The organism is Psychrobacter sp. ANT_H56B (assembly GCF_008369245.1).
Taxonomy (GTDB): Bacteria; Pseudomonadota; Gammaproteobacteria; order Pseudomonadales; family Moraxellaceae; genus Psychrobacter; species Psychrobacter cryohalolentis.
Genome location: NZ_VOBF01000002.1, coordinates 1 through 115,343, shown reverse-complemented (window position 1 = coordinate 115,343; position 115,343 = coordinate 1). Strand labels below are relative to the sequence as shown.

Below are 115,343 nucleotides of genomic sequence, written 5' to 3'. Positions count from 1 at the left end.
CCCCTGTCTCTATAGACTGTTTATTGTCTAACAGTAAGCCAGTCAAAGTTTCAGTATCGAAAGACGGTTCAGTGACAGGCGCAATCTCACCGCTGTCGTCATAGCGCAATACATCATTGGCGGCTGGTTTTTGGGTGAGGAAAGTATCGTTGACTGCTTCAGGCGCATCGATATATGCATTAAGTAGCTTGGCTGCCGTATCAATATAAGCATTTGCTTTTTCTAGTAGTGTTTGATCAACAAACTGTTGCGCAAGATAATCCAATAATAGCTCAATGGCACTCAAGCTCTCTGCCAACGCTTCAATAACGTCCCAGCTCAATATGGCAATATTATGAGTATGTATCTGTACAAATATATCGGCTATCTTGTCGACTACTTCACCAATCGCTGGCAGCTCCATACTATTAAAAGCATGGCTCATGCTCATAAAAATTGCCTGCTCTGGCAATAATTCTAACTGTTGGCGTTGTATATAGTTATGAAAATCTTGCTTAACTTCTTCAGCCGCAATACGTAACTCACGTAAATCCACATTAACAGAACCAACATCTAAACTGTTTGCTGGTTGCAAGTCATTATCAGTGCCAGTAGAAACAGATGTATCGCCAATCTTGATAGAAATCATTTGTTCTGTATTATAGACAGCGCTATACAACTCTTGTAGCTGACGTTCAATCTGCCATTGTTCTTGCGTAAAATCCTGCTCTGATAAGAGGCTACGCTCTACATTAGTCGCAATAGCATCGATTTGTGAGGCAAATAATGTCCAGCCACGACTTTTAAGCTGGTTATTTATTTTCGCTAAAGGTTTTAGCAAAGTATGAGGCTTATCAAGTGCAAAAATAATCGTCTCAATCTCACTCAATATACGAGGTAAGAGACGTACTTCAGCGTCTATCTGTACACCGCCATTCAATAAAGATTCAGCATTATCACTGTTATGAATAAGGCTACTTAATTCGCTATAAATATGACTAATGAGACTTTGAATCTCGCTTATAGATGGCTCAATCTGATCTTGATGACTGTCTATCAATTGATCCAGCTGACTTAATATTCCTGCATACTGCTTAGGTAGGGGTATTTCATTTTGCCCAAGATCCTGTAGCCACAGCTCAGCCAGATACCACAAGCGCTGCAAATCAGCTTCTTGTGCCGTTTGCCATAAATAGTGGCTGACCTTTTGTAGCACAGTCAGGATAGCAGGCTTATTCATATTGGCAGCGAGCAATTTTTGCGTCTGTTGGCGCCACACTAATAGCAATTGCCGATGCTGTTGACTATCTAAATCTGACACTGATCTACTCACAGGTAGGGTTATGTCAATATCATCATAATCCGATAAGCTAGCCAAATGACTGTCTGTCGTCAAGGATAAGGTATCTGCAAGCGGCTCTGTGACTATATCAAACTGCGATAAGACTTGCGCTAGATCAGTCAGCGTTTTATTCATTAAAACACTATGATATCTACCTGTGCGCACATAATGTTCCAGCTCACGCTGTAACACTTTATGAGCAATCTGCCCTATTCTGAGTTTCTCAGCAGCCAAATTTATATCTAAGCTGCCATTATCCAAACCATCAAAAACAGTGGCTTCTGCTAATAAGCTAAGCTTATTCGCTAAATTTGCTAAAGCAGGCAAATTAATCATGATCAGGGCACCAGCAATTTCATGATAGTACTGTGCCATTTGCTCGTCATTAGTACGTGCTGTCTCTAATTGCCAGCCATCAGCTACCTGTGTTAATTGCTGATTAAACAGTGGCAATAACCACTCAAGCGTTACCATGTCATTGGGCTGGTTTTTCATAGATTCATCCTGACTCTTTTAGGCGCTAATTTAGGTACTGATTTTTTGCCACGCATTGAGATGTGGGTGCGCAATACGGCGCATATTTGAAGGACGCCAAAATAGCGCCTCACCTGGAGCCAATATAATATAACCACCTAAGGCGCATTGTTTTGATAATCGAGCTAAAATATCACGCTGATCAAACTTGCGAAAATATAGCAGCATATTTTGACAAACAATCACCTGTTGTAGATGTGCGGTAGGCGGTTTTTCATCCATAATATTGTGTAAAGCAAAACGGACCTGCGATTTTAACGTTGCTGTGACCTGCCAGTAGCCATAGCTACTACTTGCCGTGGTTCTATTTAGATAAGTGTTACCAATACTCGCTTCGTCAGCCATGATTGCTGGTGATAATGGTTGCACAAACTGCTGACAATATGGCGGGATTAATGATTGCTGTTTAGCGTCATATTGACCCAATCGCGCCTTTGCTAGTACTTGTTGACTGACATCTGTACCCAAGATCGTGTAATTGCTCAATTGCTTTGCAGCCAAACTCATTGCCAGAGACCACGTCTCTTGTCCGCTCGCGCAGCCCACACTCCATATGTGAAACATCTCACTAGTATCAGCATCTATCCGCTTGCGGCGCTGATGCTGCTCTGCACATTCTGTGACAAAATTGATAGAAGGCAGATGACGGAAAAATCGGCTTTCATGTATCAATACTTTATCAAGCAAATGCTGGCGTAGCTCATTGTTAAACGGCAACTGCTGCCACAACTGGATGGTAGTCAATCCATAAAACAATGCCGTGTGAATCACCGCATTTTCCAACCAATTACATTGAATATTAGGTAAAATAAAACCAATCTCACACTCTATATAGCGTTGCCACTGTCTAGTATCAAAATAATCGTCATGCCGTATCATTTTCACATTATCTTGCATGAGGCTGTCTACGGATATAGCTTCAATTATATGAATGCTATTACTGCCTTTTTTAATATGATGATTCATGTGACCTGCTATTAATGTTGCTGCTCCAAATTTTATAATGTCTGTTTAGAGCAGCAATTTGGTTCACATTTCCATAGGAAAAATCATAGCTATTATCGACAGTTATCACATACTGGCTGAGACTCTCTCATCCATATCGAGATATTCATGATCCATGCTTTCATGATTCAACTGCTCATCATCATTTGATATTTTAAAGCCGGTGACTGATTCTTGTAGTGCTGCAGCCATTTCGCTTAGCTCACCAATAGAACGTGCGGTCGCCATCGTACCAGAAGACGTTTGAGAGGTAATATTTTGAATAATGTTCATAGTATGAGAAATATGACCTGCCGACTCTGCCTGTTGCAGAGCAGCATTTGAAATATTCTGAATGAGATCCGCCAAAGTATTAGAAACAGTTTGCACCTCTTCTAGTGCTTCACCCGCATCTTTTGCTAAACGTGCACCACGTACAACCTCAGAAGTGGTTGATTCCATCGACATAACCGCTTCACTGGTGTCTGCCTGAATGGTTTTTACCAACGTTTCAATCTGTTTGGTTGCATTTGCCGAACGCTCAGCAAGACGCTGAACCTCATCAGCAACAACCGCAAAGCCTCGTCCTGCTTCACCTGCCATCGATGCCTGAATCGCTGCATTTAATGCCAAAACGTTAGTTTGGTCTGCAATATCATTAATCAAACCAACGATATCACCAATTTCCTGCGAAGACTCACCAAGACGTTTAATACGTTTTGAGGTTTCTTGAATCTGATCACGGATAACGTTCATACCTTCAATAGAGCGCTGTACTACTTCTGCTCCATTGTAAGAGATGGCAACCGAACGCTGAGCAACCGTTGCAGATTCTGCAGCGTTATTCGAAACTTGGTCAATAGATACCGTCATCTCATTAATAGCCGCAGATACACCAGCGATTTCTTGTGCTTGATGCTCAGAGGCTGCCGCAAGCTCGACTGCATTCATCTGTGTTTGCTCTGATGACTGCGAAACGCGATCTGCGGTACTGTTAATAACCAGTACCAATTGGCGTAATTGGTCAATAGCAAAGTTAACAGAATCGGCAATTGCACCCGTGAAGTCTTCTGATACTGTTGCATTAACCGTCAAATCACCGTCTGCCAAATCACCCAACTCATCAAGTAGGCGCAAAATAGCAATCTGGTTACGCTCGTTTTCTTCTTGGATTTGGCGCGCACGTTCAGACTCAGCTTCCGCTTCTTGACGACGACGTAAGGTCTCTTTTTCGATAAGGAGACGTTCTGAGCCACCGCGCTGCTGTAGCAACTTATAAAAAGCGAAAAAGATACCCAGTACACTGAGCACAAAGACAACTACCGGTATTATGACAGCCTGATTAAAATCGGTTAAATACTCACTGACCGAGGATATGGCATTGATCAGCGCCAATAGAGCACCCATAGCCACTAGAGCACAACCGCCTAGTAGTAGTTTCCATTGACTGTTTGCATTTGTCGCGGCTTTATTTACACCGCTTACAGGGTTATTTATAGCATCACTCATCGCACTTATTCCTTTCAAACAATCATCAAAGTCTTATTGTGACTGACTCTGAAATCATAGTGTTATCAAAACAACCGTGATGAACAAAGCCTGTATGAATGCTGACACACTACCGGATCATGTCAGCTATGATTCTTCTGCCATCGTTTTAATGAACACCTCATGATCAAACATGACGGGTCATTAAAGACAGTTATATTGCAGCATCGGTATACTGTAGATCCTGTGTCAGTAAGCTTGGCATAAACACATACCAATCTTGTTCATCTTTGAAAAATTTGCCATGGTTATAAGGTGCAAATGGCGAATTCGGTTCAATGGCTTCTGGACGATATTGGTCTTGAGTAAACTGCTCGATACCAATCACTTGGTCAACAAGCAACCCTGAAAACACATTATCATGGTCGATGACCATGACTTTACGCTGACTCATTTGCGCTAACCGACTGGGCACTTGTAAAAATCGAGACAAATCGGTCAACGGCAGTAAACGCCCACGAATATTAGCAATACCAAGCATCCAAGGCTTTACTAAGGGCACGCTGGTATATTCTGGCATGGATAATACTTCTGCTACTTGACCCATTGGCGCAACCAAACGTTGACCGCCAATCTCAAATACTATCCCTTGCCAGTCAAATTCTTGTCCGCCGCGGCGTCCGCTTTTGCGCGAACGTGCCATATCTGCTATACGCAGAAGCTCAATAAATCCTCTCGATGCCACAAGCTACTCCATTACTTTACGAATGATCTGAACCAGACCGCTTTCATCAATAGGCTTGGTAAGATACTCTTTTGCGCCTTGACGCTTGCCCCATACACGATCGGTTTCTTGATTTTTGGTACTGATCATAATGATAGGAATATGTGCTGTTGCCTTGTCACGAGTGATTTTACGAGTTGCTTGAAAACCATTCATTTCAGGCATGACCACATCCATCAAAATGACGTCTGGTAGATGAGCAATGGCCATCTGGCAGCCTTGTTCACCATTGGTCGCTTCCAATACTTGATAGTTATTTTTAGAAAGCATGTCGCGAAATTTCGCCATCTCAGATGGTGAATCGTCAATGACTAATACAGTAGTCATAGTTATTTCCTTTATTTTCGATGATATCTGTTAGATATATAGTGTTAAAACAAACCGATTGAAGTAATATTTAATGCTGAACTGAATGCACATTACTGATTATGACAACAATATTTTATCGTTATATGAAAAAGTCTTGACCACTTTTTATAATCATATTACAGATTAACGATACTGATTAATTGCCTCAAAAAGCTCATCCTTACTAAACGGTTTGGTCAGATATTCATCAGAACCTACAATACGTCCACGGGCTTTATCAAATAAACCATCTTTAGATGACAACATAATCACAGGTTTACTGGCATAGTCAGGGTTATTTTTAATCAAGGCACAAGTTTGATAACCGTCCAAACGTGGCATCATGATATCCACAAAAATAATATCTGGATTGTGGTCGACAATCTTAGCCAAGGCATCAAATCCATCAATGGCAGTGACAACTTCACAGCCCGCTTTTTGCAGCAAGGTTTCTGCGGTACGGCGAATGGTTTTTGAGTCATCAATAACCATTACTTTTAAACCATCAAAATTATTTTCCATTCTTATTGTCCTATTAACGACTGTTTATTCATTACGCGATATGTTCACAGTACTACTCACGCGTAGTACTGTTTACTCACAATGAATTATCTTAGTATGTTGGGCGTTATGCTAAATTTATTACAGCGTTATTATAGCCATAAATTCAATGATTACTCATACTCTGCAACCATTAATTATCGCAGGCAAATTTAATGAATAATGTAATCGAATCCTCTGTCAATAAACGAGTATCTCTTATTCAATATTGCTTGCTATAAAAACAGCTGAATATCTAGTCTCATCAAAAATCTACTATATTGAAAACCGAAACAATCAACCAAGTCGCAAGTGAATAGCCTCGTTGTTAAATGTCGTCTTTCCAATCGTAGCCATTATATAGAACCAGCACTCATCTTACTGAATAATTTACCTTTGTGATAAAAATGTATCAATATATTTTGATATGTTCGTTTTAGCACAGTTACCAGCCATTATCCAGTAATTAGTGAAATTATGTTCTAAATTTAGCCACTTAACGACTATTCTCTATATAAAAACGGCATTTTACAGCGTCTCATCTAGCGCTTAAAAAAACCAGTTAAACACAATCTGATAGAACCATTTCCCATACTTGTAATTCCCTATATAATAAAAAGTCGTTTATGATGGTGATTGGTATGACATTTTTTATGCGCTCGCTGCATTACATGCGTTTTATATGCTTACAGACTGCGCCGTTAAAAAAGAGCGTCTATATACTGAGCGCCCTATTTCTTATCGCCTGCCAGCCAACATCTCCTACCGAAGTATTGAGTAGCGACAATAATGAGCCAGTTGATATACCACTCATTAGTACCGATAGTGTCACCATCACACCTGATCATATTTTAAGCATCAAACCTACCCGTTATCAGCCCAGCCTTGGCTTACAAGGTCGTATCGAACCTATCAAGCAAATCAACCTTATGGCAGCGCAGCCGCTGACGGTAGAGCAAGTATTAGTCAGTGACAACCAATGGGTGAAAAAAGGTACGCCACTACTCACGGTTCAACGTCAGGAAATTTTAAACAAAGCGATAGGCTCGGATGATACTGAAACCAATATAGAAGCAGAATTAAATACAACTGCTAGTAAGGCTGATGGATCTAGCACTTCTGACAATACTAGCCAGACCTCTGTCTTAAATAAAAAACCTAATGCTAGTATTGATAATAAGACAATGCCAACGCAACCTGTTATTGATGATAATAGAGCCGAGCTTGCTAGTAATAGCAAAGACAGAACAACGGCAAAGCAGTCCTCTGATTTAATCACATTGCGTGCCCGCTTTTCAGGACGCGTAGAGAATCTGTCGGTGCAAGCTGGACAAAAGATAGAAGATCAAACAGTGTTATTGAAGCTCAGTGACGAAACGGAATTGCATTTTATCTCAACGTTGCCGATTGAAGCTGAATCGCAAATTTCTGTCGGTCAAACTGTCAACTTTACTGCCGAAGATAGAGTGGATAAATTTACCGGTCAGGTCAGTAAAGTGCAGGCGGTAAAACAACCGATGCAGCTTTTGGTCTATGTGAATGTGATCAACAATGAAGTCAGTCGCAATCAGCTAGCGCCTGATATGCAAGTCACTGGCAGAGTTGACTACGGGCAGATAGAAGTGGGTACTATTGTGCCTAAAATTGCCTTACATAATGTTGACTTGACACAAATACAGGTGCCGCCTTACAAACCGCTGCGTTCTTTGACTGCCAATATCTGGATTATAGGACAAGACCAACGCTTAACCCGCCAGCCTATTGAAGTGATTGAGTACGATCCACTGACCAAACAATATTTAATCGCAGGTATCAGTAGTGACAGTTTGATTTGTTTGGCGAACTTACCCATTGAATCTAAAGGCAAAAAAGTAGTGGTGTCATAAGTACAGAGACATGCAGTTACATTGTGTAGAAACATTAACAAAGCACGCCTTGTTTAATAACATCCTGTTTAGGCAATATAGCGTATTATGGATAGTACGAATTGCATACTTTTATTGCATACTTTTATTGCATAGCATTAAAGCATGGCTTGTATCTATAGATGCTTATACTTTACAGGTTTGTAATATGAGCATTTGGGATAATTGAAAACTAAGGGCAGACGCCACTTTTATAAATTGTAAAAGTGCATTAAGACAAATTATAACAACAACTAGAGGAAACATTATGAGTAAGCAGATTTTGTTAATTGAAGATGATCCAGATTTAGCAGAATTAATCAGTGATTATCTGACCATGAATTATTATGATGTGCATCATGCAGGTCTTGGTCAAGAAGGTCTGGATTTATTAGATACTAAAGAGCGTGATATTGACTTGGTAGTACTTGACCTCATGCTACCCGACATGGATGGTATGCAAGTTTGCCAAAAAATCCGTGGCAATAAAAACAATATGACCAATAAAGTGCCGATCATTATGTTGACGGCAAAAGGCGATACCACAGACCGCGTATTGGGTCTTGAGATGGGCGCTGATGACTATATTGCCAAACCGTTTGAGCCGCGTGAACTGCTAGCCCGTATTCGTGCGGTTATTCGCCGCCATGAGCAGCCAAATCAAGCGGACAGTCAGTCAGACAGCTTAACTTTTGGTCGTTTGAGCGTGTTCCCTGACAGTCATGAAGTGACTATCGATGATTTACCTGTACGTTTGACAACGCATCAGTTTCAATTGCTGCATTATTTTGCCACTCATTCAGGCAAAGTATTAAACCGCGAGCAATTGTGGCAAGCTATGCCAAATGATGACAGCTCAGACAATATTGATCGCGCCATTGATGTACATATCTCGCGTCTTCGTGCATTGATTGAAGACAATCCCCGTCAACCAAAGCGTATTATTACAGTGCGCGGCGTCGGTTATCAGTTTGCCACTGACCAAGTGTAGTCAGTAGTAAACTGTTGGTAAATAAACAGTCAAACAGCTTTAAAATAGTTCATTAAAAGGGGTATCATATGTATGATAACCCCTTTTATGTTTGACCATATAAAGTGGCATAAGTTTTTGATAATAGAGATTATTTAATGCAGCAATTGGGTTTTCGTTCCGTATTTGCCAAGCTATTTGCCAGTGTCATGCTGGCGCTTATCTTGTTTGCTGTTGCGATGGTATTATTGACACAGCTGGTACATGATAAAGATGCGGGCATTCGCTCAGAGGTATTGGCAACGCAAATTTTAGGACAGATCGATCCTTTTTTGCATGAGCTAAATATCGCAGTTAGTAAGGAAAATCGCCTACAATCGCGTTTTATGCTAGCCGTAGTCAAAAAAAGCTTCGATATCTTTGATGAGTCATTGCAGGCAAAAATGGGCTTATATGACAGCGAAGGTCATCTGCTGATGCAAACAGATAATAGCGATTTGCCGCTAGAGCTTCCTGCTACGCCTTCTTTGTTCTCACGTGTTTTCCCCTCTTTTGCAGAAACGTCACCAACCAAGCAAGCACAGGTTTATAGCAGTACTGGCTATACGCTATTATATGAGTCACGCTTGCCACCCAAAAAGCCGGTTCTCTCTGCGGCGCTTAACTTATTTACTGGCACGCTCTTATTGCTACTTATTATGGCAGGCGTCCTTTGGTGGATTGCCCGGACCATTACTTGGCGTATTAATCAGATGAGTCTACAGATGGCTCAGCTTGGCGATGGCGACTTTACCGTACGGGTAAATGCACGCGGCAATGATGAAATCGCCTCACTGGCACGTGGATTTAATCAAGCAGCACAAAAGATTGAACACCTTATTGATGCCAATAATTTATTACTTGCACATGCCTCTCATGAGCTGCGTACGCCCATAACACGTATTCGCCTACAGATTGAGATGATGGACATGCTGACAGGTCCATTGCCAAGTGACAACAAAGCCAAGTTTGATAAGCGCGCTCAAGCCATTAATCGCGACCTCTCAGGTCTCAATGATTTGGTTGAAAGCATTCTATTAGTGAGCCGTTTGGATGCTGGTCACGCCTTACAGCAAGTTGAAAATTTAGATTTATATGATTTGGTGAATCAAGAACGTCAACACTATCCTGAAGCAACGTTAATTGGTGAACACATCGTAATTGACGGTCAATCATCAATGCTCACCCATTTAATTCGCAATCTATTAACCAATGCCATGCTGCATGGAAAACCCCCAGTCACTGTGTTGCTGTATGGCGTGCAGACCCTTGAAGAAGCTGAAGACATCCCTGATTTTTTATTGCAGACAGTCCTATGCAGTAGCTTTATAGACTATAACAGCTCAGACTTTTATTCTGATGAGTCATCTTATAGTACAAATCCGCTTGCTCATCAGCAAGATACCGTATCAGAGCCGAATAATTCTATTAGCGCAGCGCTTCCAAAGCCGAAAGCAGCAAATAGTGAGTCTGTAGTTATATTACCAGCACCAGCTATTTATCAAAATGGTGAAAATTTGGTGAATGATGCTCATACTAGTACTGACAATGAATCTGATAATACTGTGAATCAAGATAGCGATAGTACTATTTTAGAGCAAGTAGAGCCTATTAATACGAGCGAGACACTTGAAAAGGTTGGTAATTCTTCATTGTTTGATAATTATCATAGTTTTACATCAGATTTGACCGATAAGCTAAAGAAAGTGATGTGGCGTGCTGTGCCTGAGAAGCAACGGTCTTCTGAAGATCATGACCATGCTATTGATGACATCTCTGGTAAAAATGCTATCAATAGCAATAAAGAAGATGCCAATAAAGTGAATAAAAATAGTGATGTGGCGATAAAAGAAAGTGATAAAGCAATTGATAAAGAAAGTCCTGAAACGTCAAATACCACCCGTAAAGAAAGCCTATTTAGCAAACATCTCAAAAAATCTAAACCGGAGCCAACACGTCCGCTTCCGAAGTATGTGGTATTGGCAGTGATTGATGAGGGTGATGGCATCCCTGAAAATAAACGTGAAGAAGTTTTTAGTCCCTTTGTACGTTTGCAGCAAAAAAATAAAGGCTCAGGTCTTGGCTTGTCCTTAGTATCACAAATTGTCACCGCCCATCAAGGAAGAATCACTACTGACACTATCAATGGTCACACGCGATTTTTGGTGGTATTGCCTGTTAAACTCGATCCGCATTACCATCATCATGACAATCGTGACTGATTTTATTCATTCATATCATAAACAAACTTTCAGAAGTGCTATAGGATAAGAACTACAAGCCTTTAGCATGCATAGCGATCAATAAGTCAGAGAAATATACCATAATGACAGCCTACCTATTTCATTCTATATATCTTGATATTGACTAAGCTAAGTTCAAAGTCAATCATCGATGCCTGTATCAAAAACCTTGCATAATATGCTATATTAGCGCCCCTTATTATGGGGTTATCGAATGTGGTTTTAACTCAACTGCTCAGCAGTCAGAGAGACGACGACCACTTTATAACCACTAAAACATTTATTGAATTTTGAGCCTTCCATGAGTGACATGATTGTCTTAAACGATGTGACCAAGAGTTTTTTGAGTGACCGGTCTATAAAAGATAAAAACGGCAAGCCGCATTGGTTTACTGCTGTCGAGCCGACGTCACTAACCGTCCAGCAAGGTGAGATTTTTGGCTTGATGGGCTATTCAGGTGCGGGTAAATCAACGCTTTTACGCCTGATTAATTTGCTTGAACGTCCTGATTCAGGTCAAGTAATTATCGATGGTACAGACCTGACTTCTTTGTCTGCCAGTGACTTGCGTATCGCCCGTCACAATATCGGTATGATTTTTCAGCAATTTAATCTGATGTCTAATCGCACCGTCTTTGACAATGTGGCTTTTAACTTAACGGTTGCAGGCTACCCTCGCGCTGATATTCATAAGCGTGTCATGGATTGTTTAGACATCGTTGATTTAACCGACCGCGCTAGCCACTATCCTGCGCAGTTGTCAGGCGGACAAAAACAGCGTGTTGGTATCGCCCGTGCGATTGCGCCAAGCCCAAAAGTACTCCTTGCTGATGAGCCAACCAGTGCGCTCGACCCTGCCACTACGCGCAGTTTGTTGACTTGCTTACGTGATATCAATGAGCAGCTTGGCGTCACTATCGTCATTGTAACTCATGAGATGAGCGTCATTCGCAGACTATGTGACCGTGCAGCCTTGTTACATCAAGGACAATTGCTCGAAGTAGCAGACATCCGCGATGGTCTCATTCAGGCCACCACCCCAATTGGCAAAGGCTTAGTCCACGAAGACTAATGAGGCAGGAGAAATAAACATGATAACCGGTGCAGAATTATCCGCCTCGATAGACAAGCTACTCGCGCTGCGTAAAGAGATTTGGCAGGCATTTTTAGATACTTTTATTATGCTTGGTATCTCAACGACAGTTGCCATTCTTATCGGTGGTCTGTTTGGCGTCTTCTTGTTTTTATCCAGTGATCGGCAGTTTTTACAAAATAAAACGCTCTATGCTGTACTTGGTGGCATCACAAACTTTATGCGTGCCTTTCCATTCGTCATTTTGATGATTGCCATGAGTCCCTTTACCAAAGCTATCGTCGGCACTGGTATTGGTCCTATCGCCGCATCATTGGTGCTTGCGATTGCTGGCTCATTTTACTTTGCGCGCTTGGTTGAGCAAAACTTACGTGAAGTGCCGCGCGGTATTATTGAAGCAACTGAATCGATGGGCGCCCGTCCCTTTACCATCATCAAAGTACTGCTTAATGAAGCACGCTCTGGCTTGGTCTTGTCCGTGACCATCCTTTGTATCAGCTTGCTCTCTTTTTCAGCAGCGGCTGGTATGATTGGCGGCGGCGGTTTAGGTGATTTGGCAATTCGATATGGTTACTATCGTTATCAGACTGAGGTGATGGTATTCATTGTCATTATGCTGTCAATCATGGTCATCGGTATTCAAGCCTTAGGAAATTGGGTCGCGACTCGATTAGATAAACGTTAAAAACCTGTGATCACTTGGCTCATTGAAGTTAGATATTGATGATTGAGTGATGCTTGATATGAATAGTTTACAGGGTCTAATGCTGATTCATCCTAAGCAAATGCTTGACTTTGTAACTGATTCCCTTTAATTTTGATACTATCTTAACACTCGTTAACTTAGCAGCATTACTATTCATAATGTTGCTTTTTTAATGCGGTTTTTTTAATTCTATTTTTAATCTCAGTATTTTATCCTTTGACTCCTACCCTTATTAAGGAAGTTCCATGAAATTAACAGATATCAGCCGTCAAGTAGCGACTGCATTTGCTGCTGTTGGCGTATCAGGCCTAGTGTTGGTCGGTTGCAATAATTCATCAGCACCAGAAGCCACCAAAGAGCCAGTTACTGAAGGCGCAACCAAAACTACCAATACAGAAACCACTGCTACCAGTGATATTGATCCTGAACACAGCAAAATCGTCATCGGTACGACCGAAGGTGACTTTGCAGATATGGTTCGTAACCAAGTAAAAGGTTCATTAGAAGCACAAGGCTATGAAGTTGAACTGGTAACCTTTACTGATTATGTCCGTCCAAACGTTGCGTTAGCAGATGGCGATTTAGACATCAACATCTTCCAACATAAGCCTTATTTAGATACCTTCAAAAAAGAAAACAATCTTGATTTGGTAGAAGTTTTCCAAGTTCCTACTGCCCCATTAGGTATTTACGCTGGTAAAAAAACCAAAATCGAAGACGTTTATAAAGGTATGAGCGTTTCTGCGCCTAATGACCCAAGTAACTTTGCTCGCGCATTAGTCATGATGAATGAGCTTGGCTGGATTACGCTAAAAGACAATATCGATCCATTGACTGCCTCAAAAACTGATATCGCTGATAATAGCAAATACGACATAAAAATCGTTGAGCTAGAAGCGGCGCAGTTGCCTCGTGCGCGTGACGAAGTAGACTTTGCCATTATTAACGGTAACTACGCGACTGATTCAGGTATCAAGCTGACTGAGGCGCTATTCCAAGAGCCAAGCTTTGCTTATGTAAACTGGTCTGCTATCAAAACTGCGGATAAAGATAAGAAATGGGTAAAAGACGTTACTAACGCTTATAACTCAGATGCCTTTAAAAAATATGCTCACGATAGCTTCCCTGGCTATAAATATCCAAAGATTTGGGGTGCTGACACTACAAGTAGCGCACCTGTAGAAGCTGCTAAATAGTGAAAACAGTCATGAATAGTTAATAGATTTAATACGACTCATCTATTCAAATGATTCCGTTTTAAGTAATAACAAAAAGCCCATTATTGATAAATAATGGGCTTTTTTTGATCTGTATTTTAGTAATGATAAACAAAAAATAATTTAAATGACGTTACAGCCTGTTTGTCGTTTGTAGGAAAGCGTCACCTGCCCTTTCACTTACCGCAATTTCTTTCTATAGTGGTTAAGCTTATTAGAGATAGAGAACATTATATTTCTGATCAAATACTTTATTAATAACTATAAAAGCTATTAGTAGATCACAAAAAAGACAAGGATAATAATATGCGTGCTAAAACTTATAATATTCGCACCGCTGGACAAGCAAACATTCCGGTACTAGGACTGGGTACTTGGCAATCAACCGGTCAAGACTGTATCGATGTCGTCAGCCAAGGTCTAAAAATGGGCTATGAACACATTGATACGGCTGAAGCATATGGCAATGAAGTCGAGGTTGGTAAAGGTATTAAGCAATCAGGTGTCGCTCGCGATAAATTCTTTTTAACGACCAAGATATTCCCTGATGACATGAAGTTTGAGCCAGAAAAACTCGTTGCCGCTGCTAAGCGCTCATTGGAAAATCTAGATACCGATTACGTTGATTTACTGCTGCTACATTGGCCTGATGATCGCGTGCCCTTATCTGAAACCATCCCTGCGCTTTGTGAGCTACAAAAACAAGGGCTGACTCGCAATATCGGTGTATCTAACTTTAATATTGCTACCATCATTGAAGCCAAGAAATATGCTGACGTGCCGATTGCGGTCAATCAGGTTGAGTTTCACCCCTTTATTAAGCAAAAAACGTTGCAGACCTTTTTAAACAATCACCATATTTTATTGGAAGCGTATTCGCCGCTTGCCCGCGGAGATGTTTTTGATAATAAAATCATTAAAGACATCGCTGATAAACACGGTATCACCGCCGCACAAGTGTCGCTGGCATGGATTTTATCCGATAAGCACCGTATTGCGATTCCAAAAACGTCTAATCCTAAGCACTTACAAGGCAACTTAGATGCCATCAAAGTAGAGTTGAGTGCGGATGAACTTGAGAAAATCGGCAGCTTAGCGCGTAGTGACGGGCGTAAAATTAAGCATCCAGATTATTCGCCAGAATGGGATGATTAATAAATAACTCATACTTATTTAAGTATTAGGTTCGCCAAAAAAAAGCCAGTGATAAGATATCGCTGGCTTTTTTTATGTTTAACGCTTTCTATAATGACCAGTATTTTCAGCGCCATTACTGCTGTAAAGTCTTGGTCTCATGAATTTTTTCAGCAGGATTGTATTGCTCAGAAGAAGGAACTGCACCAATGCGATTATTTTCTTTCATCGATTTAGCAACTTCTGGCGGCATATAGTTCTCATCATGTTTTGCCAGCACTTCACCTGCGACAAAGGTATCGCCTTGCATTTTACCCGTCGCGACAACACCTGAGTTCTCAGCGAACAAATCTGGCAAAATACCTTGATAAGTCACGGGGACGGTCGATTGAAAATCCGTGATGGCAAATTCAACGCTCAATGGGTCGTTTGGCGCACGCTGTACACTACCAGCAACCACCATACCACCAGCACGAATACGTTTGTCTTGTGGCGCTTCACCTTGCGCAATGGCGGTCGCGTCAAAGTAGTAGTCGGTCTGTTGCCCTATAGCATAAATCACCAACACTACGGCTATGGCTGCCCCTGCAAGCGTAAACATAACCCACATCAGTTTTTTACGACGAACTGCGTTCATACTACTACCTCATTGATGAGTCGCTGTTTTAGACATTATCCATCTATAAAACAGAAAATATTAAAGAAACTACCATTAGAAAAACGTCCTAAAAATGTCTTTCTAATCGTACTCTTCTAATAACTATATGGTAGCATTTTATGAATAACTCAATAAGGTTACCTACCTTGATAGAAATCCTTTATCTGCTCATTTATGTATCAGCGCAATGTATCAAATCCAGATATTAAGGGTATGAGATAAAATGATTTCTAGTGAGTATTTTTAGTCACCGGTGTTGGCGTTTTGGTCGTGCGCTGTGCCTGACGGGCTTGTTGAATCGCCAGCTGCTTAATAAGAGCATGTCTTTGACGACGGCTATAAAATACAAAAGCCAGCATCATGCCAACGGTAATCGCCCAGCATGACCAGACAAAAACGCCATGCTTACCCATTGCAATAAACTCAGAAAAACTATAAAAGTAAGGCTGCATCATATTTCCCTAGCCGTTATTTAGTTGGTCGACAGTCATTACAGTCATTTGGCTTGTCCACGGATGTATTCTTTCACCCACGCTTTACCTTGATCACGATGCAAGATTAAAGTGTTGGTACGGTAAATCGCTAAAGTTGCGACCAACAGGTAACTACCAATAATCATCAATAATAATGGCAGCCACATATCTGCTGACATCTTAGGTGCCGCAGTCAAGGTAAAGGTCGAGCCTTGGTGTAAAGTGTTCCACCACTCTACTGAATACTTGATAATCGGCAGATTCACTGCGCCAACGATAGACAAAATAGCGGCAGCTTTACCGCGATTCGCCGTATGTTCAAAGGCGGCAAACAATGCCATCACACCGGCATATAAAAATGCCAAGATCAGCATCGATGTCAGCCGCGCATCCCAAACCCAGTAGGTTCCCCACGTAGGTTTTGCCCAAATAGAACCCGTCAGCAAACTAATCACACACAATAAAAACCCCAGAGGAGCAAGTGCCTGCGCCACAAGGCTGGCGGTCTTGATTTTCCAGACTAAGTAAATCACCCCAAGTACCGCTAAGGAAAAATAAATTGAAATAGCAAGGCTTGCTGCCGGTACGTGGATAAAGATAATACGATAGCTATTGCCTTGTAAGTAATCAGGCGGCGCAAAAGCCAGCCCCCAGATACTGCCAATGAGCAAGCAAAGACTTGCTAGTATCGCCAGCCACTTGACCCAAGGCGAAAAGATGCGAAAGAATTCCTTGGTACCCACCGTGGTCAGGAAAACTTGCCAAATGCGTTGCCACAGGCTAGGAGATGAGACATTATTTAGGTTGGGCATGGAAATAAACCTATTACGCAGCTAGTGATTATCAAGTTAAACGCATGATTCATACAATTATCCGCTAACCTGCTGGCGTTAAACGCTGGATAGAATCTACACGTGAGTGTGTTTAATAGACTATTATAGCAAAGTTGCCAGTTTTCATCATGTTGTTAATATAAAAGGCTTTAATAAGAGAATGAACACCATGCCAGTATAAACTTTAATTCAACCACGACATTTTTAACGTCATAGCAATCACCCATGGCATCACTAGCACCGAGATAATACTACCTGCCAGCAACAACGCCAAAATAGGCAGACCGTTAAGACCCGTAGCAAATAAATCAACCGCACCGGTGGCAAAAATCAATACCGGCAACTGCATCGGCAAAGCGATTAAAGGCACTAGCACAGCGCCATTCTTCAATGATAACGTCAAACTACTAGCAACCGCTGACAGCATTAACAGCATCGGACTACCCGTAACAATTGATGCCATCAATATCCATGCCTCAAACCAACTCAGCTGAAATAAAGGCACAGCAAGCAAACTTAATGCGGCCACAATACCACTGCTAAAAATCCAGTGAATCACCAAACGGATAAGCACCCATAACGGCAGCGAGGCTTTGGCGACAACCAATTGCGCCAATGTGCCATTATCAAGCGCGGGCTTAAACAAACCATCAACGCCCATCACCAATGACAATAAAGCGGCAATCCACACCGCCGACACCCCAAGGCGTTGTAATAGTGCAGGCTCGCTTCCAACCGCTAGCGGAAACAAGGTAATAATCACCAAAAACAGCACTAACGGATATAACCACTGTACCGCTCCCTGCTGCTTTACTTGCCACTCACGGCGCCACAGCTGCATAAAACTGATACTGCGCACATCAGCTGTATGAGCATTTATGATTGATAATGAACTGTCTGTTTCTATCATTTATACGCTCTTCCACTGATGCTTATCGCACTGATATTGATAGTATTCATACCATGTAATCGGACAAATCGAGCACTTGATTGGCAACGCCGACTACTTGGTGACTGGTCATTAATATCGACCCGCCTTTATGAGCAAAATCGCGCAATCGATCTTCCATGCGGGCTACCATATCAACATCGAGTGCGGTGAATGGCTCATCAAGTAACCATAATGGCGTCACTTCAGGCGTCAGTAAATATAACCGCGCAAGGGTAATTCTTCGAGTTTGACCCGCGGATAAATGACTTGAGCTTATGGTTTCAAATCCTTGTAATCCTACCCAAGTAAGGGCATCATCAATATCAGCAGCGCTTGGTGTGATACCATATAAATTGAGCAAAAAGGTCAGGTTTTGGGCAACAGTGAGATTGGGATGAATACCCAATTGGTGCGATACATACAAAGGCTGAATCGGTAAACTGACCGCTCCTTGATAATAAGTCTCTCCTGTTAGCACCGGTAATAATCCAGCCAGCTGCATAAGTAATGTCGTCTTACCAGTACCATTAGCACCAATTAGATGGCAAATGCTGCCTGCAGACAACTTGAGTGACACCCCTTCACATAGAGGGATTTCACCACGCTGAACGGTCAGCTCATCAAGTGCAAGTAAGGCGGTATTCAGAGCCGTCATTACAACCTCTCATTATTTATTGACCCGCAGTCAATATTCATCACAAACCAAGACGATGTTCGTGGCATAATACTTTATGCCCCATAACCATACAGTATAACAAATTGTCGATTACTATGACCTCAAAACCTATGCAGACTTCAAAAGATATTCAAACCCCAGCTCAAAAATCAGACATGCCTATGCTAACGATAAACAGCTTAATTGATGCACAAGTTACGTTTATGCAGCAATGGTTACGTAAGCAAGCTGAACCGCTGAGCATGGAAGCTTGGCAGTGGCTTGGTGCGCAGCCATTGGACAAATATATCAGTAGCGATGATTTACAGCGCCTACTTAATGATTGGCTACTAGACCATCCTTTAAGCGAGATGATGCGTGCCGATATCCGTGATATCTTGCATAGCATTATTTATCATCCAGCCAATGACAATGTGCCGTTATCAGAGCTTATCGATGATACACAAGTTGAAACGCTAGCGAACTATGTCGGCAGCCATGAGCAGCAGCGTAATATCTTGATTCATACCTTGGTTGGCAACGATACATTTGCAGATTTGTTGACCCAAACGCTATACCACGCCATCAACGACTTTATGGAAAATACGCTAGAAAAAGCGGGCGGTGTTGGCAAACTGATGAAGCTTGGGCGTAGCTCATTTGAAAAGGCAACCAACAGAAATCTTGATGAAAAATTGCAGACGTACCTGCATCGTAATATTAAAGATTTGGCGCATCGCGCAGAAGCCAATGCTCAAGAACATTTATCCAATGAAGAGGTGGCTCGATTATTGGTCACTGGTTGGGCGCGCATTAAAGCGCAGCCGATTAGCCATCTCCAAACCTATTTACGTGATGAGCCTAATGATAGCAGTATCGATCATATTGAAGCCAGTATTCAGCAGAGTTATAACCGCTTACGCATCTCCCCTTATTTACATAGCCTTGTAGCAGCGAGCGTTGATACTTGGTATCGCAACCATCAGTCCGATACCATAGCACAGGTGGCAGAAAGCTTACATATTAATGAGGCAGCAATGATGCAGCTGTCCACTACCCTAATGCCTATCATCAATGATGCGTTTGAGAGCGAATGGTTGACCGCGCATCTGCGTGAAATGCTACAAGCGTTTTATAGCCAGCCCAATATCAAAGACAGTTTGAGTTTCAGCAACCAGTAATTTATTTTTGCCTGCTTTTTTATGTGTATTTTTTCTTAATCTTTATATTTCATTTGTTGGTTAGCACACTATTTATGAGTCAACGTAATAAACTCAGCTTATGGCAAAAAATGAAGCAGCTGCTAACCACATCCACTGTGCGCTCTGTTATTGAGAAGATCAAATCGTCGAAGGATTTGACAAGCGCTGACTTTGATGATGAGATTGATAGTCAGGTGAGTGCTTCACAATTAGCAACTGACAATATTAGTACGGGTAATGTTAGTACAGATAATATTAATACTAATCATAAAGAAACTGACCCTAACAATGTTGACAACACTGTCAGCGATAAAAATGCACCTAGCACAGACGCAAATGTCACCGATAACATCGATACTACGAATAAACCTATCGAAGTTGAAACCGATATTGATACAGCTATTGGCAAAGATTTCGAAAATAGTGCAGAGCAAAAAAGTGAGAGCAATTTATCCATTGTCGATTATCTAAAGCAATACTTCGACGATAAAGGGTGGCATTATAATCATTATCAGCCCAAAGCAAGAGACAGCCAAAAATCCCATTATTTGTCTTTAAGAATGCGCAATAAGCAGCTTGATTGTGGTTATCTATTTCGAGTACAAGAAAAAAATAAGCTGCTGGCAGTCTATGGTATTTTGCCATTTTTGATACCAGAGAGTCATCAAAGTGCCGCTATGCTACTCATTACTCAAATCAACTATGACATGATGGTTGGCAATTTAGAGATGGATATCAATGATGGTGAGATACGCTATAAAAACGCCATTGATGTCGAAGCAGTCGGACTTGACGACGATATTCTTGAGCATTTATTACAAAGTATCATTGCCATGACGACGGTTGCGCATGAGATATTTAGTGATTTGGTCAATAACCAATACCCTGCTGAAGAATTATCCGATCTACTTTTGCAGCTACGTCAACAATCCGATTCAAGAACCTTCTTTTTGCCCACTCAATTTGTACAGTGAGACTGGATTTTTCCCAGTGAAACCATCAGCTCAAACTTATTATGTTAGACAACACTCTACTCAAAAAGCCTTCAATACGATATTAAAAATACTATGTTAAAAATTGCCTACTCTGATATTTTTCGTTATTCAGTACCCGAAAAACATCGCTTTCCGATGCAAAAATACACCATGATTCCTGAGCGCTTATTAGCGGAAAAGACTATTAGTGCGAATAACTTTTTTGCGCCCACACGCTTAAGCGAAGATGAAATTTTAACGACGCATACTGCTGACTATTGGTATCAACTTAAGACCCAAACATTACCAAGAAAAGAAGCGCGAGCGATCGGCTTTGAGATGACGCCTGAGTTAGTAGAGCGTGGGCGCTATATTGCTCACGCGACTTATGAATGCGCACTTTTTGCACAGCAATACGGCGTCGCGATGAATATCGCGGGCGGTACCCATCATGCCTTTGCCGATCATGGTGAGGGATTTTGCGTCTTTAATGATGTCTGTGTCGCGAGCAATTTACTATTAAATCGCGGACAAGCACAAAGGATATTGGTCGTTGATTTAGACGTCCATCAAGGCAATGGCAATGCCAGTATCATGGCAGATGAGCCACGCGTTTTTATCTTTAGTATGCATGGCGCAAAGAACTATCCGTTTCGTAAACAAGTATCAGACTTAGATATTGAGCTAGATAACGATACTGGTGATGAGCAATATTTACAGATTTTAGCGCAGACCTTGCCAAGACTGATAACGGATTTTGCACCTGATATGATTTTTTATCAGTCGGCGGTTGATGTACTAGCGACGGATAAATTAGGCAAGCTAAGTTTAACCATAGAAGGCTGCAAGGCGCGTGATGAATATGTCCTACGCCAAGCCAAAACTGCCAATATTCCAATCGCTATCGTCATGGGCGGCGGTTATTCAGAAGATATTAATGATGTGGTTGAAGCGCATTGTAATACCTTTCGACTGGCGCAGCAGATGTTCTTTGATGAGGCGACTGACTAAAATTTAGCATCAATTCTATTCTCGCTTCTACTAAGCCATAAACGACATGATTCCCTGCCAGCCGATACGTATACCAAGTACTGTGAGGATCACTAAGATAAGCTGACGAAAGCGTGCTTGTGGTAGATAACGTCGCAAGCGGATGCCGACTAAGAGCGCGGTGATTGACATGACACTAAGTAAAGCAATCAGCTGCCATTCACCACTGCTTAATGCCATGATAGGCTCACGCAATACAATGATTTGGGCAATTTTACCCAAGAAATAGCACATATTGCCGACTTTAGCGATAGTATGCTTATCGTTGCTTGCAGACAATAAATACATCATCAATATGGTCGACATAGCATTGGTCGCGCCGCCAATCACGCCTGCACTAAAGCCAACGATGATTAACACAGGCTTGGTAGCAGGTAGACGAAGTTGCTTACCAAGCAAGCTGCTTATGACGTAAAAACCAATAACGGCTGCCAATAACAATAAAATATATGCGCTATCGACCCATAGTAAGAGCTTCGCGCCTAAAATACTACCGAGTAAGCTGGTCAATGCCAGTAACCAATAGTGCCTGCCATAATAGATGAAATTTTGCCAAATCGTGCGACCACCACCTGCCAGCCAAGTCATCGCATTGAGCAATAATGAGGGGAAAATGACTAATACAATAGCATGTGGTAAAGGATACATACTGGCAAGCGCGGTAGTAGTCACCAAGGTGATACCTAGGCCACTAATACCGTGTAGTAAGGATGCCAGAGCAAAAATCGCAATGAGCAATAACGTTTGAGTACTATCGCCATCTATCATGTTAGCCCTACTAGTCAAAACTTCATATCTTCTTCGATATGTATTATGCTTATGCAACACGTAATCATACGAATCGTCACTACAATGCGTACTGTAATGAGCAGCATTGAGTACCACTAAACATTATTAAATACTGTGACGTTGCCAAATCGCCTCACCAATAATCGTCGTTAGCTGCTCAGCAATTTTATCCTTACTCGCTTTATCAAGTATGATGCTATCATGCTCATAATGTGTTGAGAAAAAAACCTCCATCGCATTGTCATCACTGGCAAAGCCAATATCAGCACGTGAGACGTCATTGCAAGCAATCAAATCTAAATCTTTAGAAAGCAGCTTACCACGAGCATAACGTTCAACATCTTGAGTTTCTGCTGCAAAGCCAACGACAAATAACTCAGGATGAGCAAGCGAAATCGTCGCTAAGATATCAGGGTTTTTGACCAAGCTCAGCGTCATCGAATCTTGGGTTTTTTTAATTTTTTGTGGTGCCGCCTCTTCCGTTCGATAGTCAGCCACCGCAGCGGTGGCGATAAAGATATCAGCCATTTTCATGCTACCGTCATCGATAGCATCAGTATGCTCATCATCGCAATCACAATCGCCATGGTCATGGCTGTGCTCGTGCATATGATCGTGAGAATGATCATGTTCATCTTCAACCATATACTGTAGTGCACTATGCGTGCCTGTCACACACTGCTGCGCGACCGTCAACATCTCTTTAGCTGACAATACATCAATGCGCGTGACATTGAGCGGTGTTGGCAAAGCAACTTTGCCACCAGCAATCAAGATAACGTCTGCACCAGCAGCAACACAGGCACGCGCCAAAGCAAAACCCATTTTCCCCGTAGAATGATTAGACAAATAACGCACCGGATCAATGGCTTCAACGGTCGGTCCTGCGGTAATCACGACTCTTTTACCTGCCAATAACTGAGGCGTCGTCTGCATTGCTTGAAACAGTAAAATTTCTTCTAATAACTGTTCAGGCTCAGGTAAGCGTCCTGCACCCACATCGCCACAAGCTTGCTCACCACTAGCAGGCGCAATGATTTGGTAATTCATATCACGCAAGGTTTGCACGTTTAAGTTAACGGCCGGATGCGCCCACATCTGTTGATTCATTGCAGGCGCGATAATGACTGGCGCTGTCGTTGCAAGACAGACCGTGGTCAGTAAATCATCTGCCATACCCATTGCCAGCCGCGCTAACGTATTGGCAGATGCCGGCGCGATGACCATAAGGTCTGCCCATTTTGCAAGCTCGATATGACCCATGCCCGCTTCCGCTTTTTCATCGAGTAACGAGATATGCACCTCATTACCCGTCAAAGCTTGTAGGGTTAGTGGAGTGATAAAAGCCTGTGCACCTGACGTCATAACGACGCGCACATCAAAGCCTGCCTTGATTAATAGACGGGCAAATACAGCAGATTTATAAGCGGCAATACCGCCAGTGATAGCAAGCAGGATATTTGACATAAGCGTGGCATCAGCAAAAAATTGAAAGATAAAATTGCGCTTATAGTAGCAATTATGCGATAAGTTAGGGAAAGTTTTCTAAATTTATCTCATCGCAAGTGCATCTTAAGGAATAAGCATGGCAATCAAAGACTGGCATGAGGATGATAGACCGCGTGAGAAGCTATTAAAATTTGGCGCCGCGCACTTATCCGACGCTGAGATATTGGCGATATTTCTGCGCACGGGCACACAGTCGCAGTCAGCCATTGAGCTGGCTCGCCATCTGATCGAGCAATTTGGTAGCCTTGCAGAGCTGTTAGCAGCGCCGCAAGAAACTGTCCTTGCTTGTCACGGCATCGGTCCTGCCAAATACGCGCAGATACTCGCCTCACTTGAAATGGGCAGACGCTATTTGGACAGTCAGCTTAAAACGGGTCAAGGACTTGGACGCTCGCAAATGGTCAAAGACTATATCAGCACTCAGTTGCGCGGTGAGCCGCGAGAAGTGTTCGCTGTGCTATGTTTGGACAATGCCTTGAATCTAATCAATTTTGAGATATTGTTTACAGGCGGCATCTCTTCTTGCTCCGTCTGTATCAAGCATGTGCTACGTCATGCGTTAAGCCATGCAGCAAGCCAGCTCATTATTGCTCACAACCATCCGCATACCGATGCTAAGCCATCAACGGCGGATAACTTGTTAACCTATGAGCTCAAAAAAGCTTGTGACCTTATAGATTTGCCTTTGATTGACCATGTCATCGTTGGGCGCAATGAGACTTTATCTTATGCTGAAAACGGTTTAGCGCCTTTTAACTAACGTTTAATGACTCGCATTTGGTTATATACACAAATCTTGATACATATTATCGACACAGCGTAGCGTTTTCGCTCTTGATAGTTATAAACAACTGTTTCATATTGGTAGTTAACTTCATTTTTGGGAGAGCCTTTATTCCCGATGCGAAGTTTTTATTTTATATCAGCTCTATTTGAAATCACTAATGTCAAAAAACTAAAACTATTTTTCACTATAAAAAAGGAAGCTTGGAATATAAAACAACAATCATAGTTATTTCAAACTTTCTTATTCACTTATATTTTGACGCTTTTTTATTAAGCGTTGCAAAGGAGGCAGTTATGGCCATTGGCTTATTTATTTTGGCAGTCATCATTCAATTAGCCATGGTCTTGGCCATCTTTTTGTTGTCATTATCGCGTGTCACAGGCAGCATCATTGCCTTAATTACTGTCCTCGTTACTGCTTTCATCAGTCCATGGTCGCTTATCTTAGGTCTACCCATTGCGCTACTTTGCCTGATGTTGCTGATCACCCCTATTCGTCAAAGCATGATCACCAAGCCTGTTTATAAAGCCTTGGGCGGCGCCATGCCAAGCATGAGTGACACCGAGCGTGAAGCACTTGATGCTGGTACTAGCTGGTGGGAAAAAGAGCTGTTTATGGGCGCGCCTGATTGGGATACGTTTGCAAAATACCCCTATCCAGAATTGTCAGAAGAAGAGCAAAGCTTTATAGATAATGAAGTAGAAGTGCTCTGTGCAATGCTTGATGAGTGGCAAATTCATCATGAAGATAAAGAGCTGTCACCAGAGGCGTGGCGATTTATCAAAGCCAATGGCTTTTTGGGTTTAATTATTCCCAAAGAATATGGTGGATTAGAATTTAGCTCATATGCCCAAAGTCGCGTGATGAGTAAGATTGCCTCACGCTCGCCGACTGCTGCAGTGACCTGTATGGTACCAAACTCACTCGGTCCTGGTGAGCTATTGATGCATTACGGTACCGATGAGCAAAAGCAGCGCTGGCTACCGGGTCTAGCGAAAGGTGAAGAGGTTCCGTGCTTTGGCTTAACAGGCCCAGAAGCGGGCTCTGATGCCGGTGCGATTCCGGATACTGGTGTGGTTTGTTATGGCATGCATGAAGGTGAGCAAGTGCTGGGCCTGCGCATGAATTTCTCTAAGCGCTGGATTACTTTAGCCCCTATAGCCACAGTAGTAGGTTTGGCATTTAAAATGCATGACCCCGAAGGTTTACTTGGTGATCTTGAAAAAACCGATTACGGTATTACTTGTGCGCTGGTGCCTGCCAGCCACCAAGGGGTCATTATCGGTCCACGCCACAATCCAATCGGTTCGCCATTTATGAATGGGACAGTCGATGGTCAAGATGTCTTTATACCGCTAGATTATATTATTGGTGGAGTGGAAAATGCAGGTCGCGGTTGGCGCATGCTGATGGAATGCTTGGGTGTCGGTCGCGGAATCTCATTGCCTGCCCTATCGACTTCTGCCAGTGAAATGAGCTATTTGTCGGTTGGTGCCTTTGCAAAGGTTCGTGAGCAGTTTAAAATCTCCGTCGGCAAATTTGAAGGCGTGCAAGATGCGACCAGCCGCATTGCCAGTAATACTTATATGTTAGAAGCTTTTAGGCATCTGGTGACTTGTGGTCTAAACCAAGGCGGTACGCCATCAGTGATGACAGCAATGGCAAAATACTATGCCACTGAGACCATGCGTTCAGTGATTAATGATGGTATGGATGTCGTTGGTGGTCGCGCAGTACAAATGGGACCGCGCAACTTTTTAGCAATTCCTTATCAAGCGATCCCAGTATCAATTACTGTTGAGGGCGCCAATATATTGACGCGCTCATTGATGATTTTTGGTCAAGGGGCGATGCGCTGTCACCCTTATCTATTCGATGAGCTGCAACTACTACAAAGCGAAGATAAAGAAGGCGCGCTCAAGCAGTTCGACAATTTATTCTTTAAGCATTTGGGCTATACCTTTAATCGCGGTGCGAAGGCGTTCGTCGCAGGCTATGTTGGTGGCAGCAATAATGCGCCAAATTTTGCGGATAATTTTACCCGTCCCTATTACAAAGACATTAACCGCTTAAGCGCAGGCTTTGCTTTAACTGCTGACATGTCTTTAGGGTTATTGGCTGGTGATTTAAAACGCAAAGAGATGCTATCTGGGCGCTTAGCAGACATTCACTCTCATCTATTTATCTGTACAGCTATTTTGCAGTTTTATGAATATGGCAGCAAATCAGTCGCTGAGCGCTTGCATGCTGAAGTGGCGCTAAAAAATAGCCTTTATACTATCCAAGAAGCATTCCTATCTTTATTTGCCAATTTTCCAAATCAGTTTGCAGCCAAATTAGTGAGCTTTGTGACTTTTCCCAGTGGTCGTATCTTTGCCCCAGTGAGTGATGAATTAAAATGCCAACTGGGTGATACGTTTATGGATGACTTTGAAGCAAATCCCTTCCGCGACTATCTTAAAACCATGGTTTATTATAATACTGAGCCGGATGATGTCACGGGTCGTATGGAGCATGCTTATCAAATACTGCTCGAAGTCGAACCCTTATGGCAGAAATTTAAAAAAGCAGAGCATAAAGACAGTTTTGAAGGTTTAACTTTTGAAGATCATGTGGTCTATGCCAGTCAAAATGGCGACATTACTGAAGAAGAAGCTGAACAGCTAATAACCTATAATTCGATACGCTATGATTCCTTATTGACCGACACATTTGATAAGCATTTATCAAATGTGCAAGAACGTGCTAACCCACACAGTTTAGAGAACGCTGTACATAGACTAACTGACTATGCTGAACTAAAAAGCGATGCTCAGTTAAAAAACAATGCTCAGTTAAATCAGGCATTAAACCCTGATAATCTGCAGCAGACCTCTGAGAATATCGCATCAGTTGATTCAATGCCAGACAATAACCAACCAACAGGAGATACTAACCCTGATCATGGTTACGAAAGTGATGGCGATGTAAAAATGGTCAATGAACAAGATACCGCCAAGGAAATTAATGCACAGACTGATTTTCAGGATTCACATCCTGAAATAGAAGCCCTTGGCTCGCGTCACCGTGATGCAGCATCGCATCTAAATGAACGTATGAGTTATAACCATAGATTAAACAAAGATAAATTTGCTAGCACAAGTAGCGAGCAAGACAATCACGAGCAGCAAACAGAAACCAGTGACCCTACATGGAAAGATGGTTTGCGCCGTGACGAAAACGACAATGTCTAACTAGGATTGATCTACCTATCGCCATTTATCTATATTGATTGAAGCAAGTGAGATGGTCTCATCAGAGTCATCTCGCTTTTTTATTTTACCGCTCATATTATTTTTTTATGCTCCTTCAACAACGCTTCATTCAGTCAAATTCATATGAATTCTTGGCAGATGAAAAATCCGAACATACTAATATTGTAATGTCACGTTATTTAAGTCATAAAAAAATCTTGCAGTCTCCCTAACTATTCTTTTATATTGTCCCCCAAAATCTGACTTAAAGGTCAGTTCATATATTTATAGACGTCACAGTAACAGTCATGACAGCAATCTTGCACTCATATTGAGCGCGCTATTGTGTCTATTGCTGTGCGTAACGGACACCAAGGATAGCGTTTATGTGGAAAAATATGGGTTTGACCGGCAAAATTATTGTTGCCATGGTGCTCGGTATTATACTGGGTCTATTTATAAACTACTCTGGCTTGAACACGGAAGGCAGCTTTGTTAATAATTATGTCACCAACGGTTTTCTTGCCATTGTCGGTAAGCTGTTTGTTAACTCGCTAAAAATGCTCGTCGTGCCACTGGTCTTGATTTCACTGATCTGCGGCGTATGCGGTATCGGTGATATTCGTCTATTAGGGCGTATTGGTACTAAAACCTTTTTCATCTATATGGTGACGACCGCACTGGCGATTGCAACTGCTATTGGGCTTGGTGTGCTGTTTGGTATCGGAAAAGGCATGAATATAGCAACAGAGGCGGCGTTTGAAGCTGAGAAAGCGCCACCACTACTCGATGTATTTTCCAATATTATTCCCTCTAACCCCATCAGTGCGATGGCAAACGGCGATATGCTATCGATTATCTTCTTTGCCGTTTTGATTGGTATTAGTATTTTGATGGTAGGAAAACCCGCTAAAGGCTTGGTTCAAAGTTTAGAGCTCATCAATGAAGTCATCTTAAAAATGGTGACTATCATTATGAATCTTGCACCATATGGTGTCTTTGCGCTATTGACCAAAGCAATGGCAGAGCTTGGCTTAGACCTGATTTGGTCATTGCTTGGTTATGTTGCGGTACTGGTTGGTTCACTGGCATTCCATTTCTTTGTGACCATGATGATTGTCCTTAAGCTGTCTTCAGGCTTGTCAGTCAGAACGTTTTTGGCAAAAATGCGCGAAGTACAGATTTTTGCTTTTAGTACTTCAAGCTCGAATGCAACGATTCCAATTACCTTGCGTACGGTCACCAAGCGCATGGGTGTTAATAACTCAGTTGCTTCATTCACCATCCCTTTTGGCGCGACGATCAACATGGATGGTACAGCCATCATGCAAGGCACAGCGACCATTTTTATTGCCAATATTTATGGTATTGACTTGGGTATAACTGAGTATTTGACCGTTATTTTGATGTCAGTGCTCGCCTCTGTCGGTACGGCAGGTGTTCCGGGTGTTGGTCTAATCATGCTGTCAATGGTATTTGCCCAAGTCGGTCTACCGATTGAAGGTATTGGTCTTATTTTAGGGGTCGACCGTATCCTTGATATGTTACGTACAGCAGTCAATGTCGGCGGTGATGCTGCGGTGACCGCTATCGTCGCAAAATCAGAAGGTAAAATGGATTTAGCGATTTATAACGATCCTGATGCTGGCTCAAAAGATGTCTTTGACGGTCATATCGATGAGAACAGCGAACGCGAATTCTCTGAAGTCTTTAGCGATGGCATTATGGGCAGCGAGTATGATGATGTTAAGCGCGGCTAATCGTGATCAGTGATTGCCTATAAATAAGTCATAAAAAAACCTCAGCCGATTGGTCTGAGGTTTTTTTATGCAGCAAGTACGTTTTTAGACCAAGAGTTGCATTCTTCTTGATCAATCTACCCTCCACTAACCGAGTACATATTTAGTCACCATCACAAGACAAACCAATACAATCATGGGACGAATGAGTCTACTGCCGCCTTTTACTACCATATGCGAGCCAAAATACGCCCCTATAGTTTGCCCTACCATCATCGCCAGCCCTACTGTCCACAATACATTACCGCCCAATATAAAGAAGATTAATGAGCCAATATTGGTCGATAAATTCAGTACCTTTGCCGCACCAGTTGCTTCGATAATTTTTCGACCACGTAATGCCACATTGCCAAGCGCAAAAAACATACCTGTCCCAGGTCCCATATAGCCGTCATAAAAACCAATTAAAGGGGCGGCAATTTTTTGCCAAGCACCTTCTGAGATACGAGGGGCAGCTTCCACTTCACCAAGTTTGGGGGCAAACAAAGTATAGATACCAATGGCTGCAATCAAAAATGGAATCAGCTTTTCTAACAAGTCAGGTGGCGATAACTGCACCGCGATTGAGCCAAAGATAGAGCCAATAAAAGCCGCAATAATCGCTGTTTTAATATTCTTGGGTTTAACCACACCCTTTCTAATCATGGTAATAGACGCTGCTAGTGCCCCTGATGCTGCTTGTAGCTTATTGGTACCCAGTGTCAATACAGGCGGAATATTGGCAAGTAGCATGGCAGGAATAGTCAACAAACCACCGCCACCAGCAATAGCATCGATAAAACCTGCCAACGCGGCTACAGCGGTCAACATTAAAATAACTTCAATAGAAAGGGATACGTCCATGACACTGACCTGCAAAATTTATGATATAAGAGACACAAGCCTTAGAACATTCAACCAATTCTACTTTTTAGCAGCATTTTTTTAGCAAAACTTTTTGATAGTATGTTTTTAAAAACGCTCATTTAAAAATAGTTGAATGAATATCAGGCAAAAAATATGGATAGATAATGTGTATATTATTTTGATAACGGCTAATGCTATAAGAGTCAAATCCGATGCTAACCGTTACGTAAAGCGGCTTATTATAAAGATAAAACTGCGAAAAAAGCCATAACCCTAGCAAAGTCTGCTAGATTTATCGCACAAGGTACTTTAAAAACAGCTTTTTTCGTCATGCAGCTTTCAAGTTAAAAGGTAAAACCGGTAACCTATTTCATTTGTTTATATGAATAAGAATATGAGAAACTAGGGATATACGTCTATTACACTGGTATTATAAACATCAGTGCTAACAAAGACTCGTCCCCATATGTGGTCGCGTACTTAAGGCGGAGCCATTACAGACATACAAAAATACTTGAGCTTTTGAATACTTTCGCACGTTTTATTTGGTTAATGAGGACAATATGGCAATACATAAAATCAGAGCGTTTTTTAATCTCGAGGCTTCGGGCGGTATCGTCCTAGCGCTGGCAGCTATCGCAGCAATGATTATTGCTAATACTTCTCTAAATACGTGGTACGAATCCTTTATTCATGCACCTGTCGCTATTCAAATTGGCAGCTTCTCAATCGCTAAAGATGCGCATCATTGGATTAATGATGGCTTGATGGCAGTGTTCTTCTTTTTAGTGGGACTTGAGCTTAAGCGTGAAGTGTTAATCGGCGAGCTGTCCAATGTAAAGCAAATTATCTTGCCAGCAGGGGCGGCTCTTGGCGGCATGATCATGCCAGCCATCGTCTATCTGTTTTTTAACTATAATGAACCTGAGTTTTGGCGAGGTTGGGCGATTCCTGCCGCAACCGATATCGCCTTTGCTCTTGGTATTTTGAGTTTACTTGGTAATCGCGTACCCAATTCATTAAAAGTATTCTTAGTCTCCATTGCTATCTTTGATGATATCGGCGCGATTATTATCATTGCTTTATTTTATACCAATGATTTATCGCTTGGTTCACTGGCTATCGCGGGCTTATGTCTGCCGTTTTTATATCTGCTTAATCGCCGTAACGTTACTAGCATAACTCCTTATTTGCTAATTGGCGTTATCATGTGGGTTGCCGTACTCAAATCCGGTATCCATGCAACGTTAGCTGGGGTTGTATTGGCGCTATTTATTCCTTTATTTGATCGCACTGACCCTGAGCATTCCCCGCTTGAAGAGCTTGAGCACGACTTACAAAACACCGTTTCTTACGGTATCCTGCCATTATTTGCTTTTGCCAATGCGGGCATTTCGCTTAAGGGCGCAGGGTTTGGTGAGCTGTTTCATTCTGTGCCGCTTGGTATTGCCGCCGGACTGTTCATCGGTAAACAAGTAGGCGTCATGCTGATGTGCTGGTTAATTTTTAAATTGGGCATTTCTACTATGCCAAAAGGCATGAACTTTAAGCAAATCTACGGCGCAGCATTGTTATGTGGTGTGGGCTTTACCATGAGTTTGTTTATCGGTGGGCTTGCATTTGCCGGTGAGACGCCATTATTTGATGAGCGTTTGGGTATCATTATGGGTTCAATCGTCTCTGGTATCGCAGGTTATATGATGCTCAAAGCCACTTTAAAAGATGAGGTTAATGTAACCTCTGTAGACTTAACGCGTCATTCTTAATGTACGATTGAGCTACTTTATCCCAAAGTAGCTCAATCAACTTAATAAAAAGCAGTTGCTACAGAGTTGCTCATAAATATGGATTCCATCGACATCTCTAAAAAAATCGCTAAAACAAGTGCCGCCAGTGCTCGGCAAGGTGCAGGCTGTCATCAAGCGCCTGTTTCTTATCAGCGTCATGGACGCACCACTGCCATTGATGATCATAGTGATCTGCAAGTATTAAAACGCATTAAGCGCTATCTACTGCCAAAAGACTTTGTCATCTCGCAAGATTTGTTAGAGGAAATAGTTGCAGGCTACGATATTGGCGATCCAATAGCAGATGATCTAGCCTCTGATGGCATTCGTTTTGCCAAGCCATTACAGCAGTTTATTATTGATAAGAAAGCGGACTCTAACCTCAAGAATAATTCCTCATTCAACGCATTAACTGAACAATTTAGTCGCCATCCCGATTGGTTTGATCCTAAGCTTGCCCAAATCGGCGCGGTTGCCTATCGCCGTTATCCACTGATGCTGATTTGGTTGTTGCGTAATGTGGCTCTCATGGCAGGCTATAGTATCCCTGCCTTATCGCTACCGCTGATTCAGACTGGCGCACTGATGCATGACGCTTTACCAAGATTGATGCGTACCTACGCCTATATCTTGGCGGTCTCTGAGCACCCTCAATTGCATTTAGATTCAGAACCTAGCAAACCTAATATTGAACGAGTATTGGCTATCGGCTCTGAAGGTTGGCAGCAATCCATTAAAGTACGTCAAATACATACTTCAGTACGACAGAACTTGCTTAAGGGTAAAGGCAATGCTGCTAAAGGCGTCATACCAGATGCCAACCAACATCACAACCCAGATGGCAGTTGGAATACTGCATATTGGGGTATTCCTATCAATCAAACCGATATGATTGCTACTCATTTGCAGTTTTCACTGTTGATTATGCGCGGATTAAGATTGCTTGGCGCCCGTATTAGCACTGAGGAAGCAGAAGGCATTTTGCATTTATGGAATCTTGCCAGTTATTGGATGGGGGTTGATTTGCAGCGACTGCCAAAAGATGAAGCCGCCTGTTGGGAATGGCTCTATACCTATTTGTCGATTCAGCAGCTTGATTTTAAAATGGGACGACCACTGGCAAAAGCCCTGCACGATTTGCCACGTCAGCTGATGGGTGAGGACAATCGCCGTGGGCGTTTTGTTGAGATGGTCAATGCCAGCGTGACCCGTACCTTGGTTGGTGATGATATTGGCGATGGGCTAAACCTGCCAAAATCAAAAATACGCTTTGGCGTATTGTCTTCCGTGCCGATTCTATTTGCCCTCGATACTGCCCGTCAACACAATAGTAGAGTTGCCAACAAGCTAGAAGCATTTCGTGCTAAACGCCAAGACAATATGAACTGGTGGTTAAAGAAGAATGATGATGATTATAAATAGAATGCATTCATTCATTATCACTAACGTTTATAATAACGATCCTCCTTCGCCAAAAACATGATTGTTAGCGAATATCTAACACTTCTATGATCGAGTATCTTGTATGCGGTAATACCACTCTAGCTGCCGATCAAAGCCTGTTTCTAATAAACTGGCAATGACTCGTCCCGTCAGACCCCACACTGTTTCGCCATCTACTTGCCAGCTCGGTGTCAGAAGCGTTGCTGCCTGATCTTGCAATGTATATTCTATAGAATATTCGACTGTCGGCTGAGTTAATAAAGTCTCAAAATCTGCCCAAAAAATGCGTGATATCTCTCCAAGCTCTGGCACCAAAAGCAGATCTGGCGCAATCAGCGCCACAATAGGACGTACACTCATACCACTTTTAGAGGTTTGGATAGGCAGTTGACCAAGCAGCTGAACTTTATTAGGCGGTAGCGCGGTTTCCTCGCAAGCCTCACGTAGGGCGGTAACGACATTGTTACCATCGCCTACTTCATGTTTGCCACCAGCACAGGATACCTCGCCAGCATGACTGTTCATATGAGCAGCGCGGCGAGTCAGCAGCAGCTTAGGATGGCGCTCATGAGTGATAGCGACCAAGATAGAGGCATCGGCGATTGGGGTTTGATAAAGACTATTTAAAATACGGGCACTGCGCGAATGGTCGTGAGAGTCATAAAGCGCGGGACTAGCAATAGCCTTTAATGTCTCGTGCTGCACCCGTTCAGCCAACTTTCTGATCGTGGGATAACGTATAAAATCTGGTACAGCGACTGTCATTTCATCAAAACGTACGGACTGTGAGGGATTTAGCATTATAATTGCCCTGTTTTTTTATCAGTATTAGCCATCAAAACGTTGAATGGTTGCAGCAAGCAGATTGCGACAACCGTCAGACAGACATGGTCTTTTATCATTGTACGACTGCAATTGGTCCTCATGGATCAAGGGTGTCATTCATATATTATTTAGGAAATGCTCGTGGATAAGATTTTTTCATTACATAAAATGCAGGGCAAAACTGATGATTGCCCGCAAAGACTGCCATTAGTCATCATTGCCATTGCTTGGGCTGGCGGAACAGTTGCCACTGCTGTATTGGCATTACTGGGAAATTGGCAAAATATCGCGATGATTTTGGGCTCATTTGGCGCCAGCTGCCTGCTTATTTTTGCTTATCCAGAAAGCCCTTTTGCTCAACCAAGAAACATTGTCGGTGGTCATCTTATTACTACCTTTACTGGCTTAGCTTTTATGTCTTTATTTGGGGTTGAGTGGTGGAGCTTGTCCCTTGCCGTTGGTACGGCAATTGCTCTAATGTTACTGCTGCGCGTACCGCATCCACCTGCAGGATCCAATCCATTGATTGTGATGCTCGGCGGCGTAAAGTGGCATTTTTTGCTCACTCCGACGCTAGTAGGTGCCCTTGCTTTAGTAGTGGTAGCGCTGATTTACAACAACATTGGTCGTGGCAGACACTACCCGCGCTATTGGTAACATAGTCAATTTAAAATAAAGTAGAGTCACTTATAGCCTAGCGCAATCTGATAATAACTGCATACCTTTTGTGTGACTGATAGGCTTGGTCTATTCTGTTAGCACACAAGGAATTCCAACGGTGATTCAACTCACAAAATACGCTGTTATTATCATTGCCAGTATGAGGAAGATTTGTGTTATCTTAATATAAAGGGCGATTGTCAGATAATCATCTGATATTCGATAGCCCTAGTATCTGATACAACAACAATTATAAATCTTAAAATTATACGTCTTAAAGTAACCTTATCTCTCTCATTTCATTATATAAGGCAGTCGATATGCGCTATTGTCTACAATGCGGTTGTGAAGCAGAACGCAAAATACCAGCTACGGATAATATACCGCGTTTGGTATGCCCAAACTGTCATTATATTCATTATGAAAACCCAAAGATAATTTGTGGTTCACTGGTCGTCCATAAACATCGGGTGCTGCTCTGTCGACGCGCAATCGAGCCGCAGTATGGCTTATGGACGTTGCCTGCAGGCTTTATGGAAAACGGCGAAACCATGGCCGAAGGTGCCGCGCGTGAGAGCTTTGAAGAGGCTGACGCGGTCGTGATCAATCCACATTTATATTGCTTATATGACATTCCAGATATTGGTCAAATCTATAGCATCTATATCACCGAACTAAAAGACGGTGCTTATGGTATCGGCTCTGAAAGTCTTGATTGTGCGTTATTCACAGAAGAAGACATTCCTTGGGATAAGCTTGCGTTTGAAGCGGTACGCCGTACCCTAAAAAGCTATTTTGCAGACCGTCAACATTACGACAGTTATGATCAATTCCCAATTCATCAAGAGATCATTGGCAAAGACCAAGCCATTAAGCGCTATTAATAACGAAGCTCGCTAAAAAGCTGACTTACAAAAGCAAGTAGTAAAGACCGTTGATAAGAATTAAGCTCAAATCTTATCAACGGTTTTTTATTGCCTAATGTTAACCGCTTAAGCTAAGTCGCGAGGATACCATGCTGACACTACAACACTCTTTTGCCCTATTACCGCTAACTTTAGCCCTAGGGCTGACGAGTGTAAGCGGTCATGCTGAAAGCACTTCTTTAACCGCTAAGGAATCAGACCCGCAAACGCTCGGCTGGATGCAAGGTTTCCCGCCTCCAAAAGACAAGCTAATCACTCAACCACAGTCTGACTTTTTTAGCTTTCCCAAACTGCGTTGGACAGTCTGTCATATTCGAGAGCTAATGCCCACTACCGAAGTCAGTCGCGGTATCGGTGCACCATCCAAACTTGACTATGCACTCGATAAAAATATTGATGCCATTACCTTTACCCCAACCAATAGCAAACGTCCTATGACATGGCGGCAGTCACTTGATGCCAACTATACAGACGGCATTATGATCATGCATCATGGCAAGGTCGTCTATGAGCGTCAAAATGGTTGCCTCAATGAGCTGGGTAATCACGCCGCAATGTCTATGACCAAGTCAATGACAGGACTACTAGCAGAAATCCTCGTCACCGAAGGTAAGCTTGATGATAAGGCATTGGTTGCCTCTATTATTCCTGAGCTGGCAAAAAGTGGCTTTGGCGATGCCACCGTACGTCAAGTGATGGATATGACCACGGCACTCGATTATAGTGAAGACTATGCCGATCCTGACGCAGACATCTGGAAGTATTCAGAATCGGCAAGCCCGTTACCAAAACCCAAAGGCTATAGCGGACCCAATGGCTATTTCGAATATTTGCAAACGGTACCTAAAAAGGGCGAGCACGGTGTAGAGTTTAACTATCGAACCATCAATAGTGATGCACTCGGCTGGATTATTTCACGCACCACTGGCAAGGCAATCGATGACCTGCTCTCTGAACGTATCTGGCAAAAAATCGGTGCCGAACAAAGCGCGTATATGACGGTCGATGCTAAGGGTACGCCGTTTGCTGGCGGCGGCATCAGTGCAGGTTTGCATGATATGGCACGTATTGGCAGCTTGATGCTCAATAAAGGCGAGATGAATGGTGAGCGCTTATTCCCAACAGCGGTAGTCGATAATATCGAAGCTGGCGGTGATAAAGGCGCATTTGCAAAAGCGGGCTATAAACAGCTCAATAATGGCAGCTATAAAAGTATGTGGTGGCTGTTTAATAATCCCACGCCTATTTATGCAGCACGTGGCGTCCACGGTCAAACGGTCTATGTTGATCCAGCAGCCGATATGGTCATCGTTCGCTTTTCCTCATACCCTGAAGCCAGTAATGGTAAAATCGACCCAACTTCGCTACCTGCCTATAAAGCAGTCGCTAATTACTTAATTAAAAAGTAAGCCTTTAAGAAATAGCGCTTTAAAATACTCAACCAAAACAAAACCGCCGCTTTCAATATAAATACTGGAAGCGGCGGTTTTTTATATAGATACTGATTTTTTACAAGTTAAAAGCTAGCTTTTAATTTTACAGACTTTAAAGCCAAGCTCTTGTACTGCTGCTTCTTTATCATAAGGCGCTAATACCGCGCGGACATGCTTTTGCCCTTGTAGGTATTGCTTAGCAACGCGCTGCAAGTCAGCCACGGTCACAGCCAATATTGACGCGCGCATTTTACGCTGCCAGTCGACGCCGCGATGATGCAAATCTGCAAAGCAGGCTTTAACCGCCTCCCCTGCTGGAGAGCCTGGCTTATCCATTCCTGAGATAATACCTAAGATGGCTTCTTCTAACTGCTCATCGGTTTGCGGCTCATTCAATAGCCACTCGATACTGGCATCAAAATGGGCAAAAGTTTCAGCACACTGCGGGTCACGGTAGCTAAAGAACTTAAAGGCACAGGCATTGGCATCGTAGCCCGCACCGCCGCCATAAGCACCGCCGCGCTCACGAATAGCGCTATGCAGATAACCATTGCGTAGATAAGGCGCGAGTACCATTAGAGCTGCTGTATCAGGATGATCAGCCGCTGGCACGGTATAAGCACTGGCATTATGATAGACATTGGTTGGAACCAGCCATGCCAAGTCTTCAACATCGAGCGCCACATCACTTTCTAGCGCTTTGACCGCATCTGTTTCGCCATTTAATGCCGCATCTAGTTGCAATTCGGCAAACTCACTTGGGATATTGTCTTCAATACTCGCATCAGAATTTTTTAACTGAGCTGCAATCTTTGGCGCTTGACTGTCTTTCCAGCTATCAACGATTAAATTGCTTAAGCGTTCAGTTTGCTCCGCTTCACAGATGATAACCGCGTGCTTAGGCAAACTAATTAAACGCTGATGTAAGTCCATCAAACTGGTTGCTAATTTATCCCACTGTGCGTCATCGCTACTGGCATGGGTTAAGAAGTCTTTTAATGCATTCAATGCTGGTAGACCGCTGCGCACATATTCTAGCTGTGCTTGACGACTCATACCACGACTGGCAGTTTGCATCGCATAAGAATGACCTGAACCAGCAAGGTTTGATTGCCAGCCTGCTTGACGCTGCTGCAAGATTTCTTTGATACGATCATGCTCACTAAAAATACTGTGTTCCATGACTTCTTTGAGCAAATCAATCGCTTCAGGCTTACGATTCAGTGCGCGCGTTGCCACGACAAAGTAGCTACTGATCGACTGGCTATCATCGATGTTGGTACGTTGGCTGATACGGGCAGTCACCCCTGATGAATGCGCCGCTTGCTTAGCTTGCATCTCATGAGCGCTGAGCGAATCTGTACCTAGCTCTGATAATAGGCTCAAATAAATTGGCAATAACGGATGATTAATCACCTCATTGACTGGCAGCTCTTCATTGCCATTATTAACGAGATTCTGACCAATATCATCGGTCAACGGTACGATGACTTGATAATAATACAAGCCATTGGTGCCCGCTTCATATTCAAACAACGTGCTTTCTTTACCGCTTAGATTAATCTGCTTTTGCGTGCCTTGCTTAAAGCTGATATCAGTCGGTACGTCTTCTAGACCAACTTTGGGTAATAAACTTAAATCATCAGGCGCTGCTTGGCGCGATGCCAAATCCAATGCTTGCTGCTTGAGGATATCTTTATCATCAGCAGTCAAATCCATCTCGATAGTATCAAGGCGCGTCTGCTCAGCTGCCGCAAGGCGGGCGGTTTTTTCGCTATCTGGCGTCATTGTGATGCGCACACGATGCTGATTGTCTAGCAAATGCTGCTTGATTAAATTTGGTAGCCACTGCGCGTCGACGACTTGCTCACGTAACCATTGTAGATGCTCATCAACTTCCCAGACATCGATAGGATTGCCATCATGAATCGCCGTACTAAAGCCCTCTAGCATTAAGTTCAGACCGTAAGGCATGCTATCGCCACCGATATGACGCTGATCAATCTCGATTTGATGCAGGATAGTTTCAATGGTTTCATCATCGACTGGCGAGCTGGCAACTTCGCTTAGCAAATCAATAATACCTTGCTCTACCGCTTCGGCATGTTCAGGGTTAGAGCCGCGCAGACCGGTATAAAAGACCATTTCATAATGGCTGTCATCAAGCCCTAATAATGGACTTGGTGCTTTGCCTAGTGGATGGCTATCCAGATACGCACGTAACGGCGAGCCAGCATGTTCAATCAATACACCTTCTAAAAGACGTAGTGCCAAACGCTGCTTTGGATCAGTAATCGATGGTAATAACCACGCCACCACATGATGGGTTTGATCAGGACCCGCTTCGTCAGCGGTATAGGTATCGACCGCGCTAATCGGCGCAGACAAACGCTGCTCTGGACGCGAAACATGTTTTTTACCTGCTTCAAACTGAATCAAGGCATCGTCATGGATTTTTGCTTGGGTCTCAGCGACAGGAATATTACCAAAGCTCATAATCACGCTGTTTGATGGATGGTAATGGCTCTGATGAAATTCAACCAGCTCATTATGAGTCAGGTCTGGGATATCAGCAGGATCACCTCCTGAATTATAGTGATAAGTCGTCGTTGGGAATAAATGATGGGCAACCGTATGATATAGCTGGTCAATCTCACCACTCATTGCGCCTTTCATCTCATTAAAGACGATACCTTTAAACTGCGGCTTATCATTTTCATCTAACTCTACGCGAATGCCTTCTTGGGCAAAATCGAGCGGATGAATATTTGGGAAAAACGACGCATCAAGATAGACCGCAAGCAAGTTAAAGTAATCGTTTTTATTTTGCGTGGCATACGGATACGCCGTCCAATCCGCTGCCGTCATCGCATTCATAAAAGTATTTAACGAACGCTTAATCATTGAAAAGAACGGATCACGGACAGGAAACTTCTTTGAGCCACATAAAGCGACGTGCTCTAAAATATGTGCCTCACCTTTTGAGTCCATCGGCTGGGTACGAAAGCCGACCAAAAAGGCATTTTCATCACTCGGATGCGCCAAATGGTAGTGCATCGCTCCAGTTTTGATGTGCTGACTTATCAAAACATCCATCGATAATGCATCGATATGGCGGTGCTCAAGCAGCTCAAAGGCAGGATGCAGGGTTAAATCAGCAGTAAATGGTGTGTCAGTCATGGTTGTCCTTATGCATTAATTACTTCAGTATCATCTTAGCCAATCACCAAGGTGTGAAATAGATATTAGTAAGTAAAATAGTAAAATTTATATTTATAAAAAGATCGCTTTGAATAAACAATTAAAGTTATCAAAGCCTCATAGGTCATCTTCGAATTGAATGGCATTTATCAGCTAAAAAGAATTTGCCTAACGACAGTAGATGGGGCTAATACGCTAGTAAGTCAAGACAGTGGGTGGAGAAAAACACTAAGTCATCAAGAATAACGGATAAAGATAGCGCCCGATTTAACAAAGCCTACTTAACAGCAGTCATTAGTAGTGCTATAGTTAAAATCATCTGCCACAAGGAAGGAGCCGCTCATGAGTTACCAACATATTTTATTGGTCACCGATTTACTATCCGATGCTGACTTGGTTGCTCAAAAAGCCAAGCGTATCGTTGATAATCGTCCTGACTCCAAATTATCGGTATTGCATATCGTAAAAGATACCATGGTTGGCTTTGGCTACGAGCTGGTGCCTGCCTCAAGCTTATATGATGAGATTGATGATGAGCGTTGCCAAGAAGCGCGTGCAAAACTGGCGCAGTTTTTGGATCGTAACGACTTGCATGTGGTCAATTCTGAAGTGACGACTGCCATCTCAAATAGTGAAGGTATTGTCAACTATTGCCATAAGCATGACGTTGATTTATTGGTTATTGGTCGTCATGAACGTCATGGGATAGCAGCTTGGCTTAGTGGCGCAACGGCAGATAATATCTTGCCAAATGTACCTTGTGACAGCTTAGTTGTGAGACTTGATAAGCCCGTTAATAAATAAGTGTAGGCATAGAATTAATACAGTCGATACTAAATAAGGTGAATGCACTTTATTATAGGGCGAAACTGGTACAAATTTTTCTTGCTTGCTGTGGCTGCGCCGACAGAGGCTACAAAAATTTTATCCCAGTTTCGCCCTATTTTTTAATACGGAATTGACTATAGCTACCTTTAAACACGATCCTCTTGAATAATATCAATAAAGCTTTGCCAAATCGGGCTTTGATGGCGCGCTTTATGCCATACCAGCCACCATGTACGTGACAAATCAATTCCTGCAACCTGCACTTGTACCAGCTTCCCTGTTGCAAGCTCTGCTTCAATGACGTGCTGTGACAGGCACCCAAGTCCAATATCAGCGCTGACCATATGCTTAATCGCCTCCGACTGCTGTATTGCCATAATCACCTCAGCATTGGGCAAATGCTGCAATAATTGCTCATCGATGATCTGCCGCGTACCTGAACCCGCTTCTCGTACCAATAGTGGTAGCGTTGATAGTTGCTCAATACTCAGCTCATAGCAATTATTTGCATCGTTGTAATAACCTACATCGGTCAACCATTTGCTGTCGTGCTTAGCAAAAATCATCAATGTATCAGTGCGCCACTCGCGCTGCTCGATGACTTTCATATCCACTGGGCGCGGCATACCTTCGACCAAAGCAATATCAATATTCAATTGTTCAACCTCTGCTACTACCTCTTGAGTATTGGCAATATACATATCAACATCTGCATCTGGCAGCGCCTCATAGAGCTTGGCAAGCAGCGGCGGCAGTACGTAATTGCCAATAGTCGTACTAGCACCAATGTGGATCTGCCCTGCTTGGTGCTTATGATAATGTTCTAGTGTCAACGACTGCCCTAGGATAGCTTGAGCTTGTATATAAATAGGATGGGCATTGGGGTGCTGATTGAGCCTACGCCCGACCCGCTCAAACAACGGCATTTGCAACCTTGCTTCTAATTCTGTCAACGCACTACTGACCGCCGACTGCGATAAATGCAGCACTTCACTGGCACGGCTGGTACTACCTGTTTGATAAATACTGACAAACACTGATAACTGTTTGAGAGTAATCTTTGGTAATCCCTGCATGGCTTTTTTCATAATTTCTCTGATACCCTATCTTATTGATATAACCTAAAAACCCTCTATTATCTAAAAAACTATCTTTTTAACCCTAAGACTTTTTATTAACCTATAAAATCGATAATTTGTATCTAATTAATCTGTTTTTATTATAGATTGGTCTATCTTATAATGTCTATTCATAAGCTTATGCTTATTTCGATTATAGATAATAGGACAGTCAGTCATGTACGCCTTGACCCAATCAGTGAACAACTATTTTCCACGCAGCCGCCATCTAGCAGGGCTCATCGTCGTGCTGATTGGCAGTCTATTTTGTTTATGGCTCAATACTAGTGTAAACACATGGACAAATGGGCGCATCGTAGGACTGTCATCACTGACGCTAGCGATTTTGATCGGGATGATACTTGGCAATACGGTCTATACCAATTTTGCTGAGCGTTTAAATGAAGGAGTTTGTTTTGCTAAAGGGCAGATTTTAAGACTCGCCATCATGTTTTATGGGTTTAAGCTAACCATGACCCAAGTTGCTAGCGTGGGTATGCCAGCGATTATGACGGATGCACTGGTACTGACATCTACTTTTTTATTGACCTATTGGATAGGTACCAAATTATTAAAAGTCGATAAACAAACCGTGCTATTGATAGGCTCAGGTGCGAGTATCTGTGGTGCAGCCGCCGTCATCGCCGCCGACCCAATCGTTAAAGCAGAAGCGCATAAAGTCACTATCGCCGTGGCGACAGTGGTGGTCTTTGGTACGGTTGCGATGCTACTCTATCCGTTTTTATACCATCTTGGTTGGTTGCAACCTTGGTTAAGTGCTCAGCAGTACGGAGTTTATACGGGTTCAACCATTCATGAAGTGGCTCAAGTCGTCGTCGCTGGTAACGCAGTCAGTCCTGAAGTGGGTGACACAGCTGTTGTCACCAAGATGATTCGGGTCATGATGCTCGCCCCTTTCTTACTGGTATTGTCTTTTGCTCTGACCAAAGGCTGTAGCGAAAATGGTGAAAATGCTTCATTTATGAGCCGTATTAAAGAAGTCAAAGTCCCTTGGTTTGCCTTTATATTTATTACCATCGTCTTACTGCACACTTGGGTGCCGATGACCGCAAGCTTTGAGCGTAGTATGGTCATGCTAGACGATGTACTGCTGACCATGGCAATGTTTGCACTGGGCTTAACTACGCATCTGAGCGCTATTAAACAAGCTGGCGTCAAACCTCTTATCTTAGGGGCAATTATGTTTGCTTGGCTGATCGTTGGAGGTGGATTTATTAATATTGGTATTAGCTTGATTGGCTAAAGTGAACTATCAAACATCCTTGCCGCTCGTCATCATCCTTGTTGTGAGTTATATAGATCAAAAATGCCGATGACCAGCGTAGTCATCGGCATTTTTGGTTCATTGTCTGATTTAAAAGCCGATCAACATAAAGCGCACGCTATAAATATTAAGCTTTTAATTGCAAATAGCTTATACTAAAGTGTAGACGAAAAAAAACGAACCCGAAGGTTCGCTTTTTTTTCATCTTGCTCTAAGCGTCTATAAAGACAGATTAGATAGCAACGATGTTATGGGCTTGTGGGCCTTTTTGACCTTGAGTTACAGTGAACTCAACTTCTTGGCCTTCAGCTAAAGTTTTGAAACCTGAACCAGTGATTTCGCTGTAATGAGCAAAAACGTCTGCGCCAGTTTCTGGAGCGATAAAACCAAAGCCTTTAGCTTCGTTGAACCACTTAACTGTACCTTTTTGAGTATCTGACATATTGATAATCCTACTTTTAAATTTATTAATGGTCTAGTGACCGGTAACGCTTGCAAATAGCTACTGAACGATAAATATTAAAACGAAGGATTATAACTAATACTACGAGGTAATGATTTGGTGCAGAACTGCTCTTAAGCTTGGAAGTATTATAAGGGCAAGATCCCATTTTCGCAAGTATTATCTTAGGTTTCATGTAACCAAAGCCACTTTTTGACTGTTTTTCGCCCTAAAATCAACGTATTTTAGGCATTTGGCAAACGGAACAAATAGACCGCTACCCCAGTACAGACCGTGGCTACCAGCCAAGCTACCCACATCATATCAGCAGGAATGTTAAAAAATAACATTGTTGTTGAAATTGCCATCATTATCGTCGCTAGCCACTTGCCATATAAAGGTACAGCATGGCGATCTTCCCAATCTCGGACGAATTTACCAAAATATTTATGATTAATCAGCCAAAAATGAAAGCGTCGTGAGCTACGCGCCCAGCACCCTGCTGCCAGTAGTATAAAAGGCGCAGTTGGCATCACGGGTAACAGCACTCCTATAATACCCAATATAAAAAACAACCAGCCAAATATCAAAAACATCCAACGCACCGTTGGATTGTTATGTTGATTGGTCTTGGGTCGATAATAAAAAGATTTTTTTAATTGAGTCATGATAGTTTTATCAGTCAGTGTGAGACATTAGGTCATCAGGTATGGACTACCTATATAAGGTATCAAAGATAAAGAAATTGAAACCTAGGTTCAAGACTGATTTTGCACGGTTTTGCTACCGATACGTAGCTTGTTTAGCAGTTAGGTAAATATCGGTCACTATTCACTATGGTTTGGCAGGATAGCTTTCCCAGTAATCAGCGATTGCTTTTGGAAAACAGTATTCTTTTGGCATCACAGTAATGGCGATGGGTACTAATATGGATTTGGTCACACCGCCGATACTGTCACAAGTGGCATCGGTAGGTACTTCATAATAAATCACGCGCAAGGTATTTTGCGGACAGAGGTCTGAGCACTGAAAGGATTTGACCACTTCGATACCATTATGCACGCCAATGACCTTCTGCTGCGCGCCTTCGGTTGGTGCTGATTCTTTTTGCTGGGCAGCTCGAATAAGATCAGCATCTGTTAAGGTGTTTTCATTGGTAGGTAAAGAGACACAAGCGCTTAGAATTAAAAACAAGGCGCTTAAAGTGAGGGCTTTTGTAGTTGATGTTGTTTTCATGCTGAACATGGCGGTTACTCCCCATTTATGATGTTATCAATCCAATCTTACGGGCTTCATTCAGCCAGCTTGGGAACTCTTCTAGCATGTTTTCATACAAGGCTTCTTCGCTAATGTCATCCAAGTCATCTAATTCAAAAAAGTCGCAATTATCAATCACGCGCCCTGCCATATCGTCTAGTTTTTTTAGGATGCCATAACCACGACCACCCAAGCCCACAAACTGCCAAAATATCGGTAGTTTCGCGGCTTCCGTCATGACTCTAGTGATACCGCGTGTATAGTCAATTGAAAATAAAACTGTTATATAAATTTAAAAGTGCTACTAGTATAATTTTTACTTGCGTGCTGCGTTCCCAGGGGCTGTGCAACCTACATTTAAATACAGCATCCCAGTGGCGCTATGTTCTTTTTATAGTACATTGACTACATCGCGTACGCCGCCATCACTGATGAATAAGGTGTAAAGCGGAATTTGAAAGCTACTGTCTTAGTAGAACTAAATGGCTATGAATACAACAATTATAAGGAAATTATTGATATTTGTTTACTAAGCCTTTAGAATACTGAAAATTTATAAATACCTAGTTACGTATTAGAAACTTTTTTAAATATACTCGAGAATTAGCTTGAACAAATATAAAGCGTTTAGTTTTTTCGAAAGAATCTTCCAAAATTCTTGGCTAAACTCTTCATTAGCTATTTTTTTGGGACTTTATTATGGAACTCTTGATATTTGGGGAGAGAAATGGCAATGGATAGTAGAATATGAATATTTTCATTCCATAGCTTATAGTGTTTTAGTGATTATGACTATAGTTAGCGTAATCATCAAAGCATACCTTGACCATCTAGCTAGCAAATATAAGTATGAAGAAAGACTCGTCTTAAATAAGTTCATATTAGTTATAAGGAATATCGTTTACACTAAAAGAACTCGATTTTATGACAAAGCTAGCAATCTAGACAAAAATAAAAAAAGCATTAGGTTTTTCGACGAAATCACACATCCTGATGAACAGATTAAGTATATAATGTCTCAATCTCGCGAGTTCTTTGAATTTTATGGGGTTAAAAGAAACCAAATAGAAATGACTGTGTTAGGAAGCATAAAAAAGAAAGACGATGATAGTCAAAATTGGAAATATATAATACAGTCCGATAGACAAAGGGAACATTCTGATGCTAATCTAATAATGAATAGTGATTCCTTAGCAAAAAAAGCTATTGAAAGTGGGGATTCTATGTTTTTAGCTGAATTAGAAGAAGGTATTAGCCAACAGAAATTTTTTGAATCTAACCGTTCAAAAGAAGCGAAAAACGTAGGTTCAATTTACTGTAAGCCCGTTACAATAAAGATTCAAGAAGTTACTTACAAGTATGTTTTCTCTATAGTATCATATGGTACTTACCTTTGTTCACCTACAAACACTGTCGAAGCCAAGCATATTGCAATGATTCTAAATGAGTTTGGTGATCGAGTTGAACTTGAATTGTATCTTTTCGCTATGAAAAGACATAAGAAGGGTTAGTAGAACTTTATATAAAGGAGTCTTTCTATGACAAATAATACCAAAGAAAGAAAAGTAGTAGTGATAGTTTCTTCTAATGATAATAGAATAGATAATGATAGAATTGCTAAAAGGCATAAATCAATTAGTTTTCTATCTAACATTCTATTAAATTCTAATACTAAAGATAATAACTCTATCAAAAAAAATTATGCCTAAATTTTTAAAGTTTAATATAGAATATATTTCTATGATGTAGAGTTTATTAAATAAAAGGCCACCTGTTCAATAGATAGGTGGCCTTTTATTTAATAATATTTTATAGTTTAATCCTACTTAGAATAAGGTAAAAATCTAAGGGTTACTTTACTTTCGAGAACTATAAGCACAAACGGTCTGGCATGTTGTACATTGTCCTTTTCAAAATAGAAATCACGCTATATTTTTTATAATATTCTTATAAATTCTAAATATTCTTCGTACTCTAGGCTAGGTTTGAGATAGCGATGTTTAGAATGATCGACTTTTTATCAAAAGCACCATTTTTAATTGGTTCAATAATTTCATCGGCTTTCCTAATGTTCAATACTAAGACATATATTTCACGAAGCTGCTTACCCCTAACCCAACAACTCATTACTCTCTATCTCTCTTCTCAAACCGTCAATCACCACATTTATCTTATCGGATAACTCGATTTCTTATTTACTATAGTCATTCTTCTTAAACAACGCCTTCTACTTCCTCGCTGCTTTGATATACGCACTATCTTAATAGAACACTCCAGTGACCTCTTTATAGCTAGGGATAGCCAGTAGTAGAACGATAACAATAAGCTTGAAATAGATACTATCCATGAATACATTCCAGTTTTTGATTGGGTTATCATCAATAGTGCTTATAGGTTACGAAAAAAATGGCTTATGATAAATCTTATCATAAGCCATGCTGTTGCAAATAGTTAGTCATGCTTGCAGATTATAATTTACAACGCTTTTAACTGCTCCATCTGTGCCGTCATCGCCGTCAACTGCCCTTCTAGCTCAGCCAGTTTCGCCTTCTCAGCATCGACCACTTCCACAGGTGCTTTACTCACAAAGCCTTCATTACCTAGCTTACGTGCGATACCGTCGGCTTGACCTTTCAGCTTGTCATATGACTTACCTAAACGCGCCAGCTCAGCCGTTGGATCGATTAGTCCTTTCATCGGTACGAGTACACGTAGCTGACCGACCATACTTGATGACGATAGCGGTACTTCATCGCCTTCTTTCACTATCTCTAAGCTCTCGACTTTGGCAAGCGCTTTGAACTGGTTTTTGATACGTGACAGACGCGCATCTTCATCAGCAGAGATATTTTGTAGTAGCACTGGCAGACGTACCGCATTGCCCAATTTCATCTCACCACGGATGTTACGGACGCTAGCGATTAGCTCCTGTAGCCACGCCATATCCGCCTCTACCTGCTCACTGATTTGTGCCTCATCTGTTTTTGGATAGTCAGCGACCACGATGCTGTCCGTGTTTTTACGACCCAGTAGCGGTGCGACCGTCTGCCAGATTTGCTCGGTCAGATACGGCATGATTGGATGGCTAAAGCGTAGCGCCGTCTCTAGCACGTGCAGCAGCACATAGCGGATTTGTGCTTTACGCTCGTCAGATACCGAGTCATCATTCAGACTGGCTTTGGCAAGCTCAACGTACCAATCACAGTACTCGTTCCAGATGAACTCATAGATATCTTGGCTGACCATATCGAGACGATACTGAGCGAAATGCTGATGGATATCGGCAACGGTAGAGTTCAGACGACTCATGATCCACTTCTCTGGTAATTCCCACACGTCAGGGTTCGCCACTTGGTCGATAGGCTTGGCGTTGCTGTCACCATCGACACAGTTCATAAGTACAAAACGGCTGGCGTTCCAGATTTTATTACAGAAGTTACGATAGCCCTCGACACGCTTTAGATCAAAGTTGATATCGCGACCGGTACTGGCAAGGGATGTAAAGGTAAAGCGCAATGCATCCGTACCAAAGGCTGGGATGCCTTCAGGAAACTCTTTACGCGTTTGCTTTTCGATTTTGGCCGCATCTTTCGGATTCATCATATTGCTGGTTCGTTTTTCGACCAGCGCTTCTAGATCAATACCGTCGATTAGGTCAATCGGATCTAAGACATTGCCTTTTGATTTTGACATTTTTTGACCATTGCCATCACGTACCAGACCATGCACATAAACGGTCTTAAACGGTACTTGCGGCGTGCCATCTTCGTTTTTCACGAAGTGCATGGTCATCATGATCATGCGGGCCACCCAAAAGAAGATGATATCAAAGCCTGTCACCAACACGCTGGTTGGGTGGAAGGTGTCCATCACACGTGGATCAGCGTTGACGTCTGCCCAGTCAAGCGTACTGAACGTCCATAGACCAGAACTGAACCACGTATCGAGCACGTCATTATCTTGGCGTAATACGATATCATCGCTGAGAATGTATTTACTACGTACTTCGGCTTCGTCACGGGCGACATAGATTTCACCCGTCGCATCGTCATACCATGCAGGGATACGATGACCCCACCATAACTGACGGCTGATGCACCAGTCTTGCAGATCGGTCATCCACGACATATACATGTTTTTGTACTGCGCAGGGACGAACTCGATGCTGCCGTCTTCTACCGCGTCAATCGCAGGCTTGGCAAGCTCTTTTACCGCGACATACCACTGATCGGTCAACCACGGCTCAACGATCGTACCGCCACGCTCAGCACGTGGGGCTTTGAGTGCGTAGTCTTCGATATCTTCTAGCCAGCCCTGCTCGCCTGCTCGCTCGACAAGGAACTTACGCGCAGCAAAACGCTCAAGTCCTGCGTACTCGCTTGGCGTGGTCTCTAATTCTGGCTCACGTGTCTGCAAGTCAGGATAGACTTCCATCGCTGGCAAAATATTGGCGCGCTCATCAAGAATATTAATTAATGGCAAGCTATGACGACGACCCAATTCATAATCGTTGAAATCATGCGCTGGAGTTATTTTCACACAGCCAGTACCGAAGTCTTTTTCGACATAATCATCAGCGACGATAGGCACGACGCGACCCGTGATTGGTAAAGTAATAGTTTTGCCGACTAAATGTGCATAACGCTCATCGCTAGGATTGACCGCAACAGCAGTATCACCAAGGAGCGTTTCAGGACGCGTGGTCGCTACGACGAGGTAGTTTTTACCATCTTGAGTGGTTAGCTCTGCATCCGTGAAATGATAACGGAAATGCCATAAGCTGCCTTTTTCATCAACGTTTTCAACTTCTAAATCAGATAGCGCGGTTTGAAACTTTGGATCCCAGTTGACCAAACGCTTACCACGATAGATAAGGCCGTCGTCAAACAGACGAACGAACACTTCTTTTACCGCGTTAGACAGACCGTCATCCATGGTAAAGCGCTCACGTGACCAATCAACCGAGCTGCCCAAACGGCGAATTTGGCTGGTGATATTGCCGCCCGACTCTTCTTTCCATTCCCACACTTTATCGATGAAGTCTTCACGCGTCATATCACGGCGCTTGATACCTTGAGCCTCCAGACGACGCTCAACGACCATTTGAGTGGCGATACCCGCATGATCCGTACCCGGTTGCCACAGCGTATTGTCACCATCCATGCGGTGATAACGCGTGAGCGCATCCATGATTGCATTGTTAAAACCATGACCCATATGTAGCGAGCCAGTGACGTTCGGTGGTGGCAAGGCAATAGAAAACGACTCATCTTTGTCAAAAGTCGGCTGAAAATAGCCGCTTTCTTCCCAGCCTTGATACATGCCTGCTTCGACTTCCGCAGGATTATAGGCGTTTTCAAGTTGGCTAAGCGCTGCTTGGATAGATTGGGTCAGGTTAGTTTTGCTGCTTTGAATATCAGAAGTGCTCATAATAAAAAGGTCTTTTGTGAATAATGAATGTGGTCAAATAAATACGTTAAAAATTAGGAAAATAATGAATAGAGTGATTTTAACGCAGATAGGCAGATTTTGTTAGATGCTAAGGCAATTTATCAGCCTTACAGCGCGTCATTACGCCCCTAACACCAGCAAATAGCAGAAAATACCAATAAACAACTGCAATCGGCTGAACTTCCCACAAAATAAATCCTAGTCGTGTTATAAAATACAGGTGATGCGAGAACTTATATAGTTATCGTATAGCATAATAAATGGCGTTTTTATCCTAAAATGATAGCCCGATAAATAGCGAGCCAACTGTGTCCCAAGATACTGAGCACACTTATAACAATAGCAGCCACTCTAAAGCTGACAAGATAGATGATAAGCGCTTGATTGATGAGAGCGCTTATCATCCATCTAGTAATAATAATAAAGATATTAGCGATGCGGATACGCCAGACGACACTAATGCAAAAGAAAAATTGGAATACGAAGACTTCTCTGAGGATATTAGCAAAGAAGACCAAGACACCATCAAAAAAGTCGCTAATGATGACAATTTAAGTCAAGCAAAAAGCTATGCCAGTATCTTAGTTGAGCAAGTGATGGATGCCAGAGAAACTTTTGAGCGCTCACTTGGCTCACTATTTACCAGTGCTTTTACCGCTGGCCTTGAGATTGGCATCAGCTTTTTTATGATTTTAGCGGCTTTTGCGCTTTTGAGTGGCGTGCTACCGAGCCATTATGCTGTTGTACTCGCCTCCCTACTTTACCCGATTGGTTTTATCATCGTCGTCATCGGTCAGTCGCTATTATTTACCGAACAAACCTCACTCTTAAGCCTACCTGTGCTCAATAAAATCGAACCGCTCAATAAGCTGCTACGCCTGTGGGCCATTGTCATCGCTGGCAACGTCGTTGGCGGCTGTTTATTTGCTGCATTAATGATAGGTTTAGGTTTAAATATGCAGCTATTTAGCGTCAGCGATATTGATATTTACGCCGAGCATATCTTAGGGTTTAGATGGTGGGTAATATTTGGCAGTGCTATTTTGGCAGGCTGGATGATGGGCGTCACCGCGTGGCTTGTGACCTCAGCGCGCGATACCCTTAGCCGCATCGTCTTGGTGACGCTTATTACTGGCAGTATCGGCTTTTTGGGTTTGCATCATAGTATCGTGGGTAATATCGAAGTATTCTCAGCCTTGCTTTATGGCAATACCGTCAGCTTAGGGCGTTATTTGATGTTTTTAGCCGTGGTGTTGGTCGGCAATACCGTCGGCGGCGTGGTGTTTGTCGCGATACTTAAAAACCGTACCTTCCTATTCGAATTAGCCAAAGTAAAGGAAGAAACAGCTAAGGATAAGTTAGAAGCACAAAACAATATCCGTGGACCTTACTAGAGATAATTAGTACGGTATTTTTAAATCGGGCGCGTAAATTCCATAACCGACGTTAACTATAATCAATTCCATTTAAGAATAGTATAGGGCTGCTGGGATAAGTTTTACGCAGCCTCGAGAGTGCAAAGCACACAGCAAGCAAGCAAAATTTACCACAGTAGCCCGTTATAACATTTGTACTTATTTTATTTAGCACTGACTATATCTAAAGCGGTTATGCAGCTTTATAACTAAAAAATGATAATCGAGCAATTGTGAGTGCTTAATTATGATAAACCACACATTTCCACTTACAGCATACGCGCTGCCAACACACTAATTTCTATCTCAGACTTTCTCAGCTTATTGTGCCGAGCGCTAAATATACGCACCGAAATGCCTGCCGTTAGGAACATTACCAAGGTATAAATAGCTGGCATCATCGACATATCGTAGTTAGATAATAGCGTTAATGCCATAAATATCGACAAGGTACTGTTTTGTAGACCGACTTCTAGTGTCACCGAAGTCCTTTGCGCTAAGTTAAGACCGAACCATTTGCTACTATAATAACCGAGCGCCATGGTCGAGAGGTTTAATAATAGCGATACAGGGCCGGTAGCGATAAAGGCATCGACAATGATATCGCGTTGTACATAACACAAAAACAGCACTAAAAACGTTAAAAATATCACCCCAAATCGAGACACATAGACTTGTGAGCGATCGGCGACTTTTGGTGCGTAGCGTTTAATCAGCATCCCAATGCTAATAGGTACAATCGTCAGTACCACTAAGGTAAGCACGGTTTTTACTACCGGCAATTCAAACTCACTACCGCTGCCCATAAAATAAATCAATGAAAAACTCAGTACAATGGGAATGGTAAATACCGTAATAACGCTGGCAATCGCTGTCATCGTCACCGACAGCGCCACATCGCCTTTAGCCAAATAGGTAAATAAGTTTGAGGTAGTGCCGCCCGGACACAGAACGAGGAGCATAACTCCGACGGCGTATTCTGGGCGTAATGGCATGATATTAGCTAGGGCAAAGCCAATAATTGGCAACAGTATCAGCTGATTGGTCAAGCCAATACCAACGGCTTTTGGGTATTTTAATACCCGTTTAAAATCATTGGTAATAAGGGTCAAACCCATACCCATCATGATTAAAAACAAGCAAATAGGAATAACAACGCTATTTACTAAGGTGACTAGAGCCAGACTTTCCATAACTACATCCCTGTAGATAAGACCTATTGCTAGGTCAATTTATAATGATTCAATGATGCCTGATTAGCAATCCTTGCTAATACGCTTGTCACTACCTGCTAATGCTTATAGATAACGGACATCACCCGTTTTAAACCATTCTTTTATAGCATATCTCATAGCATGCTATTGCTAACTATCAACAATTAAGAATTTATAAGGGGAGTATATAGGTCAAAAGTTAGGTTTAGCTGTTTTATTCAACAACTCGCCAGTCAAATGCAGAATACAGAGATTGAGTAGGAGTAAAAGGGATTGTAACGAGATTAAATGAGAGTGTTTAATGTGAGCTTTTGGATAATTTGGATTTTGATAATTGGCGTTAAATACTTTTAGTTAAATAGCTATGTAGAATTTCCAGTACTAAGCACTGCCGTACCGTAAGCGATCGCTTCGACCATACTACCCAATTGATTTATATTACTGACTTCAAGACGCAAACCATAAATATGATTATAGCCTTTTGCCTGTGCTTGGGTGCGCATACGTACTAGAGCTTCACGGCGGGCACGATCAAGCAAGGTCTCATAGGTGGTGAGATTTTTACCAAAGAAACTCAGCACTTTGGCAATGACCATTTTAAAATAATCTTGCGCAATAACGACGCTACCAAGCACCAACTCACTCTCAGACTGCGAGACCAGTTTTGGTACATAAAAACGCTCACTTGAGACAATAATATGGCTCAATTCAGCTTCGGCAATCGTCAATCTTGCCAAATGCTGACGCTCATGACGCGCACCAAAAAACCAGCCAACTATAAATAAGACCAGCAGCGGCGCATAGTTCATCAACATTTGGCTGAACGATTGATTCATGGAACGTCTCTTATCATCAAAAAGGCTACCTGTCAGTACTTGAACGTAGTCTTATTCACCAAAAGGATTAAAGCGTGGTAAATCATCAGGTGACTTTACTGTTGAAGGCTGAGCAACTGACGCCACAGGTTCTTCATATTGAGAATGATGATTTGATGACTGATTCGGCGGTTGATTCGTTGATTGATAGACAGGCTGTTGTGGCATCCGTATGGCTTTGACCGCTGTACCGTAAACAAATAGCTCAGAGGCACCTTGCGCAATACTAGAGGTCGAAAAACGCAGTCCAACCACTGCATCAGCGCCCAACGCCTCAGCTTTGACAATCATACGATCAATCGCCTCTTGACGCGATTCTTCTAACAGCTCCGTATAGGCAGTGAGCTCACCGCCTACGATGTTTTTTAGACCCGCAAATAAATCTTTACCAACATGCTTTGAGCGCACGGTACTGCCGTATACCACATCCAAGCGCTCAGTAATCTGATAGTTGGGCAAGTGCTCAAGATTGGAGAGTTGGACAGTCATAGTACAGCCTTATTGGTAACCTACAGAATTAGTGACTTACAGAATGATAAAAACGTATCGCCCGTTCAAGATAAAAGCGCGATACTTTAAAACGCATTAAAAAGCACATTGCTCAAATAATTTATATTGAGCAAACTCTTTAGTCGTTAGTATGGAACAACAAAAACAGCTCAGTTAAGTTGCCTTCAATGCTGTTTACCATTTGTACCATTTTATCTTGGTCTTTACGCATCTCAGCAAGCTCAGGGTCTTCATCATCGATACCACTCAGTACAATCATCGGCAAGGTCAAAACAGCCACATCTTCTGCGGTCTCTTCGTTTTCCATCCAATCACTGGCTTCATCACCATACATTGCATCCACAAAGCCAATCGACCAAGCAACGATATCTGAATCATCAGAAAAATCGACCGCCACTTCTTCATTGCCCGCATCTTCACCAAACGGTAGCTCAATAGGCGTCTCGTTTTTTAGCTCAGCGATGATCGACTCGCGCCAGCGCTGAATACCATCAATCACGTTTGCTGGAATCTCGCTCACATTATCTTCAAACAGTGCTTCTAACCAATTAGGCAGTGGACGCCCAATAACGGTCGCAGTCAAAAAACCATGAGTCGCAACACTATCAAGTACAAATGCGCTTTCTTCGTTGTCTAAATAATCGAGTAGTTCATCGAAACTAAGTTGGTTGGTCATGGTGTCGTTGTCCTTAAAAGATGGATTGCGTCATGCGCAATAAATAAGGGTTATATAAAATAACGAGAGGTATAAAGATGACGATTATCTTGAATAAGTCAATCTACCCAAAGATTTTTTAAATCAATCATTGCTAAAGTACAGCTGTGAGAAATAGCTGGTTAAATAGGTGCTGTTCACTATTGATACTATCAAAATCAGAACCCAACCAGCTTAGCACAGCACACTTAGGATAATTAGTTAACGATGGTTAGCTAATAGCCATAAGAGTGCAAATCAACACTTAAAAATTATTCGCAAAATATTTGCGTGATAACCTTATTATAGCGATGACGAATTAAAGTTCGTCATCATCCCAATCATCGCCATCTTCATCAAAATTATCGATATCGTCTAGATCATCTTTTAGCTCTTTAGCCAAACGTTTTTCTTCTAGCAGATTATCAATTAAACGACGCTTCTCAAGGCTACTTAAGCGTGTACGTACACTCGTCTCTGCTTCTTCAACCATCTTTGCATCATCATCATCAACGAAATCATCATCAAAATCGTCATCAATATCAGCATCACTCATGACCAACTCCTATCTTTTTTGGCAAAATTACTGAAAAGTTATCAATATATATATGCCTTATAAAGTCTCTATTAAGCCTTGTCAATGCTTTTTATTACTATGACGCATTTACAAGTCAACAACAAGACACTATTGGTCATTATCGCGCAGGCAATTGTAGACAATTTCTGCAAGTTAAATATAGTATCTAATCCTACTCTTCTGAGTCATCGATCATCAATACCGCATTACGTACATCGGCTAAACGCTGAATCATCGCATCATTGCCACCATCGAATATTGCACACTCACGCTCATAAACCGTCGTTGGACGCATGACGCTTTGTACTTGTACATGATGACTGATTTGTTTAAGACCACCATTCGGCAATAAAATCAGCATCTGCTCTTTTTTGCCGACGCTATCTAGCAGATGCGTCATGGCATCGACTTGGGCATTGTCACTCACACCAGCTTTGGCTGGCAGCGCAAATCGTGACAGCTCAATATGCTTATCATGAATAATTTTATTCAGCATCAAATATAGCTTGGCTAGCATCACGCCTGCCAATGCAACTTTTGCATGGCTATTCTCTGCTTTAAGCATCACATAAGCACCACTTTCATCAAATTGTGGTTCATTGAGTGCGCTCACGCCCAGCAACAATGGCTGTTTCAGTAACTCAGTCACCGCTTGGTTTAGTAGCTGCGTACAGAGTGCCAAATACGGCAGACGTTGAGACGGTGCCAAGCGCTCAAGCATATTAAACTCATCATGAAAGACAATCTGGACGCTGACACTATCAAATGCTCTGGTGGCAGACAATCGAGAGACATGATTGTTAGCATTCTGGCTACTGTCTTCTGCTTTATGAGCAGTAGGATCATTGACATCACTGTCTGTCATATTACTGGCAGCATCCGCAGTTGTACCGTTAGTATTATCATCGAGCGTCGAATCTTGATTCTGCTGGGTTCTGACATACTGATTGACAGCACTATGAATATCTAATTTACGCGTATTAGGTTGCTGGCTATACGCTGTACTGGCAGCTGCTTGACCATTAGATTGACCATCATGGACCAAACGATCACTTTGGCTAGTACCTGTCTCACCACTATCACCATCAGCAGCAGACATTGATTGACGACGTTCTCGCTCACGAGCATAACCACGCTGGTCGAGCTGCGTATATTGCTCGCGATGCAAGTCTTGAACATCGCGGCTGATGGCATTGATTTGCTCTCTGGTTGGACGAGCGATATAGCTGTAAATCAGCCACAGCAATAAATGCAGCACCATTGAACCAATCACAAATGGCCATTGCATGGCGATAATTTCACCCTTGCTAATATCCTTTAGAGTCAATGCCACACTACCGATGACTGCATCGCCTTTGGTTGCAATTTGGCTAATGGTATCACCCTGCTGCATCGGCGCATTGCCGACAGGCACCAAGATATCGCCATTATTGTCTTTAATCAGGATACGGGTTACGTCTTGTTCGCTGGTATAGCGGTTGGCAATGACACTTAAGCTGACGCGGTCTTTATTTTCTAAAGACAGGCGCGCTTCGTCAATGAGCTGAGCGACCATTTGCTCGCCTTTTTGCGCACGACTGTTGCTCAGCTGTTGATCGGTACTGATGACCAATAATAGGGTTTGCAAACAAAAACTAACCAGAAGAATGATGGCAAACAACCCTTGCCGCGGCGCTAAATAGGTCATGATATGGGAAACTTTTTTGGATAAATGGAGTTAAAAAACGAGGCTATTGCTCATTCGCTCATTTTTGCAAGAGTATGCAGCTATATTTGTTCAATTCAATACCGCATTGTCTAAATAATCTTTTTTTATAAGACTGATTATTTAACGCTGCCAGCATACAGTAGTTATGTTGTGCAATTATGTGTGGCGCAAGCATTTAAGCAGTATTTACGACTCGCTTACCCACTCATTGACATCTACTATATCACCATAGTAAGGGTTATGGCGTTAGCGAGTATCATAATTTTTTTGTAATGAGTCATTTCAATTTTACTGAGATTTTTTTGCAACAGTCGCCGTTTTATTTGCTGTTTTATTTGCTACTGATACTTTGCGTCTCATCTATAGTCGCTGCTTACTAAAGCTGTTATTATTCCTAATCTTATATCAGCATACAAGGGACAATTGAGCGATGCCAAACAATACCTCTTACTCGTTACCAAAAGACAGCAAAGCATGGCAACAGGCGGTTGATTCCGTGGCCTCGTTATTACCAGAGGGTACCAATTTACAGGATTTTGATGCACTACAATCCTTGCCTATTTTTGCTTTGATTGTGGTATTGCCGACGCATGTATCTTCACTTGATATCCACCAGTATGTGCAATCATGGGTTGATGAGCAGCCAAATTGGCATCTGGTCACGGTTGCAGAAGATGCGGATGCCAATTTTGTAGATGTTGAAATTGCTGATGTAGACACGGCGCAACCTTTTGCCAAACGTTCATTTATCGATGTGCAAGTATTCCGTTATTTATTGGTGCCAGTGACTGATACCCTGATGCATCCTGCCAAAAAAACTGCCGCCGCACATATCATTGATGACCAATTGACCACGCGTTTGCGTCGCGACTTGACTGAAGCTTATAACAACGCTCAAAACGCCGTCGTAAGCGATCATTTGGATGTTGTAGATTGTCATATCTTATCGGTCGGTCATATGCTGCGCACTCATAAGCTTGCCTGCTTTGATATGGACTCTACGTTGATTGAACAAGAAGTCATCGTTGAGCTGGCAAAAACGGCAGGTATTGGCGAGCAAGTAGAAGCCATTACTGAAGCCGCCATGCGGGGCGAGATGGATTTTGATGAATCTTTTGCGCAGCGCGTGGCGTTATTGCAAGGTATTCCAACCAGCGTGCTTGATGAAATTTGCAGTCGCTTAACCTTATCAACAGGTGCCTTGGCTACCATTAGCGCTCTAAAAGCTTTGGGCTATCATACGGTACTTGTATCCGGTGGCTTTACGTACTTCGCTCGCTATATCGCCGAGCAATTGGGTATTGATGAAGTGCACGCCAACCCATTGGATATCGAAGAAGGTGAAGTCACCGGTCATATACAGTTGCCTATCGTTAATGGGGCTAAAAAAGCGGCTATCGTCGCCCATACGGCTGAACGCCTAGGTATTACGATGTCTCAAGTGGTTTGTATCGGTGACGGTGCCAATGACTTACCGATGATAGCACTGGCTGATTTGGGCGTGGCTTTTAATGCCAAACCTATCGTACAAGCGCGCGCCGATGCCGCTGTGAATGTCACAGGGCTTGAAGGGGTGCTATATGCGCTAGGCTATCCTGCATTTGTACGCAGCAGTGAACGCAGCAAAGTTTAGCTAATTATAAAATATATCGAACCAAAAGCTGGGCTGATACATTTTAATTGGTCCAGCTTTTATGGTTTATTTTCTGCTTTACAGTGTTTTTTGGCGCTACTATACTGCCATTCACGATTGTCATTTCATATTGCCATGTTTATCTTTTTCAATAACTTTTATCTTATCCAGTAACTTTATCTTGTCCAATAAAAAGGATTGTCCATGACGGCATCACAATCACCACGGCCAGATGCCCAGTCATCTTCCACCCAGTTAGATAACCAACCTGCGGCTGACGAAAGTAGCCCGATTTATAAAAATAGCCCCAAGGAATTACTGGGTGTCTATGTGCGAGGGTTGGCAATGGGCGCGGCTGACATTGTACCGGGCGTCTCTGGTGGTACGATTGCGCTAATTGCAGGCATTTACGAGCGCTTAATTAACGCTTTGAGCAGTGTGGGTCCCAATCTTTGGCAGGTCTTTCGCCAAGAGGGTGGTATGAAAGGTTTAATCGCAGTATGGCGACAAGTCGATGCCACTTTTTTATTGTTCCTGTTGATGGGTATTGCCACCAGCCTTGCAACGCTTGCCGGTGTTATTAAGCATTTATTAGACAATCAGCCTTTAATGATTTGGTCATTCTTTTTTGGTTTGGTCATTGCAACTGTTTTTCTGTTATTAAGTGAGATTAAGCGCTGGAATATCGGACGGGCGCTCTTGTTCCTGCTTGGAGTAGCCAGCGCCGTTATCATTAGCAGCTTGCCTCTGATGAATACGACGCCAAGTTTGCCGTATTTGTTTGTTGCCGGTGCGATCGCTATTTGCGCGATGATATTACCAGGCATCTCAGGATCTTTTATTTTATTGTTGATGGGTGCTTATGACACGGTGCTCGAAGCGGTTCATACTTTAAACTTTGCTATTATCTTTACATTGGTGGCTGGTATGGCAACGGGATTATTGCTCTTTACCCGTATGCTCAAATGGTTATTGTCCCGTTATTATCAAACAACTTTAGCGCTACTTATCGGCTTTATCGCAGGATCGTTGGTCAAAGTCTGGCCTTGGAAAACAGATGCCCTAGGGACATTAAATAGTGAAGCAATTTATAACGTCATGCCATGGCATTACCCTACCGGCGCAGAGTGGTTAACGACCTTGAGCTTGATGCTGTTAGGTGCCATTCTAGTGACTGCCTTATCGCTTTGGGGTCGCCGTAGCCCTCGTCCTTAGTATCTGTCTACTCTTGCTATAGTCGATTCAATTTAAAAAGAATACAGTACTGCTGGGATAAATTTTGCGAAGCCTCTGGAGTGCAAAGCGCACAGCAAGCGAGAGAAATTTATACCAGCATAATGCTATTCTGAACATAACTCTTCTATATTGAACTCACTATATTAAATCTTACCATCAAAAAAAGCGCCCATATTAAGGCGTTTTTTTATTGTCTAAAACTGTGAGATTTACCATTTATTTTGCTAAATACTTTTAAAAAATCAAACGTCAGCTGTTGTCGCAAAGTCGCCTTCAGAGGCTTTAGCTTTCTGCTACAAACTTCCATAATAGCCTTGTTGGAATTCACCTTATGAAGAGCGAGATGAACAATGTTATTAACAATATTTTCTACATTTGGTAGCGAGGCGTTGAGTACAAGTGCCATATTGGGCTATGGTTTATTTTTAATCGCAGTTGTTGCTATTGCTGTGTCATCACAGCGCTGGTTGCTTTGGTATTTGTTTGGCGGCATGGGATACTGGTTAGCCGTAGAAATTATTCATAGTTTAGTGACACATTGGTTCTTATGGTCAGAATGGCACAATTATGTAATTGCTATGGGTATCAGTTGGCTGCCTTTGGGCGCATGGGTCTTGTATCGAGCGTTACGTTATGAGGATGTCAGTCGCAGCATGATACAAGAGCGTGAGCTACAAGCAGCGCGCTATATAGAGCATACACCCGTCTATGACGACGACTATCAGCCACGCTTTCATTAAACCCTGCGTTATCATATTGCTGTCATCGAATGTTACAAGATACTTAAGGCTCTCTACGTAACTCCTAAAGAATTGACACCTAGCAATCGTTTATAATCTACTTATATATTTGTCACAAAAATTGTTATAAAGTACGCATTATTTGCGTCTCATTTTTTAGGAGTTTGTCTATGTTTACTGTACCGGTTTTGGATATTAAGTCTGATCCATTAGATGTTTTATTAGCCGTGATTGGTTATCGTTTGTCTATGCTAGCTGATAGCGATAATGAAGATGTTAAAAAAATACTTGCAGATCGCAAGGTTATTATTGAGCTTGCTAGCACTGAAGCCGATGTGGCACGTTATTATAGCTTTGATAATGGTGAATTTAGCCAACATAGTGGTCATGCTAAAGAAGCTGACCTGACTATCAATTTTAAAGACTCTATGACAGGCGTTAAGCTTTTAACTAAAGGCAGCCTTCCTGCCTTTATGACTGCCGTACAAGAAGGCAACTTAAGCATCGAAGGCGATTACAGCCTAATGATGTGGTTCAATAAACTTGCTAAGCATATCGTGCCAGCCATTCCAGAAGAATGTAAACCTTATATCCAAAAAGCCAAGCCATATGCTTATAAAGCACAAAAACTTGCCAACCATTGGGTCGGCGTTGCTAAGCACAAGTTGGGTAAATAATCGAATAATCAGAAGCGATAGATAGATAGCTGTTACTGATAGCTGAATGACTGCTTCGCTAGTTTCTGATTTTCTAAAAAGGTTGCGCTATACTATAGCGCAACCTTTTTTATTGTAGATAGTACTACTAAAAAATTAAATCAGATGAGCGACATCCGATGTTTATCTTCTATGACCATGCTTAATATCTTTATAAAAGGATTTATATTATGTCAGCACTGCTTAATATCACAGAGCCAAATGACAACACTGATAGCAATGACAACGATTTTTTAGCATCACTACCGACCGATGCCACACAAGCCACTGCCGGCAAATACAGTCGCGAGCAAATTGCCCAATTGTTCGATTTACCATTGATGGATTTATTATTACAAGCGCAAACCATACATCGTCAGAACTTTAATGCCAATGAAGTACAAATCAGCACCTTGTTGTCTATCAAGACTGGCAACTGCCCTGAAGATTGTGGCTACTGCTCACAATCCGGTCATCACCGCGATAAAACCAAGCTGGTCGCTGAGAAGCGCATAGAGGTGGACAAGGTGATTGCCGCTGCCAAACGCGCAAAAGCCACTGGTTCATCACGATTTTGTATGGGCGCAGCATGGAAGCACCCTAGTGCCAAAGACATGCCTTATGTGGTCGAGCTGGTCAAAGAAGTCAAAGCCTTAGGGCTTGAGACCTGTATGACTCTAGGTATGCTAGATACTGATCAGGCCGCACAACTGGCAGACGCAGGACTGGATTACTACAATCATAATTTGGATACGTCTAGAAGCTACTATGAGCAAGTAGTCAGTACGCGCAGCTACGATGAGCGTCTAGATACCATCACCAACGTACGCAACTCAGGTATCAACGTCTGTAGTGGCAATATCGTCGGTATGGGTGAGAGCCGTGACGACCGCATTGACTGGGTGCACGAGCTACTAAAAATGCCTAAAGCACCAGAGTCTATTCCAGTCAACTTATTGGTGCCGATTCAGGGCACGCCAATCGGTGATAAGGTCTTGGCAGAAGGTCAATTGTCAGTGCTTGAGTGGATTCGTACCATTGCTGTGACACGTATTTGCTGTCCAAGTAGCTATGTACGTTTATCTGCTGGTCGCGAAAGCTTATCTGACGCTGAGCAAGCATTAGCATTTATGGCAGGTGCCAACTCATTCTTTTATGGTGACAAACTGCTGACCACGGGTAACGCCAGTCAATCAGGCGATGATAGACTCATGCGCGAGCTTGGCTTAACCAAGCAGTTTGCCGCTCCTCGCGCACCAAAGCAAGTGCCTGTCATGGACGCCATGAGCGGTCATCAATCACAAGTTGTTTTGGCTAGCTGAGGCTGAGTAGTTTTGGCTTAACGCTACCATTATCAGATAATCTGCGCTAAGCTTGCCCGCGTTTATCATTGCTTAAAATAACCAAAGAGACTTCAGCATGGCAGATTATTTTAATTGGATTAAAGCGGCACACATTATATCCGTGGTGTGCTGGTTTGCAGCGATTTTCTACTTGCCGCGCCTATTTGTCTATCATGCAATGAGCGATGATAAGATCAGTCAAGAGCGCTTTACTATCATGGAGCGCAAGCTCTATCGCGGCATCATGACGCCAGCTATGATAGCGACGTGGGCTTTTGGGTTATGGATGGTGTTTTTGGGTTGGGACGTCTATAAAACCCAAGGCTGGCTACACGTAAAGATCTTTCTAGTTATTCTATTATCTGCTTATCATGGCGCTTGTGGTTTTTATCGTAAAAAGCTGGTCGATAACCCGCAATATAAGTCGCATATATTTTGGCGCTGGTTTAATGAAGTACCCGTCTTTGCTTTAGTCATTATTGTGATTCTAGTGGTGGTTAAACCGTTCTAAAATTTGCTCTAGTATAGGCAATGCTTAATAAAAAAGCGTCCCTCACTTGATGAAGTGAGGGACGCTTTTTTATGTTTGAATAAACTAGATTAAGAAGGTCTATATTACACGTTCGGGCGCATAATTTGATAGACATTGCTCAAATCATAAACACGATAGCGCGCAGGCTCGCGGCGGCTTTCACCAGCATAGCTTAATATCAGCGCTTGCTTTGCTTGCTCATCAACCCAGCCGACAAACAATCCGCTGTGCTCGACACCGTTATAACCATGATTGATATAGTAGAGCCAGTCACCAACTTCGATTTCACCACTATTGGCATAAGGACCTTGACCATAGGTACCTTTATGGATAGTATCGCGCGTCACCCCTGCTCGTTTAAATACTGCATTCAGATAATCCCAGCAGCCGCCTTGAATAATCGTACGCTCGTTCAGCGCCATTTTACGGGCAGTGCTAATTACTTCACGAGCAGCCAGACTACTTTGCGTTTCGGCATTACTGAGTAACGGTAGATACTCGCTATCGACATTATCATAGTTGCCTGATAAAAATGCCGGCAAAACTGATGATACTTGGCGTTGTACTTCAGGATAACGATAATTAGGTTGGTTGTTGCTAACATAAGCATTTTGGTTAGAGTAGGTTTTATTAGCATAGCTACTATTAGAATAACTTGGTTGTGTATTGTCTGTATTCGAACGATAACTATTAGAAGTACCAGCACGTTGGATAGTGGATCGCGTACTGATTTTAGCAGCAGGGACAGCGGGGTACGATGGTGTATAGCGGGCGCTATAATCAGTTAGAGAAGATTTTTGAGCAATTAAGCTGCTCATACTATCGGCGTGAACTTGACCGACTGCACCCAGAGTAAGTAATAATGCACTGCACGACGTTGTGATTGACCAAATGGGCAAACGCGACATGACTAGCTCCTTGTCAATATAGTATCAATAACCATAGTAGCGATAACCGTATTCATTATAAGTATGATGAGATTTTTCAATCTTACTTATAAACCATTTGGACAGGATTCTGCAAGCCTTATCACGCTTAAATAAACGATAAAAGGTATAAATATCAGGATAAGCGGTACACAAACGAGGCAAGATGAGCGGGTTAAAAAACTTTAACATTAAAAAAACCTTTAATAATAAAGGTCTTAATCGCTGCTCATTTTGATATTAACATGACGTTTGGTCAGTGTTTGACCTTGCAAGATCGCTTTGGTAGCAGTGGCTTCTTGGATATTATCAAAACCACTAATACGATATTTGCGCCTAGTATCCTCATCAACGATTTCTAATTGCTCGCCTACTAGACTTATCGTATCGCTGTCAGTTAGCTGAATAGGCATACGCTTGCCTTGGTTGTCATGTACCAGCTCACCAGCACGCACCCATAAGATGCCGCTACTAATATTACCTGCTGTCGCTTTTTTATGCTGTTGACGCTGCCGATTAAAAAAGAAGCTACCGATAATCAGCAGTGCAAGCGCACCAATTGACCATCGTACCGGCAACAAACTCATCGCCAGCGCGACGCATACTGCACCTACCAATAACGCCGCACCAAACCAAAACAACCCATTGTCTAATGCTTGGGGCTGTCCTTGTAAGGTAATTTTGGCGCCGTCATCAGTCAGCTTAAGCATGCACGTTTACCTATAAAAAAGCAGTGAAAGTATTATAAAAATATGAATAGTAAGCCGTATTGCGGTCTTATATGACTACCAACCTAAGGCAGTTTTTTGCATAGCAATCAGCTCAGCGATGCCTTTTTCGGCTAGAATAAGCATGTCATCAGCTTGAGCACGAGTAAATGGCTTTTCTTCCGCCGTCCCTTGTAGCTCAATAAATTCGCCTTTTTGGGTCATCACCACGTTCAAATCCGTATCACAGCTGGCATCTTCTTCGTAGTTTAAATCCAAGTACGCTTTACCATCTTTCATACCAACAGAAACGGCAGCAACCAAACCAATCAATGGATCCGCTTTTAGTTTCTTAGTTTTTTGGATGCTCTCTAAGGCATCGATAAGGGCAATCGCGGCACCGGTCACACTAGCAGTACGAGTACCACCATCCGCTTGTAAGACATCACAATCTAGGTAAATGGTATTTTCACCAAGCTTACTCAAATCGATCATGGCACGTAAACTACGACCGATTAAACGCTGGATTTCTTGGGTACGACCTGATTGCTTACCGCGAGCCGCTTCACGTTGATTACGAGTATTGGTCGCGCGTGGCAACATGCCATACTCAGCCGTGATCCAGCCTTTGCCTTTACCCTTGAGCCAGCGTGGTACGCCAGACTCTACACTTGCGGTGCACAGTACTTTGGTGTCGCCAAAACTGACCAATACTGACCCTTCAGCATGCTTAGTATAATGGCGCTCAAAGCTGATTGAGCGAAGTTGATTAAGCTCACGGTTGTCAATACGCATAAAATTCCCTAGTACGAAGTTGTAAAAGCAGTGTTATAAAATAAGAGGTTTAGATTTAAATTTATGGTTATGTGGTTAGCCAATCAGTATTTCCAGCAAATTTATTTATTAAAATAAATGACAGCTGAATGCTCTAGCAGGGCTAAATGTTAGGTTATCCTAACGTGACAACGGTGCAATAGCAAGATTCACACAAGCTATCACACCGCTGTCTTGATTAAAAATAGCTGTAAAAGTTATTCTAAACCTTCCATCTTACGCAATTCTTTACGCAGGATTTTGCCCACGTTTGATTTTGGTAATTCGTCAACGAATTGAATATGACGTGGACGCTTATAGCCGGTCAGTTGTTTTTTGCCAAAATCAAGCAGCTCTTGCTCGGTCACATTACCTTTTTTGACCACATATAGCTTTGGATCTTCGCCACGATCATCATTTGGAATCCCGATCGCGCCGCACTCTACTATCCCTGGATGCTCGCTCATGGCTTCTTCGATTTCATTTGGATAGACATTAAAACCAGAAACCAAAATCATGTCTTTTTTGCGGTCAACAATTTTGATAAAGCCTTTTTCGTCCATAATGCCGATATCGCCTGTTTTAAGATGACCACTGGCAGTAAAGCTTTCAGCCGTTTCTTCGGGGCGGTTTTGATAGCCAATCATGACTTGTGGACCTTTGACACAGATTTCACCACGCTCACCGATAGCCACCATGTTTTCATCATCGTCAATCAAAATGACATCGGTACTAGGGGCAGGAATACCAATCTTCCCGGTAAATTCAGCAATGGTCATTGGGTTAAAGGCAACCACTGGTGAGGTTTCAGACAAGCCATAGCCTTCAACGATAGGCAGACCAGTGATCTTATGCCACTCTTTTGCCACACTTGGGAGTACCGACATACCGCCACCGATAGAGGCTTTTAAACTAGAGAAATCCAGATCTGCAAAACTTTCTTTATGTACCAAGCCATTAAACAAAGTATTTACTGCAGGGATAAAGGCCGGTTTGTATTTGCCCATCTCTTTAATCAAACCATCAAGATCACGCGGGTTTGGAATCAGCAAACCAGCACAACCTTGGTACATGCTATACATCCCGCAAACCATAAACGAGAACACATGGTATAGCGGTAGTGCGGTCAAAAGCACATCAGTAGCGTCTATATCCTCTTCAAAAGCGCTGTCCATGAGCGCGCTAATCTGTAGCATATTGGCGATTAAGTTGCCATGAGACAGCATCGCACCCTTAGCTACCCCAGTTGTACCACCGGTATATTGCAATAATGCCACATCGCTTAAGTTCAAATCAGGACGCTGATATTTGCTAGCTGATACGGCACTTAATGCCTGCTTAAAGCTCGTGCTCTCTGGCAAACGATACGCGGGAATCATTTTTTTGACATGGCGGGCGACCAGATTGACCACGGGTCCTTTGATCGTGCCTAACATATCGCCAATTTTACAGACGATCACATGCTTCACTTGACCCTTATCTTGCGCATCTTGATAAGTTTTTGCAAAGTTTTCGACGATGAACAATGCTTTGGTGCCACTGTCATGCAGCTGATGCGATAACTCGCGGCTGGTATACAAAGGATTGACATTGACCAGCACCATACCTGCGCGAATGATACCCAAAGCCACCACAGGATACTGCAAGATATTGGGCATCATGACACCGACTTTATCACCCTTTACGAGCCCTAATGACTGTAAATAACTGGCAATTTGACGACTGTATAAATCCAATTGCTTAAAGGTAATAGAAGCACCCATGCAGATATAGGCAGTTTTCTGTCCATAACGGCTGAAATTACGCTCGAACACATCAAGTAAAGAGGTACTGTCATCTGGCATCTCAATGGTAGCATTAATGCCATAGCGCTCATAAGCACTTAACCATGGACTGTCACTCGCTATCGTCGGCATAGTAGGAAACGCGTTCGTTCCAGCCTTTGATTGAGTATTGTTCGCAGCTTTATGGTCTGTCATCTCTTTATTGATATTATCAGTCATAATTTTCCTTAAATGTGGCCGTTAAAATATAGAATATGTCTAATTAAATCACCGTGGTCGTTAGTCACTCATTTGCAAAATCAAAAACTTGTGAATAAGAAGTCTTTTCGCTCATAAGCAAACAGATCTTATCATTCACAAATCTTTTAAATCAAAATTATCACCTTCACACTCCACTCTATTATTTACTATAAAACCGTTAAAGCTAACACAGCTACAGTGCTTTATAGTGATCATGCTGTGAAAGCTCTGGGCTAAAAAATCCACACTTTTATCGTTAAGTGCAAAAAATATCGATACGGACTATATCAGCTTTATGGAGAATTCTCTATGAATACCACCAAATCATAATAGGAAAACAAAAAAATGATAAGGCCCTATATAAGCGACCTTATCATCATTGATAACCATCTTTTACAACAATATATCATAGCTATTTTTACTGGCTGTTTCTACTAACTGCCACATCAACTATTAAGCGGTTTTCATCCCTGCTTCTTACTAACAGATAAAGATGAAAGCAGATAAAAAGCGCTTTGAACTTGATGGTAAATATTCTAACCGTGGTTCTTTTCTTCAAGTACGCGTAGATCTTTATGTAAAATCTTACCGACGTTCGATTTTGGCAACTCATCGATGAACTCAACGTAACGCGGACGCTTATAACCGGTTAGGTTTTCTTTGCTATAGGCAAGCACTTCTTCTTTCGTCAAGCTGTCATCACTACGCACCACATAAATCTTCGGTACTTCGCCACTCTTTTCGTCTTCGACACCGATGACACCACATTCCAAAATCTTTGGATGGGCGGACATCACATCTTCTACTTCGTTTGGATACACGTTAAAGCCTGATACCAAAATCATGTTTTTCTTACGATCAACAATTTTAAAATAGCCTTCTTCATCCATCACACCGATATCACCGGTACGGAAATAACCGTCAGACGTCATGACTTCAGCCGTAGCATCATCACGTTTCCAGTAGCCTTTCATCACTTGCGGACCACGAACACAAATCTCACCGCGCTCACCAAGGGCTACTTCATTGCCTTCTTCATCCAAGATAGCCATGTCAGTCGCTGGCATCGGCAGACCGATATTGCCTGAGAATTCACCATTACCCTGTGGGTTTGCAGACGCAACCGGAGAAGTCTCTGACAGACCATAACCTTGTACAATCACGTTACCAGTAATTTTTTGCCATTTCTCAGCAGTATCTTTTAGAACCGCCATGCCACCGCCCATAGACATCTCAAGCTTGCTATGATCTAAGGCTTTAAATACCTCACTGTTCGCCAATGCATTAAACAGGGTATTAACTGCTGGGAAAAACGCAGGTGGGTAATCTTTATAAGCCTTGATCAAGCTTGCACCATCACGTGGATTCGGCACCAGTAGACCGATACAGCCGCGATATAAGCCGAACATGCCACAAACGGTAAATGAGAAGATATGATACAGCGGCAATGCCGTCATGATAACGGGTTGCTCAGCCATACCGTCAAATTTATCGAAAGCATCACCAAGATAGGTATCACACTGAATCAGATTGGCAACTAAGTTGCCATGGGTAAGCATCGCGCCTTTGGCAACACCCGTGGTACCACCGGTATATTGCAGAACAGCAATATCATCAAGGCAGATATTATCTGGACGTTTATAATTTTTCGCCGGAAAACGATTCAGTGCCGTTTTAAAGTTGGTGCTGCTTTTAAGGTTATAATCAGGTACCAGTTTTTTCACATGGCGCACGACCATATTGACAATAAAGCCTTTCAACGGGCTCATCAAGTCGCCCATCGAGGTTACGACGACATGGTCAACCAAGTCTTTACCAATCTCTTCATAGGTTTTGGCAAAGTTCTCTAAAATAAATAAGGCTTTGGTATCAGAGTCTGTTAGCTGATGCTCAAGCTCTTTTGAGGTATAAAGCGGATTGACGTTGACCAAGGTCATACCCGCACGCAGCACACCCAATACTGCAACCGGTAGCTGCAAAATATTTGGCATCATAACGCCGACTTTATCGCCTTTTTTCAGCCCAAGTGACTGCAAGTAGGCAGCAATTTGTTTACTATAGCGATCTAAATCTTCGTAGGAAAGCTTGACGTCCATACACACAAACGCTGTTTTACCAGCATGTTTAACAAAATTTCGTTCAAATATATCGATTAAAGAAGTATTGGCGGCTGGCATATCAATATCATATTGAATACCAAGCTTTTCGTAAGTTTTTACCCATACTTTATCGTTACGACGGATCTGGTTACCTTGATTTTCCATAATCTTACTTCTCCTAATAAATAATGCGCTGCTGTAAACCCATAATTATCACAATGTGATAAACGTACAAAGACTCGGTGTGCAAGCTCACCATAGTGATGGCAAGCAAGGCTGGCGGTGCAAAGATATTGTGATGAGTCAACAATTTAGCGGTAAATAGCCCTTTATTGTTTAACATACACACTTTATACAAACTACTCAATACAAAAAAATGCTACTTGAGTTCGTAAAGTGACTTGACGGTCAATATTTACATTTATATCAGTGAGTTAATTAGGATTCCGAGCAAATAACCCACTTTTTGTTGATAAGTATTTATCGTCTATTCGTAGATAGAATCCATTAAAATGTGGAAGTGACATTGAGCAAAACGATAAGCGCTTAGCCTGTACACTGCTTGCCTGTATCGATTTTATGATTATGAGCATTATTAAGGCTATATGGATGAAAATGTAAATGTGATAAGTAAGAGAATAAAAAACAGTAACATGAACGACACTCATCTTAGTTTCTAAAAACTATCGACCAAAACATTACAGGATCATCATGCTTCATAAGACCATTAGCTTAAGCACGTCATGCACTGTCGTTTATACTGAGTAGTGGCTTTTTAATTGCACCAATATCCTTTAGGATAGCACTATCCTATTTGCACGATTGCACCGATTTTTTATACCTATTAAAACTGATAAGTGAACCCTATTTTATGTCCGATGTTATCGATCACACGCTTGACTCAATCCTTGCAAATGAACCAATGGATACGCGCTCAGTGGCAGAGTTCGCTGAGCAAGCCTATCTTAATTATGCCATGTACGTCATCATGGATCGGGCGCTGCCAAATATTGCTGATGGTCTAAAGCCTGTCCAGCGCCGTATTGTTTATGCCATGAGCGAGCTTGGGCTAAAATCGACAGCGAAGGCGAAAAAGTCTGCGCGTACCGTTGGTGACGTGTTGGGTAAATATCATCCGCATGGCGACAGCGCTTGTTATGAAGCGATGGTACTGATGGCACAGCCTTTCAGCTATCGCTATCCGCTGATCACTGGTCAAGGTAACTGGGGTAGCCCAGATGATCCGAAATCATTTGCCGCCATGCGTTATACCGAAGCTAAAATGTCTGCTTATGCCAATACCTTGCTCGCGGAACTTGGTCAAGGTACGGTTGATTGGCAAGATAACTTCGATGGTACGATGTTGGAGCCAACCACCCTGCCTGCCCGCCTGCCCAATATTTTATTGAATGGAACAACTGGTATCGCCGTCGGTATGGCAACGGATATTCCGCCGCATAACCTGAATGAGGTGGTACGCGCGGCGATTCGTCTGCTCAAAAACCCTGAGCTGTCGGTTAAGCAATTAACTCAATCGATACCAGCGCCTGATTTGCCAACCCCAGCTGAGATCATCACCAGCAAAAAAGACTTGCAAGCGATGTATGAGACTGGACGTGGCAGCTATAAAATGCGGGCAACCTTCCATATTGATCCGAAAGAGAAAAATCTTGTTATCATCGATGCGCTTCCTTACCAAGTCTCAGGCAATAAAATTCAAGAGCAAATCGCCAAGCTGATGACCGATAAGAAGCTGCCGTGGATTACTGATATTCATGATGAATCAGATCACGAAAACGCTTGCCGTATCGTGCTTGAGCTAAAATCAACACGGGTCGATGTCGCTCGCGTCATGAGCCATTTATTTGCCAGTACCGACCTAGAAAGCAATTACCGCGTCAATATGAATATGATTGGCCTAAATGGTAAGCCGCAGGTTAAAAACCTTAAAGAAATCCTTGAAGAATGGCTCATCTGTCGCCGCTCAGTGGTCACGCGCCGCTTGCAATATCGCCTCGATAAAATTGATAAGCGCTTACATATCCTCGCAGGTTTGCTGATTGCGTATCTGAATATCGATGAAGTTATTCGCATCATTCGTGAAGAAGACGACCCAAAATTATCATTAATGCAAGATTATGACCTGACTGAAATACAAGCCAATGCTATCTTGGATATTCGTCTGCGTCAGTTAGCAAAGTTAGAGGAGATTGAGCTGCGCCGCGAGCAAGATGATTTAGCTGCTGAACGCGCCATCATTCAAGAATACTTGGACAATCCAGATAGCCTGACCAATCTAATGATTGATGAGCTCACCGCCGACATGAAAGAACACGGTAACGAGCGCGTATCGCAATTGGCAGAACGCGAAGAAGCGCAAGCGCTCAAAGAATCTGACCTCGTACCAAGCGAACCTGTCACCGCTATCCTATCGAAAGCCGGCTGGATTCGTGCGGCTAAAGGTCATGACGTTGATGCTGCTGGCATGGCTTATCGCTCAGGTGACAGCTACCAAGCCCACGTTCGCGCTAAATCTAATGAGAAGATCTACGTGCTCGATAGTACCGGACGCAGCTATAGTATCGATGCGCATAGCCTCGCTTCTGCTCGTGGTCAAGGTGATCCGCTGACCAGCGTCTTAAAACCGCCAGCAGGGGCAACTTTTGAGCAATTGCTTACTGGCGACAATGACCAGCGTATTATTTTAGCCAGCTCGCAAGGCTATGGTTTTATTAACACCATTGGTAATCTAGATAGCAATCAAAAAGCCGGTAAAAATATCATTAACCTAGCTGCTGATAGTCGTTTATTACCTATCGCCCGTATTGATGCTCAAACTGAGGTGATTGTAAGCTCTGAGAATAATGGCATCCCTGCTAGCGAAAATAGCTCTACTCTCGATCATATCGCTGTGGTCACCAATGCTGGCTATTTATTGATATTTGCGCTTGATGATTTGCCTGAACAGGCTCGCGGCAAGGGTAATAAGATGATCAACCTAAAAGGTGATGAGGAAGTGCTTACCATCACGCCACTCAGTAAACAGGGCAGCTTAGTCATTACTGCTGGCAAGCGTCATGTGACCTTAAAGCCAATGGACTTAGCAAACTATACTGCTAAACGTGGCAGTCGTGGTGGTCAGTTGCCACGAGGCTTTCAAAATGTGACGAGTGTTGAGGTAGCAGAATAAGATGTATCGTTTCGATATTTAAGATCTATTAATGAGCCTAAAGCCGCCTATACGCCCTGTATAGACGGCTTTAGGCTATCTAAAGCGCATTGTCTTGATAGTAAACGCATAATAGTCATTAAAATTTGCTGGATTCGCTATCCTCAAAGATAGCTTTTAGAAAGCTTGTAATCTGAGCACTGCTCATAAGATACGGATTATAATCAAGACCTGCTGAGAAGCTTTTTAATGCGTATTCTTCATTTTCAGCGCTTGATGTTAGATGTTTGATTAAAAACCCATCCCATTGACGCGATTCTATTTCTTCTATATTAGCAATATTAGGAAAAATGGTTGAATGCTTGTCAAGTATCTTTTCTAAAGCGATGCTGATAGCAGGCCTTGTTCCTTGAAAGCTTTGAACGAAATAACCTTCGCTAATAACTAAAGCTGAAACTATATCGTTTTCTTCAAAGTATCTTCGCCAATACTCAAGAGCACGAGTCAGCTCTATTCCCGAATCTAGATCGACATTCTTGGCGATGTATGTCATGTTGATAAGAATATGCTCGCCATGCGTTTTTCTGTTTTCTGAAGGTTGGCTTGTTGTTATATGCATGAAAAACCTTATTTATAAAAACCCAATCTAATTTAAGATACACTTCAAAATAAAGTATGATTAATAATATTTTTTCGTTTCTTAATATTTTTTTGTCATCTAGCATTATTGCTTTCTAGAAACACGCATTGAAATTTTAATGAGATAAAATACTGATACTTCTCAGAGTACAATTGTACTATAAAACTTAGCGCCATTACTCCGATATCATTATTCTAATAGTCCACAAGTCTACTCTTTATTTTCCTATAGCATTGTTTTATGTCTAACATACGCATAACCCACGCTTATTTATATAGTCTAATCTAAATAAAACCGATACAATCCTATTAACAATTGCATTTAATGAAATAAACGATGACTTATTCAATAGACTATCGCAAGCAGGTACTTTCTAGCATCGCTAATGGTATGACCATACGTGAAGCTTCCCTGTTTTATGGACTTAGCACCAGCACCATTCACAGCTGGCAGCAGAATTTAGCCCCTAAAACAACCAGAAATAAAGCACCGACTAAAATACCTGATGACGCATTGATTGAAGACGTAAGAATATTCCCTGATGATTATAACTACGAAAGAGCTCGTCGATTAAATTGTAGTAAAACGGGCATCTTCAATGCTCTAAAGCGTCTTGGCATCAGTCAAAAAAAAGACACTGGAGCATCCAAAAGCATGTCTGATAAAGAGAGCTCAGTATCAGAGTAAGCTTAGTAGCTTTATGCAGCAAGGTTATCCCATAGTATATATGGATGAAAGTGGCTTTGAGGCTGAAACTATCAGACCTTATGGCTATGCACCGATAGGTAAACCCTGTATCGATAGCTACAACTGGCAAGCAAAAAAACGTACCAACGTCATCGGTGCTCTCTATGAGAAAGTACTGTTTGCGCTTGATTACTTTGAACAGAATGTCAACAGCCATATATTTTATGACTGGTGCAAGTTCACGCTTATTCCAAGTCTCAAGACTAAATGCGTGATTGTCATGGATAATGCTCGGTTTCATAAAAATAAGCGTATTCAGAGATTACTGAACAGGCATGGCCATCGCATTCTATGCCTGCCACCCTACAGTCCTGATCTCAACCCCATTGAAAAGAAGTGGGCACAAGCAAAGTTTTTACGCCAAGGTTGGATGGAGAATAATCTGCCTAAACTATTTCATGATATAGGCTGTATCGATTTTATAACGACTTAACTATAGTTCAGATATTGAAAATGAAACTATACTGTCTTTTTTTATTTAGAAACTTAGACCATTAAACATAACCTTATAATAAATTGATACTGTTAATTTAGTCACATCGTTTAGGGTTTTTGTTAACTTTTAAAATATGCATTAATCTACGGTATCACTAGCAAAGCAAACACCCGATCAGTAGTCAAATTTACAACATTATAGGTTAATCTATAGATGGTTATATCTTTAGACGTATTGTAGTAGTATCTGAATTATTAGTATTAAAACAACTAAAACATAATAGGATAATCATGTTTATCGAAGACAAAATCGCCACAGATATTACGGCTACTCAAACTCTTACCCCAAAAATCATATTTTTTGATATCGATGATACCTTAAGTCGAAACGGTGAAATTGCGCCACAGAATAAAGCCACCCTTGAAGCGCTCGCTCAGACTGATATTAAACTGGTGATTTCGACCGGGCGTTCCAAAGCCATATTGCCTGCTGATATATTAGCCTTGCTTGAAGCTGATGTATTGGATGCCATTATCTGTATGAATGGACAATACAGCTTTAATAAAGAGGGCATGATTAGCCATTATCCATTAACCGATACGCAGACCAACAAGATTGTAATGCTGTGCCAAAAAAGTGAACTCATTCACAAATTTGATTCGGCAACGCATATTGCATGGTCACATGAAAACGCGCGCCTGCGTGAATACAATGCGATAACATCTAATTCTATCCTTGACCCAGATTATCATAAGGCAAATACGGTTTATCAATGCTCTGTGTTTTTTAACAATCAAGAAGAGAAAATGCAGGAAGTTGACTTTGCCCAAGATGATTTGAAACTGGTGCATTGGCATCATATTGGCGCAGATATATTACCAATCGAGGCATCTAAAGCACGCGGTATCATCGATTTGTGCCTGCATTACGATATTGATGCAAAGGATTGTATGGCATTTGGTGATGGGCTCAATGATTTAGAGATGTTTGATTTGGTCGGCTATGCGGTGGCAATGGGCGATGCAAAACCTGAACTGATCGCACGTGCGGATTTTGTCACTGGGACGATTGAGGAGCATGGAATACAAGCGGTACTCGATCATTTGCATATAGCATCTTAGATGTTTTTGTAGGCTAGGCTTTTAGCCTAGCACCAAATTCTAATAACTCTAGAAAGCTGGATTAAAAACCTAGCTTGCACCGCTCAATAAAATCTATCACGATTGGTGTATACCCCTTTAATAAAATCGAACTCACGCCAAAAATCATGCATAAAGACATTAGCGCCACCAAACACGACTTTTACTCCATTTTCAACCTCCCAACCCCAGCTATACATAAGATTTATCTTTTGATAGTTTATTACTTCTTCAGGAAATGGAATCGTCAATAAGTACTTACCTTTTTTATCATATAACTTTGCTAGAAATTTAGCATTTTCAGAGCGTCTTTCTTTATTAAATATTATAAAATAGTTGCAATTTTCGTGATATATAACATCACCATACTCAAAGTCAATGTCGAATTTGCTTATTAGTTCTAACTTTTGAGAAGTGTTGAGTTCCATTTTTATCCTCTGCTATTAGCTCATTACAAACCCCAAGAATACGATCAGCCATGCTATTTAGATTTTGTAGGATATTCTCCGTCTACAAAATCTAAATTAAAATTAACCCCTTCTCATAACCAATCCATAGACCCAACTGCCTAGCTTATAAAATCCAACAGCAACTAAAATAAAGAGTAATGCAGCAATTAAATAAGCCAAAAAAGTGGGTAAATTGGTCAACCAGCCAATAGTGAATGCCACGCCAAGATAAGCTTCCAGTGGCCAGCTTAAAATCGGCGTATCCATACCAAAATTAAAGAAAGCAATGAGGGCGCATAGACCTAGCACGGCGGTTATAATTCCAGCAAGTTTACGGTTAGTCATCTCATCTCTCTTATATAATCAAATTAATTTAGTTAGCAAGTAGTGCCATTATTAAGGCATCGTTAAACCGCCATCAACGGCGATAGATTGACCAGTAATAGCTGAGCTTAAGTCAGATGCCATCAATAGTACTGAATTTGCAAAGTCGGCAACTGAGGTTGCTTGGCGAAGTGGTGTGGTGGTGGCGATATAATCAAACACTTCTTCAGTGGTTAATTTACTAGCGTCAGTCGTTTTTAATAGTCCACCTGCTAGCAAGTTCACACGAATACCATATTGCCCAAGCTCCGCTGCTAGATTACGCGTTAGACCAATAAGCGCTGATTTGGCCGTTGTATAGTCGTAATAAGTGACGACCGGATTATAGACAAGGTTGGTTGAGATATTGATAATCTTACCCATCTGCTGAGTTTTCATTTGCGGTAATACCGCTTGTACTGTATTGACGGCACCTTGGACAATGCCGTCAATTTGCTGAGAAAAATGTGCCCATTTCACAGTCTCAATACTGGTGTAATCAGCACTCGGGTTAAACTGATAGCTTGGTAAAGCATTATTAACTAAGATATCAATACATCCGAAACGTTCTATAACTTCTGCTGCCATTGCTTGCATTTGTGCTAAATCAGTTACATCCCCTTGATAAGTAAAAGCACGCCCACCTTCTGCTTCGATATCAGCAACCACTTTTTCAGCCGCCTCTTTACTATGCAAATAATTCACGCAAACGCTCGCGCCTGCCGCTGCCATCTGCATGGCGATTTGAGCGCCGAGACCACGACTGGCGCCTGTGACGATAGCAACTTTATCAGTAAGAAGTGCCGGAATAACGGTTTGAGCCATGATGTTGTATCCTTTATTATTATGTTATGGTTAGAGTATGACTATACTTAAAGAGCTCTGGCTAAAGACCAAGTCACGCTTATCATAGCATGATTGATTGCTATCACTTCATGAGCATTACTCCTAGCATTGGCTAGTGCTGAACGCAGTTAAATCACTGCCCTGTAAATTTCGACTTACCATGATCATAACCGTATAATGAATTAATTTTATGACGGATCATGCGCCCGCTTTTCACCTTTTGCCCTAATTTAGGAGAGACATTTTGTCCCATTTATCTTCATCCAATTGGTCTACTCGCACCTCTATTAAAATACTGCCGAAAGCATTGCTCTGTGCCGCCATCGGGCTCTCTATTACCAGCTGTAGCAAATCTGATAACGCGCCTGTCGATAGTTCTATTACCAGCGATGTCACGTTGAACCTTTATAACTGGTCAGAGTATATGCCGCAAGAAATACTTGACGGCTTTACTGAAGAAACCGGTATCAAAGTCAATTACACCACATTTGACTCTAATGAAGCCATGTATGCCAAGCTAAAGCTGCTTGATGATTCTAGCCAATACGACTTGGCGATTCCATCGACGTATTATGTCGAAAAAATGGCAAAAGAAGGTCTGCTACAAGAGCTTGATAAGTCTAAATTGAGCAATTTTAAAAACCTTGACACTTCTTTTACCAATACCAAAGTTGACCCAGAAAACAAATACTCGATTCCTTATATGTGGGGCAGCACCGGTCTTGCTATCAATGGCGAGACGGTTGATCCAGCCACGGTCAATAGCTGGAATGATTTATGGCGTCCTGAGTATAAGGGTCAAGTGATGCTGATGAATGATATGCGCGAAGTGTTTGGCATGGCGCTATTAACCCTAGGCTACTCTGGCAATAGTAGAAATCCTGACGAAATTAAAGCCGCGTATGAGAAGCTCACCACTTTGATGCCGAATGTAAAAACCTTTAACTCAGATGCTTCACGTATGCCATATATGGAAGGTGAAACCAGCGTCGGTATGACGTGGAATGGTGAAGCTATCATTGCTAATAGTGAAGGTCTCACCAGTTTGGTGTATAAATACCCAACCGAAGGTGCGATATTATGGATGGACAATTTTGTCATTCCTAAAAACGCCACGCAAGTCGATGCAGCCCACAAGTTCATAGACTATCTGCTACGTCCTGAGAACTCCAAAATTGTTAGTGAAGAGATAGGTTATGCGTCGCCTAATATTGCGGCACGTGAAATGATGCCAGATGACGTCAAAAATAATCCAACCATCTACCCTAGTAAAGACGTATTGGCAAAAGCTGAATTCCAAGAAGATGTTGGTGATGAAGCATTGCAGGTGTACCAACAGTATTGGGATAAGCTAAAAACTGGTCGTTAATCATTGTTTATTAATGGTCGATTTTTGATAGCTGTTTTTAATAATTATGATCGTAAAAAAACGCTGACTTTATAGAGTCAGCGTTTTTTATTTATAAATGCAAATCTGTTTCACCACCATGCTCCTCTATACGTCGTTGTTCACGGCGCTGGTAGCGCAGACCAGAAGCCGCAAACCACTGCGGCTTAGTCTCTTGTAATAAGTCACTGAGCTGCTGTAATTGCACTTGTAAAGTTTGTGTCAACCACAAGTAGCCCTGCCATTCAAAGCCTAAATTTTCTACGCTTGGATATTCTGATAAGGTAATACGCGTAATGGGACGAAACACCTCATCACTTGGGCTACGCAACACTGCTGCCATATGTTGCATCACTTGGGTTAATTCGTGCTGATAATGTATGAGCAGGATATGATTATCCTCATCGATCTCGATACTGGCTAAGCGCGGTGCTGCCGTTAGCAGCAGATCAATCGTACCAATAATATTTCGGTGGGTACGTTGAATACTCTCAATTGTCTCTTTATCGATACCAGACTCGCTCGTTGTTGCTGCCAAATGGGGGCGTACCGCTAAGAGTCTTTTATTGATCTGCTGTAGCTCTATCACTAAGGCTTTGTTAACAGGTACGGCAAAGACTGTTGGATTGACGTACTGAACATCACCATCAATCAATTCTTCAGCAGTCTCGATATGATTGCCTACCCTAGCATAAAGATTACTACAAGCATCGAGGTTACTAGCCAGTAAGAATCGCCACATCAATGTGGACTTCAATGGCAAAATCAATGTCGCTGCAACGGCAAGCCCTGTACCAAGTAAAATATTAAGGGCACGGTAGATACCATCTTGACCGATAGTGCTTTGACCCAAATCTGAGACAATCATCAACATGGTTATACCTGTCAATAACCCTGTGTAGCCAAGATTCCTAATCGCCAGATAGCCAATAATACCACTCATCAGTCCGATGATGACATAATCTACCCACAACCATGTCCCTACGCCTTGACTAAACCATACAATACCGAGCGCAGCACCAATACCTAATAAAGTACCAAGTACTCGCTCTTTAGCCTTAGTATAGATTGCACCTTGATACTGTAGCAATCCTAGAATAATAAAAACAGTGATAGTCGTCCATTCTCCATGTGGAAAATTGGTGACTTTATTGACTAATAAAGCGAGTATAACTGCCATGCCCAAACGTATAGCATGCAGCACATCAGCATGCTGATAGCGAGCGTATGGCTCTATCACAGGAGCGGTAAATCGTTGTAAAAAAGTCGGCTTCACGCAGCACATCTCTTATCATTAATGAGAATTAGAATTAAAAAAAGCATAAAAATAACGCCTTTTACCTATTAAAAGATAAAAGACGTTAAGTGTCAAAACAAGCTCGCACATCACTAGAAAAAGGCAAGGTTAAGTGAGCATTTGGGTGTCAATCAGGCTAATTACTACACTTCTAAATAATCTAAAATCCCTTCAGCCGCTTCACGACCTTCCCAAATGGCAGTGACCACCAAATCAGAGCCACGTACCATATCGCCGCCGGCAAAGATCTTAGGATTATTGGTTTGGAACTTAAAGGTTTGTTTTTCCGCTGCCAATACTCGACCAGATTTGTCCATAGAAATCTGCTGCGCGTCAAACCAATCCGCAGGGCTTGGACGGAAACCAAATGCCATTATCACTGCATCACAAGGTATAATCTCTTCTGAGTTGGCAATTGGCTCAGGATACTGACGACCGTTTTCGTCTGGTGCGCCCAGATGCGTCGTTACTACTTTTACCGCATTGACCTTACCGTTTAAGCCAATTATTTCAGTCGGTTGGCGGTTAAATAAGAACTCAACCCCCTCCTCGCGTGCATTGACCACTTCACGACGTGAGCCTGGCATATTTTCCTCATCACGGCGATAAGCACAGAATACTTGCTCAGCACCTTGACGAATACTGGTACGATTACAGTCCATCGCGGTATCGCCACCACCCAACACCACAACTTTCTTGCCTTTTAGGTCGATATACTCGCCTGAGTCTTTTTCCCAATCATTACAGCGATTGACGTTGGCAATCAGGTAATCCAGAGCGTCATATACACCCTCCAACTCTTCACCAGCAAAGCCACCACGCATATAGGTATAAGTACCCATACCCATAAATACAGCATCATACTCACCGAGCAGCTCATCAATACTGACATCGGTACCGATTTCTGTCTCAAGGCGGAATTCCATGCCCATGCCTTCAAAGATGACACGTCGATTACGCATGACGTCTTTTTCCATTTTGAACTCTGGAATACCGAAAGTTAATAAACCCCCAATCTCTGGACGTTTATCAAAGATAACGGGTTTGACGCCATTTCTGACCAAGATATCTGCACAGCCAAGCCCTGCAGGTCCTGCTCCAATGATGGCAACCTTCTTGTCTGTCCAAATGACCTTAGACATATCAGGACGCCAGCCGAGGGCAAAAGCGGTGTCATTGATATATTTTTCAACATTGCCAATCGTCACGGCACCAAAGCCGTCATTGAGTGTGCAAGAGCCTTCACATAGGCGGTCTTGCGGGCACACACGTCCGCAGACTTCAGGCAAAGTATTGGTTTGATGACACAATTCTGCAGCTTGGAAAATTTGACCCTCAGCGGCTAGTTTTAACCAATTAGGAATGTAATTATGTACGGGGCATTTCCACTCACAATACGGATTGCCACATTCTAAACAGCGATGCGATTGCTGAGCGACTGATTCACTTTCAAACGGCTGATAAATTTCAACAAACTCTGTTGAACGCGTGGCGATGTCTTTTTTGATCGGCTCAAGCCTTGGCACATCTAAAAACTGAAAACTATTTTCTAAGCGTTTTGCCATGGTATTGTCTCTTTTATATAGGGGTCTTTTATAGTGGCTAACGACAGTCGATATAGGCAGCCTCAATAAGGCAAATTTACTTATATAGGCTGTCATTTACCTGCTCAAAACATCTATAAATTCATCTTTAGAATAACGTCGTGCACCTCTAATATCTATATATTATGGTACACAACGCTATCAATAAATCAGATCAATTATTGCGGATCAGCGGTCGTGGTTTTAAGCAAAGTTGCAACGTTTGCTGCTTTTGGCTTAACCAAGTAGAACTTACGCGCATAATGCTCGAAGTCCGCTAATATGGTCTGCCCCCATGCGCTACCCGTTTTATCGACATGCCTTTCGATGACCTGCTGTAAGTAGATACGGTGGCTTTCCATCTGCTCGCTTGAGATACGATTTAAATCAATCAACTCATGGTTGCAGCGATCAAAGAAATCACCTTCTAAATCGAGTACATAAGCAAATCCACCCGTCATGCCTGCGCCAAAGTTAAGACCAGTACGTCCAAGTATGGTGATGATACCGCCCGTCATATACTCGCAGCAATGGTCGCCTGTGCCCTCGATAACAGCATGAGCACCTGAGTTACGAACACCGAAACGCTCCCCTGCCGTACCAGCGGCATATAGCTTGCCACCTGTTGCACCATACAAGCAGGTATTACCTACAATGGCAGTATCTTGCGTCACAAAGCTTGAGTCTTTTGGTGGATAAATCACAATCTCACCGCCTGCCATGCCTTTACCAACATAATCATTGGCATCGCCTTCAAGTTCAATATGCAAGCCACCAGCATTCCAAACACCTAGACTTTGTCCTGCTGTTCCGGTCAAGTGCAGCTTAATAGGTTTGTCACTCATGCCAAGATTGCCCCATAACTCTGCAATCTCGCCTGAGATACGCGCACCAATCGAGCGATCACAGTTACCAACGTAATAACTATAGTCGCCACCATTGCCTTGACGAATATTCAGCAGCATATCACTAATCATCTGCTCAGCAAGCAAGCCTTTATCAAATGGCTCATTGCGCTCAACTTGACAAGTCTGCGCTTTGCCGCTACTGGCAGGATGACTAAATAATAGAGGCGATAAATCAAGATGCTGTTGCTTAGCAGTATTGCCTTCTAATATATCAAGCAAGTCAGTACGTCCAACCAACTCTTCCATCGTGCGCACGCCAAGCTTTGCAAGCCATTCGCGGGTTTCGGTTGCGACAAATTTAAAGAAGTTAATCAGCATTTCAGCTTCACCGATGAAGTGATCATCGCGTAGCTGGGCTTTTTGAGTGGCAACGCCCGTTGGACAGTTATTTAAATGGCAAATACGTAGGTATTTGCAACCGACCGCTATCATCGGTGTGGTGCCAAAACCAAAGCTCTCAGCACCAAGAATGGCGGCTTTGACCACATCAAGTCCTGTCTTTAGACCGCCGTCGGTTTGGATACGAACTTTATGACGCAAGCCATTAACGCGTAATGATTGATGAGTTTCAGCAAGACCTAGCTCCCAAGGCGAGCCAGCATGATGGATAGACGACAGAGGTGATGCTGCCGTACCGCCGTCATAACCTGAGATAGTAATCAAGTCAGCATAGGCTTTTGCCACACCTGTTGCAATCGTGCCAACACCCGGACGCGAAACCAACTTAACTGACACCAACGCATCTGGATTGACTTGCTTAAGATCAAAAATAAGCTGCGCCAAATCTTCAATCGAGTAAATATCATGATGCGGCGGCGGTGAAATCAACGTCACACCCGGCACCGAATAACGCAGGCGCGCGATTAACGCATTGACTTTACCGCCTGGCAGCTGACCACCTTCACCCGGTTTTGCCCCTTGAGCAACCTTGATCTGCATGACTTCTGCTGAACGCAAATAGGCGGGCGTTACCCCAAAACGACCAGAGGCAACTTGTTTAATTTTTGAGTTACGCAGTGTCCCATAACGTACAGGGTCTTCACCGCCCTCACCTGAATTTGAGCGACCACCAATAGTATTCATAGCGATAGCGATGGCTTCATGCGCTTCTGGCGACAGCGCGCCCAGCGACATACCAGCAGAGTCAAAACGCGACAAAATGGCTGAGATATCTTCAACCTCATCAACGTCAAGTGGATTGTCCGTTTTAATCTGTAGTAAATCTCGCAAAGTGGCGACCGGACGGCTATTGACGATTTCTGCATATTGACGGTAATTGTCATAATTACCAGTTCGTACCGCCAGATGTAGGCTATTAATCACATCAGGATTAAAGGCATGATACTCTTTATTAAAGACAAACTTTAATAAGCCGCCTTGATCAAGTGGTGCACGACGCTTAAAGGCATTTGCCGCAAGCTGCGCTTGATCTGCTGCCAAATCAGCAAAGTTTGCACCTTTAATTCGACTTTGCACGCCTTTAAAGCATAAGTTGACCACTTCTTCAGAAAGGCCTACCGCTTCGAATAACTGAGCGCCGCGATACGAGACAATGGTAGAGATACCCATTTTTGATAAAATCTTTAGCAGACCTTTATCTAAGCCTTTACGGAAATTCACCCGTGCCTGAATCGGATCACCAAGCAGCTCACCAGTCGCAACCAAGTCATCAATCACATCATAAGCCAGATAAGGATAAACACAGGTTGCACCAAATCCAATCAATACCGCTACTTGATGTGAGTCACGCGCCAGACCGGTTTCGATAATTAAATTGGCATCAGTACGAATACCTTGGGCGATCAGATAATGATGCACCGCCCCTGTGACCATTATGGCGTTGGCAGGGACTTTATCTACCGCAATGTCTTTATCAGATAAGACAATCAAGGTATGACCAGCACGAATGCTAGTGGCGACTTGCTCGCAGATAGAGATAATGGCAGCGGAAAGCTCTAGCGTACGGTCATAATTTAAGTCGATACGTACCATCTTAAAAGCAGGATCATTCACAGTTTCAAGTTGCTGCATCTTACTTGCTGAGAGCACTGGTGATGACAAGATAAGGCGATGCGCGTCACGTGCCGATGGTGCAAACACGTTGGTTTCAGCACCAAGACAGGTCTGTAGCGACATTACAATAGATTCACGTAGCGGATCAATCGGTGGATTAGTGACCTGTGCAAACTGCTGACGGAAGAAATCACCGACATGGCGGATCTGCTGTGATAGTACTGCCATTGGCGTATCATCACCCATCGAACCGACTGGTTCTTGGGCATTTTCGGCATTAGGACGGATGATTTCTGTGCGTTCTTCATTGGTGATGTGATACATTTTTTGCAATGCTTTTAGCGGCTCACCGCGACATGCTTGCGCTGCTAACTCTTCTTCTAAGCGCTCATCATCACGAATACGAGTTGCCTCGTCGCGTAACCATTTACGATACGGATGCGCCTTTTTGAGCAAGGTCGCGATGGCTTTGGTATCCATTATTTGACCGGTTTGAGTATCAATGACTAGCATCTGACCGGGTCCAACACGACCTTTAGCGAGCACGTCTTTTGGCTTATAATCCCAAACCCCTACTTCTGAGGCGACTGTAATATAACCATTCTTCGTCGTCACCCAGCGCGATGGACGTAAACCGTTCCGATCAAGCATACAGACCGCATAGCGACCATCTTGAATCACAAGCCCTGCAGGACCGTCCCATGCTTCCATATGCTGTGAGTAAAACTCATAAAACGCTCGCAGATCCATATCCATGCTATCGACATTCTGCCAAGCAGGTGGTACCAGTATCGACATTGAATGAAATAAGCTCATACCGCCTGACATCAGAACTTCTAGCATATTGTCTAAGCTAGATGAGTCTGAGCCACTACTATTAACTAAGGGCGTTAACTCATTCAAATTGGGCAGTTTGTCTGATTTTAATTTTGGCGTACGCGCCTCAGACCAGCTGCGGTTGCCGGAGATGGTATTTAGCTCACCATTATGCGCCAGATAGCGGAAAGGCTGGGCTAGTGGCCAGCGCGGTAGCGTATTGGTTGAAAAACGCTGATGGAATACCACAATATGCGACGCCAAACGCGCATCTTGCAAATCTAAGAAGAATGCTGGCAAGTCTGATGGCATCACCAAACCTTTATAAATAATAGTCTGACAGCTCAATGAGCAGACATAAAACAGCTCATCATCAACCAAGCGTTGCTCAGATTTTTTACGCGCCACAAACAGCTTGCGATTAAAATCATCTGCCGCTAAACCATCCGGCGCATTGACAAATACTTGCTTAAAATCTGGTAATGTCTGACGCCCAATTTCACCGACAATGCTTAAATCAAGTGGAACATCACGCCAGCCCGCTACTTCTAAACCTTGCGCGGCGAGCTCTTCATTTAAAACTTGTTGGCTATGCTGAGCCGTTGCCGTATCTGGATTAACGAATACCATCCCTACTGCAAAGTTATCCGTTATTTTAAACTGTTGCTCTGCTGCAATGTCTTTAAAGAAAGCAACGGGTGTCGCTAACAATAAACCACAACCATCACCGGTTTTGCCATCAGCTGCCACGCCGCCACGATGGGTCATGCAACTGAGGCTATGAATGGCTGTTTTCACCAAGTCATGACTGGCTTGACCTTCAATATGAGCAATCAAACCAAAGCCACAATTGTCAGAAAAATCATCTGGCGAGGCCAAATGCGTATGGGAGGAAATCATTGACATAGCTTGTCCTTTTAAGTGAGCGGCAGTCTATGCAACCAATGTGATGCACAAACCATTCTCCGCAAGCAGAACGGGCTGGATTATATTTACATATCCGGATAAATAAAGCGCGAGCAGAGAAATTATTGCCAGTGCATTGAGTATGATAAAAATAATTATCAAAGCGCAATGCATGCTAGCGTCATTTAAGACATCAATTTAACGCGGACTGATAGGATAACTTGGTGAAAGTATTCAATGTCAATCTTCGCAAATCAAAATATTAAGCACTTCAACGTAACTACTTGTCGATCTTATGTTGGTTATAGGTTTCAATATGAATCTTATAACCTTCAATGACCAAACTAGTAAATAGCTGAAAAAACGCAGTTTATCCATCAAATGTGAATATAAGACGCCTATATTCAAGCGCCTTAACAATCCTAATAAGGATGATAGTAAGAGAAGTTGCGCCACTTGCGATATGCTGATCGTAGCGGATAACTAGTAACCAGCTAACAAGTAGCAGCGCTTGAGATATGATGTTTTCTGTTAATCATTTATCCTAAATCTAATAAAATCTTCTTAAATTAGAAGTTAACAAATGACCATTTACGATAACTATACAGAACGTCACCCATCCTTATATTAGTGAATGATTGACAAAAAATCTAGTCTTTTCTGCCGATTCATCCGTCAGATTTTGTAAGTGTTTATATTGTTATTGGTTATATAAGATATCATAACCCATAAATAAATGATTCATAAAAAAAGCCCACTGTATTTTTGAGTGGGCTTTTTGACGTAAGTGCTTACTTAAAATTAGTCTTTCTTTTCTTCGATGAGCTCTTTTATACTGTCGTTTTTGGCTTTTGGCGCTGCCGCATTGTTAGAGCTATTATTGGCATTTTTATTCGCCGAGCTTGCATTTGAATTTTTATTATCCAAATTTGTACTGTTGGGATTGGCAGTGTTATTCGGCGCCTTAGGCGTGGCAACCACTGGTGGTTTTTTCGCTGAATTAGTATCAGCACCAGATACAACAGGCTTTTTGCTTTCTTGCTCAGGCTTACGGTTATTATCAGTATTCTTAGAGGCTGAGGTAGTAGGAGATTGCTCTTCTATACCGAAAATACGCTCTTCATTAACTGTCAAGGTATCAGAGGTATCAACGGACTGACGAATGCTTTCAGTCGCACTGCTACTGGTCGATTCCTGAGGAGTACGGTTGATCGCATTGCTTGCGGGTTGCTCACTGTTATTTACCGTCGGTGTTTTTTGACGTAGCGGCACTTCACGCTTGGTTGGTCTCAGATTGACAGCACGGGTGCGTTTTGTACTCAAATCTTTTACAGGATCAGGGCGCTCATAATTATCAATGATGCTGACGTAGCGATTGATCTCTTCAGGCAATACTCGCACATTGGCAGGCAGCTTAAAATCTATCAGCTTAGCCGCACCAACTGCTTCTTGTGGACTGCCCATCAAGCCATAAGTCAGCATATAACGGACTTGCTCGTTTTCATCAAGGTAGCGGAAATATGTAAATTTGCTACGGTCTTCACGTCCTTCTAGATAACTGACAATCACCTCATTTTCAGCGACATTCATGACCTGTACTGTCCACTTGCCTTTGTTGGCAAGCAGATAACGCTTATCTTTAAACTCATCAGGATAGCTGCGCAAATCACGAACCGTTTCATCAAAACTTATCGGTTGTACGTCAGTATCAAGCTCATGCAGCGATTCAATTTTCAATGGCTGCTCAAGCTCCGCACTCAGTGTTTTGGGCGCTGCTATGGGCGCGTTTTCTATCTTGGCGCCCATCGCTGGCGTTTGGCTAAACATCCATACCAAAGCGGTGGTCACACCCAACATCAGAGTCGCTATCAGCCAAATCAGCGCTTGACGGCGATAGGATTGACTCGCGGTGCGAGTCGTCGAGCGAGATGCTGCCATGGAGGTGTCCTTGGTAAAGATATGCTTAGGATAGGGTCATAAAAATTATACAGATAAAACCAAGCGCTCTATACTCACTTCAAAATAAACGAGAATCGCTTTTAGTACCGTGCTATTTCTATATTGAAAACAATTAACTGCTCATAGCCATTTATAATGTATGTTCTTTTATAGCTTACGGTGCATGCGTGGCTAGCACATCGGTGAGCAGATGCGGGTCAAAATCATTGGTTAATACTGCTTCACCCAATGATTTTAACAAAATAAGGCGGATTTGTCCGTGTTTCACTTTTTTATCATGCCCCATTAAGTCCAAAGCGGTCTGAACTTCAATAGGCGGCGGCGTGATCGGTAAATTGGCTAATGACAATATGCGCTTAACACGAGCAACCTCATCGCTCGTTAACCAGCCGATTTTTTGCGACAGCTCAGCCGCTTGTACCATGCCCGCAGCGACTGCCTCACCATGTAGCCAACTACCATAACCTTCATGAGTTTCAATTATATGACCAAACGTATGACCAAAATTTAATAAAGCACGTACACCTGACTCTCTTTCATCTTGGGCGACAACATCAGCTTTGTACTGGCAGCAGCGCTTGACCGCTTCACCCAGTACCGCTAGATCTAAAGCCATCATTGCAGGCAGATTGTGCTCAAGCCAGGTCAAGAACTCGGCATCCATAATCAGCGCATATTTAATAACTTCAGCAAGCCCTGCTGACAGCTCGCGCGCTGGCAGGGTTTTGAGTGTGCTCATATCTGCCAATACCATTTGCGGCTGCCAGAATGCGCCAATCATGTTTTTGCCTTGCGGATGATTGATACCGGTTTTGCCGCCGACACTTGAATCCACTTGAGACAGCAAGGTGGTTGGTATCTGAATAAAATTGACGCCGCGCATAAAGCTTGCCGCTGCAAATCCCGTCATATCACCAATGACACCACCACCAAGCGCAATCAAAGTCACATCACGATTAAAATGCGCTGCCATCAGCACGTCATAAATCTGATTGATACTCGACTGGCTCTTATATTGTTCACCATCTGGTAGCACGCACACCTGCACGGTAAATTGAGCTTCTAACGGCTTCTGTAAGGCCTGCAGATAAATCGGTGCAATAGTGTCATTGGTAACAATCAATACCTGCTGACCCGTAACATAAGGGACAATTTGGCTAGCCATACTGCTATTTTCTGCTATTGCGTTTTCAGTAATGACGATTGGATAGTCATGACTTTGCGTATGTACTGTCAAGTGAGCATGAAACAGTGGCGTTGCCATGAAAATCTCCTTAATTCTTACGAGTAAAATTTAACTAAATAGGTATTCGATAATATTGGTCATACTAGTCATTTTTTGACATCAGTCTTTTTCAGGCTCTGAATCGACAGACGTAGAGATACAAAATGAGTTAAGCTGCTGTAATAATTGATTGACCATGTGCCGTGGATACGTATGTCCTGTTGGCATAATGATATGCGCTACTTCCCTGTACAATGGATCGCGCGCGCTATATAAACCTTGCAGTATTTTTCTGGGGTTTGGCTGCTGTAATAAAGGACGCGATTTGTCTTTCGCAGTACGAGCCATTTGTACATCGACAGGCGCATTGAGATAAATAACGATACCGCGCTGCTTTAAATACTCACGATTTTCAGCTGCCATCACAGCACCGCCACCAGTCGCTAAAACAATTTGCGGTTGCTGTGTTAGCTCATCGATTGCACGCGTTTCCCGTTCGCGAAAGCCCGCTTCACCTTCTTTGGCAAATATCCAAGCGATATCGGCACCGGTCTGCGATTCGATATACCAATCGCTGTCTACAAACGAGCGCCCGAGCTGCTTTGCCAGTAATCTGCCGATTGTGGTCTTCCCTGCTCCCATCGGCCCTACCAAAAATACCGACGGTAATTCCTCAACCATAGTACTCACTCAGCTAAATTAGGTATGATACAACGTCATTGATATTCTGGCTAGTAATGAGCTGTGATTATTGTTAGTAAAATCCTTGCCAGCCTAAAAATCAACCATTAAAAAAGCAAGCACTAAGGCTTGCTTTTTATGACTCAAAACCAACTAAAATCTGACTAATCTAAGCGACTAATACCATCATTGATCAGTTTCGGCGTGATAAATATCAGCAGCTCTTCTTTGGTATTGCTGCGCACGTCTTTACGGAAGGCACGACCGATATAAGGCAAATCGCCTAAGAAAGGTACTTTATCGACGCCATTATTAGTACGGTTTTTAAAGACGCCGCCCAATACAATGGTTTGACCATCTTCAACAATAACGTTGGTAGAAATCGAGTCTTCAGCGATGGCAACCTGATTGTTAATAATGGTCGGTGTGCCATTGGTGATTAGCAGCTGCAAACCAATCTTACCATCTGGAGTAATATTTGGCGTGGCTTCCAAACTTAAAGCAGCTTCTTTAAAGCTAGTAGTAGTCGCGCCACTTGCTGATGCTTCTTGATAAGGAATCTGCGTACCAGAAGATACTTTTGCCGTTTGCTTATCAGAGGTCAAAATCTTTGGCGTAGAAATCACTTCACCGCGGTTGTCTGCTTGCATGGCTGACAACTCAAGATCGAGCATAAAATCAGAAATACCTAGCAGACCAAAGGCAATACGACCTGCTGGATTATCAACGCCTAAATCAACGTTTAGATTGTCAGGACGAGTAATATCGTATTTAGGATAAGAGACGGTCTGACCATTAATAGTCGTGGTCTGCACATCAAAATCTTTTAAGTCCCATAAAGTTTGGTTACTGCCACCGACCAACAAGTTGCGGTTATTGGCAGCGCCATTCGACAAGATACCCCAACGCACTCCAATCTCTTTACTAAAGCTATCAGTCGCACTGACGATACGCGCTTCAATCATGACTTGACGGACAGGAATGTCGATTTTACCAATCAGCTTATGGATATTTTCAATGCTGGCTGCCACATCTTTAACAATCAAAGTATTGGTGCGCTCATCGACTGTTACCGTCCCACGATTAGAGAGCAAGCTATTGCTATCGTTAGTATTAGCATTGGCGCTACCAGTATTGCTACCGCCAGAGGCGCCACCACTACCTTGAGAGATCAGGGTTAGGACATCTGCCGCTTTTGCGTAGCTTAGACGGATATATTCAGTACGTAACGGTGCATAAGACTCAACTGCTTGCTGTGCTTCAAGCTCACGTGCTTCTTGTTCAGCAAGTTCAGTTGAAGGCGCAACCAAAATTACGTTACCGTTTTCACGTTTGCCCAAATTTTTACTTTTAAGAATGATATCAAGTGCTTGATCCCAAGGTACGTTGATAAGGCGCAAGGTAATATTACCGGCGACCGAATCACTAGCAACGATATTCATCTCTGTAAACTGCGCTAAGATATCTAGGACACTACGAATCTCAACATCTTGAAACTCCATAGATAGCGCTGCACCAGTATAGACTTTTTCTTCAAGCGTCGGCTCACGTAGCAGCTCAGGTCGTCTGATACCAATATTTAGCTGACTGCCTGATTGATAGGCTTGGTATTCAAAATCGTCTTTCATATTGATGGTAATAACACCATTTTGACCTTGGTTTTTAGTATCAATACTGTCTACCAAACCACCATTAACATTCAAGCGACGTAGCAGATTTCTAGGTACGGTACTGCCTGTCAAACGCACAACCAGCTTATTACCTTGACGCTGAACGTCTACAGGAATAGCTTCATTGGCAAGTGAGATACTAACGTTACCACCGCCATCATTCCCTGCTGAAAAATTCACAGCGCTTAGCCCATCATAGCTATACTGCTTGCTGACTTGTGCAGAGGCAAGTTGTGGGCTTAATAAAGGGTTGACACGTACGACCATGGTGTCAGCAGGTACTTGGCTTTTTGTCACCGTGGTTCTAATAGGCGCAACAGCAACGCTACTGGTTTCAACAATGGGCGTAACCACAGCCGTGGTAGTAATAGCCGAATTGCCATTTAGGACATCTTGTACAGGGTCGTTGGTAATGACTTTCGTGACCACCGGAGCAATCACTGGACGATTAGGGTCCGTAATCGTCAGCAATAATTCATTGCCATCAATCGCGGTGGTATAGTTGCCCGTCTTTTTTAGCCCAACGATAAGACGGGTGGTATTGTCACTATTTAAGGTAGTGACCTCATTGACCATACCGATATTATATTCTTTAAAGCGACTAGCAAGACCGTTTTGCACCTGTTCAAAATCCAGCACCAAACGGCTAGGATTGTCGAGCTGATAAGCGGCTGGTAATACTGGCGCACCTGAAAACCCTAAACGCATTTGCGTTACGGCTGGCGCAGTCTGCACCACAGAGACAGTGTTGATGCGCTGCTCGGCATGGGCACTGCTACTTACAGCTACCATACTCATTGCCAATGCAGAGATGGCAAAAGTAGAAGATACGCGGTTGCTCATCGTCATTACCTTGTTATTGCGTACTGTCATTATTTATTCCTCAAAAAATCTGCCGACTTAGCTTATAGGGGACACCAGTGACTGGGGTTTTTCAACAAACCCAGCACGGCTGTCTGGCACAATTTCAATCAAGTTAATCTGAGTCGGTGTGATTTCAACAATACGACCGTCATTCAATCCAAGATAATTACCCACTCTAACACTAGCAACTGAGCCATCAGGACGCTGTACTAAAGCATACTGTTGACCTTCAGGCGAGATAACCACACCGCGAAAAATCAGTTGTGTCAGCTCGTACTGTTCAAGCGGTTCTTTGACTCGTGTTATATCAGGGCGTACCCCATCAGTAAAAGTGGTCGGACCTTGTACATTCACTAAACTCGGTGGCAAAAATGGACTACGCTGCGCACTGGCGCTATAGACAAAATCTTCTACCAGCTCGGCCTGAGGAGGAGGCTCAATCGGCTGCGCAGGCTGGTTACGGATATCAGCCATTGCCTGTTCTGCTAAACCGATACGATCCGTACAACCCGCTAGAGATAAAACAGTAGCGCTTAACAGCAATAACCTTAACTTAGGCAGTTTGTGGCTAGTCATTAGTTGCCTCCTGCAGCAGCATCGGTGGGTACAGCTTCAGCCGCCGCTGCATCACCTTCAGGGACAGCTTCTTTTGAGCGATAGGTTTTGGTTTGCAATACCAAATTCAGCTCGGGTAAAACATCCAAGGTTGGCTGCGGATTACTGACTTCGAAGTCGTGCATGGTGATAATCCTTGGTAAAGCTGCCAAACCACTGATAAAGCTACCAAATTGATGGTAGTCACCCAACGCTGCAATACGAATAGGCTGCTCAATAAAGAATTCATTTTCAATTTCAGGCTCAACAGAGATATCCTGAAAACGTATATTACTGCCCACGCCCGTCATATTGATACCCTCAACCAATTCTGATACACGGGTATCTTTTGGTAGCTGGTCAAGCAAAGTATTAAACTCCGCTTCCATTTGAATCACTTGAGCTTGATAAGCTTGCAGATGGCGCGCGCGCGATTCTTTTTCACGGTAGCTATCGAGCAAGGTTTGTTGTTGGCTTTCTGCTGCTGTAATTTCATCAATTTTACTGCTGATTGGTAATGCCCATGACAAAGCAGCAATCAAAGCAATAATAAAACCAATGACGGTGACTTTAACAGCGAGCGGCCAACTGCCATAGTTTTCAGAATCCAATGACTCAAAACTGCGGCGAAACTCATTTAAATCAAACTGTTTTCTTTGTCTTATCACCGTCTTTTTGAGTTTAATGCGGGTTTTTTTACGGGTCAGTTTCATAACTCACCTCCAGGTACAATAGCGCCATCAGCACCTTCTACAGGCACGGCAGTTTCAGACTGTACTTTAGTCGTGATTACAAACTGCACATAGCTGTCTTCAGGATAAATAGGACGCGGTTGTTCACCTGGCGTAGTGACCGTATTTTCCAAAACAGGGGCTGCTTGATAAGCGGTAATGTTTTGCTGAATATTGCTTACGGCTGAATCGCCCATCCACTTACTGCTATCAAGATTGCGGATCAAGCTTGATACCACGTTTGGATTGTCAGCAAGACCTGTCAATGTTAATACATCCCCTTCACGTTTTAGATTATTCAAATAAAGCGCTGGCGGAATGGCTTTAGCAAGATCATCCCATAGACGTACAGGTACAGGACGTCGACCTTGCAAGTCTTGAATAACTTGCATACGTGAGATGATATCTTCACGGCGCTGCTCTAAGCTATCAATCTCGACCAACGCTTTATCCAAGCGAGCGTTTTCTTGTTCAATCAGTGCATTGGCATCTAATTGTTCAGCAAGTTCGTTATTAAAATAACTCCACGTCGCAAATGCTGCAAGCAGAGACAACAGTGTCACTGCCACCACCAAGGTGATAAACTCTTTATTGCGGCGGGCACGCTCTTCTTCTCGCCAGGGCAGTAGGTTAATACGAGCCATTAGTCAAAGCTCCTTAACGCCAGACCGCAAGCGGCCATTAAGCTGGGTGCATCAATCGCCAGTTGCTCATGATCGATATGCGGCGCAATAGTCATATTAATGAACGGATTTGCAATACTCACAGGCACGCCCAATCGCTGCTGCGCCATACCAGCAAGACCCGCAATAGAGCTACTGCCACCAGCAAGGACCACATGATCGATACTACTATATTGACTTGAGGAGAAATAAAACTGTAAAGAGCGAGTGATTTGTTGGATGGTATTTTCTATAAATGGTGTTAAGACATCAGTATAGTAATCATCAGGTAGAGCACGCTCGCGCTTACTAATAGAAGCTTCTTCAGCAGACAAACCATAGCGGTTTTGGATGGCTTCTGTCAGCTGACTGCCTCCAAATAACTGCTCACGACTATAGATAAACTCGCCATTTTTGGCGACATATAATGTTGTTTGATTGTGTCCGATGTCAACCAGCGCCACCAAATCTGGCAAGTTTGGCAGACTGTCTGCCATCAAGCCAAAAGCACGCTCAATGGCATGCGACTCAATATCCATTATCTTGGTTTGCAGACCACCAAAGGTTAAGGCATCAACTCTTTGGTCAACGTTTTCTGAACGAGAGGCGGCAAGCAGTACTTGTACCATGTCATCATTGATAAGAGAGGGACCCAATACTTCAAAGTCCAAATTGACGTCTTCTAACGGATAAGGTATGTATTGGTCAGCATCCAAACGAATTTGAGCTTCACGCTCAACGTCACTTAGCACCATATCCATATCGATGATTTTAGTAATCACCGCTGACCCTGAGACTGCTGTGGCTGCACTACTACCCGCCGCTTGGCAACGCCTTGCCAAGCCTGCTATAGTATTGCCTACCATTTCCGTGTCTACAATGAGTTTGTCGATGACTACGCCTTCAGGTAATATTTCAGTACCATAAGATCTTAGGTGAAAAACGCCTTGTTGGCGCTGTATGTCAACCAACTTCACTGAGGTGGTACAAATATCCACGCCAATCAAATGTCGACTCTTAGAAGTAAATAGCCTCACAAACTCTATACCTTATATTAAGTGTACAATCTGATAGTTATTTGTAATAATTTAGTACAATACTTTACTTAACAGATAGATTCAAGCATTTAAATGTCCTGTAGAGGCTAACTTACACATTTATTATTACTTGGCTATTTTGTTCAAGGTATAATGTTTTTTATCTGTTGCAAACCTTAATCGATAAGTCTGACTATGACCAAAAAAAATGCCACCGTTCGTCTCATTCACTTTTTGGTGGGGCTTTTCATTGCCTGTCTTGCGTTGGCGGTTGTATTAGCGCTTGCCGTCCCTATTGGCTTCTATGGTATGGCGATGTATTTATCGCCAACGTTGCCAAGTACGCAAGAGATTAAAACAGCAACTTTAGAGATGCCATTACAGATATATAGTAGTGATGACAAATTGATTGGGCAATATGGCAACCGTTTATCATTGCCTATTACCTTTGAAGAGATACCGGAAGACTTGACCCATGCTTTTTTGGCAGCAGAAGATTCTTCATTTTTTCAGCACAGCGGTATTAGTATTAAAGGATTAGGGCGCGCGGTCACCGAAGTAGTGACGGATGATGAAAGCCAAACAGGTGGCTCGACCATCACCATGCAGGTCGCCAAAAACTATTTTCTAAGCTCAGATCGCACGTTAAATCGCAAACTAACGGAATTGTTTTTAGCCCGTAAGATTGAAGACGAGCTGAGTAAAAACGATATTCTTACCCTTTATGTCAATAAAATTTACTTAGGTGAAGGCGCTTACGGTATTCGTGCGGCTGCCAAAAAATATTATAGTAAATCGTTAGAAAATCTCACCATTGCTGAGATGGCAATGCTTGCAGGTTTGCCGAAAGCGCCCTCTAAATACAATCCTGTTGCCAATCCAAGCCGTGCGCTCACGCGCCGTAACTGGATTATTGGTCGCATGCATGAATTGGGTTACATCGACAAAACCCAATATGACGAAGCCATTAATGCGCCTATAGGTATTAAGCTTTATCAAGAAAAGCTGGATGTTAATATGCCGTATTTGGCAGAAATGACGCGCGCAGCTTTGGTTGATCGTTATGGTGAGCAAGTTATGCATGGCGGCTGGCGTGTACGCTTGACGGTTGATAGTCAAGCGCAAATAGATGCAGAAAAGGCAATTTTATCTGGCTTGGTTGCTTACGAGCATCGCCATGGCTGGCGCGGCGCCGAAGCAAATGATGAACCGCTAAAGAATTTCAGTCGCTATAGCAATATGTCACCAGCCAAAGTGACTAAAGTGAATACCAGTAGTTTTGAGGCAACCATGCTTTCAGGAGAAAGCGTGACCGTTAATTGGTCTGGTATGCGTTGGGCACGTAAATATATCTCTGCTGATCGTATTGGTTATTTTCCAAGTAATGCCAGCCAAATAGTGAGTAAGAACGATATTATCCGCCTGATACCGACTGCTAGTGGTGGCTGGCAGCTTGGTCAAATACCTGAGATACAAGGTAGTTTGGTTTCTCTGAATCCTGATACCGGTGGCGTTCGTGCCTTGGTCGGTGGCTTTGATTTTAACCATAGTAAATTTAACCGTGCTCTGCAGGGCTGGCGTCAACCGGGTTCTACCATTAAACCCCTTGTCTATACAGCAGCATTAGAAAAAGGCTATCGTCCAGATAGTATAGTTTCGGATCGCCCGCTGCAAGTAGGTGACTGGAAACCAAAAAACTCTGATGGTCGCTTCTTAGGTGATATTACTTTAAGCCGCGGACTTTATTTATCACGTAATCTAGTATCTATTCGCTTGCTGCAAGCAATTGGCATCTCTGACGCTCGCAACTTATTAGATGAATTTGGTCTTGATAAAGAGAAGCTGCCAACTACTTTGTCCTTAGCGTTGGGTACAGGTCAAGCAACCCCATTACAAATGGCAACCGCTTACGCCACCTTTGCCAATGGCGGGCATCGCATTCAACCTTATTTTATTGAACAAATTTATAACTATAATAATAAGCTTTTATTTCAAGCCAATCCTCAGCAAGCTTGTGCCCTATGTTTCAATGAGCAGCTCGACGATGTCAATAAAAAACTAACTGAAGAATATGATGCAAAAATAGAGGAAAGTAAAAAAGTAGCTGAAGACGTTAAAACAGGCGACGCTAAAGAATCGCCGGCAAGTAAAAATACAGAAACTGATATAGAGGCTGACAAGAGTAGTACCCTTACTAAAGACAGTAACAAGATTGATTTGAGTATTTATGATGCCAGCCCAGAATCAGATCGCCTAAAAGCACCTGTTGTACAGTACGTACGCGCTGAACAAGCTCCGCGTATTTTAAAGCCTAAAGTCGCTTATGAGATGGCGGATATCTTACGTGATGTAATACAGCGTGGTACAGCGTTTAAAGCAAGATCTTTGGGACGTGATGATATTGGCGGCAAGACAGGAACCACCAATGAAGCGAAAGATGCTTGGTTTGCAGGCTTCCATCCTACCAATGCTACCGTCGTCTGGATGGGATTTGACCAACCATCAACCATGGGTCGTCGCGAATATGGTGGTGTGGCAGCCCTACCCGTTTGGATGGATTTTATGAAAGCCCAACTTAACGACACGCCTAGCCAATGGGTCTCTATTAATAACCGTGCCAAGTCCAAGAAACAAAAGCAAAACATTATAGAGATGATGGATGAAGGGGTCACTGAACTTGATGGCGAAGATACTGATACAGGCAAATCGGAAAAACCAGTAAAGACGTCTATTCAGAAACGCCAGCTACCTGCTCCAAAACCTGTTGAAACGCCGGCAGTTACGACCGCTGTTAAACCTGCTAATAATGGTATTACTAATAGCCCAGCGCAGAAACCAAAACCGTTAGTAGTCAAGCCTGTAGAACGTATGCCAGCGATGCCTGAGTAATAGACTGCTTAGAGCGTCTGCTTTCTATATTGATACATTTAAAAAGGCTGGTTCAGTAAACACTGAGCCAGCCTTTTTTATAGGGCATATTTCAATTGCATTTAATTTTATGCCCTACTCAGCTTAAAGGTAGCAGCTAATCATTAAGTACTCATAACGAAGCTTTGAAAATATAATCTAAGCCATAAGAACTAAAACTCCACCATACCAGCACGTAGCTGATCAATCAGCTCCAAAAACTGCTGACGCCATTCACGTATGGTCGCATCATCTGGCAACCATTGATTGGACAGTGTCACTACATTGACAATCAAATCAGGCACTTGTTTTTTGTCATCAGCCGCTTTATCCACCGAATGCTCAGATATCACGGCATATAGACAACGCTGATAGGCATGTTCTATATCAGCCAGAAATCCTTGCTGCTGTAACTGCTTTAGACGCTGCACTTCAGGTGATACTTGCGTACGCTCCATCAGTGCTTCTTCGATATCTAGCAATGTCGGCGTCGTCAGCGTTATATTATAAAAGTGACCAAGCTCTTGTAAAAAAGCTAAAAACGTACCGTATAGATGAAAAATAGCGGTCTCACAATGTGCTTGATATAACTGCTTGTCAGTTGTGTCTGCAGCGGCTTGACAGGCAAGGCGGCAAAAATATAGCTTTTGATTGGTACGGTCAGCTTGATATTTGGCAACGCGAGTTTTATCTGCCATGCGCTTATCCTTTTTAGTGAGTACTGCTAAAAATAATCGGAAATTATGAATACTTATGAATACTTATAAATACTTATAAATACTTATGAATACTTATGAATACTAGAGCCAAAATCTCTGACTATTTAAGTTATGCAGTGTACTATTTTATCTCATCATTTCCCAAGAAAAAACTTGTTGTGATGGAATTTTAAAGCAAAAAAAGCCAGCAACTTAGGCTGGCTTTTTTATTTATTCAAATAACTAAACGCTATCTAGCTTAATGATTACCTTGATTCAATTCTTGAGCAAAGGCTTCATCGAAGCTTGCAAAGTCTGTCGCATCAGTCGTTGCTGACATATCAAACGCCGCATTTAAGTCTTTATCTTGCAGTTTTTGCTCTGCTTTTTCTTTACGAGCTTTATGATAAGCAAGACCAGTACCAGCTGGAATCAAGCGACCAACGACTACGTTTTCTTTCAGACCACGTAATTCATCCACTTTACCAGTGACCGCAGCAGCCGTTAGGACACGAGTCGTTTCCTGGAACGATGCGGCTGAGATAAAGCTTTCGGTTGCCAAGCTTGCTTTGGTAATACCAAGTAATTGACGCTCAAACTGCACTGGGAATTTATCTTCCGCTTCCAGCTTGGCATTCAGTGCTTTGATATCAGCATATTCTACTTGATCACCTTTAAAGTGGTTTGAATCGCCGCCATCAGTAATCTCAACTTTACGCAACATCTGACGAATAATAACTTCGATGTGCTTATCATTGATTTTTACACCCTGCAGACGATAAACGTCCTGTACTTCGTTGACGATATAATCAGCAAGCGCAGTTTGTCCCTTCAGACGTAAGATATCATGCGGATTCTGTGGACCATCAGCAATAACCTCACCACGAGCAACGGTTTCGTTTTCGAAAACGTTAATCTGACGCCATTTCGGGATCAGCTCTTCATGAATCTCGCCATCTTCATTGGTAATGATAAAGCGGTTCTTACCTTTAGTTTCTTTACCAAAGCTAACAACACCCGTCATTTCAGCCATGATAGCGTGATCTTTTGGACGACGTGCTTCGAATAAATCAGCTACACGTGGCAGACCACCGGTAATATCTTTGGTACCTGAAGACGCTTGTGGTACACGACCTAGAATCGAACCGGCTGCAACTTTCTCACCGTCGCTAACGCGAATGATGGTTTCAGCAGGTAAGAAGTAAACGACTTCTTTACCTTCGTCTGTGTTCAAGATAATCGCCGGACGTAAGTCTTTTGCTGAGCTTGAACGATCTCGAGTAGCTAGAATCTCAAACGAGCTCATACCAGTCGCGTCATCAACTTTTACTGTAGCCGTTAAGCCATCAGTGATTTCACTGAAACGTGCGGTACCCGCGAATTCTGTAATAATAGGATGCGTGTGCGGATCCCACTTAGCGATGGTTTGACCGCCTTCAACTTGGTCTTCATTTTTCACAAGAACGCTTGAACCATAAGGTACTTTATAGCGCTCACGCTCACGACCAAGCTCATCGGTCAAGGCGATTTCAGCTGAACGCGATACGATAACCAAATGACCATCGGTATGCTGTACGGTCTTCATGTTTTCAAAATGCGCTTGACCAGCACTACGGACTGAAATGCTGTTGTCCACAGAAGCAGAACTTGCCGCTCCACCAACGTGGAAAGTACGCATGGTCAACTGAGTACCAGGCTCACCGATAGACTGCGCCGCCATAACACCAACAGACTCGCCGATATTCACTTTATGACCACGAGCAAGGTCACGACCATAGCACTGTGAACAAACGCCATGTTCGATATTACAAGTAATCACTGAACGTACCCAGATATCATCGATTGCATTGTTATCTAGTACTTTAACCCAATGCTCATCGATCAACGTACCCGCTGGAATCAAGATTTTTTCAGCATTATCGTTATAAGTGACATCACGTGCCGTTACACGACCTAGTACTAGCTCGCCCAACTTCTCAATGATTTCACCACCTTGGATATGTGGCTTCATGAGCAAACCTTGCTCAGTACCACAGTCATCACTGGTAATAACCAAATCTTGGGCTACGTCAACCAAACGACGCGTCAAGTAACCTGAGTTAGCTGTTTTCAATGCCGTATCCGCAAGACCTTTACGCGCACCATGCGTTGAGATAAAGTACTGAAGTACGGTCAAACCTTCACGGAAATTCGCTTTAATTGGTGTTTCAATGATTGAGCCATCTGGCTTAGCCATCAAACCACGCATACCAGCAAGCTGACGAATCTGTGCGGCACTACCACGAGCACCAGAATCTGACATGATAAAGATAGAGTTAAATGACTTCTGCTCTTCTTCTTCACCTTTGGCGTTGATAATTTTATCAGTCGCTAAGTTGTCCATCATCGCTTTAGCGACTTTGTCATTGGTACGTGACCAAATATCGACCACTTTATTATAACGCTCACCAGCCGTTACAAAGCCTTGCTCAAACTGGTCTTCAATTTCACGCACTTCAGCTTCAGCAACTTCGATGATTTGCTTTTTCAGTGGTGGAATAACCATGTCATCGATACCGATAGACACACCAGATAGTGTCGCTTGTGCAAAACCAAGATACATCAATTGGTCAGCAAACATAACACTTTCTTTTACGCCCACTTTACGGTAGCAAGAGTTGATCAGTTTAGAGATATTCTTCTTAGTCATCTCTTCATTACATTCGTCAAACGACATACCCACAGGCATGATGTTCCAGATTAACAAACGACCAGCAACGGTATCTTTGATACTCGTCTCTTTAGTACGATTGCCATCATCATCAATATGCGTTTCAGTAACGCGTACTTTAATCTTGGCGTTAACATGTAAATCGTTTGAACCAATTGCACGCAATGCTTCATTAACGGTGGCAAAAATCATGCCCTCGCCTTTAGCATTTACTGACGAGCGACTGATGTAATACAAGCCCAATACAACATCCTGTGATGGTACGATGATTGGCTCACCGTTCGCAGGAGACAAGATGTTGTTGGTCGACATCATCAGCGCACGAGATTCAAGCTGAGCTTCTAGCGTCAATGGCACGTGAACGGCCATTTGGTCACCATCAAAATCGGCGTTGAATGCGGTACAAACTAGAGGATGGAGCTGAATCGCTTTACCTTCGATTAGTACTGGCTCAAATGCCTGTAGACCCAAACGGTGAAGCGTTGGTGCACGGTTAAGAAGCACTGGATGCTCACGGATAACCATGGCCAGCATATCCCACACTTGTGGCTCTTCACGCTCTACCATCTTTTTGGCAGCTTTAATCGTCGTCGCCAAACCATGAGACAATAGTTTGTTGTAAGTAAATGGCTTAAATAGCTCTAGTGCCATTTTCTTTGGTAGACCACACTGATGTAGACGTAGGGTTGGACCAACAACGATCACCGAACGACCAGAATAATCAACACGTTTACCTAGTAAGTTTTGACGGAAACGACCTTGCTTACCTTTGATCATATCAGCCAAAGACTTCAATGGACGCTTGTTACTACCAGTAATAGCTCTACCGCGGCGACCGTTATCAAGCAAGGCATCTACTGATTCTTGCAACATACGTTTTTCGTTACGTACGATGATATCAGGAGCACTTAACTCAAGCAGACGCTTTAAACGGTTATTACGGTTAATAACGCGGCGATATAAATCGTTCAAATCTGATGTTGCGAAACGACCGCCTTCTAGTGGTACTAGCGGACGCAAATCTGGTGGTAGTACTGGTAAGATATTCATTACCATCCACTCAGGCTTGTTATTAGAATCACGGAATGCTTCTAATAATTTAAGACGCTTAGACATCTTTTTAAGCTTGGTTTCAGAACCCGTTTGCGGAATCGCTTCACGCAGCTCATCAATCTCTAAATCTAAATCGATATCTTTTAAAAGGTCTTGAACCGCTTCCGCACCCATTTTGGCAGTGAATTCATCACCAAATTCTTCAAGGGCTTTATAATAATCTTCGTCATCAAGCAGCTGATACTTCTCTAAAGAGGTCAGACCTGGCTCAGTCACGATGTAGCTTTCAAAATACAAAACGCGTTCGATATCACGAAGTGTCATATCTAGCAATAGACCGATACGGCTTGGCAATGATTTTAAGAACCAAATATGCGCAACAGGGCTCGCTAAATCGATATGACCCATGCGGTCACGACGAACTTTAGCGGTCGTGACTTCAACGCCACATTTTTCACAGATAACGCCTTGGAACTTACGACGCTTGTATTTACCACATAAACATTCAAAGTCTTTTACTGGACCAAAAATTTTGGCACAAAAAAGACCATCACGTTCAGGTTTGAACGTACGATAGTTAATGGTTTCAGGTTTTTTTACTTCACCATGCGACCATGACTTAATAACGTCAGGCGATGCCAAGGTAATTTGGATGCTATCAAACTCATGGTTACCATTGCTGGTAGGGCTTTGCATGATATCGAGTAAATCTTTCAAGTTGCTTCTCCGTTATCTTTATAATCATCTGACAGCGTATTATGAGCGCGGCCACGATGAATGAAGGCAATGAATAGGGTTGAGACAAATTACTAAAAGCAGCAGCAATGAGCATACTGCCTTTAGTTGACAACTAAGTTAAACAACGGATTTAGTTGCTTTGTTTTAACTCAATATTGATACCCAGTGATTTGATTTCTTTGGTCAATACGTTAAACGATTCAGGCATACCTGGATCCATATATTGCTCACCATCGACGATGTTTTTGTACATACGCGTACGGCCTTCAACGTCATCCGACTTCACAGTCAGCATCTCTTGTAGCGTATATGTCGCGCCGTAAGCCTCTAGTGCCCAGACTTCCATCTCACCGAAGCGCTGACCACCAAACTGAGCTTTACCGCCGAGTGGCTGCTGCGTCACTAGTGAGTAAGAACCTGTTGAACGCGCATGCATTTTGTCATCGACCAAATGGTTAAGTTTAAGCATATACATATAACCGACCGTTACTTTACGGTCAAACTTCTGACCAGTACGACCATCATACAACGTCTGTTGACCATCGCGATCCATACCAGCAAGCTCTAACAGATCTTTAACTTGGCTTTCTCTTGCGCCGTCAAACACTGCTGTGCCCATTGGAACACCAGCACGCAAGTTGTCTGCTAGCGCCATGATGTCATCATCACTCAAGCTATCAAGATCAACTTGCTCACCGCCGACTTGGTTATAAATTTTGTCTAAGAAGTCACGTAAGTCTTTGATCGCTGCTTGCGATTTAAGCATACCATCGATCTTCTCGCCCAAGCCTTTTGCCGCCATACCCAAATGCGTTTCTAGGACCTGACCGATGTTCATACGAGACGGTACACCAAGCGGGTTCAAGACGATGTCGACGGTATTACCATTTTCATCATAAGGCATATCTTCGACTGGCATAATGCGCGAGACAACACCTTTGTTACCATGACGACCAGCCATTTTATCACCTGGCTGAATACGACGCTTAACCGCTAGATATACCTTAACGATTTTTTGTACGCCATGTTGTAAGTCATCACCAGCGGTTAGTTTGCGTTTTTTCTCAGCAAACTTCACATCGATATCTTTTTGCTTATCAACCAAATACTCAGCGATTTGCGTTAGACGCTCAGAGATTTCTTCTTCAACAGGCTGGATGTCAAGCAACGTCTCAAGGCTCATATCTTTCATATCAGCCAATGCCATCACTGTACCGGCTTTTAGACCTGAACCACCACTGACTTTTTGACCATCTAATAGATTACCAATACGACCACGAGCCGCTTCTTCAAAGATACGTAACTCTTCTTTTAAATCTTTACGGTAGCTATCAAGCTGTGATTTTTCAATCGCTCTTGCACGTGCATCTTTTTCAACGCCATCACGGGTAAAGACTTGAACGTCAATAACCGTACCTTTGCTTGATGTTGGAACACGTAGCGACGTATCTTTCACATCAGCCGCTTTTTCACCAAAGATAGCCCGGAGCAATTTCTCTTCTGGCGTTAGTTGCGTTTCACCTTTTGGCGTCACTTTACCAACTAGAATATCACCAGCATCAACTTCAGCACCGATATAAACGATACCAGCTTCATCGAGACTTGATAGAGCTGCTTCGCCAACGTTTGGAATATCCGCAGTAATCTCTTCGGTTCCAAGCTTGGTATCACGAGCCACACAAGTCAATTCTTGGATATGAATAGTGGTGAAACGATCTTCTTTAACTACTTTTTCAGACAGCAAGATTGAATCTTCGAAGTTGTAACCATTCCACGGCATAAATGCGATGCGGATGTTCTGACCCAATGCCAACTCACCAAGATCCGTTGACGGACCATCGGCCAAAATATCACCTACAGCAATAGCATCGCCTTGGTTAACGATAATACGTTGGTTGATACAAGTGTTTTGGTTAGAACGCGTATATTTAACTAAGTTATAGATATCAATACCGGCTTCACCAGCAATCATCTCATCTTCATTTACACGAACCACAACACGTGAGGCATCAACGTCTTCGATCACACCGCCGCGCTTAGCAATAACACAAACGCCAGAGTCACGAGCAACGTGACGCTCCATACCGGTACCTACTAATGGCTTATCAGCACGTAGCGTAGGAACGGCCTGACGCTGCATGTTCGAGCCCATAAGCGCTCGGTTAGCATCATCATGCTCTAGGAATGGAATCAGACCAGCGGCTACAGATACAACCTGACTTGGCGACACATCCATATGCGTCACTTTTTCTGGCGGCATACGGACGAATTCACCATAGCTACGTACACTAACCATTTCATCAGATAACGCGCCATCGGCAGTTACTGGTGAATCAGCCTGTGCAATGACCGTACCGACTTCTTCAATCGCTGACAGATATTCAATAACGTCCGTTACTTTACCATCAACTACACGGCGATAAGGTGTTTCCAAAAAGCCAAAGCTGTTGGTTTTAGCAAAAGTCGCTAATGAGTTAATCAAACCAATGTTTGGACCTTCAGGAGTCTCAATCGGACATACGCGACCATAATGGGTATCATGTACGTCACGTACTTCAAAGCCTGCACGCTCACGGGTCAGACCACCGGGTCCTAATGCAGACACACGGCGTTTATGCGTGACTTCAGACAATGGATTATTCTGATCCATAAACTGCGATAACTGGCTTGAGCCAAAGAATTCTTTAACCGCAGCAGCAACAGGTTTTGAGTTAATCAAATCTTGTGGCGATAAGTTATCAGATTCTGCTGAGCTTAAACGCTCTTTAACCGCACGCTCAACACGTACTAGACCAACACGGAATTGGTTTTCTGCCATCTCGCCTACTGAACGAATGCGACGGTTACCTAAATGGTCAATATCATCGACTTCACCGCGACCATTACGAATCTCGATAAGCTCTTTTAGAACGTTAACGATATCGGCATTGGTCAATACGCTACGTTCACGCTGAATATCAGCGTCATCGGTATCTACAAAATCAAGACCTAAACGACGGTTAAACTTCATACGACCGACATTCGATAAGTCATAACGATCCGCGTTAAAGAACATGCTGTCAAAAAGTTTCTCAGCAGTTTCAACCGTTGGTGGCTCACCTGGGCGCATGACTTTATAAATTTCAATCAAAGCTTCTTCACGGCTTGACGTGCTATCAGCACGTAGCGTATCGGCAATGTAACTACCTTGGTCGATATCGTTGGTAAACAGAATACTAAATTCTTTGATAGATTCACTGGCTTCAAACGCACTTAATTTAACCAATAATTCATGGTCAATCAGCGTGTTAGCACGAGCAATAACTTCATCATTAACGATGATGTCTTCGGCTAAAATGCGCTCATATAAGTATTCATCAGGAATCGAGATTTTCGTCATACCCGCTTCTTCAAGCTGACGGATACGGCGAGCATTAATACGTTTGCCCTGCTCAACAACCACGTCGCCTGCAGGTGTCACGATATCAAACTGTGCCATCTCGCCACGTAAGCGATCCGCAACCAGATCAATCTCGAACTGCTCTTCGCCTTTATACACTCGCACTTTATCAAAGAATAAATCTAAGATCTCAGAAGTACTTAAGCCTAAAGCACGTAGAATAATAGACGCCAATAACTTACGACGACGGTCAATACGAGCAAAAACCAAGTCTTTTGCATCAAACTCAAAATCTAACCATGAACCACGGTAAGGAATGATACGCGCGTTATAAAGCACCTTACCACTTGAGTGCGACTTACCTTTATCATGGTCAAAGAACACACCAGGTGAACGATGTAATTGAGATACAATTACACGCTCAGTACCGTTAATAATAAAGGTACCGTTAGCGGTCATTAATGGCATCTCGCCCATATAGACGCTTTGCTCACGGATATCTTTAATAGCCGCTTTGCTGTCTTTATCTTTGCTGTCTTTGTCTTTGATGATTAAGCGAATTTTGACACGCATAGGCGCAGCAAATGTCGAACCACGTAAGATACACTCACGCTCATCAAATTCAGGCGTACCTAAATAGTATTCAACGAATTGTAGCTCTGCGTTACCAGAGTGACTCTCAATTGGGAAAATAGAAGAGTATGCAGCTTGCAAGCCAGTATTCTCACGAGCTTTTGGCTTTTTATGCTCTTGCAAAAATTGCTCATAAGAATCTACTTGGATAGACAACAAATAGGGAATGTCCATCACAGTAGGCAATTCAGCAAAACTTTTGCGAATACGCTTTTTTTCAGTATAAGAATATGCCATCGAGAGTCCTTACAGTAAACGTGGAAACAAATTAAAATCGCGGCTGGCGTGCATAAATACTATGCAAACTAAGCGACGTAAACGATAATATAAAACAGGTGTTCTTTTTAAAGCACAGTTAATCTTTTTAGGGCGTTGTATCAATTACTATTTTAACAATCAGTGCTTGCTTTGCACTCTAAATACGATCTTGCTATCTTCATTTAAGTCAGCCTATATGACTGCTCAGAGCGAAAACTTCAATCTTAAAGTGTTGCCAATATGTCACTTTTAAAGCTTAAGTGACAGTTGCTTTATCTAAATATAAATGCGACTAGCATTGTATATAAACGATTTAACATCCAAACTGGTTACTGCCAAAATCAATATCGTCGCTGATGTATACCGTCTACGAGCCTATATACTGACAGTAAAATCACGCTAGAAAGCTTATTCAATAGTTTTTGATTAGTAATAAATAGGACAATTATAATGCTTATAAATAATAATATTCAGAGTCAATATAAGTGATAATGTTAATAGAAAACGTGCAGACACAAAAAAATGCCAAACATCTATTGACGTTTAGCCACATTATCTGATTTCAATAACTACTAAGTGTGCTTGCATGTATATCGTCTGTCCTTTTGATGGGTATCCACCGTGTTGTTGCTTACGACTGTTGGCAGACACAAAAGGTCAAGCTACGAATTATAGTAAAAAAAAGCTGATAATGCAAGGCATTACCAGCTTTTTTTCGTACTGCCGTTAAACTATTTTAGTTCAACAGTTGCACCAGCTTCTTCAAGTTTCTTTTTCAACTCTTCAGCTTCAGCTTTGTTAACGCCTTCTTTGATTGGAGCTGGAGCGCTTTCAACCAAATCTTTCGCTTCTTTCAGGCCAAGACCAGTAGCTTCACGTACGGCTTTAATTACGCCAACTTTCTTCTCGCCAAAGCTGGCAAGAACTACGTCAAACTCGTCTTTTTCTTCAGCAGCAGCAGCAGCAGGACCAGCAGCAGCAGGTGCAGCAGCAACAGCAGCTGTTACGCCGAATTTTTCTTCCATAGCGCTGATTAATTCAACGATATCCATTACTGACATTTCAGCGATTGCGTTTAACACGTCATCTTTAGATAGTGCCATGAGAACTCTCCGTTATCTGATAAAAATTAATTGATTTTAAAATCGCTTGGATTGCTTGCCAAATTTTCAAATAGTGTTGGCAATAAAGTGTAATCGGCGATGTCAAAGTTACGTTAAAACAAGCAATTAAGCAGCTTCTTTTGCGTCTTTGATTGCTGCAACAGTGCGAACGAACTTGCCAGGAACTGCGTTCATAGTCTGGACAAGCTTGGTCACTGGTGCATTCATAGTAGCCATCAAGATAGAGATTGCTTCGTCGCGAGTTGGTAGCTTCGATACGCGCTCTAGCTCTTCTGGACCATAAACAACACCACCAACTGATACCAATTTGGTCTCTAAAGCTTTGTGATCTTTGCTGAAGTCAAAAATGACTCGAGCGGCAGATCCCAAATCTTCCATAGAGAAAGCCAAAAGTAATGGACCAGTCATACGGTCTGACATGCTCTCAAATTTAGTGCCTTCAAACGCACGTTTTGCTAGGGTATTTTTCACCACTTTCAAAACGACGCCTTTTTCACGGGCTTGTTCGCGTAGCTTAGTAAGCTTTGCAACACCAATACCATGATATTCGGCAGCTACTGCTGAGTAAGCATTAGCAGCAACTTCAGACACTTCAGCCACAACTTGTTGTTTTTGCTCTAGCGTTAATGCCATAAGTTGACTCCTTTAATCTAATCAATCATCCTGTAATCTAAATCACAAACTAAGATTGACTTGATACGACACGTTACGAGTATATTTATTAAAAACAAATGTACTCATAACGACTGATTACGGCACCGTTATCAGAATGACATCAAGTGATAGGTTGCCCTATCGGCTCTTATCAACAACTGGGTGGGCCACCGTCTGCGTAGGACAATTAAGATTTTCATCTGTCATCGATTAACAACAGCAGCTCAATGTAATGAATTTTGATCTACAAAAGTCATAATCCATTTTACCAAACCGCTGTCTACCTACGGTCTTAGACAGCATAGCGTTTGCTACGCTGACCTAATTCTTTAAAATATTTTGTCCCATTATTCAAAATCGTTGAATAACAGATCATATTTAATTATTTCGCTGTGCGGTATGGAACTGGATCGATACTTAGACCAGGACCCATGGTGCTAGACAAGGTAATTTTCTTAATGAAAGTACCTTTAGAAGTAGCAGGCTTAGCACGTCTCAAATCTGAAATGAGTGCTTCAGCATTCTGGATTACTTGCTCAGCAGTAAAACCAACTTGACCGATAGTCGTGTGAATAATACCTGCTTTGTCTACACGATACTGTGCTTGACCAGCTTTAGCGTTAAGAACGGCTTCAGCAACGTTAGGCGTAACCGTACCGACTTTAGGGTTAGGCATTAGACCACGTGGGCCTAAGATAGTACCTAATTGACCAACAACACGCATTGCATCAGGAGCAGCGATAACCACGTCAAAGTCCATGTTACCGGCTTTGATTGATTCTGCTAGGTCTTCAAAACCAACGATGTCAGCACCAGCTTCTTTGGCGGCTTCAGCAGCAGCACCTTGAGCAAATACAGCAACGCGTTTGGTTTTACCAGTACCCGCAGGTAGGTTAGTTGCGCCACGTACAACTTGATCAGATTTACGTGGGTCAACGCCCAAGTTTACAGCGATATCAATAGACTCTTTGAATTTAAGAGCTGGCAAATCGTTTAGGATTTGAACCGCTTCTTCGATCGTGTATTGTTTTTCGTGCTCAATACGGCTATTGATTTCTTTTTGACGCTTAGTAAGTTTACTCATTTACACACCCTCCACGGTAATACCCATTGAACGTGCAGTACCAGCGATGGTACGAACAGCAGCATCAAGATCAGCAGCAGTTAAATCTGCATCTTTAGTCTTAACGATGTCTTCTAACTGAGCACGGTCAACTTTACCGACTTTAGCGGTGTTAGGTGTACCAGAACCTTTAGCAATACCAGCAGCCTTACGCAAAAGGTAAGCAGCTGGTGGTGACTTCATGATGAAGGTAAAAGACTTATCGCTATATACAGTGATCTCAGTAGGAATCGGTAAACCCGGCTCTTGGTTTGAGGTCGCAGCGTTAAATTCTTTACAGAACGCCATAATGTTCACGCCTTTTTGACCCAATGCTGGACCAATCGGTGGTGAAGGATTTGCTTTGCCTGCAGGCACTTGCAGTTTGATGTAACCATCAATCTTCTTAGCCATGATACTCTCCTAAATGGGTAATAGCGCCAAATCAATGTGGTATAAACCTTATTGACTAACAGCTCCCCGGTTGATGAACTCTTTTGCTGATTTAATCTAGCTTCTCAACTTTACTAAACTCAAGCTCAACCTGAGTCGGTCGATTAAATACGTTTACGGTTAAATGTAATTTAGACTTTTCGTAATCCACTTTTTCAACCAACCCTTTAAAGTCAGTGAATGGACCATCGATAACCAACAACTCTTCGCCCGGCTCAAATAGAGTCTTAGGACGCGGGTCAGTTTCAGTCTGATTTAAACGGTTTAGAATACGATCAGCTTCTACTTCCGTAATCGGCGCAGGCGTCTCTGGCGTACCACCAACGAAGCCCATAATACGTGGGCAATCTTTAACGATGTGCCAAGTATTGTCGTTCATATCCATCTGGATCAATACATAACCCGGAAAGAACTTACGCTCACTTTTACGTTTTTTGCCGTCTTTCATTTCGACGACTTCTTCAGTAGGTACCAATACATCGCCGAAAAACTCAGCGAATTCACTACGATTAATACGATCAGTTAATGAACGCTGTACTTGCTTTTCATATCCTGAAAATGCTTGGACAATATACCAACGCATATCACGCTCCTGATCATTATAAGTAAGTCGTTATCCATAAATCTTGGCTAAACAGTCGCTAATACGCGCCATTAACCAATAAATATGCCAACGAACCAATTAAAAAAGTTATCTAATAGCCAAACTAATAAACCAACAACCGCAATCATGACAATCGTTTGCCATGTATATTGGAAGGTTTCGTCTTTGCCAGGCCAAGTAACGCGGCGTAGTTCTACAGCAGCGTCTTTCAATAAAGTTTTAAATGCACGGCCCTGATTCGTCATTGCAAGACATAACAGCGCAAATACAAAAAGCGCAACGATAATACCAATACGTACCCAAAGGTCATTGGCAGGTTGCCAATAGCCGGGCAGATATTGATTAACTAACGTTGCACCAATTAAAACAACTGCGGCTAGTAGCCACAAAATCACATCTTTTACTGAACCCGTCTTAGCAATCTCAACAGCAGTCGTTTGATTACCCGCTGAAATATGCTTATCTTTGGACAGCATTCCACCAGCAACTGCCTTGGCATCAGATAACTTAGTCTCGAGGTTATCTTGATTATTGCTCATAAAGAACTCACTTCGGAGATGGTGGGGTATGACAAAGATGTGATAAGAAGATGGCAGGCGATGTAGGACTCGAACCTACAACCCTCGGTTTTGGAGACCGATGCTCTACCAATTGAGCCAATCGCCTAGGGGTGTTAAGGCTGATAATTATACAAGGTTTTACTAAGAATGCAAGTTTTAAGACGATATTTTATTTGCTTAATACAATGAATCATTATTTTAATGAATAAAAGTCAGAAAATTCTGTTTAAAATCAAAAATAGAAGTCAAAATCTGAGATAGATTTATTGCTTTAAATTTTTAAACATACAGACCTTATTTTAATAAATACTAAATTGATTAGCACTTCTGTGATTTAGCAAACCACACCCACAAAAAAGCCACCCTCTTTCGAGGATGGCTTTTGACTAATTATTAACGAAGATCAGATTACTCTGACAGCGTCAACTATTAGTTCAATACGTTAGCAACAACACCAGCGCCTACCGTACGGCCGCCTTCACGAATTGCAAAGCGAAGACCTTTGTCCATAGCGATTGGGTGGATAAGCTCTACGCCCATCTCAACGTTATCACCAGGCATAACCATTTCAGTACCGTCTTGTAATTGGATTGCGCCAGTTACGTCAGTCGTACGGAAATAGAACTGTGGACGATAGCCGTTTAGGAATGGTGTGTGACGACCACCCTCTTCTTTGCTCAACACATATACTTCAGCGTCAAACTTGGTATGAGGAGTGATTGAACCTGGCTTAGCTAGTACTTGGCCACGTTGTACGTCTTCACGCTTAGTACCACGTAGTAGTACGCCACAGTTTTCGCCTGCACGACCTTCGTCAAGCAGTTTACGGAACATCTCTACACCCGTACAGGTGGTTTTTTGCGTGTCACGGATACCGACGATTTCGATTTCGTCGCCAACGCGTACG

The 115,343-nt window shown here is 42.6% G+C and carries 92 protein-coding genes, 1 tRNA gene and 2 pseudogenes (1 of these 95 running past the window's edge); 35 read left to right on the top strand and 60 right to left on the bottom strand.

Annotated features, from left to right (window positions below):
• From FQ082_RS03170 to pilG, 6 genes and pseudogenes are all read right to left on the bottom strand, one after another.
• On the bottom strand, positions 1–1,816 hold the 5' end (the start) of the coding sequence (locus tag FQ082_RS03170) for an Hpt domain-containing protein (RefSeq protein ID WP_149492012.1). 5,081 nt of this gene lie to the left of the window's left edge; only the first 1,816 of its 6,897 coding nucleotides appear in the window; its start codon is at positions 1,814–1,816; its stop codon lies off the left edge, out of view.
• A gap of 30 nt (positions 1,817–1,846) precedes the next feature.
• Entirely contained in the window at positions 1,847–2,752 is a 906-nt protein-coding gene (locus tag FQ082_RS03165) for a CheR family methyltransferase (protein ID WP_262498139.1), read from the bottom strand.
• A gap of 258 nt (positions 2,753–3,010) precedes the next feature.
• Positions 3,011–4,015, bottom strand: a pseudogene (locus FQ082_RS03160) (methyl-accepting chemotaxis protein); the annotation flags it as partial.
• A gap of 526 nt (positions 4,016–4,541) precedes the next feature.
• Positions 4,542–5,072, bottom strand: coding sequence for a chemotaxis protein CheW (locus FQ082_RS03155; protein WP_149492009.1), 531 nt, complete (start codon positions 5,070–5,072; stop codon positions 4,542–4,544).
• A 3-nt stretch (positions 5,073–5,075) separates the two neighbouring features.
• On the bottom strand, positions 5,076–5,438 hold the full coding sequence (locus FQ082_RS03150) for a PleD family two-component system response regulator (protein ID WP_011514415.1): 363 nt from the start codon (positions 5,436–5,438) through the stop codon (positions 5,076–5,078).
• Between the two features lie 165 nt (positions 5,439–5,603).
• Positions 5,604–5,981, bottom strand: coding sequence for a twitching motility response regulator PilG (gene pilG / locus FQ082_RS03145; protein WP_011514416.1), 378 nt, complete (start codon positions 5,979–5,981; stop codon positions 5,604–5,606).
• Between the two features lie 659 nt (positions 5,982–6,640).
• Here pilG and FQ082_RS03140 point away from each other — a divergent pair.
• The 7 genes from FQ082_RS03140 (at position 6,641) to FQ082_RS03110 (ending at position 15,326) form a co-directional block, all read left to right on the top strand.
• Positions 6,641–7,885 (top strand): efflux RND transporter periplasmic adaptor subunit, encoded by a 1,245-nt coding sequence (locus tag FQ082_RS03140; RefSeq protein ID WP_188018901.1) that lies wholly within the window; start codon positions 6,641–6,643, stop codon positions 7,883–7,885.
• A 286-nt stretch (positions 7,886–8,171) separates the two neighbouring features.
• A complete protein-coding gene (locus tag FQ082_RS03135) occupies positions 8,172–8,894 on the top strand; it encodes a response regulator transcription factor (protein WP_011514418.1) in 723 nt (240 codons plus the stop codon).
• 137 nt (positions 8,895–9,031) lie between these two features.
• Complete coding sequence (locus FQ082_RS03130) at positions 9,032–11,134, top strand: sensor histidine kinase (RefSeq protein ID WP_149492008.1); 2,103 nt, start codon at positions 9,032–9,034, stop codon at positions 11,132–11,134.
• A 322-nt stretch (positions 11,135–11,456) separates the two neighbouring features.
• Positions 11,457–12,227 carry a methionine ABC transporter ATP-binding protein gene (locus FQ082_RS03125; protein WP_011514420.1) on the top strand — a complete coding sequence of 257 codons (771 nt, stop codon included), beginning with the start codon at positions 11,457–11,459 and terminating at the stop codon, positions 12,225–12,227.
• Between the two features lie 19 nt (positions 12,228–12,246).
• Entirely contained in the window at positions 12,247–12,933 is a 687-nt protein-coding gene (locus tag FQ082_RS03120) for a methionine ABC transporter permease (RefSeq protein ID WP_011514421.1), read from the top strand.
• 266 nt (positions 12,934–13,199) lie between these two features.
• A complete protein-coding gene (locus FQ082_RS03115; protein ID WP_149492007.1) occupies positions 13,200–14,150 on the top strand; it encodes a MetQ/NlpA family ABC transporter substrate-binding protein in 951 nt (316 codons plus the stop codon).
• Between the two features lie 327 nt (positions 14,151–14,477).
• Positions 14,478–15,326 carry an aldo/keto reductase gene (locus FQ082_RS03110; RefSeq protein WP_149492006.1) on the top strand — a complete coding sequence of 283 codons (849 nt, stop codon included), beginning with the start codon at positions 14,478–14,480 and terminating at the stop codon, positions 15,324–15,326.
• Positions 15,327–15,441: 115 nt separating this feature from the next.
• Here FQ082_RS03110 and ccmE read toward each other — a convergent pair whose 3' ends face one another.
• The 5 genes from ccmE to ccmA all read right to left on the bottom strand — a co-directional run bounded on the left by ccmE (position 15,442) and on the right by ccmA (position 18,855).
• Entirely contained in the window at positions 15,442–15,942 is a 501-nt protein-coding gene (gene ccmE / locus FQ082_RS03105; protein ID WP_020444259.1) for a cytochrome c maturation protein CcmE, read from the bottom strand.
• Between the two features lie 251 nt (positions 15,943–16,193).
• Positions 16,194–16,415 (bottom strand): heme exporter protein CcmD, encoded by a 222-nt coding sequence (gene ccmD / locus FQ082_RS03100; protein ID WP_149492244.1) that lies wholly within the window; start codon positions 16,413–16,415, stop codon positions 16,194–16,196.
• A gap of 44 nt (positions 16,416–16,459) precedes the next feature.
• Positions 16,460–17,248, bottom strand: a complete 789-nt coding sequence (gene ccmC, locus FQ082_RS03095) for a heme ABC transporter permease CcmC (RefSeq protein WP_011514426.1) — start codon at positions 17,246–17,248, stop codon at positions 16,460–16,462.
• 205 nt (positions 17,249–17,453) lie between these two features.
• Positions 17,454–18,110 carry a heme exporter protein CcmB gene (locus FQ082_RS03090; RefSeq protein WP_188018904.1) on the bottom strand — a complete coding sequence of 219 codons (657 nt, stop codon included), beginning with the start codon at positions 18,108–18,110 and terminating at the stop codon, positions 17,454–17,456.
• A gap of 115 nt (positions 18,111–18,225) precedes the next feature.
• Entirely contained in the window at positions 18,226–18,855 is a 630-nt protein-coding gene (ccmA, locus tag FQ082_RS03085; protein ID WP_149492004.1) for a heme ABC exporter ATP-binding protein CcmA, read from the bottom strand.
• A 131-nt stretch (positions 18,856–18,986) separates the two neighbouring features.
• Here ccmA and FQ082_RS03080 point away from each other — a divergent pair, with 131 nt between their 5' ends.
• From FQ082_RS03080 to FQ082_RS03070, 3 genes are all read left to right on the top strand, one after another.
• Positions 18,987–20,036 (top strand): hypothetical protein, encoded by a 1,050-nt coding sequence (locus FQ082_RS03080; protein ID WP_262498138.1) that lies wholly within the window; start codon positions 18,987–18,989, stop codon positions 20,034–20,036.
• A 74-nt stretch (positions 20,037–20,110) separates the two neighbouring features.
• Positions 20,111–21,031 carry a YbjN domain-containing protein gene (locus FQ082_RS03075; protein WP_149492002.1) on the top strand — a complete coding sequence of 307 codons (921 nt, stop codon included), beginning with the start codon at positions 20,111–20,113 and terminating at the stop codon, positions 21,029–21,031.
• A gap of 93 nt (positions 21,032–21,124) precedes the next feature.
• Positions 21,125–22,042 carry a histone deacetylase gene (locus FQ082_RS03070; protein WP_149492001.1) on the top strand — a complete coding sequence of 306 codons (918 nt, stop codon included), beginning with the start codon at positions 21,125–21,127 and terminating at the stop codon, positions 22,040–22,042.
• A gap of 30 nt (positions 22,043–22,072) precedes the next feature.
• Here the strand turns inward: FQ082_RS03070 and FQ082_RS03065 are convergent, their stop codons facing one another.
• Positions 22,073–22,849: a sulfite exporter TauE/SafE family protein gene (locus FQ082_RS03065; protein ID WP_149492000.1), complete on the bottom strand. Its 777-nt coding sequence runs from the start codon at positions 22,847–22,849 to the stop codon at positions 22,073–22,075.
• A gap of 126 nt (positions 22,850–22,975) precedes the next feature.
• Positions 22,976–24,337 carry a bifunctional phosphopantothenoylcysteine decarboxylase/phosphopantothenate--cysteine ligase CoaBC gene (gene coaBC / locus FQ082_RS03060; protein ID WP_149491999.1) on the bottom strand — a complete coding sequence of 454 codons (1,362 nt, stop codon included), beginning with the start codon at positions 24,335–24,337 and terminating at the stop codon, positions 22,976–22,978.
• Between the two features lie 118 nt (positions 24,338–24,455).
• Here coaBC and radC point away from each other — a divergent pair, with 118 nt between their 5' ends.
• The 3 genes from radC (at position 24,456) to FQ082_RS03045 (ending at position 30,159) form a co-directional block, all read left to right on the top strand.
• Positions 24,456–25,139 carry a RadC family protein gene (gene radC / locus FQ082_RS03055; protein WP_149491998.1) on the top strand — a complete coding sequence of 228 codons (684 nt, stop codon included), beginning with the start codon at positions 24,456–24,458 and terminating at the stop codon, positions 25,137–25,139.
• A gap of 320 nt (positions 25,140–25,459) precedes the next feature.
• Entirely contained in the window at positions 25,460–28,399 is a 2,940-nt protein-coding gene (locus tag FQ082_RS03050) for an acyl-CoA dehydrogenase (protein WP_149491997.1), read from the top strand.
• Positions 28,400–28,785: 386 nt separating this feature from the next.
• Positions 28,786–30,159 (top strand): dicarboxylate/amino acid:cation symporter, encoded by a 1,374-nt coding sequence (locus tag FQ082_RS03045; protein WP_011514436.1) that lies wholly within the window; start codon positions 28,786–28,788, stop codon positions 30,157–30,159.
• Between the two features lie 126 nt (positions 30,160–30,285).
• Here FQ082_RS03045 and FQ082_RS03040 read toward each other — a convergent pair whose 3' ends face one another.
• Complete coding sequence (locus tag FQ082_RS03040; RefSeq protein ID WP_011514437.1) at positions 30,286–31,041, bottom strand: TSUP family transporter; 756 nt, start codon at positions 31,039–31,041, stop codon at positions 30,286–30,288.
• Positions 31,042–31,607: 566 nt separating this feature from the next.
• Between FQ082_RS03040 and nhaA the strand changes: the two genes are divergently transcribed.
• Together nhaA and FQ082_RS03030 are read left to right on the top strand one after the other, a co-directional pair.
• Positions 31,608–32,810 (top strand): Na+/H+ antiporter NhaA, encoded by a 1,203-nt coding sequence (gene nhaA / locus FQ082_RS03035; protein ID WP_011514438.1) that lies wholly within the window; start codon positions 31,608–31,610, stop codon positions 32,808–32,810.
• A 78-nt stretch (positions 32,811–32,888) separates the two neighbouring features.
• Positions 32,889–34,253 (top strand): oxygenase MpaB family protein, encoded by a 1,365-nt coding sequence (locus FQ082_RS03030; protein ID WP_149491996.1) that lies wholly within the window; start codon positions 32,889–32,891, stop codon positions 34,251–34,253.
• Positions 34,254–34,337: 84 nt separating this feature from the next.
• Here the strand turns inward: FQ082_RS03030 and FQ082_RS03025 are convergent, their stop codons facing one another.
• A complete protein-coding gene (locus FQ082_RS03025) occupies positions 34,338–35,075 on the bottom strand; it encodes an NUDIX hydrolase (RefSeq protein ID WP_020444274.1) in 738 nt (245 codons plus the stop codon).
• Positions 35,076–35,234: 159 nt separating this feature from the next.
• On the opposite strand from FQ082_RS03025, the gene FQ082_RS03020 reads away from it, so the two are divergent.
• From FQ082_RS03020 to FQ082_RS03010, 3 genes are all read left to right on the top strand, one after another.
• Entirely contained in the window at positions 35,235–35,756 is a 522-nt protein-coding gene (locus FQ082_RS03020) for an HPP family protein (RefSeq protein ID WP_011514441.1), read from the top strand.
• A 323-nt stretch (positions 35,757–36,079) separates the two neighbouring features.
• Positions 36,080–36,643, top strand: a complete 564-nt coding sequence (locus FQ082_RS03015; protein WP_011514442.1) for an NUDIX hydrolase — start codon at positions 36,080–36,082, stop codon at positions 36,641–36,643.
• Positions 36,644–36,774: 131 nt separating this feature from the next.
• Positions 36,775–38,094, top strand: a complete 1,320-nt coding sequence (locus FQ082_RS03010; protein ID WP_149491995.1) for a serine hydrolase domain-containing protein — start codon at positions 36,775–36,777, stop codon at positions 38,092–38,094.
• A 114-nt stretch (positions 38,095–38,208) separates the two neighbouring features.
• Here the strand turns inward: FQ082_RS03010 and FQ082_RS03005 are convergent, their stop codons facing one another.
• A complete protein-coding gene (locus FQ082_RS03005) occupies positions 38,209–41,298 on the bottom strand; it encodes an insulinase family protein (RefSeq protein ID WP_149491994.1) in 3,090 nt (1,029 codons plus the stop codon).
• 363 nt (positions 41,299–41,661) lie between these two features.
• On the opposite strand from FQ082_RS03005, the gene FQ082_RS03000 reads away from it, so the two are divergent.
• Positions 41,662–42,123 carry a universal stress protein gene (locus FQ082_RS03000; RefSeq protein WP_011281102.1) on the top strand — a complete coding sequence of 154 codons (462 nt, stop codon included), beginning with the start codon at positions 41,662–41,664 and terminating at the stop codon, positions 42,121–42,123.
• 170 nt (positions 42,124–42,293) lie between these two features.
• Here the strand turns inward: FQ082_RS03000 and FQ082_RS02995 are convergent, their stop codons facing one another.
• Positions 42,294–43,235, bottom strand: coding sequence for a LysR substrate-binding domain-containing protein (locus tag FQ082_RS02995; RefSeq protein WP_149491993.1), 942 nt, complete (start codon positions 43,233–43,235; stop codon positions 42,294–42,296).
• A 208-nt stretch (positions 43,236–43,443) separates the two neighbouring features.
• On the opposite strand from FQ082_RS02995, the gene FQ082_RS02990 reads away from it, so the two are divergent.
• Complete coding sequence (locus FQ082_RS02990; protein ID WP_149491992.1) at positions 43,444–44,529, top strand: YeiH family protein; 1,086 nt, start codon at positions 43,444–43,446, stop codon at positions 44,527–44,529.
• A gap of 253 nt (positions 44,530–44,782) precedes the next feature.
• On the opposite strand, the gene FQ082_RS02985 is transcribed toward FQ082_RS02990, so the two are convergent.
• The 4 genes and pseudogenes from FQ082_RS02985 to FQ082_RS02970 all read right to left on the bottom strand — a co-directional run.
• The gene (locus tag FQ082_RS02985) at positions 44,783–44,992 is read right to left on the bottom strand and encodes a cold-shock protein (RefSeq protein WP_010201661.1); all 210 of its coding nucleotides are present in this window, start codon (positions 44,990–44,992) and stop codon (positions 44,783–44,785) included.
• 245 nt (positions 44,993–45,237) lie between these two features.
• Positions 45,238–45,660 carry a YbaN family protein gene (locus tag FQ082_RS02980; protein ID WP_149491991.1) on the bottom strand — a complete coding sequence of 141 codons (423 nt, stop codon included), beginning with the start codon at positions 45,658–45,660 and terminating at the stop codon, positions 45,238–45,240.
• A 166-nt stretch (positions 45,661–45,826) separates the two neighbouring features.
• Entirely contained in the window at positions 45,827–46,237 is a 411-nt protein-coding gene (locus FQ082_RS02975; protein ID WP_149491990.1) for a hypothetical protein, read from the bottom strand.
• Between the two features lie 16 nt (positions 46,238–46,253).
• Positions 46,254–46,502 (bottom strand): annotated as a pseudogene (locus FQ082_RS02970) (VWA domain-containing protein); the annotation flags it as partial.
• 355 nt (positions 46,503–46,857) lie between these two features.
• Between FQ082_RS02970 and FQ082_RS02965 the strand changes: the two are divergent.
• Positions 46,858–47,760, top strand: a complete 903-nt coding sequence (locus tag FQ082_RS02965) for a hypothetical protein (RefSeq protein WP_149491989.1) — start codon at positions 46,858–46,860, stop codon at positions 47,758–47,760.
• 27 nt (positions 47,761–47,787) lie between these two features.
• Positions 47,788–47,958 carry a hypothetical protein gene (locus FQ082_RS12975; protein ID WP_188018900.1) on the top strand — a complete coding sequence of 57 codons (171 nt, stop codon included), beginning with the start codon at positions 47,788–47,790 and terminating at the stop codon, positions 47,956–47,958.
• 766 nt (positions 47,959–48,724) lie between these two features.
• On the opposite strand, the gene FQ082_RS02960 is transcribed toward FQ082_RS12975, so the two are convergent.
• Positions 48,725–51,679: a valine--tRNA ligase gene (locus FQ082_RS02960; RefSeq protein WP_149491988.1), complete on the bottom strand. Its 2,955-nt coding sequence runs from the start codon at positions 51,677–51,679 to the stop codon at positions 48,725–48,727.
• 329 nt (positions 51,680–52,008) lie between these two features.
• Between FQ082_RS02960 and FQ082_RS02955 the strand changes: the two genes are divergently transcribed.
• Positions 52,009–53,094 carry a formate/nitrite transporter family protein gene (locus tag FQ082_RS02955; RefSeq protein WP_149491987.1) on the top strand — a complete coding sequence of 362 codons (1,086 nt, stop codon included), beginning with the start codon at positions 52,009–52,011 and terminating at the stop codon, positions 53,092–53,094.
• Positions 53,095–53,384: 290 nt separating this feature from the next.
• Here FQ082_RS02955 and FQ082_RS02950 read toward each other — a convergent pair whose 3' ends face one another.
• The 6 genes from FQ082_RS02950 to FQ082_RS02925 form a co-directional block, all read right to left on the bottom strand.
• The gene (locus FQ082_RS02950) at positions 53,385–54,308 is read right to left on the bottom strand and encodes a bile acid:sodium symporter family protein (protein ID WP_149491986.1); all 924 of its coding nucleotides are present in this window, start codon (positions 54,306–54,308) and stop codon (positions 53,385–53,387) included.
• Between the two features lie 383 nt (positions 54,309–54,691).
• Positions 54,692–55,165, bottom strand: coding sequence for a YbjQ family protein (locus FQ082_RS02945; RefSeq protein ID WP_149491985.1), 474 nt, complete (start codon positions 55,163–55,165; stop codon positions 54,692–54,694).
• Positions 55,166–55,216: 51 nt separating this feature from the next.
• Positions 55,217–55,693 (bottom strand): YbjQ family protein, encoded by a 477-nt coding sequence (locus tag FQ082_RS02940; RefSeq protein WP_149491984.1) that lies wholly within the window; start codon positions 55,691–55,693, stop codon positions 55,217–55,219.
• Between the two features lie 139 nt (positions 55,694–55,832).
• On the bottom strand, positions 55,833–56,390 hold the full coding sequence (locus FQ082_RS02935; RefSeq protein ID WP_020444290.1) for a UPF0149 family protein: 558 nt from the start codon (positions 56,388–56,390) through the stop codon (positions 55,833–55,835).
• A gap of 337 nt (positions 56,391–56,727) precedes the next feature.
• The gene (locus tag FQ082_RS02930) at positions 56,728–56,964 is read right to left on the bottom strand and encodes a PA3496 family putative envelope integrity protein (protein WP_011281113.1); all 237 of its coding nucleotides are present in this window, start codon (positions 56,962–56,964) and stop codon (positions 56,728–56,730) included.
• Positions 56,965–57,157: 193 nt separating this feature from the next.
• On the bottom strand, positions 57,158–58,672 hold the full coding sequence (locus FQ082_RS02925; RefSeq protein WP_149491983.1) for a hypothetical protein: 1,515 nt from the start codon (positions 58,670–58,672) through the stop codon (positions 57,158–57,160).
• Positions 58,673–59,123: 451 nt separating this feature from the next.
• Between FQ082_RS02925 and serB the strand changes: the two genes are divergently transcribed.
• The 6 genes from serB (at position 59,124) to hemJ (ending at position 64,851) form a co-directional block, all read left to right on the top strand.
• Positions 59,124–60,326 carry a phosphoserine phosphatase SerB gene (gene serB / locus FQ082_RS02920; RefSeq protein WP_149491982.1) on the top strand — a complete coding sequence of 401 codons (1,203 nt, stop codon included), beginning with the start codon at positions 59,124–59,126 and terminating at the stop codon, positions 60,324–60,326.
• Between the two features lie 204 nt (positions 60,327–60,530).
• A complete protein-coding gene (locus FQ082_RS02915; protein WP_149491981.1) occupies positions 60,531–61,541 on the top strand; it encodes a DUF368 domain-containing protein in 1,011 nt (336 codons plus the stop codon).
• A gap of 371 nt (positions 61,542–61,912) precedes the next feature.
• Positions 61,913–62,302, top strand: a complete 390-nt coding sequence (aciT, locus tag FQ082_RS02910; RefSeq protein ID WP_149491980.1) for an AciT family ciprofloxacin tolerance protein — start codon at positions 61,913–61,915, stop codon at positions 62,300–62,302.
• A 170-nt stretch (positions 62,303–62,472) separates the two neighbouring features.
• Positions 62,473–62,979: a hypothetical protein gene (locus FQ082_RS02905; protein WP_011514462.1), complete on the top strand. Its 507-nt coding sequence runs from the start codon at positions 62,473–62,475 to the stop codon at positions 62,977–62,979.
• Between the two features lie 209 nt (positions 62,980–63,188).
• Complete coding sequence (gene bioB / locus FQ082_RS02900) at positions 63,189–64,319, top strand: biotin synthase BioB (protein WP_149491979.1); 1,131 nt, start codon at positions 63,189–63,191, stop codon at positions 64,317–64,319.
• Positions 64,320–64,416: 97 nt separating this feature from the next.
• Positions 64,417–64,851 carry a protoporphyrinogen oxidase HemJ gene (gene hemJ, locus FQ082_RS02895; RefSeq protein WP_149491978.1) on the top strand — a complete coding sequence of 145 codons (435 nt, stop codon included), beginning with the start codon at positions 64,417–64,419 and terminating at the stop codon, positions 64,849–64,851.
• Positions 64,852–64,955: 104 nt separating this feature from the next.
• On the opposite strand, the gene FQ082_RS02890 is transcribed toward hemJ, so the two are convergent.
• From FQ082_RS02890 to FQ082_RS12970, 6 genes are all read right to left on the bottom strand, one after another.
• Positions 64,956–65,780 (bottom strand): hypothetical protein, encoded by an 825-nt coding sequence (locus FQ082_RS02890; RefSeq protein WP_149491977.1) that lies wholly within the window; start codon positions 65,778–65,780, stop codon positions 64,956–64,958.
• 236 nt (positions 65,781–66,016) lie between these two features.
• Positions 66,017–66,508, bottom strand: a complete 492-nt coding sequence (locus tag FQ082_RS02885) for a hypothetical protein (protein ID WP_149491976.1) — start codon at positions 66,506–66,508, stop codon at positions 66,017–66,019.
• Between the two features lie 75 nt (positions 66,509–66,583).
• Entirely contained in the window at positions 66,584–67,300 is a 717-nt protein-coding gene (gene rph, locus FQ082_RS02880; protein ID WP_011514467.1) for a ribonuclease PH, read from the bottom strand.
• A 236-nt stretch (positions 67,301–67,536) separates the two neighbouring features.
• Complete coding sequence (locus FQ082_RS02875) at positions 67,537–69,321, bottom strand: AMP-binding protein (protein ID WP_149491975.1); 1,785 nt, start codon at positions 69,319–69,321, stop codon at positions 67,537–67,539.
• A gap of 557 nt (positions 69,322–69,878) precedes the next feature.
• Positions 69,879–71,606 (bottom strand): AMP-binding protein, encoded by a 1,728-nt coding sequence (locus FQ082_RS02870; RefSeq protein WP_133104795.1) that lies wholly within the window; start codon positions 71,604–71,606, stop codon positions 69,879–69,881.
• Between the two features lie 13 nt (positions 71,607–71,619).
• Positions 71,620–71,784, bottom strand: a complete 165-nt coding sequence (locus FQ082_RS12970; protein WP_188018899.1) for a hypothetical protein — start codon at positions 71,782–71,784, stop codon at positions 71,620–71,622.
• 528 nt (positions 71,785–72,312) lie between these two features.
• Between FQ082_RS12970 and parC the strand changes: the two genes are divergently transcribed.
• Positions 72,313–74,631 (top strand): DNA topoisomerase IV subunit A, encoded by a 2,319-nt coding sequence (parC, locus tag FQ082_RS02865; protein WP_149491974.1) that lies wholly within the window; start codon positions 72,313–72,315, stop codon positions 74,629–74,631.
• A 118-nt stretch (positions 74,632–74,749) separates the two neighbouring features.
• On the opposite strand, the gene FQ082_RS02860 is transcribed toward parC, so the two are convergent.
• Positions 74,750–75,229, bottom strand: coding sequence for a hypothetical protein (locus tag FQ082_RS02860; protein ID WP_149491973.1), 480 nt, complete (start codon positions 75,227–75,229; stop codon positions 74,750–74,752).
• 357 nt (positions 75,230–75,586) lie between these two features.
• Here FQ082_RS02860 and FQ082_RS13115 point away from each other — a divergent pair, with 357 nt between their 5' ends.
• The 3 genes from FQ082_RS13115 to FQ082_RS02850 all read left to right on the top strand — a co-directional run bounded on the left by FQ082_RS13115 (position 75,587) and on the right by FQ082_RS02850 (position 77,554).
• Positions 75,587–75,937, top strand: a complete 351-nt coding sequence (locus FQ082_RS13115; RefSeq protein ID WP_262498137.1) for a transposase — start codon at positions 75,587–75,589, stop codon at positions 75,935–75,937.
• Positions 75,864–76,430, top strand: coding sequence for an IS630 family transposase (locus tag FQ082_RS02855; protein WP_262498136.1), 567 nt, complete (start codon positions 75,864–75,866; stop codon positions 76,428–76,430). Before FQ082_RS13115 ends, FQ082_RS02855 begins: the two co-directional genes overlap by 74 nt.
• A 293-nt stretch (positions 76,431–76,723) precedes the next feature.
• A complete protein-coding gene (locus FQ082_RS02850; RefSeq protein WP_149491972.1) occupies positions 76,724–77,554 on the top strand; it encodes a Cof-type HAD-IIB family hydrolase in 831 nt (276 codons plus the stop codon).
• Between the two features lie 83 nt (positions 77,555–77,637).
• Here the strand turns inward: FQ082_RS02850 and FQ082_RS02845 are convergent, their stop codons facing one another.
• From FQ082_RS02845 to FQ082_RS02835, 3 genes are all read right to left on the bottom strand, one after another.
• The gene (locus tag FQ082_RS02845; protein ID WP_149491971.1) at positions 77,638–78,000 is read right to left on the bottom strand and encodes a hypothetical protein; all 363 of its coding nucleotides are present in this window, start codon (positions 77,998–78,000) and stop codon (positions 77,638–77,640) included.
• A 102-nt stretch (positions 78,001–78,102) separates the two neighbouring features.
• Positions 78,103–78,366, bottom strand: coding sequence for a hypothetical protein (locus FQ082_RS02840; protein WP_149491970.1), 264 nt, complete (start codon positions 78,364–78,366; stop codon positions 78,103–78,105).
• A gap of 51 nt (positions 78,367–78,417) precedes the next feature.
• Positions 78,418–79,209: a 3-oxoacyl-ACP reductase gene (locus FQ082_RS02835; protein WP_149491969.1), complete on the bottom strand. Its 792-nt coding sequence runs from the start codon at positions 79,207–79,209 to the stop codon at positions 78,418–78,420.
• A 265-nt stretch (positions 79,210–79,474) separates the two neighbouring features.
• Between FQ082_RS02835 and FQ082_RS02830 the strand changes: the two genes are divergently transcribed.
• A complete protein-coding gene (locus FQ082_RS02830) occupies positions 79,475–80,599 on the top strand; it encodes a PotD/PotF family extracellular solute-binding protein (protein ID WP_149491968.1) in 1,125 nt (374 codons plus the stop codon).
• Between the two features lie 91 nt (positions 80,600–80,690).
• Here the strand turns inward: FQ082_RS02830 and FQ082_RS02825 are convergent, their stop codons facing one another.
• The 11 genes from FQ082_RS02825 to pilM form a co-directional block, all read right to left on the bottom strand.
• On the bottom strand, positions 80,691–81,902 hold the full coding sequence (locus FQ082_RS02825; RefSeq protein ID WP_149491967.1) for an FUSC family protein: 1,212 nt from the start codon (positions 81,900–81,902) through the stop codon (positions 80,691–80,693).
• Positions 81,903–82,057: 155 nt separating this feature from the next.
• Positions 82,058–83,479, bottom strand: a complete 1,422-nt coding sequence (locus FQ082_RS02820) for a glutamate synthase subunit beta (protein ID WP_011514477.1) — start codon at positions 83,477–83,479, stop codon at positions 82,058–82,060.
• 197 nt (positions 83,480–83,676) lie between these two features.
• Positions 83,677–88,140 (bottom strand): glutamate synthase large subunit, encoded by a 4,464-nt coding sequence (gltB, locus tag FQ082_RS02815; RefSeq protein WP_149491966.1) that lies wholly within the window; start codon positions 88,138–88,140, stop codon positions 83,677–83,679.
• An 801-nt stretch (positions 88,141–88,941) separates the two neighbouring features.
• Complete coding sequence (locus tag FQ082_RS02810) at positions 88,942–90,078, bottom strand: hypothetical protein (RefSeq protein ID WP_149491965.1); 1,137 nt, start codon at positions 90,076–90,078, stop codon at positions 88,942–88,944.
• Positions 90,079–90,253: 175 nt separating this feature from the next.
• Positions 90,254–91,363, bottom strand: a complete 1,110-nt coding sequence (aroB, locus tag FQ082_RS02805) for a 3-dehydroquinate synthase (RefSeq protein ID WP_149491964.1) — start codon at positions 91,361–91,363, stop codon at positions 90,254–90,256.
• A gap of 81 nt (positions 91,364–91,444) precedes the next feature.
• Positions 91,445–92,005: a shikimate kinase AroK gene (gene aroK / locus FQ082_RS02800; RefSeq protein WP_011514481.1), complete on the bottom strand. Its 561-nt coding sequence runs from the start codon at positions 92,003–92,005 to the stop codon at positions 91,445–91,447.
• Positions 92,006–92,169: 164 nt separating this feature from the next.
• Entirely contained in the window at positions 92,170–94,548 is a 2,379-nt protein-coding gene (gene pilQ / locus FQ082_RS02795) for a type IV pilus secretin PilQ (RefSeq protein WP_149491963.1), read from the bottom strand.
• Between the two features lie 27 nt (positions 94,549–94,575).
• Positions 94,576–95,115, bottom strand: coding sequence for a pilus assembly protein PilP (locus FQ082_RS02790; protein WP_149491962.1), 540 nt, complete (start codon positions 95,113–95,115; stop codon positions 94,576–94,578).
• Positions 95,115–95,846 (bottom strand): type 4a pilus biogenesis protein PilO, encoded by a 732-nt coding sequence (locus FQ082_RS02785; protein ID WP_149491961.1) that lies wholly within the window; start codon positions 95,844–95,846, stop codon positions 95,115–95,117. The genes FQ082_RS02790 and FQ082_RS02785 overlap by 1 nt, the downstream gene beginning before the upstream one ends.
• Positions 95,843–96,508, bottom strand: a complete 666-nt coding sequence (locus FQ082_RS02780; RefSeq protein ID WP_133104811.1) for a PilN domain-containing protein — start codon at positions 96,506–96,508, stop codon at positions 95,843–95,845. The genes FQ082_RS02785 and FQ082_RS02780 overlap by 4 nt, the downstream gene beginning before the upstream one ends.
• On the bottom strand, positions 96,508–97,563 hold the full coding sequence (gene pilM, locus FQ082_RS02775; RefSeq protein ID WP_149491960.1) for a type IV pilus assembly protein PilM: 1,056 nt from the start codon (positions 97,561–97,563) through the stop codon (positions 96,508–96,510). Before pilM ends, FQ082_RS02780 begins: the two co-directional genes overlap by 1 nt.
• Before the next feature lie 195 nt (positions 97,564–97,758).
• Here pilM and FQ082_RS02770 point away from each other — a divergent pair, with 195 nt between their 5' ends.
• The gene (locus FQ082_RS02770) at positions 97,759–100,452 is read left to right on the top strand and encodes a penicillin-binding protein 1A (protein WP_149491959.1); all 2,694 of its coding nucleotides are present in this window, start codon (positions 97,759–97,761) and stop codon (positions 100,450–100,452) included.
• Between the two features lie 191 nt (positions 100,453–100,643).
• On the opposite strand, the gene FQ082_RS02765 is transcribed toward FQ082_RS02770, so the two are convergent.
• From FQ082_RS02765 to FQ082_RS02715, 11 genes are all read right to left on the bottom strand, one after another.
• Entirely contained in the window at positions 100,644–101,168 is a 525-nt protein-coding gene (locus FQ082_RS02765; protein WP_149491958.1) for a DUF6586 family protein, read from the bottom strand.
• A 259-nt stretch (positions 101,169–101,427) separates the two neighbouring features.
• Entirely contained in the window at positions 101,428–105,648 is a 4,221-nt protein-coding gene (gene rpoC, locus FQ082_RS02760) for a DNA-directed RNA polymerase subunit beta' (protein ID WP_041753252.1), read from the bottom strand.
• A 151-nt stretch (positions 105,649–105,799) separates the two neighbouring features.
• Positions 105,800–109,918, bottom strand: coding sequence for a DNA-directed RNA polymerase subunit beta (gene rpoB, locus FQ082_RS02755; RefSeq protein ID WP_011514490.1), 4,119 nt, complete (start codon positions 109,916–109,918; stop codon positions 105,800–105,802).
• Positions 109,919–110,670: 752 nt separating this feature from the next.
• Entirely contained in the window at positions 110,671–111,042 is a 372-nt protein-coding gene (gene rplL / locus FQ082_RS02750) for a 50S ribosomal protein L7/L12 (RefSeq protein WP_011514491.1), read from the bottom strand.
• Positions 111,043–111,168: 126 nt separating this feature from the next.
• Positions 111,169–111,696, bottom strand: a complete 528-nt coding sequence (gene rplJ / locus FQ082_RS02745; protein ID WP_011514492.1) for a 50S ribosomal protein L10 — start codon at positions 111,694–111,696, stop codon at positions 111,169–111,171.
• A 403-nt stretch (positions 111,697–112,099) separates the two neighbouring features.
• A complete protein-coding gene (gene rplA, locus FQ082_RS02740; protein ID WP_011514493.1) occupies positions 112,100–112,801 on the bottom strand; it encodes a 50S ribosomal protein L1 in 702 nt (233 codons plus the stop codon).
• Positions 112,802–113,233 carry a 50S ribosomal protein L11 gene (rplK, locus tag FQ082_RS02735; RefSeq protein ID WP_010201717.1) on the bottom strand — a complete coding sequence of 144 codons (432 nt, stop codon included), beginning with the start codon at positions 113,231–113,233 and terminating at the stop codon, positions 112,802–112,804.
• A 91-nt stretch (positions 113,234–113,324) separates the two neighbouring features.
• A complete protein-coding gene (nusG, locus tag FQ082_RS02730) occupies positions 113,325–113,855 on the bottom strand; it encodes a transcription termination/antitermination protein NusG (protein WP_011514494.1) in 531 nt (176 codons plus the stop codon).
• 71 nt (positions 113,856–113,926) lie between these two features.
• On the bottom strand, positions 113,927–114,415 hold the full coding sequence (secE, locus tag FQ082_RS02725) for a preprotein translocase subunit SecE (RefSeq protein WP_020444319.1): 489 nt from the start codon (positions 114,413–114,415) through the stop codon (positions 113,927–113,929).
• 51 nt (positions 114,416–114,466) lie between these two features.
• Positions 114,467–114,542: transfer RNA gene (locus FQ082_RS02720), tRNA-Trp, on the bottom strand.
• Positions 114,543–114,865: 323 nt separating this feature from the next.
• The coding region (locus FQ082_RS02715) for an EF-Tu/IF-2/RF-3 family GTPase (RefSeq protein ID WP_262498135.1) at positions 114,866–115,343 on the bottom strand (478 nt) is incomplete at its 5' end.

Bases quoted from the DNA above. Each gene is read 5' to 3' on its own strand.
- nusG (WP_011514494.1), bottom strand. From the start codon at position 113,855: ATGCGTTGGTATATTGTCCAAGCATTTTCAGGATATGAAAAGCAAGTA.
- FQ082_RS03020 (WP_011514441.1), top strand. From the start codon at position 35,235: ATGCTCGTGGATAAGATTTTTTCATTACATAAAATGCAGGGCAAAACT.
- FQ082_RS02810 (WP_149491965.1), bottom strand. From the start codon at position 90,078: ATGGCAGCATCTCGCTCGACGACTCGCACCGCGAGTCAATCCTATCGC.
- FQ082_RS02975 (WP_149491990.1), bottom strand. From the start codon at position 46,237: ATGTTCAGCATGAAAACAACATCAACTACAAAAGCCCTCACTTTAAGC.
- FQ082_RS02990 (WP_149491992.1), top strand. From the start codon at position 43,444: ATGTACGCCTTGACCCAATCAGTGAACAACTATTTTCCACGCAGCCGC.
- FQ082_RS03080 (WP_262498138.1), top strand. From the start codon at position 18,987: ATGCAGACTTCAAAAGATATTCAAACCCCAGCTCAAAAATCAGACATG.
- FQ082_RS02985 (WP_010201661.1), bottom strand. From the start codon at position 44,992: ATGTCAGATACTCAAAAAGGTACAGTTAAGTGGTTCAACGAAGCTAAA.
- FQ082_RS02890 (WP_149491977.1), bottom strand. From the start codon at position 65,780: ATGTCGCGTTTGCCCATTTGGTCAATCACAACGTCGTGCAGTGCATTA.
- serB (WP_149491982.1), top strand. From the start codon at position 59,124: ATGCCAAACAATACCTCTTACTCGTTACCAAAAGACAGCAAAGCATGG.
- FQ082_RS02835 (WP_149491969.1), bottom strand. From the start codon at position 79,209: ATGGCTCAAACCGTTATTCCGGCACTTCTTACTGATAAAGTTGCTATC.
- FQ082_RS03070 (WP_149492001.1), top strand. From the start codon at position 21,125: ATGTTAAAAATTGCCTACTCTGATATTTTTCGTTATTCAGTACCCGAA.
- gltB (WP_149491966.1), bottom strand. From the start codon at position 88,140: ATGTCAATGATTTCCTCCCATACGCATTTGGCCTCGCCAGATGATTTT.
- FQ082_RS03030 (WP_149491996.1), top strand. From the start codon at position 32,889: ATGGATTCCATCGACATCTCTAAAAAAATCGCTAAAACAAGTGCCGCC.
- FQ082_RS02995 (WP_149491993.1), bottom strand. From the start codon at position 43,235: ATGAAAAAAGCCATGCAGGGATTACCAAAGATTACTCTCAAACAGTTA.
- FQ082_RS03150 (WP_011514415.1), bottom strand. From the start codon at position 5,438: ATGACTACTGTATTAGTCATTGACGATTCACCATCTGAGATGGCGAAA.
- ccmD (WP_149492244.1), bottom strand. From the start codon at position 16,415: ATGCAGCCTTACTTTTATAGTTTTTCTGAGTTTATTGCAATGGGTAAG.
- FQ082_RS03140 (WP_188018901.1), top strand. From the start codon at position 6,641: ATGACATTTTTTATGCGCTCGCTGCATTACATGCGTTTTATATGCTTA.
- rplJ (WP_011514492.1), bottom strand. From the start codon at position 111,696: ATGGCATTAACGCTAGAGCAAAAACAACAAGTTGTGGCTGAAGTGTCT.
- radC (WP_149491998.1), top strand. From the start codon at position 24,456: ATGGCAATCAAAGACTGGCATGAGGATGATAGACCGCGTGAGAAGCTA.
- FQ082_RS02960 (WP_149491988.1), bottom strand. From the start codon at position 51,679: ATGAGCACTTCTGATATTCAAAGCAGCAAAACTAACCTGACCCAATCT.
- FQ082_RS02820 (WP_011514477.1), bottom strand. From the start codon at position 83,479: ATGGCAAAACGCTTAGAAAATAGTTTTCAGTTTTTAGATGTGCCAAGG.
- FQ082_RS03075 (WP_149492002.1), top strand. From the start codon at position 20,111: ATGAGTCAACGTAATAAACTCAGCTTATGGCAAAAAATGAAGCAGCTG.
- FQ082_RS12970 (WP_188018899.1), bottom strand. From the start codon at position 71,784: ATGTTAAACAATAAAGGGCTATTTACCGCTAAATTGTTGACTCATCAC.
- FQ082_RS03065 (WP_149492000.1), bottom strand. From the start codon at position 22,849: ATGATAGATGGCGATAGTACTCAAACGTTATTGCTCATTGCGATTTTT.
- aciT (WP_149491980.1), top strand. From the start codon at position 61,913: ATGTTATTAACAATATTTTCTACATTTGGTAGCGAGGCGTTGAGTACA.
- FQ082_RS03090 (WP_188018904.1), bottom strand. From the start codon at position 18,110: ATGCAGCTGTGGCGCCGTGAGTGGCAAGTAAAGCAGCAGGGAGCGGTA.
- FQ082_RS02850 (WP_149491972.1), top strand. From the start codon at position 76,724: ATGTTTATCGAAGACAAAATCGCCACAGATATTACGGCTACTCAAACT.
- FQ082_RS02825 (WP_149491967.1), bottom strand. From the start codon at position 81,902: ATGTGCTGCGTGAAGCCGACTTTTTTACAACGATTTACCGCTCCTGTG.
- pilG (WP_011514416.1), bottom strand. From the start codon at position 5,981: ATGGAAAATAATTTTGATGGTTTAAAAGTAATGGTTATTGATGACTCA.
- FQ082_RS02870 (WP_133104795.1), bottom strand. From the start codon at position 71,606: ATGGAAAATCAAGGTAACCAGATCCGTCGTAACGATAAAGTATGGGTA.
- FQ082_RS02930 (WP_011281113.1), bottom strand. From the start codon at position 56,964: ATGAGTGATGCTGATATTGATGACGATTTTGATGATGATTTCGTTGAT.
- rplA (WP_011514493.1), bottom strand. From the start codon at position 112,801: ATGAGTAAACTTACTAAGCGTCAAAAAGAAATCAATAGCCGTATTGAG.
- FQ082_RS03125 (WP_011514420.1), top strand. From the start codon at position 11,457: ATGAGTGACATGATTGTCTTAAACGATGTGACCAAGAGTTTTTTGAGT.
- FQ082_RS02940 (WP_149491984.1), bottom strand. From the start codon at position 55,693: ATGACTGTCCAACTCTCCAATCTTGAGCACTTGCCCAACTATCAGATT.
- FQ082_RS03130 (WP_149492008.1), top strand. From the start codon at position 9,032: ATGCAGCAATTGGGTTTTCGTTCCGTATTTGCCAAGCTATTTGCCAGT.
- FQ082_RS02945 (WP_149491985.1), bottom strand. From the start codon at position 55,165: ATGAATCAATCGTTCAGCCAAATGTTGATGAACTATGCGCCGCTGCTG.
- ccmA (WP_149492004.1), bottom strand. From the start codon at position 18,855: ATGACGGCTCTGAATACCGCCTTACTTGCACTTGATGAGCTGACCGTT.
- FQ082_RS02770 (WP_149491959.1), top strand. From the start codon at position 97,759: ATGACCAAAAAAAATGCCACCGTTCGTCTCATTCACTTTTTGGTGGGG.
- rplK (WP_010201717.1), bottom strand. From the start codon at position 113,233: ATGGCTAAGAAGATTGATGGTTACATCAAACTGCAAGTGCCTGCAGGC.
- pilQ (WP_149491963.1), bottom strand. From the start codon at position 94,548: ATGACAGTACGCAATAACAAGGTAATGACGATGAGCAACCGCGTATCT.
- FQ082_RS02845 (WP_149491971.1), bottom strand. From the start codon at position 78,000: ATGGAACTCAACACTTCTCAAAAGTTAGAACTAATAAGCAAATTCGAC.
- FQ082_RS02840 (WP_149491970.1), bottom strand. From the start codon at position 78,366: ATGACTAACCGTAAACTTGCTGGAATTATAACCGCCGTGCTAGGTCTA.
- FQ082_RS02915 (WP_149491981.1), top strand. From the start codon at position 60,531: ATGACGGCATCACAATCACCACGGCCAGATGCCCAGTCATCTTCCACC.
- FQ082_RS03040 (WP_011514437.1), bottom strand. From the start codon at position 31,041: ATGGACGTATCCCTTTCTATTGAAGTTATTTTAATGTTGACCGCTGTA.
- rph (WP_011514467.1), bottom strand. From the start codon at position 67,300: ATGCGTATTGACAACCGTGAGCTTAATCAACTTCGCTCAATCAGCTTT.
- FQ082_RS02885 (WP_149491976.1), bottom strand. From the start codon at position 66,508: ATGCTTAAGCTGACTGATGACGGCGCCAAAATTACCTTACAAGGACAG.
- FQ082_RS02860 (WP_149491973.1), bottom strand. From the start codon at position 75,229: ATGCATATAACAACAAGCCAACCTTCAGAAAACAGAAAAACGCATGGC.
- ccmC (WP_011514426.1), bottom strand. From the start codon at position 17,248: ATGCCCAACCTAAATAATGTCTCATCTCCTAGCCTGTGGCAACGCATT.
- parC (WP_149491974.1), top strand. From the start codon at position 72,313: ATGTCCGATGTTATCGATCACACGCTTGACTCAATCCTTGCAAATGAA.
- aroB (WP_149491964.1), bottom strand. From the start codon at position 91,363: ATGGCAACGCCACTGTTTCATGCTCACTTGACAGTACATACGCAAAGT.
- nhaA (WP_011514438.1), top strand. From the start codon at position 31,608: ATGGCAATACATAAAATCAGAGCGTTTTTTAATCTCGAGGCTTCGGGC.
- FQ082_RS02925 (WP_149491983.1), bottom strand. From the start codon at position 58,672: ATGACCTATTTAGCGCCGCGGCAAGGGTTGTTTGCCATCATTCTTCTG.
- FQ082_RS02875 (WP_149491975.1), bottom strand. From the start codon at position 69,321: ATGACTGATAATATCAATAAAGAGATGACAGACCATAAAGCTGCGAAC.
- secE (WP_020444319.1), bottom strand. From the start codon at position 114,415: ATGAGCAATAATCAAGATAACCTCGAGACTAAGTTATCTGATGCCAAG.
- FQ082_RS03000 (WP_011281102.1), top strand. From the start codon at position 41,662: ATGAGTTACCAACATATTTTATTGGTCACCGATTTACTATCCGATGCT.
- FQ082_RS03015 (WP_011514442.1), top strand. From the start codon at position 36,080: ATGCGCTATTGTCTACAATGCGGTTGTGAAGCAGAACGCAAAATACCA.
- FQ082_RS02790 (WP_149491962.1), bottom strand. From the start codon at position 95,115: ATGACTAGCCACAAACTGCCTAAGTTAAGGTTATTGCTGTTAAGCGCT.
- FQ082_RS03010 (WP_149491995.1), top strand. From the start codon at position 36,775: ATGCTGACACTACAACACTCTTTTGCCCTATTACCGCTAACTTTAGCC.
- FQ082_RS03005 (WP_149491994.1), bottom strand. From the start codon at position 41,298: ATGACTGACACACCATTTACTGCTGATTTAACCCTGCATCCTGCCTTT.
- FQ082_RS02780 (WP_133104811.1), bottom strand. From the start codon at position 96,508: ATGGCTCGTATTAACCTACTGCCCTGGCGAGAAGAAGAGCGTGCCCGC.
- hemJ (WP_149491978.1), top strand. From the start codon at position 64,417: ATGGCAGATTATTTTAATTGGATTAAAGCGGCACACATTATATCCGTG.
- FQ082_RS03025 (WP_020444274.1), bottom strand. From the start codon at position 35,075: ATGCTAAATCCCTCACAGTCCGTACGTTTTGATGAAATGACAGTCGCT.
- FQ082_RS03165 (WP_262498139.1), bottom strand. From the start codon at position 2,752: ATGCAAGATAATGTGAAAATGATACGGCATGACGATTATTTTGATACT.
- aroK (WP_011514481.1), bottom strand. From the start codon at position 92,005: ATGGTTGAGGAATTACCGTCGGTATTTTTGGTAGGGCCGATGGGAGCA.
- rpoB (WP_011514490.1), bottom strand. From the start codon at position 109,918: ATGGCATATTCTTATACTGAAAAAAAGCGTATTCGCAAAAGTTTTGCT.
- coaBC (WP_149491999.1), bottom strand. From the start codon at position 24,337: ATGTCAAATATCCTGCTTGCTATCACTGGCGGTATTGCCGCTTATAAA.
- FQ082_RS03110 (WP_149492006.1), top strand. From the start codon at position 14,478: ATGCGTGCTAAAACTTATAATATTCGCACCGCTGGACAAGCAAACATT.
- FQ082_RS03045 (WP_011514436.1), top strand. From the start codon at position 28,786: ATGTGGAAAAATATGGGTTTGACCGGCAAAATTATTGTTGCCATGGTG.
- FQ082_RS13115 (WP_262498137.1), top strand. From the start codon at position 75,587: ATGACTTATTCAATAGACTATCGCAAGCAGGTACTTTCTAGCATCGCT.
- FQ082_RS02935 (WP_020444290.1), bottom strand. From the start codon at position 56,390: ATGACCAACCAACTTAGTTTCGATGAACTACTCGATTATTTAGACAAC.
- bioB (WP_149491979.1), top strand. From the start codon at position 63,189: ATGTCAGCACTGCTTAATATCACAGAGCCAAATGACAACACTGATAGC.
- FQ082_RS03135 (WP_011514418.1), top strand. From the start codon at position 8,172: ATGAGTAAGCAGATTTTGTTAATTGAAGATGATCCAGATTTAGCAGAA.
- FQ082_RS12975 (WP_188018900.1), top strand. From the start codon at position 47,788: ATGACAAATAATACCAAAGAAAGAAAAGTAGTAGTGATAGTTTCTTCT.
- FQ082_RS02950 (WP_149491986.1), bottom strand. From the start codon at position 54,308: ATGGAAAGTCTGGCTCTAGTCACCTTAGTAAATAGCGTTGTTATTCCT.
- FQ082_RS03050 (WP_149491997.1), top strand. From the start codon at position 25,460: ATGGCCATTGGCTTATTTATTTTGGCAGTCATCATTCAATTAGCCATG.
- FQ082_RS02765 (WP_149491958.1), bottom strand. From the start codon at position 101,168: ATGGCAGATAAAACTCGCGTTGCCAAATATCAAGCTGACCGTACCAAT.
- FQ082_RS02905 (WP_011514462.1), top strand. From the start codon at position 62,473: ATGTTTACTGTACCGGTTTTGGATATTAAGTCTGATCCATTAGATGTT.
- ccmE (WP_020444259.1), bottom strand. From the start codon at position 15,942: ATGAACGCAGTTCGTCGTAAAAAACTGATGTGGGTTATGTTTACGCTT.
- FQ082_RS02785 (WP_149491961.1), bottom strand. From the start codon at position 95,846: ATGAAACTGACCCGTAAAAAAACCCGCATTAAACTCAAAAAGACGGTG.
- rplL (WP_011514491.1), bottom strand. From the start codon at position 111,042: ATGGCACTATCTAAAGATGACGTGTTAAACGCAATCGCTGAAATGTCA.
- FQ082_RS03120 (WP_011514421.1), top strand. From the start codon at position 12,247: ATGATAACCGGTGCAGAATTATCCGCCTCGATAGACAAGCTACTCGCG.
- FQ082_RS03115 (WP_149492007.1), top strand. From the start codon at position 13,200: ATGAAATTAACAGATATCAGCCGTCAAGTAGCGACTGCATTTGCTGCT.
- FQ082_RS02980 (WP_149491991.1), bottom strand. From the start codon at position 45,660: ATGACTCAATTAAAAAAATCTTTTTATTATCGACCCAAGACCAATCAA.